The sequence below is a fragment of the Curtobacterium flaccumfaciens genome (assembly GCF_018598405.1).
Taxonomy (GTDB): Bacteria; Actinomycetota; Actinomycetes; order Actinomycetales; family Microbacteriaceae; genus Curtobacterium; species Curtobacterium aurantiacum.
In genome coordinates this window covers 114,718-226,812 of the sequence record NZ_JAHEWS010000001.1, presented here as the reverse complement: position 1 = coordinate 226,812, position 112,095 = coordinate 114,718, and the positions used below count along the sequence as shown (strand labels likewise).

The following is a 112,095-nucleotide window of genomic DNA, read 5'->3' as shown; positions in this document are numbered from 1 at the left end:
CCGCGCCGGGGAGACCGCCCTGACCGGCACCCCGCGGCACCGCTCCCCGTACGGCGACGTGCTGGCGGAACCGATCCGCGACGAGCCCGGACCAGAGGTCGTGGAGGGCCCGTTCACCACCACGAACGGCTTCTGGGACACCTACCGCACGGCCTGGCCGCTCCTCGGACTCCTGACCCCCGAGACCGCGGGCGAGCTCGCGCAGGGTTTCGTCGAGCACCACCACGACGGCGGGTGGACGCCCCGCTGGAGTGCCCCCGGAGCCGAGGACTGCATGACCGGCACCACGAGCGACACCGTCTTCGCCGACCTCGCGGTGAAGGGCGTGCGCGGCTTCGACCTGGCCGAGGCGTACCGGAGCGCGGTGCGGAACGCGACCGTCCCGCCGCGCGACGAGCGCGTCGGACGCAAGGGGAGCCTCCCGGGCGCCTTCCGCGGCCACGTCGACACGGCGACCCACGAGGGGATGTCGTGGACCCTGGACGCGGCCATCAACGACTGGGGTCTGGCCGTCATGGCGGGCCTGCTCGCGTCACGGGCGCGGACGCCCGCCGACCTGTCGCGCCACGAGGCCGAGGCCGAGTGGTTCGCCCGCCGGTCCCTGCAGTACCGGCACGTCTTCGACTCCGAGCGCGGGTTCTTCATCGGGCGCGACCCCGACGGTTCGTGGCGGGTCGGCACCGAGTTCGACCCGCGCGACTGGGGTGACGACTACACGGAGACGAACGCGTGGGGCACCGCGTTCACGGCGCCGCACGACGGTGCCGGCGTCGTGGACCTGCACGGCGGCCCCGAGCGGTTCGACGCGGCGCTCGACGCGTTCTTCGCGACCCCCGAGACCGGCGCCCTGGCACGCTCCGGCTCGTACGGGTTCCCGATCCACGAGATGACCGAGGCCCGCGACGTCCGGATGGGCATGCTCGGGCTGTCGAACCAGCCCGCGCACCACATCCCCTTCTTCCCGATGTTCACGGGGCGGCACGACGACGCACACCGCATCGTCCGCGAATCGCTCGAGCGGCTGTTCGTCGGATCCGACCTCGGGCAGGGCTACCCGGGCGACGAGGACAACGGTGAGATGAGCGCGTGGTACGTCTTCGCCACCATCGGCCTGTACCCGCTGGCGCCGTCGACCGGTACCTACGTGCTCGTACCGCCGTCGGTCCGCAGGACGGTGCTGCGACAGCTGGGAGGAACGGAGACGGTCATCGAGATCGCCACCGGCTCCGCAGGCGCCTACGTGGCGTCGGTGACGGTCGACGGCTCGCCCTGGACGTCCGTCACCATCCCGCACAGCGTGGTCCTGGCCGCGTCGCGGGTCGAGTTCACCCTGTCCGACGAACCGCAGGGATGGGCCTCGGACACCCGCCCCGTCTCGGCCTCCGACGTGCACGGCTACCGGGACGCCCCGGCGGACGTCCTGCCCGTCGGGGTCTCGGCGCTCACCGACGACACCGGCCGCACCGTCACGGCGCTCGCCGTGGGGGAGTCCGTGTCCTTCGACGTGACGTGCCCCGCCGCCTCGCTGTACACCGTGACGGTCGCATCGCCGGGCTCCTACTCGTGGCAGGTCGCCCTCGACGACGCCGTCACCGCGGTCGACGGCGCCGAGTTCACGTGGGCCGGGCAGACCCGGGTGTTCCGGATCATCGGCGGTGGTTCGTCGTTCGTGTTCACCGCCGGGACGGACCTGCCGCTCACGCAGCTCGAACTCATCGCGGCCGACGGACAGCGTTGACCCGGCGTTCACCGAGCGGGAGCATGCTCGGCCCATGTCGATGAGCGCACCGTTCGATCCCGAACAGCAGGGCCGGTCCATCCCCGTGGACGGCAGTGACGAGTCCGAGCTCGAGATGGAGGAGGACCGCGGCGCCGACGTCGGCGACGACTCCGCCGACCCGAGTGTCTCGCCCGTCGGTCACCACGACGAGGACGAGGCCGGTGGCGGCCCGGTGTTCCGGCGTCCGCAGGTCGGTGAGCGCCTCCGGCCGGAGGACCTCGCCGACTGATCGGTACCGCAGGGCCTGTTCGGAGGCGACGCTCATGCGCGACCGGCATGCTCGTCGGCATGTCGATTGCGAACACGTTCGATCCGTCCGGTGGCCGTGCGATCCCGGAGGACCAGGTCCGCGAGGACGGGCTCGAACTCGACGAGGACCCGGCGATGCTGGGGATCTCGTTCGACGTCGTGGGTGGTGCTTCGGCCGATCCCGCCGGGGTGTCCCCGGTCGACGTGAACGTGCCGACGCCGCGGTCTGCGGACTCCGCCTCCGGCGACTAGCGCGCGCCCGGTCGTATCGGGCGAGTGGCCCCACCTGGCCGGTAGTATTCCGGAATGGTACCGACGGCCTACGTGGACGAGTCCGAGCCCGGAGACGAACGTGACCCCGGCGCGGACATCCTCGGGGCGGTGACAGTTGCCGACAGCGATGCTGAGCGGTTCCGGGACTCGCTCTGCGCCATCAAGCCACGGTCGGCGCGGAAGCTGCACTGGTCCGAGAGTGACGCTCGGCACCGCACCGGGATCGTCGGGATGCTGTGCGACCATCCGTTCGAAGCCATCGGGGTCGTGAGCGTGACTGACCGATCCGTCCGGAGCGAGCGTCGTCGCCGTCTTGCTCTTGAGCACTTGATCCTCGAACTCCGCGCGGGCGGTGTCGACCGAGTCGTCCTCGAATCTCGCGGGCCCTCGGACCGGAACGATCGCGCGCACCTCGACGCCCTGCGGTCACGCAAGTTGGTTCACGGGCTGGTGTTCGAGCACCTGCCGGGTGGCCGCGAGCCACTTCTCTGGGCGGCGGATGCGGTCTGCGGCGTGGTCGCGCTGGCCCGGCGAGGGAAACGGCCTACCTCGAGCAGCTGGACCATGTGCTGAGCGTCCACGAGCACCGTCGGTGAACGCGCGAATCCCCGGGCCCCGCTATACCGCAGGATCTCCCGGGGATCACTTCCGCACCCACCTCGATGGGGCGACTGGTCTCAGTGTGACATATCAGGCGGGATGGCGGAAGGGTCGGAGACCCGGTACTTGAACCCGACGTGTGAGCCGGTGAAGCCGAGGCGCTCGTAGAACCGGTGCGCATCGGTCCGTGCAGCGTCCGACGTGAGCTGCACGAGCGGGGTCCCGAGGGCCGGAGCGGCGACGTCGGTCACCCAGCGCACCAGCGCGCTCCCGATGCCGCCGGAGCGCAGAGCACTGCTGACACGCACCGCCTCGACGAGCAGCCGCGTGGCACCACGACGAGCCATCCCAGGGATCCGGGTGAGTTGCAGCGTCCCGACGAGCCGCCCGTCGGCGTCCTCGGCGACGAGCAGCGCATTCGCCGGGTCGTCCACGATCGACCGGAGTGCCTCGGCGTACTGCGGACGGTCCTCCGGCGCGGCGACATCACCACGTGCGGCGCTGATCGGGTCGTCGGACAGGAGCGCCATGAGTGCGTCGAGATCCTCGTCCACGGCGTTCCGCAGCGTCACCTCGCCACTGCCTGCGGACAGACGGACGGGCAGGGCGAGGTCGTGGAGCACGACCCCACCCTGCCCGACCCGACGGAGCGGTCCCGGTTCAGGGAACGGTGTGTCCTGCCGCGGTGAAGATCCGGTACCACTCCTCGCGTGACAGCTCGACGTCCGAGCCGGCGGCCGAGTCCCGCACGCGCTGCGGGTTCGTCGTGCCGAGGACGACCTGGAAGTGCGCGGGGTGGCGGGTGATCCATGCGACCGCGATGCCGGTGGGGGTGACCCCGTGCGCGGTGGCGACCGCCTCGAGCACGTCGTTCAGCTCGGCGTACTGCTCACGGTCGCCCAGGAAGACGCCGTCGAAGAAGCCCTTCTGGAACGGCGACCAGGCCTGCAGGGTGATGTCGTTGATCCGCGAGTAGTTGAGGATGTCGTTGTCGCGATCGACCGACTGCTCGAGGCCACCCATGTTCGCTGTCAAGCCCTGCGAGATCACGTTGGCGTGCGTGATGCTCAGCTGCACCTGGTTGAACGCGAGCGGCTGGCGGACGTGCTTCTTGAGCAGGTCGACCTGGCCGGGGGTGTGGTTCGAGACGCCGAAGTGGTGCACCTTGCCGGCGGCGTGCAGCTCGTCGAAGGCCTTCGCGACCTCTTCCGGCTCGACCAGGGCGTCGGGGCGGTGCAGCAGCAGGACGTCGACGTACTCGGTCTGCAGCGCCTCGAGCGATTCGTGCACGGACTCGAGGATGTGCTCGTACGAGAAGTCGAAGTACGCGCCCTTCGGCGTCGGCCGGATGCCGACCTTGGTCTGCAGCACGATCTCGGCGCGTTCCGCGGGCGTCAGCGTGACCGCGGCGCCGAACCGCTCCTCGCAGCCGTGCCACTCGCCGTAGACCGCGGCGTGGTCGAACATGTTCACGCCCGCATCACGCGAGGCGCTGTAGAGCGAGCGGATGTCCTCGTCGCTCATGTCGTTGATCCGCATCAGTCCGACGACGACGTCGGAGGCGGTGAGGTCCGTCTGTGGCAACTCCAGTGTCTTCACGCCCTCGATCCTGCCAGCCGGTCCCCGGTGCAGGCAGGCCCTGCCAGTACCTCAGGCGACGCCCGGACCTGCCGTCGGCGCACCTCGAGGTCAGTGGACGGAGAACCCGCCGTCCACCGCGATGGCCTGCCCGGTGACGTAGGCCGACCCGGGTCCGGCGAGGAACACCGCCGCCGCGGCGAAGTCCGACGCGAGCCCGTTCCGCCCGACCAGCGTCCGCGCGGCGAGGGCCGCGACCGTCGCCGGGTCGGACCCGAGACGCTCGTTGAGTGGGGTGCGCACGAAACCGGGGACGAGGACGTTGGAGGTGACCCCCTGCGCGGACCAGGCCTCTGCCTGGGACCGGGCCAGCGCCTCCAGGCCGGCCTTGGAGACCCCGTACGCGCCGCTGGCGGCGAAGGGGCGGTGGGCCTGCTGTGAACTGATCGACACGATCCGCCCGTACCCACGGGCCGCCATGCCGGGTGCGAGCCGCTGCCCGAGCACGAACGGTGCGTCGAGGTTGACGGCCATCGTGGCGTCCCAGGTGGCCTCGTCGAGTTCCGGCATCGGCGGCCGCAGGTTGATCCCGGCGGAGTTCACCAGCACGTCGACGTCTCCGGCGGCGTCCGCGAGTGCGTGTGCGCCAGCGCGGGAGGAGAGGTCCGCGACGATGCCCTCAGCCGAGCGGCCCGTCTGGCGGATGCCGGCGACGGTGGTGTCGATGGTCGCGGACGTCCGGGCGGCGACGAGGACGCGGGCACCCGCATCGGCGAGTGCGGTGGCGATCGCTCGACCGATGCCGGAGCTGCCTCCCGTCACGAGTGCGGTGCGGCCGTCGAGGCCGAAGAGCTGCTGCAGCGACATCCGGTCAGGCTACCGAGGCCCGTACGCTGGGCCGGTGCGTGACGACCTGCTGCCGATGCTCGCCTGCCCTGTGTGCGCCGAGCCCCTCGGCCGCGTCGACGGCGGCCAGGTCGGCTGCCCGAACGGTCACCGGTTCGACGAGGCGAAGCAGGGCCACCTGACGCTCCTGCCCGCGAAGCGGCGCGCACTCACCGCGGACACCCCGGAGATGGTGGACGCGCGGCTGCGGTTCCTGGGGCGCGGGCACTACGCGCCCGTCGAGCGGGCGCTCGCCGCGATCGTCGCGGACGCCACCGCGCCCGGCATCGTGCTCGATGTCGGTTCGGGCCCGGGGACCTACCTGGCGCATGCGCTGCGCGCGGCGGACGGGAGGCTCGGGGTCGCGTTGGACTTGTCGGCCGTCGCGATCCGGCGTGCGGCACGCGCCCACGAGCGCGCGGGGGCCGTCGTCGGGGACGTGACCGAGCGCCTCCCGGTCGTCGACAGCGCTGCCGCCGTGCTGCTCGACGTCTTCGCACCCCGCAACCAGACCGAGTACGCCCGCGTCCTGCATGCCGACGGCGTGCTAGCGGTGGTGACCCCGCGGACCGGTCACCTGGCGGAGCTCGCCGAGGCGACGATCAGCGTGGACCCGGAGAAGGAGCGCCGTCTGCACGACTCCCTGACGCCGTCGTTCGCGCTGCGGTCCTCCGAGGACCTGACGTGGACCATGGATCTGTCGGCGGAGGACGTCCACGACGTCGTGCACATGGGGCCGAGCCACCACCACGTCGCGCCGGACGCCGCGTTCGAGCCGGCGACGGTGACGGCCGCGGTCGCCGTGTCGACGTGGACGCCGACCCGCTGACCGCGACCGTCAGGACCGACTAGTCGCCAGCCGGGGCGACGTCGAGCTGCCAGACCACGCCGAAGCGGTCGCGCAGCTGCCCGGCCAACGGCGCCCAGGCCGAGGGCTCCAGGGGCTGCCGGACCTCGGCGCCGTCGGACAGCGCCGCCCAGTAACGCTCGATCTCGGCGGTGTCGTCGCCGTGCACGAACACGTAGAAGGCGTTCGAGCCCTGGTCGTAGGGCTGCCCGGGCCAGACGTCGAAGGCCATGACGCGGAAGCCGGCGGCCGTGGAGACCTGACCGAACACGATCCGGTCCGCCCAGGCCGGGTCGTCCAGGGCACCCATCTGGCCGTAGGTGGCGACGGTGACCTCGCCGCCGAAGACCGATGCGTAGAAGTCGAGCGCCGCGCGGGCGTCGCCGTCGAAGTTGAGGTGGGTTGTCGTTTCGATGCTCATGGGACGAGGATGACGGGCAATGCGGTCAGATCGTGTCCGCTTCTGCGACGAGGATGAACGACATGGCCGGACCCTCCGCACGCATGCTCGCGCTGCTCTCCCTGCTGCAGGTGCACCGCGAGTGGCCGGGCGACGAACTCGCCGGTCGCCTCGAGGTGAGTCCCCGCACCGTCCGCCGCGACGTGGATCGGCTCCGCGGCCTCGGGTACCGGGTCGAGGCGCTCCGCGGGCCCGCTGGCGGCTACCGGCTCGAGGCGGGCTCCGACCTGCCGCCGCTGCTCTTCGACGACGACCAGGCGGTCGCGATCGCCCTGGCGCTCGCCGTGGCCCCGGCGTCGGGGGCGGACGTCGCCGAGTCGGCGGCCCGCGCACTCGCGACGGTCCGGCAGGTGATGCCCGCGCGATTGCGGTCCCGGGTCGACGCGGTGCAGGCCGTGACCGCGACGAGCCGGACCACGACCGACCCCGACGTCCTGGTGGCGGTGAGCGAGGCCGTCCACCTGCGGGAGGTGTTCCGCTTCGGGTACGGCGAGGACGAGACGCCGCACCGGGTGGAACCGCACGCCGTCGTCGCCCGGAGCGGTCGCTGGTACCTGCTCGACTGGGATGCCGACCGTGACGACTGGCGCACGCACCGCATCGACCGGATCACGCCCCGGATGCGCACCCACGTCCCCTTCACGCCGCGACCGATCCCCGGTGGCGATGCGGCCGCGTTCGTGTCCGCGCGCTTCAAGGGGTCGGCGGTCGACGACGTGTGGCCGTGCACCGGGTCGGTGACCACGACGGCGGACGACGCGCGGACGATCAGGCCGTACCTGCCCGAGGACGCCGTGGTCGAGCGGATCGAGGACGACCGCTGCCGCATCACCCTCGGGTCGTGGTCGTGGGACGGACTCGCGGGTGTCGTCTCCGGGCTGGCCGTACCGGTCCGGGTCGAGGGGCCGGAGGAACTGCGCCATGCCGTACAGGACCTGTCCAGACGACTCGCGACCGCGGCTGGCTGAGGAGTGCCCGCGTCAGAGGCTCGCGACGGGTCCGCCGAAGAGCGTCGCCACCGGCTCGGCGTGACGAACACGATGCACCGACCGTGCGCCGAGGGGCCGTGACACCACGACGGTCGAGCGGGCAGATCGTGCTTATATAGCGAGGTGTATAGTTGAAGTCCGACGTGCACAGGCACGCACTTGCGAGGAGGTCGAGATGGCGGTCACGACGATCGACCTGGACCAGGCAGTGCTCGACACGGCGAAGGAGCTCACCGGCGCCCGGACGAACCGCGACGTGGTGAACCGGGCGTTGCAGACCCTGATCGCGGTGCGACGTCAACCCGCCGCCGTCGAGCGCATCATGGCTCGCGATTTCACGGACGACCAGACACACGCATCGGTCGTTCGTTACACGGCACCGGGCGTCCCTGCCGACGACGCGTGAGCGCGTACATCGTCGACAACTCCGTGTGGTGGAAGGCCCGACGCTTCCCTGGTATCGCGGGACGGCTGCGGACGGTCTCGACACAGGATCTGATCCTCACCTGCCCACCTCAGGTGCTCGAGTACTGCTTCTCAGCGCGGGATCCCGCCGAGCACAGCGAACTGCAGCAGGACATGGCCGTGTTCTTCCCAGCCGACGAGCATCCCACCAAGGACGACGCACTCGCGATCCAGACCGCCCTCTGGAACGGCGGCTACGTCCGCGGAGCCGGAACGATCGACACGCTCATCGCCGCGTACGCGATCGCCAACGACGCAATCGTGCTCGCCGCGGACCACGACTACGACCACATCGCCGCCGTCGTACCCGAGTTCCTGCACGAGTACCTCCCCGAGCAGTAGTCCGACACGGGGCCGCGGCCGGCTGAGGAGCGCCGGGGGTGTCAGACGCCCGTGACGGGCCCGCCGAAGAACATCGCCACCGGCGCGAGCACCACGAACACGACACACCCGACGGTCAGCGCCGCACGGCTCCTGCCACCACCGCGGGACCACCCCACCGCGGCGAGCAAGAGCGCCGCGACGGCCGCGAGCCACGGCACGACGGACAACGGTTCCGCCCAGAACCAGAACAGCAGTTGCCGCCGTTCGCCGAAGAGCCACAGCGGCGCGAAAACCGTCCCCCAGAGCACACCGAACGCGACGCCGGCGACCGCCAGCAGTCCGGCCGCCACGACGGACGCCGTCGCACCGGGACGGGCAGGGACCACCGGGATCGTCACGTCTCGATCGTAGGACGCCGGAACGCGTTAGGAGCGTGCATGCGTCCGCCAGGGCGGCGTCAGGGATCCGTTAGGAGCGGTCTGGAGGCCCGGCGCAGGATCCAGCATCGGACCGGCACCACAAGTGGTGCCGGTCCGCGTCACCCGGCGCGGACACCGCAGATCTTCTGGAGTCCCTCGTGTTCGACGTGTTCGTCGTCGCCGGTGTCCTCGCCGTGTTCGGCGTGGTGGCACTGATCGCCAAGGGGGTGGAACGGCTGTGATCGGCATCACCATCGCGGCCGCCGTCCTCGGCATCGCCGCAGTCGTGTACCTCGTCTGGGCGCTCGTGCGTCCGGAGCGCTTCTAGTGGGCGCCGTGGGCGCTTCGGGCGCCGCGGACGTCTGGGCGGGCATCGCCCAGGTCGCCACGCTCGTCCTGCTGCTCGTCGTCGCCTACCGACCCGTCGGCGACTGGATGGCGAAGGTCTTCACGCCCGTCCGGCACAACCGCGTCGAGCGCGGGGTCTACCGCCTGATCGGGGTCGACCCCGACGCCGAGCAGTCCTGGCCCGTGTACCTGCGCGGCGTGCTGCTCTTCAGCGTCGCCGGGCTCCTGCTCGTCTACCTGCTGCAGCGCATCCAGGTCGTCCTGCCCGGCGACCTCGGGCTGCCGGCCGTCGGACCCTCGCTCGCGTTCAACACCGCGGCGTCGTTCGTCGCGAACACGAACTGGCAGTCCTACTCGCCCGAGGCCACCGTCGGCTACGCGGTGCAGATGGCCGGGCTCGCGGTGCAGAACTTCCTGTCCGCCGCCGTCGGGCTCGCGGTCGCCGTGGCCCTGGTGCGCGGGTTCGCCCGTCGGAAGTCCGGCACGCTCGGCAACGTCTGGGTGGACGTCGTCCGCGGCGTCGGCCGGCTGCTGCTGCCGGGGGCGTTCGTCTTCGCGATCGTGCTCGTCGCCGGCGGGGTCGTCCAGTCGTGGGGGAGCGGCACCGACGTCACCACGCTCATCGGCGGAACGCAGCACATCCCGGACGGGTTCGTCGCCTCGCAGGAGGCGATCAAGGAACTCGGCACGAACGGTGGCGGCTACTTCAACGCGAACTCGGCGCACCCGTTCGAGAACCCGCAGGCGTGGACGAACCTCGTCGAGATCTTCCTGATGCTCGTCATCCCGTTCTCGCTGCCGCGCACCTTCGGCCGCCTGGTCGGCGACGACCGCCAGGGCTACGCGATCCTCGCCGTGATGGGCGCGATCTTCCTGGTGTCGCTGTCGGTCATGTCGATCGCCGAGCTCGGCGGCGGCGGTGTCGCCACGCACGCCGCGGGCGCCGCGATGGAGGGCAAGGAGACCCGTTTCGGGATCCTCGGCACGACGCTCTTCGGGACGACGTCGACCGCCACCTCGACCGGTGCGGTGAACGGCATGTTCGACAGCTTCACGCCGATCGGCGGGATGATGGCGATGCTCAACATGATGCTCGGCGAGGTCACCCCCGGCGGTGTCGGATCGGGTCTGTACGGCATGCTCGTGCTCGCCGTCATCACGGTGTTCATCGGCGGCCTGCTGGTCGGTCGCACCCCGGAGTACCTCGGCAAGAAGATCCGCGCCAAGGAGATGACGTTCGCGGCGCTGTACATCCTCGTCACGCCGACGCTCGTGCTCCTCGCCACCGCCCTCTCGCTCGTGATCCCCGGGGTTCGCGAACAGGTGCTCGGGACGTCGATCTTCAACCCCGGCAACCACGGGTTGTCCGAGTTGCTCTACGCCTTCACCTCGGGCGCGAACAACAACGGGTCGGCCTTCGGCGGGCTCACCGCGAACACGACGTGGATGAACTCCGCGCTCGGTGTCGTGATGCTGCTCGGTCGCTTCCTGCCGATGGTGTTCGTCCTGGCGCTCGCCGGGTCCCTCGCCGCCCAGGACCGGGTGCCCGAGACCGTCGGCACGCTGCCCACCCACCGCCCGCTCTTCATCGGGCTGCTCGGCGGCGTCGCCGTCATCGTCACCGCACTCACCTACTTCCCGGTGCTCGCACTGGGTCCGCTCGCAGAAGGACTGTCATGACCATCGTGACCTCCGAGCACGAGGCGACCACCGCCTCCAGGCCGGCCACCCGCTCGTCCGCATTCGGACCCCGCCAACTGGTGGCGGGCCTCCCGGGAGCCCTGCGGAAACTCGATCCGCGACTCATGTGGCGGAACCCCGTCATGTTCATCGTCGAGGTCGGCGCGGCGCTGACGACGGTGGCCGCCGTCGTCGAGCCGTCCGCGTTCACCATCGCGATCGCCGTGTGGCTCTGGCTCACCGTCGTCTTCGCCAACCTGGCGGAGTCGGTCGCCGAGGGCCGCGGCAAGGCGCAGGCCGACACCCTGCGGAAGACCCGCTCGACCACGAGCGCCCGCCGGGTGCTCGGGTTCGCGACGACCGACGCGGCCGCGACCGGCAACGAGACCGAGGAGGTCGCGTCCGTCGACCTGGCGAAGGGCGACGTGGTCGTGGTCGTCGCCGGCGAGGTCATCCCCGGCGACGGCGACGTCATCGACGGCATCGCGTCGGTCGACGAGTCGGCCGTCACGGGTGAGTCCGCGCCGGTCATCCGCGAGTCCGGCGGTGACCGCAGTGCGGTCACCGGCGGCACCCGGGTGCTGTCGGACCGGATCGTGGTGCGCATCACCTCGACCCCGGGCGAGACCTTCATCGACCGGATGATCCGCCTGGTCGAGGGCGCGGCACGGCAGAAGACGCCGAACGAGATCGCGCTGAACATCCTGCTCGCCTCGCTCTCGATCGTGTTCGTGATCGTCTGCCTGACGATGCAGCCCATCGCGGGACTCGTCGGCGCGACCGTCAGTGTGCCGGTGCTCATCGCCCTGCTCGTCTGCCTCATCCCGACCACCATCGGGGCCCTGCTCTCCGCCATCGGCATCGCCGGCATGGACCGGCTCGTGCAGCACAACGTGCTCGCGATGTCGGGTCGTGCCGTCGAGGCCGCCGGAGACATCACGACGCTGCTGCTCGACAAGACCGGCACGATCACCTACGGCAACCGCCGGGCATCCCGCGTGGTGCCGGTGCCGGGCGTGACGACCGCCGACCTGCTCGAGGCGGCGGCGCTGTCGAGTGCCGCCGACAGCACCCCGGAAGGACGCTCGATCGTCGACCTGGCGCGCGAGGACGGAGCCGCCGTGGGCCTGCCGGACGGAGCCGTCGAGGTGCCGTTCACGGCGCAGACGCGCATGTCCGGTCTCGACCTGCCGGACGGGTCGCAGATCCGGAAGGGCGCTGCTGCGGCAGTGCTCGCCTGGGCGGACACCACCGAAGCCGGTGTGGTGTCGGCCATCGACGCGACCGTCGCGGAGATCTCCGATCAGGGCGGCACCCCGCTCGTCGTCGGGCGTCGCTCCTCGACCGGCGCGGTCACGCTGCTCGGTGTCGTGCACCTGAAGGACGTCGTGAAGGACGGCATGGCGTCGCGGTTCGCCGAGCTCCGGTCGATGGGCATCCGCACGGTGATGATCACCGGCGACAACCCCCGCACCGCTGCCGCCATCGCCCACGAGGCCGGCGTCGACGACTTCCTCGCCGAGGCCACGCCGGAGGACAAGCTCTCCTACATCAAGCGCGAGCAGGAGGGCGGCAACCTCGTCGCCATGACCGGTGACGGCACCAACGACGCCCCGGCCCTGGCGCAGGCGGACGTCGGCGTCGCGATGAACACCGGCACGACGGCGGCGAAGGAGGCGGGCAACATGGTCGACCTCGACTCCGACCCGACCAAGCTCATCGACGTCGTCCGCATCGGCAAGCAGCTGCTCATCACCCGCGGTGCCCTGACCACCTTCTCCATCGCCAACGACGTCGCGAAGTACTTCGCGATCATCCCGGCGATGTTCCAGGCGGCCTTCCCCGGGCTCGCGGCGCTCAACATCATGGGGCTGCACAGCCCGTCGTCCGCCATCCTGTCGGCTGTCATCTTCAACGCGCTCGTCATCGTTGCGCTCATCCCGCTGTCCCTGCGCGGCGTCAAGTACCGCGCGGCCGCAGCGTCGTCGATCCTCGGCCGCAACCTGCTCGTCTACGGGCTGGGCGGCGTGGTCGTCCCCTTCATCGGCATCAAACTGATCGACCTCGTGGTCGGTCTCATCCCGGGGTTCTAGTCATGGCATCTGCACGTTCCACCTTCCGTTCCGCCGGTGTGGCCATCCGCCTCACCCTCGTCGCCACCGTCGTCCTGGGCGTCGGCTACCCGCTCGCTGTCTGGGGCGTCGGCCAGGCGGCGTTCCACGACCAGGCCAACGGCTCGATGGTCACGGACTCGTCCGGCGAGGTCGTCGGTTCCTCGCTGATCGGGCAGTCGTTCACGGGCGAGCAGGCGGACCGCTGGTTCCAGTCGCGGCCGTCCGCCGCCGGGGACGGGTACGACGCCGGGGCGTCCTCCGGCTCGAACCTCGGGCCGAACAACCCCGACCTGCTCAAGGCTGTGCAGGAACGCCGGGCGGCACTGGCAGAGGCCGACGGGGTCCCCGCCGCGCAGGTGCCCGCGGACGCGGTCACGGCGTCGGGTTCGGGCCTGGACCCGGACATCAGCCCCTCGTACGCGTCCCAGCAGGTGTCCCGTGTGGCGTCGGCACGGGGGTTGTCGGAGGACACCGTGCGGGCGCTCGTGCAGTCGCACACCGAGTCGCGGCAGCTCGGGTTCCTCGGTGAGCCCGTGGTGAACGTGCTCGCGCTGAACCTGGCGCTGGCGAAGGCGTCCTGACCGTGGGTGACCCCTCCGCAAGACACCGGTGCTCGCGCGTCGAACACCCGCAGACCGCGGTGTGACAGGTGAACACCGGTGTTTTGCGGGGAGCGGCCCCCCGACGCGAGAGGATGAGCACGTGAAGCGCGGGAAGCTGCGGGTCCTGCTCGGTGCGGCGCCCGGTGTCGGCAAGACCTACACGATGCTCGAAGAGGGGCGTCGGCTGCTCGACGAGGGTCGCGACGTGGTCGTCGCCGTCGTCGAGACGCACGAGCGCGCCGCCACCGCAGCACTGGTGAACGGGCTCGAGGTCGTCCCCCGACGCACCGTCTCGCACCGCGGTGTGGAGCTCGACGACCTCGACCTCGACGCCGTGATCGCCCGGGCCCCAGAGGTCGCGCTCGTCGACGAACTCGCGCACACGAACGCCCCCGGCAGCCCGAACGAGAAGCGCTGGCAGGACGTCGAGGCGCTGCGGGACGCCGGCATCGACGTCATCTCGACCGTCAACGTGCAGCACATGCAGTCCCTCGGCGACGTGGTCCGCGAGATCACCGGCACCGTGCAGCGCGAGACCGTCCCCGACGCCGTGGTGCGTGCGGCCGACCAGATCGAGGTCGTCGACCTTGCCCCGGCGGCGTTGCGCGAGCGGCTCTCCGACGGGCTCGTCTACCCGGCGGCCCGGATCGACGCCGCGCTGTCGAACTACTTCCGCCTCGGCAACCTCACCGCCCTGCGCGAGATCGCCCTCCTCTGGCTCGCCGACGAGGTCGACGACGCGCTCAAGGCCTACCGCGCCGAGCACGGCATCGAGCACCGGTGGGAGACCCGGGAGCGCGTGCTCGTCGCCCTGACCGGCGGCCCCGAGGGTGAGACCCTGCTGCGCCGCGGCGCGCGCATCGCCGCCCGCAGCGCCGGCGGTGAGCTCGCCGCCGTGCACGTCACGACGAACGACGGCCTGCGCGAGCGGCACCCCGGTGCGCTCGGCAAGCAGCGGACCCTGCTCGAGCAGCTGGGCGGCACCTACCACCAGGTCGTCGGCGACGACGTGCCGAGCACCCTCGTGCGCTTCGCGCGGTCGATCGACGCCACGCAGATCGTGATCGGGGTGAGCCGTCGCAGTCGCCTCGCGGCCGCCATGACCGGCCCGGGCATCGGCAACACCGTGATCCGCGAGTCCGGCGACATCGACGTGCACGTCGTCACGCACGAGCGGGCCGGCGGCGGGATCACCCTGCCCAAGCTCGGCGGCAGCCTGTCGCGTGGCCGGGTGATCGCCGCGTTCGTCCTCTCGGTCCTGGTCGGGCCACTGCTCACGTGGGTGCTCTCGATCGGCAGCGACCCGGACGCCATCACGGTGGACGTCCTGGCGTACCAGCTGCTCGTGCTCGTCGTCGCGCTCGTGGGCGGGATGTGGCCGGCGGTGTTCACGGCCGTGCTGTCCGGACTGAGCCTCGACTACTTCTTCGTGCAACCCCTCTACATGGTCACCGTCCAGCAGCCGTGGCACCTGTTCGCCCTGGTCATGTACGTGATCAGTGCGGTGCTGGTCAGCTTCGTGGTCGACCGGTCCGCCCGTCGATCGCGTGCAGCCCGCCGTGCTTCGGCCGAGTCCGGGCTCCTGATGGGCATCGCCGGCAGCGTGCTCCGCGGCGACGACGCCCTGCAGGCACTGCTCGACCGCACACGAGAGGCGTTCGGCTTCGCCGGCGTCCGGATCCGCCAGGGCGACGAGGTGCCGGCCACTTCCGGTGAGTTCGGCGCGACGCCGGACGCGTCGACGACGCTGGCCTCCGGTGCCGTGCTCGAGTTCGCCGGGGCGCCCGACGACCCGACGCAGCGCCGCCTGCTGCGGGTCGTCGAGCAGCAGCTCGACGCCGCCGTCGAGCACCGCGAGCTGACCCGCACCGCCGTCGGCGCCGAACGCATCGCCGCCGCCGACCGGGTCCGCAGCGCGCTGCTCGCGGCCGTCGGCCACGACGTGCGCCGCCCCATCGCAGCGGCCTCCGCCGCCGTGCAGACGCTGCGTGCGCCCGACATCGACCTGTCACGGGCCGACCGGGAGGCGCTGCTCGCGACCGCCGACGAGAGCCTCGGTCAGCTGGCGGTGCTGTTGGCAGACCTGTTGGACGTCAGCCGCGTTCAGGCCGGTGTCCTCGCGGTCACCCCGGCGTCGATCGCGCTCGAGACGGTGGTCGCCCCCGCGCTCGACGAGCTGGAGCTCGGCCCGGACGACGTCGACCTCGACCTGCCCGCCGACCTGCCGCCCGTGCTCGCCGACCCGGTCCTGCTGCAGCGGGTCGTCGTGAACCTGCTCGCGAACGCCGCTCGGTACGCACCGGACGGCACCCACGTCCGGGTCGCGGCCAGCGCATTCGCCGGCGGGGTCGAGCTCCGCGTCGCCGACCACGGCCCCGGGATCCCCGAGGACCGCCGCGACGAGGTGTTCCAGCCGTTCCAGCGGCTCGGCGACACCGACAACGAGACCGGCCTCGGCCTCGGCCTGGCCCTGGCGCGCGGGTTCACCGAGGGCATGGGCGGCACGATCGAGGTCGACGACACCCCGGGCGGTGGGCTCACCGTCGTGGTGCGGCTGCCGATCGCCGGGCACGTGGGAGTGGAGATCCGATGAAGGTCCTGATCGCCGACGACGACGCGCAGCTCGTCCGCGCGCTCTCGGTGACGCTCTCGGCGCGCGGGTACGCCGTCGTCACGGCACGGGACGGCCGCGAGGCGATCGACGCCGTCATCACCGAGCGCCCCGACCTGGTGCTGCTCGACCTCGGCATGCCCCGGCTCGACGGCATCGGGGTGCTCGAGGGCGTCCGGGCCTGGTCGCAGGTGCCGGTCCTCGTGCTCTCCGGGCGAACCGACTCGTCCGACAAGGTCGACGCGCTCGACGCCGGTGCCGACGACTACGTGACGAAGCCGTTCCAGATGGACGAGCTCCTCGCCCGGTTGCGGGCACTCGGACGGCGGCGGGTGGTGGCGTCGGAGGAGACCCCGACGATCGCGATCGGTCCGCTGCTCGTCGACCTCGTGGCGAAGCAGGTCACCCCGGCCGAGGGTCCCGCGATCCGCCTGACGCCCACCGAGTGGCGCCTGCTCGAGGTCCTGGTCACGAACCCCGACCGGCTGATGACCCGCGAGATGCTGTTGACGGAGGTCTGGGGGCCGACGCACGGCAACGACTCCGGGTACCTGCGGCTGTACATGGCGCAGCTGCGGCGGAAGCTCGAGCCCGACCCCGCGCACCCGCGCTACCTGGTGACGGAGTCCGGCATGGGGTACCGCTTCGCCCCGGCCGGGGTCACGCCCGGGAGCTGAACGCCGCGAGCTCCGCCCGGGTCCGGGCGCCGTGCTTCCGGAGCAGGTTCGCCACGTGGTACTTCACGGTGTTGACGCTGATGCCGAGTCCCTCGGCGATCTCCCGGTTGCCGACCCCCGTCGCCACGAGCCGCAGCACGTCGCGCTCACGCGGGGTGAGGTCGCCGTCGTCGGCCGCGTCCACCTCGGTGGGCCGCGGGTCGAGGGGCAGCGAGATGTCGAGCACCGATCCCCAGCCGGGCGTGCTCGCGACCTGCACCCGGCCGTCGAGCGTGACGACCCGCTCCGCGATCGGCCGCATGGCGTCGTCGTGCACGTCGAGCGTGCCGGAGCCGTCGTCGCGGAGCTGCATGAGCAGGTTCCGGCCGTCGCAGTCCCACTGGATGCGCACCCGTTTCGCCGCACCGTCGTCGACCAGGGCGAGCACCGCGGTCCGCACGATCGCCCGGGCCGCGTGGGCGACGTCGCCCGGGAGCGCCCGACCGGTGGCGGGCGGTTCGACGAACTGCACGTCGAGGTCCCCGAAGCGCACGAGCGGCCGCAGGTCGGCGCGCAGCCGCGAGAACGCCCCGGCGACGGGCTCGAGCAGGGTGCTCCGCTGCTGGTCGGTCACGGTGCGCAGGTCGACCAGGGCGGCCGAGGCGATCTCGACGGCCTCGGCCCGTGCGGCGGCGTCGGTCACCCGCGGTGAACGGAGCACGGCGAGGACCGACTCCAGCGTGAGGGCGTGCCGGTCCGCCTGCTCGGCGACGGTCCGGGCGTGCTCGGCGGCCGCGAGCCGGATGGCGGAGCCGCCCCGGGCCTCCAGGGTGTCGACCGATGCGTCCATGGAGGCGAACGTACCCGTCCCACCCGAGCGGACGGGCCCACCCGATGGAACGGGGCCCCTGCCGGGGCGGGTAGCGGCGCCCGGGTGTCGGCGACGGAAGGATCGATGGCATGGCAGCAACCACCGTCTCCGCAGCGCTCGACCTGGTCGTCCGCGAGGTCGGCGACCTGGCCGCCCACTTCGACGACGCCCCGGCACAGCGCGCACTCGACCTGATCGAGGGTGCCGACCGGGTGTTCGTCCACGGCGCCGGCCGCTCCGGCCTCGCGCTCCGCATGACCGCGATGCGCCTCATGCACCTCGGGCTCGACGCGCACGTCGTCGGCGAGGTCACCACCCCCGCCATCCGACCGGGTGACCTGCTCCTCGTCGCGAGCGGCTCGGGCACCACGACCGGCATCGTGCAGGCCGCACGGACCGCGCACGAGGTCGGTGCATCCGTCGTTGCGCTCTCGACCACCGACGACTCCCCGCTCTCCGAGCTGGCCGACGTCACGATCGTGCTGCCCGCCGCGACGAAGACCGACCGCTCCGGCACGGCATCGGCCCAGTACGCCGGAGGCCTCTTCGAACAGGCCGTCGCCCTGGTGGGCGACGCCGTGTTCCACGCCCTGTGGGCCCGAGGCGGGCAGTCCGCCGACGACCTCTGGCCCCGTCATGCCAACCTCGAATGAAAGGCACACCCATGCAGCTCCAGTTCGCCATGGACACCCTGACCACCGAAGCCGCCCTCGAGCTCGCCGCCGCGGCCGCGCCGCACGTCGACGTCCTCGAGCTCGGCACGCCCCTGATCAAGAGCGCCGGCCTGTCCGCCGTCACCGCGATCAAGGAGGCGCACCCCGACAAGATCGTGTTCGCCGACCTCAAGACCATGGACGCCGGTGAGCTCGAGGCCGACATCGCCTTCTCGGCCGGTGCCGACCTGGTCACCGTCCTCGGTGTCGCCGGCGACTCGACGATCGTCGGCGCCGTCAAGGCCGCGAAGAAGCACGGCAAGGGCATCGTCGTCGACCTGATCGGCGTCTCCGACAAGGCCGCCCGTGCCCGCGAGGTCGTCGCGCTCGGCGCCGAGTTCGTCGAGGTCCACGCCGGGCTCGACGAGCAGGCGGAAGAGGGCTTCACGTTCGGGGCCCTGCTCGACGCCGGCAAGGACTCGGGCGTCCCGTTCTCGATCGCGGGCGGCGTGAACGCGTCCTCGGTCGCCTCGGTGCAGGAGGCCGGTGCCCGCATCGCCGTCGCCGGCAGCGCGATCTACAGCGCTTCGGACGTCGGCGCAGCAGCTGCCGAGATCCGCGCCGCCATCACGGCGTAGCTCGTCACGGTCGCCCCACCTCGGGCGACATCGTGAGCAGGAATGGTCGGGTGTGCACGTCGCACCCGACCATTCCTGCTCACGAAGCGAACGACACTGAGGCCCTCATGCGCCGTACGGTGGCCCCATGAACCGAGCACTGCGCTGGACCACCTGGATCGTCGCCGTCGTCGTGCTGATCGCGGTGGTGTTCCTCGTCTGGGCGCACATCGTGATGCAGGGCACCCGCGGTGCGGCGCTGCAGGTCTGGCGCGACGACCGGATCGCGGTCCGCGATGCCGGTGACTCGGTGGTGATGACCCCGACCGGCCAGGCCGACGGCGTCGGGATCGTGTTCATCCCCGGCGCGAAGGTCGATCCGTACGCCTACATGGCCACGTTCCGGCAGGTGGTCGCCAACGGCACGACGGTGGTCATCACGAAGCCGACGCTGAACCTCGCGTTCTTCGACACGCGGCCGCTCGCCACGTTCGAGGCCCACGCCCCCTCGGTCACACGCTGGGCGGTCGGCGGGCACTCCCTCGGCGGGGTCCGTGCGTGCCAGCTCGCCGAGGACGCCGACGGCCTGCTGCTGTTCGGCAGCTACTGCGCGAACGACATCAGCCGCTCGTACATCGACGTGCTGAGCGTCTCCGGTTCGCGTGACGGCCTGTCGACGCCGGCCAAGGTCGACGCCGCGCGGGACCGGTTGCCGTCCACCGCGACCATGACCGAGATCCAGGGGGCGAACCACGCCGACTTCGGCGCCTACGGCGACCAGCCGGGCGATCGCACGGCGACCATCAGCCGTGCGGAGGCCCGCCAGCAGATCTCGGACTCGGTCGAGACCTGGGTGCGCGATCTGCGCTGACCACGCGTGCTGACCGGCGGACGCACCACGGGCCTCCAGACGGTCTGCCTGGAGGCCCGTGGTGCGTCGGCATCAGTGGATCACGCCCGCCTCGTGGTCGCGTCCCGAACGGCGCCCGGTGAACCGGGCGACGAAGTACAGCACCACGCCGACGGCGAGCAGGATCGCGGCGTAGAGCCAGACCTGACCGCTCTGCTGCGTGAGCAGCAGGATGCACGACAGCACCCCGAGCACCGGGACGAACGTCCAGACCCTGAAGTGGTCGTGCTCGACGTGGTCGCGGCGGAGCACCAGGACGGCGACGTTCGTGCTGATGAAGACGAAGAGCAGCAGGAGCACGACGGTCTCGGCCAGCACGCCCACGTCACCGACCAGGGTGAGGAGCATCGCGACGACGGTGGTGGCGACGATGGCGGTCCACGGGGTCTTCCGGTTCGGCAGGACCTTCGCGAGCAGGGCAGGCAGGAGTCGCTGTTCGGCCATCCCGTACGTCACGCGACTCGACATGATCATCGTGAGCAGTGCGCCGTTCGCCACGGCGATCAGTGCGATGAGGCTGAACACCCAGTCGGGGATCGGGACGCCGGTCGCGGAGACGACGGCCAGGAGGGGACCGCTGGACTCGGACAGCTCGGACGCGGGGAGGGCGATGGAGCTGGCGAGCGCGACCAGGACGTAGACGACGCCGGCCGTGGCGAGGGCGCCGAACAGGGCCTTCGGGTAGACGCGGCGGGGTTCGCGGACCTCTTCCGCGATGTTCGCGGAGGTCTCGAAGCCGACGAACGAGTAGTAGGCGACGATCGCGGCGCTCAGGGTCGCGAGCGCGGGGTTCGCGTCGGCCGGGAACTCCCCGATGCGCGAGACGTCACCGCCACCGCCACCGAGCATCACCGCGACGACCACGATCACGATGACGAGGCCGGAGACCTCGATGATCGTCATCACGACGTTGCTCTTGAGGGAGTCGGAGATGCCGCGGGCGTTCAGGCACGCGATCAGGGCGAGGAACACGATCGCGGTGGGGACCGGCGGCAGGTCGACGAAGGTGCCGAGGTAGTCGCCGGCGAAGGCGAGCGACAGCCCGGCGGCGCTCGTGACACCGGCCGCGAGCATGCTGAAGCCGACCAGGAACGACACGATCGGCGACTTGTACGCGCGCTCGGCGAAGACCGCGGCGCCACCGGCCTTCGGGTACTTCGTCACCAGTTCGGCGTAGGAACCCGCGGTGAGCAGGGCCAGCAGCAGCGCGAGGACGAGCGGTGCCCAGAGCGCACCGCCGACGTCCTTCGACAGGGTCCCCATCAGGGCGTAGATGCCGGCGCCGAGCACGTCGCCGAGGATGAAGAGGTACAGCAGCGGGCCGGTGATCGCCTGGCGGAGCTTCGACTGCGTGCCGTCGTGGTGTGGTGCGGCCGTGGTGTCGCTGGTCATGGTGGTGCCTTTCGTCCGGGTCAGCGTGCCGGTGCGTGTCTCCGAGCCCTCACAGGTGGACCGTGGTCGCCGGTGCTCCTCCACACCCGGGGGGCGGGTGAACTCTCTCCACAGGGCGCAGCGCCTCCGGACGTGCTGACTGGAGCGGTCCTAGACTCGGCGGGAGCCATTCGTCCACCACCAGTCCCCGGAGGACCGCAGATGACGACGCAGGACCAGCGCACACCCGCGCGACTCAGTGACCAGCGAGCGCTCCTGTTCGACCTCGACGGCGTGCTCACCCCGACCGCCGACGTCCACATGCGGGCCTGGAGCCGGCTGTTCACGCCGTACCTCGCCGCGCACGGGGTCGCGCCGTACACGGAGCAGGACTACTTCACCTTCATCGACGGCAAGCCCCGGTACGACGGTGTGCGCTCGCTGCTCGCATCTCGGGGCATCGACCTGCCCGAGGGCGCCCCCGACGACGCGCCCGACACCGACACCGTGTGCGGTCTCGGCAACCGGAAGAACGCGGAGTTCACCGCCGAGCTCGACGAGCACGGCGTCGAGCCCTACCCCGGCTCGCTGCGCTTCCTCACCGCCGCCATCGCCGCCGGCATGTCGGTGGCGGTCGTCTCCAGCTCGGCCAACGCCACGTCGGTGCTCCGGACCGCCGGCATCCTCGACCGGTTCCCGGTGGTCGTCGACGGACTCGTCGCGCGCCAGGACGGTCTGACCGGCAAGCCAGCGCCCGACACCTACCTCGACGCGGCGACCCGGTTCGGACTCACCGCAGCCGAGTGCGTCGTGGTCGAGGACGCCACGAGCGGGGTCGAAGCCGGCCGCAACGGTTCGTTCGGTCTCGTCGTCGGGGTCGACCGTGGTGCCGGGGCGGACGCCCTGCGCGAGCACGGTGCCGACGTCGTGGTGTCCGACCTCGCCGAACTCATCGACCAGCTGCCCGCACCGGCCACGCGCACGGACTAGGCACACACCGGCCGGAACCGTTCCCCGCCTGCCGGCCGCAGCGACGCACCCATCTCCCTCCCTCCCCACGGAGCAGCATGAACCCCATCACCTCGGACCCCCTCGACCGCGTGCGGTACCCGATCGACGAGTGGGCACTCGTGGAAACCGAGTACGCCCCCGACGAGCAGGGCGTCGCCGAGACGAACTTCGCCGTCGGCAACGGGTACCTCGGCCTGCGCGGCAACCTCGACGAAGGCCGTGGCGGCGTGCAGTACGGCACGTACATCAACGGCTTCCACGAGACCTGGCCGATCCGGCACGCGGAAGACGCTTTCGGCTTCGCGAAGACCGGGCAGACGATCATCAACGCGCCCGACGCCAAGGTGATCCGCCTCTACGTCGACGACGAGCCGCTCGTGCTGGCCGAGGCCGACATCCTCCGGCACACGCGCCGTCTGGAGTTCCGTGGCGGGTACCTGTTCCGCGAGACCGAGTGGTCGACGCCCTCGGGCAAGCGGGTGCTCATCCGCTCGCGGCGGCTCGTGTCCTTCGCCGACCGGCACCTCGCGGTCATCGACTACGAGGTCACCGTGCTCGACGCGGACGCCTCGATCCTGTTGTCCAGCCAGATCCTCAACCGCCAGGACGTGCAGGACGAGTACCACGCGGGCATGCGGGCCGCGGCGAACGCCTTCGACCCTCGCAAGGCCGAGTCCTTCACCGAGCGCGTGCTCGTCCCGAAGATCAAGCGGAGCACCGGTGGGCGCTCGGTCCTCGGCTACCAGGCGTCCAGCTCCGGCATGACGATCTGCGTCGGGGTCGAGCACCACATCGAGACCGAGAACAGCTGGGACGAGTCGTCGTCGATCGAGGACGACCTGGCGAAGCACGTCTACCGGGTGCAGGCCCGAGCCGGTCAGCCCATCCGGCTCGTGAAGCACGTGGTCTACCACACCTCCCGCGGGGTGCCCGTGCGCGAGCTCGCCGACCGCTGCGAGCGCACGCTCGACCGCGCACACGCCGAGAACGTCGACGAGACCTTCGCGAAGCAGCGCGAGTGGCTCGACGACTACTGGGCCCGCAGCGACGTCGAGATCGCCGGTCAGCCCGCGATCCAGCAGGCCGTCCGCTGGAACCTCTTCCAGTTGGCGCAGGCCACCGCCCGCACCGACGGCCACGGCATCGCCGCGAAGGGTGTCACCGGCTCCGGCTACGGAGGCCACTACTTCTGGGACATGGAGATCTACGTCCTGCCGTTCCTGTCGTACACGGCGCCGATCGTCGCCCGGAACGCCCTGCGCTTCCGCTACAACATGCTCGACGCGGCACGGGCTCGGGCCCGCGAGCTGAACCAGCGCGGCGCTCTGTTCCCGTGGCGGACGATCAACGGTGAAGAGTCCAGCGCGTACTACGCCGCCGGCACCGCGCAGTACCACATCGATGCCGACATCTCGCATGCGCTCATGCAGTACGTCCGGGCCTCGGGCGACCGCGAGTTCCTGAAGCGCGGCGCCATCGACGTGCTCGTCGAGACCGCGCGGCTGTGGGCAGACCTCGGGTTCTGGCGGTCCAACGGCGACAAGAAGTTCCACATCGACGGCGTCACCGGGCCGGACGAGTACACCACCGTCGTCGACGACAACCTCTACACGAACGTGATGGCGCGGGCGAACCTGTGGTTCGCCGTCAACGCCTGCCGTGAGCTCGCCGCCGACGACGCCGAAGAGTACGACCGCATGGTGCGCCGGACGGGTCTGCGGCCCGACGAGCTCGTCGAGTGGGAGCACGCGGCCGAGTCGATGGAGATCCCCTTCGACCCGCACCGTGGCATCCACCCGCAGGACGCCCAGTTCCTCGACAAGGAACTCTGGGACCTCGAGAACACCCCCGAGTCCAAGCGTCCGCTGCTGCTCCACTACCACCCGCTGGTGATCTACCGGTTCCAGGTGCTCAAGCAGGCCGACGTCGTGCTCGCGCTGTTCCTGCAGGGGCACGAGTTCACGGCCGCCGAGAAGCGTCGCGACTTCGACTACTACGACGCGCTCACCACCGGCGACTCGACGTTGTCCGCGGTCGTGCAGTCGATCATGGCGGCCGAGGTCGGCTACCACGACCTCGCCGACCAGTACTTCCAGACCGCGCTCTACGTCGACCTGGCGGACCTGCACGGCAACACCTCGGACGGCGTGCACATCGCGTCGACGGGTGGCATCTGGGGTGCGCTCGTCAACGGCTTCGGTGGCATGCGCGACCACGGCGGACGCATGACCTTCAACCCGCGGCTGCCGAAGCACTGGGACCGTCTGACGTACCGCCTGACGGTGCGCGGCTCGCGGGTCCGTGTCGACCTCGAGCAGGACACCATGACGCTCACGGTCGAGACCGGTTCGGGCTTCACGGTGTGGGTGCACAACCAGCAGTGGGACATCGAGGCGGGGGAACCCACCGTGGTGCCGATGCCGCACCACGGACCGCGGATGTCCGGGCACGCCCCGACCACGAGCGACATCCAGGGCACGCTGCGGGCGGACGGCTCGGTCATCACCGCGTCGATCCCGACGATCTCGCTCGAGCGCGACTTCGACCTCGACGACTCGACCGGCTGACCCCTCGTCACGTTCGCTCGTCGCCCCGGTCCCGCCTCGCGGTGCCGGGGCGACGTGCGTTCTCGGGCCCCGGCGCCTCCGAACGCGTCCAGTCGGCCCGGGGCACCGTGGTCTGCCGTGCCCCTCGGGTCGATGGCGTCTCCCCGGGCACGGTTCGTGCAACGAGAGGAGACATCATGGGCAACCGGTTCGAGGGCAAGGTCGCGATCGTCACGGGAGCGGGGTCCGGCATCGGCGAGGCGACGGTGCGGGCGTTCATCGACGAGGGCGCGTCGGTCGTGCTGACCGACAGCGTCGAGGAGAAGGTGCGGGCGGTGGGCGACTCCCTGCCGACGCACCGGGTCGTCGCCCTGCACGCCGACGTGGCGAGCCCGGAGGACTGGGAGACCGTCGTCTCGGCGGCGATCGACCGCTTCGACCGGCTCGACGTCCTGGTGAACAACGCCGGGACCTTCAGCTCGGGCGACATCACCGACATCAGCACGGCGGAGTGGCGCCGGGTCATCGAGACCGACCTGTCCGGCGTGTTCTACGGCACGCGGGCGGCCCTGCCGTTCCTCCGTGAGACGAAGGGCTCGATCGTCAACACCTCGTCGGTCTCCGGTGAGGACGCCGACTGGCGGATGAGCCCCTACAACGCGGCGAAGGGTGGTGTGACGAACTTCACCAAGGCCGCTGCGCTCGACAACGGGCAGTTCGGCGTCCGCGTGAACGCCGTTGCTCCAGGACTCATCTGGACGGACCTGACCCAGGAGCAGGCGGAGGACGAGTCGCTGCAGTCGAAGTTCACCGAGCGCATCGCCCTCGGCCGCGGGGGTCGCTCTGCCGAGGTCGCCGAGGCGATCCTGTTCCTGGCCAGCGACGCGGCCTCGTTCATCACGGGCGCGGTCCTGCCGGTGGACGGCGGCACCATGGCGAGCAACGGGCAGCCGCCGCAGGCTTGACGCCGATCCGGATCACAGGAGCTTCCGCAGGGTGTTCGTGTTGCGGGTCGTCGTCGTGCGCTTGAAGCGTGCGGCGCCGGCCCGCTTGGCGAACACGGTGTCGGTGCTCGACCCCTTCGGACACGACCAGTAGACGACCCCGTTCCCGCGGGCGACCTGCTCGACCGAGTCGTCGAGTTCGAGGTCCGCGACCAAGGCGTCGAGCGCACCGTCGTCTGACCCGAACACGACGTAGTCGTGCCGTTCGTCGGCACGTTCGAAGGGGAACCCGTCGACCACGGCCGCGAGGGCGTCGTGCCGGACGAGCACGATCCAGGCGTCGTACCCGAACCGGTCGCGCAGCCCCTGCTCGATCGAGGTCTTGAGCTGCTCGGGGGGCAGGTCGGCTGCGAACACGACGTTGCCCGAGGCGAGCACGGTGCGGACGTCGTCGAGCCCGAGCCCTCGGAAGAGCTCCGCGAGCTCGGCGCTCCGGATCGTGATGCCGTTCACGTTGACGCCGCGCAGCAGCGCCACCCACCTGTCCATGCCCGGACGGTAGCGGTCCGGGCCGCTCACGTCCACGTCCGGGCCACGCCCCAACCGGCACCCTGCGGGACGATGTCGACCACCAGAGCCTCACCGTCGTCGTCGCTGGTCGCCTGGAACCGCCAGCCCACGGTGCGCTCGGGTGCGTGGGTGATGGCGGTGGGCAGCTCGGCGCGCGTCACGGTCAGCCTGGTGGGGGTGTCACTCACCCGCCAGCGCCGTCCGGCCCACACCAGCCGCGTCGGCGTGCCCTCGGCCCACCGCACGGTGGCGGCCGTCTCGGTGATCATCATTGGGTCTCCTCGTTCGAACGTGTGTTCGAATGGTAGGCGGCGACCACTGACTGAGCAACCGACCGTTGCGTTCAGAACACGTTCTGAATACGCTTGATCCATGACCCTCGTCGCTCCGCCCCGATCCCGCCGGTCGGTGCAGTCTTCAGACCTCTCCCGCCACGCCAAGCAGGTGTTCGCAGCGGCGGAGGAAGCTCCGCTCGAGGTGACGCGTCGGGACGGGAAACCCCTCGTCCTCACCACGAAGGAACGGTCCGACGACGACGACGCGGTCCTGGACATCGCGGCGCAGCTGATCGCTGCGGTGACGCTCAACGAGCAGCTGCCGCTCCACGATCGGCTGGCGATCCCGTACCCGTGGATCAAGCTCCTGAGCGCAGCAGACCAGCAGCGCTTCGCGCGGGAGATCGTCGACGTCGCCCGTGGTTCGTTCTCACTCCGGCAGCCGCGCCGGCTCCTGCTCGAGATGCAGGCGTGGCGCAACAGTGCCGAGGCGATCGCCGCGGGCTGGGACACCGGAGAGCCGGAGATCCTCGCTGACCCGATCCGCGTCGAGAAGCCCTGACGCGGTGGCGGGCCGGCGCGGCGGGGTCCCCCGGCCGATCCGTTCGACGGAGTACACGATCGTCTTCGGGACGCGTGGCGCGGAACAGGGATGGCGCGATGTGGTGGCGGTGCAGCGGAACGCCGTCACTGCCGCGTGGGATCGGCTGACCACGGATCCGTTGACCGAGGACCTGTCCTGCCACGCCCTGCGCGGTGAACTCGGTGTGGTTCGACACTCCGGCCGGGAGTGGACGCGTCGTCAGTTCGAGCTGAAGCGCGGCGCCCGGATCTGGTTCACGGTCGACGTGGATGACCGGGTGGTGTGCATCACCGACGTGCACACCCACCACCCCAACCAGACGAAGTGACTGCGCTCGGCCTCGGCAGCCGTCGTGTAGACGGGACCCATGACGAACGACGCACAGGGCCCCGACGCACAGCACCAGGTTCCCGAGGGGGTGTCCGAGGCCACGGTCGAGGCGCTCGGCAGCCTGTCCGCCGCGGTCGAGGTCATCGAGCACGCCCGCGGTCTGCTCTACGGGTTCCACCGGCTGACCGGCACCGCTGACCTGAACCTCGGTGAGGCGGTCGAGCAGCTGCGGAAGGCCGGGCACACCGAGCTCGCCGAGCGCATCGACACCGAACTCGTGGGCCGCAACGTCATCGCGGGCCGCTGGACGTTCCAGATCGTCGAGGACTACGACGACGGCTACTACGCCCTCGCCAAGGAGCTCGAGCGCACCGCGCGCGACGAGCTCGTGCAGGGCCGCCGCCACCTGTTCGAGGCGGGCATGAAGGAAGACCGTCGCACCCAGGACCAGCGCCACCACGAGGCGACGCCGAGCGACCTGCCGGACTGAGCACGGGCCTCCAGGCCGGAGACGCCGGTGTCGTGCGGAGACGCCCCGGAAACGTCGAGACGCCGCCGGATTCGGCGGCGTCTCGATGACACGACGGCGTCTCGCGCCAGGCCCCAGCCCAGCAGCAAGCGTCAGCCGACGCCGAGCAACGCCTCCAGCGGCCCCCGCGCGAAGTACAGCAGGAAGCCCGCGGCGACCACGTAGAGCAGCCACGAGACCTCACGGCCACGGCCGGACAGCAGCTTGATGAGCACCCAGCTGATGAAGCCGGCGCCGATGCCGTTCGCGATCGAGTATGTCAGCGGCATGACGACGATCGTCAGGAACGCCGGCAGGGCCGAGCCGAAGTCCGACCACGAGATGTCCGCGACCTGCGCGACCATGAGCGCACCGACGACGACGAGTCCGGCGGCGGCGACCTCGAGCGGGACGACCTGGGTGAGCGGCGTGAGGAACATCGACGCCAGGAACAGCAGCCCGGTGACGACCGAGGCCATGCCGGTGCGGGCGCCCTCGCCGATGCCGGAGGCCGAGTCGATGAAGACGGTGTTCGACGACACCGAGGCGCCACCGCCGGCGATCGCGCCGACGCCCTCGACGACGAGCGCCGACTTCAGGCGGGGGAACGTGCCGTCCGGCTTCGCGACACCGGCGGCCTTCGCCATGCCGGTCATGGTGCCCATCGCGTCGAAGAAGTTCGTGAAGACCAGGGTGAAGACGAGCATCGACGCGGCGAGCGGGCCGATGCGGGTGAAGGCACCGAAGACGTCGGCGTGGCCGACGAGCGACAGGTCCGGCACGGCGAACAGGGCGCTCGGCAGGCCGGGGGCGTTGAGGTTCCAGCCGGTCTTCGAGTCGACCGAGGTCGGCACCTGGAAGATCGCCTGCAGGATGATCGCGATGATCGTCGTCGCGACGATGCCGATGAGCAGCGCACCCTTGACCCGGCGGGCCATGAGCGTGCCGATGATGATGAGGCCAATCAGGAACACGATGGTCGGCAGGGCGCCGACGGAGCCGTCCTCGCCGAGCTGCAGCGGCGGCGACGCGAGCCCGGAGGAGCGCACGAAGCCGGAGTCGACGAGCCCGATGAACGCGATGAACAGGCCGATGCCGACGGTGATCGCAGCCTTGAGCTGGGCCGGGACGGCGGTGAAGATCATCGTCCGGATGCCGGTCAACGCCAGGATCACGATGATCACACCGTTGATGACGACCAGACCCATCGCCTCGGCCCAGGTGACCTGCTGCACGACGCTGACGGCGAGGAACGAGTTGATGCCGAGCCCCGCGGCGATGCCGAACGGCAGGTTCGCGATGATGCCCATCGCGATGGTCATGACGCCCGCGACGAGGCCGGTCGCCGCCGCCACCTGAGCGTTCTCGAGCCAACCGCCGCTGACGTCCTTCGCGGCCTGGTCGGCGCTGAACCCACCGAGGATGAGGGGGTTGAGGATGACGATGTACGCCATCGTCACGAAGGACACGACACCACCGCGGACCTCGCGGGGGATCGAGGATCCGCGTTGCGTGATGGAGAAGAATCGATCGAGGCCGGTCGCGAAGCGGTTCCGGGGCGTGGTGTCGGTCTGCGGGGCGCTCACCACGAGAGTTTAAAGGACGCTGGGTTTCGAGCGTGTCACATGGGTCTCACAGGTTGGAGCAGCCGGGAGGCCCGTCCCACGCCGTCCGCGAGCCTCGCGCTGGGTGTCCGCTCGCGTTCTCCGGCCAGGGCTGGTGTTGGATGAGCGGGTGACGTCACGCATGGACCGTGCCCGCGTCGAGGCCGCCGTGCGCGAGCTGCTGCTCGCCATCGGAGAGGATCCCGACCGCCCCGAACTCACCCGCACTCCGGCCCGGGTCGCCGACTCGTACGCCGAGTTCTTCGCGGGGATCGGCACCGACGCGGTCGCCATCGCCCGCGACGGCACGGTGCACGCCGAGGACGGGGAGCGCGGCGAGCTCGTGATCGTCCGCGACGTCAAGTTCCGATCGGTCTGCGAACACCACCTGCTGCCGTTCCTCGGCGTCGCGCACCTGGCGTACGCACCGGGCGACCGGCTCATCGGGCTCGGCACGCTGGCCAGGGTGCTCGACGCGGTGGCCTCCCGACCGCAGCTGCAGGAGCGACTCGGCGAACAGGTCGCCGCGACCATCGCCGAGGGGCTCGGTGCCGAGGGGGTCCTCGTGGTCCTCGACGCGCAGCACCAGTGCGTCACGACGCGTGGGGAGCGCCAGACCGGTTCGACGACCGTGACGGTGGCGGCGACCGGTTCGTTGGCCGACGCCGCGGGGCGGGCCGAGGCGATCGCGCTCATCGGCGCGGGGCGTGCGACCGGCGACGGGCACGACGTGAGCACCGGGGCGGGCGAATGACGGGCCTCCAAAGCGTCTCGGGTGCACCGGGCACGGCTGGACCCGGCTGGGTCGTGCCGGACCTGCGCCACCCGGTCCGGACGCTCGGTCGCCGCACCATCGACTTCGACCACCGCATCGCCGTGATGGCGATCGTGAACCGCACCCCTGACTCGTTCCACGACCGCGGCGCGACCTTCGAGCTCGACCGGGCCGTCGCGGCCTCGGTCCGCGCAGCGGAGCAGGGTGCCGACTGGGTCGACATCGGCGGCGTGAAGTTCGCCCCCGGCCCGGAGCTGCCGGCCGCCGACGAGATCGACCGGGTCGTGCCCGTCGTCGAGCAGCTCGCGCAGGAGTCCGACGTCGTCATCAGCGTCGACACCTTCCGGCCCGAGGTCGCCGCAGCGGCGATCGCTGCCGGGGCCAGCGTCGTCAACGACACGACCGGCCTGTCCGACCCGCGGATGGCCGCCGTGGTCGCCGACTCCGAGGCCACCGTCGTCATCACGCACTCGCTCGCAGCACCGCGCCAGCGACTGCCGGCTCCGCCGCAGTACGCCGACGTCGCGGGGCAGGTCGTGGCGTTCCTCCGCGAACGGGTCGACCGGGCGCTCGACGCCGGCATCCCCGAGTCACGGATCATCGTCGACCCGGGCCACGACCTGCACAAGAACACCGTGCACACGCTCGAACTCACCCGTCGGCTGCCCGAGGTCGTCGCGCTCGGCTACCCGGTGCTCGCCGCGGTGTCCAACAAGGACTTCGTGGGGGAGTCGCTCGGACGCCCCCGTGGTGAACGGCTTGCCGGATCGCTCGCCGTCGCGACCGTGAGCGCGATGCTCGGCGCCCGGATCGTCCGCATGCACGACGTCGCCGAGAGCGTCGACGCGATGCGGATGGTCGAGGCCACACTCGGCTGGCGGACCCCGGTGGAATCGAGGCACAACACGTGAACGTCCTGCCCCCGTCGATCGCGGACCTGTCCGACGACGACCTGCTCGAGCTCTACACCGCCGACGCCGGGGACCCCTGGCTCCGGGTGAACTTCGTCGCGACGCTGGACGGCTCTGCCTCGGCCGCCGGGGTGTCCGGATCGCTCGGCGGCGACGACGACCTGCGCGTCTTCGACCTGCTCCGCCGGGTGGCCGACGTCGTGCTCGTCGCCGCCGGCACCGTCCGCGACGAAGGCTACGGGCCGATGGTCCTGCACGACGCCGACGTCGCCTGGCGGCGGGCGCACGGCAAGCCGGACCACCCCGTGTTCGCGATCGTCACCGGGTCGCTGTCGCTCGACCCGGGGTCTCGGGTGTTCACCGAGGCGCCGGTGCGGCCCATCGTCCTGACGTCGGCGACGGCAGCCGCTTCGTCGACGGGCCGGGTGCTCGCCGAGGTCGCCGACGTCGTGCCCTGCAGCGCGGACGACGACCCGGACTCGGTCGACGCCGGACGGATCCGTGGCCTGTTGTCCGACCGTGACCTCGGGATGATCCACTGCGAGGGCGGGCCGTCGTTCCTCGGGGCACTCATCGCAGCCGACGCCGTCGACGAGCTGACCCTGACGATCGACCCGTCGCTCGAGGGCGGCGAGGGGCCGCGCATCGCCCGCGGGTCGTCCCCGGAACTCCGGCGGATGCGCCCGGCGCACGTGCTGCGCGGTGCGGGCGACGTGCTGCTCACCCGGTACGTCCGGGCGCGCTGACCCCGGTCGCGCGCTGACCACCGGGACGGTCGGGCCCGTGGACTAGGGTCGGGCGCGTGATCGACATCGTGGCGTCCGGGGTCCTCTTCGACATGGACGGGACCCTCGTCGACTCGACCGCGGTGGTCGAGGCCACCTGGACCCGGTTCGGCCACGCGAACGGCATCGACCCCGACGAGATCCTCGCGTTCTCGCACGGGCGGCAGGCGATCGACACCCTGCGCCGCTTCCTGCCCGACCTGCCCCTCGCCGAGCAGCAGCGGATCGCGGCGGAACTCGTCGCCGAGGAGACCGCGAGCACCGAGGGCATCCTCGAGATCCCCGGTGCCGTCGCCTTCGTGCAGCGGCTCGTCGAACTCGGCGTCCCGGTCGCCCTCGTGACGAGCGCGCCGCGTGACCTCGCCGCGGGCCGGATGGCGGCCGCCGGGTTCGCCGTGCCCGCGGCCTTCGTGCCCTCGGAGGACGTCGAGCACGGCAAGCCGCACCCCGACGGCTACCTGCGCGGTGCCGCTCTGCTCGGCGTCGACCCGGCCGACTGCGTGGCGTTCGAGGACGCCCCCGCCGGGCTCGAGTCCGCCATCGCCTCCGGTGCCACCACGGTCGTCGTCGGTCCCCTCGAACACCCGGTGACCGACGGGCTGCACCGCATCCCCGGCTACGACGGGCTCACCGTCGAGCGCGACGGCGACGCCTTCCGCATCCGGGGCTGAGCGCGGCACCCGTCCTGGACGCCCCGCCGGTCAGGACACCCCGCCCGGCCTGCGCCGAGTGGTCAGGAACCGTCGGCTGCGCCGCGGCCAGCCGACGCTTCGTGACCGCCAAGCGGACGTGAGCGGGGTGTCGCGACCGCTCGGATGGCGGCCTGGAGGCCCGTGGCGGGCCCGCACCGCGCCTCCAGGCCGCCGGTGGGCGCGTCCACGGCGCCTCGCCGGCTGGTCAGGACACCCCGCGCGGCCTGCACTGAGTGGTCAGGAACCGTCGGCTGCGCCGCGGCCAGCCGACGCTTCGTGACCGCCCGGCGGATGTGAGCGGGGTGTTGCGACCGCCCGACCCGGCACCCGAGCGGCCCCTGCACGCGTGCCCAGCGGGCCCCGACGACCCTCGGGTGCGCGGCCGGAACGACCGGGCCGCGGAAGGAGCGATCATGGCAACCCTCGACGGCAAGAAGATCCTCGTCATCACGACGAACTACGGCGTGGAGCAGGACGAGATCGTCGTCCCCACCGAGCAGCTGCGTGAGCGCGGTGCCTCGGTGACCGTGGCGGCGAAGGAGACCGGCACGATCCAGACCCTGGTCGGCGACAAGGACCCGGGGCAGACCCTCGAGCCCGACACCACCATCGCCGGTGTGGACGCGAAGGACTTCGACGCCCTCGTGATCCCCGGTGGCACGATCAACGCCGACACGCTGCGCCAGGAGTCCCGCGCGGCGACGCTCGTACAGGCCTTCGCCGAGGCGAGCAAGCCGGTCGCGGCGATCTGCCACGGCCCGTGGACGCTCGTCGAGGCGGGTGTGCTGTCCGGCAAGACCGTCACCTCGTTCCCGTCGCTGCAGACCGACCTGCGCAACGCCGGAGCCGAGTGGGTCGACCAGGAGGTCCAGGTCGACGGCGGCTTCATCACCTCCCGCACCCCGGACGACCTGCCGGCGTTCGTCGACGCGATCGAGAGCGCCCTCACCGCCTGAGCGTCGGGCAGCCGCCGCGCCGGCCGGCGACCGCGTCAGTCGAGCGCAACGGGGCGAGCCGTGCGGAGCACCGCCGGACCGAGGGTGAGCACACCGTCGGACTCCGGGTCGCACCGCACGCCGCCCCGGCCGCGCATCGCCCGGAACGCCCCGGGTGCCACCTCGTGGTCCATCCAGGCGCAGGGATTCGCCGCCCGGTAGCCGCGGAACCGGACGGCACGACCGAGGGCGTCGCTACCGTCGCCACCGGGGAGCAGGCTCTCCAGCGAGAACGGCTCGCCCCGCAGCGCCTCGACGTCGGCGCCCCGCAGGAACACGTTCCGCCGCGTCGCCGCGGGGTCGACGGTCGCACCGATCGCCGCACCGACCGCCTCGAGCCCCTCCAGCCCGATCAGGGTGACGGAAGCGTGCACGTGCGCCCGGGCCGCGAAGTAGCGGTCCCCGATGATGCCCAGCCCCGCCCGGAGTTCGATGCGATCGCGTGACTCGTCCGGATCGTCCGCTCCCACGGGCCGTGCGCCGTCCGTCGGGCGTCCCTCGTACCGGTGCCGCGGCGAGACGAGCAGCAGCGCGATCTCGACCTCGGTCCGGAACGGCAGGTCGTCGGGACCGACCCGGTCGCCGGGACCGGCCACGTCGTCTGCGGGAGTCATGCGGCCAACGCTAGCCGGGCCTCCAGATCGAGCGGTTCTGTGTGGACACGGTGAGACGCCGTCGTGTCCCTGGGACGCCGCGCGCTCCGCGAGACGCCGCGAGATTCGGAGGCGTCTCGCGCACATGGAGGCGTCAGGATGACACGCCGGCGTCTTCTGCCCGACCGCGCACCGCTCCGTCCGATTCCCGCCAGTCGCGGTCGGTGGCGCGTGTCAGGCTGAGCCCATGACCAGCCCGGACACCGACGCGCAGCCGGACGCGCTGCACGCCGAACGCCACCGAGCCGTCGCCTCGCGCGACGCGCGGTTCGACGGCCAGTTCGTCACCGCCGTGCACTCCACCGGCATCTACTGCCGACCGAGCTGCCCGGCACGCACGCCGAAGGTCACCGGCGTCACCTTCTACCGGACGAGCGCCGCGGCGCACCTCGCGGGCTTCCGCGCCTGCAAGCGCTGCCTGCCCGAGGCGACGCCCGGCAGCCCGGAGTGGGACCTGCGCGAGGACGTCGCCGGTCGCGCGATGCGGCTCGTCCTCGACGGCGTCGTCGAGCGTGACGGCGTCCCCGGACTCGCGGCGCGCGTCGGGTACTCGGAGCGGCAGCTCAACCGCATCATGACGGCCGAGCTCGGTGCCGGACCGAAGGCACTCAGCCGGGCGCACCGTGCGCAGACCGCGCGGACCCTGCTGACCTCGTCCGACCTGCCCGTCGCCGACGTCGCGTTCGCCGCGGGCTTCACCAGCGTCCGACAGTTCAACGACACCGTGCGCGAGGTCTTCGCCGTCACCCCGACCGAGCTCCGCGCACGACGGTCCGGGCGAGGCGACGGTGCCACCGGCGGCTCCGGCGGCTCCGGCGGCTCCGTCGGCTCCGGCGGCTCCGTCGGTGACGGCGGTGACGGGGCACTGCACGTCCACCTGCCGGCCCGGGCACCCTTCGACGCGCAGGGCCTGCTCGACTGGCACGCGCTGCACTCCCTGCCGGGAACGGAGCAGGTGGACACCGACCCCGCCGGCCGGGTCACGTCGTACGGACGGCTGCTCGACCTGCCTGGAGGCCCGGGCTGGTTCAGCGCGTCGGCCGCAGTCCCCGACACGGCCGGGCGGGGCACCGGCATCGACCTGCGCGTGCGGGTCACCGACCTCTCCGACCTGCCGGCGCTCGTGGCCCGTGTCCGAGCACTGTTCGACCTCGACGCCGACCCGGTCGCCGTCGACGCCGTCCTCCGAGCCGTCCCCGAACTCGCCGAGCGCGTCGCCCGGGTGCCCGGCCTCCGACTCCCCGGCGCGGTGGACGCGCACGAGGTCGTGTTCCGCACCCTGATCGGCCAACAGGTCTCGGTGGCCGCAGCGCGCACCGCGCAGACCCGGCTCGTGGCCGCACTCGGTGCGCTGGCACCGGACGCGATCCGGCCCGGCGGGCTGCTGTTCCCGTCGGCGGCGGTGATCGCGGCCCGTGGGCACGGGGCCCTGCGTGGTCCGGCGGCGCGTGTCGACACGATCCTGCGGGTGGCTGCGGCGCTCGCCGACGGGTCCCTGGTGGTGGACGGTGGGCAGTCCCTCGGTGACCTGCGCGACGGACTCCTCGCGGTGAAGGGCATCGGCCCGTGGACCGCCGACTACGTCGCGCTGCGGGTCCGGCACCACCCCGACATCTTCCTCCACAGCGACCTCGCGGTGCGGAACGGTGCACAGGAACTCGGGCTGCCCGGTACGGCTCGTGAGCTCTCCCTATGGTCGGAGCAGGTGGCCCCCTGGCGGAGCTACCTCACGATGCACTGCTGGCGACCGATCATCGACCGCGCGATGACGACGACCGCCGGTGCCCGTGCAGCCCGTGCCTCAAAGGACCCCCGGAAGGACGACCGATGACCGACGCAACCATCCAGACCCTGGACACCCCCGACGGGCCGTTCACCGTGCTCGAAGACGCCGAGGGCAGGGTCCTCGCCTCCGGGTGGACCGACTCCGTCGAGCGGATCCTCGCCCGCCTGGCCGATCGCCACCGCCCCGACCGCGTGCTCGACGGCGTGGTCGCCTCGGTCGAGGCCGTCGACGCCTTCTACTCGGGCGAGGTCGAGCACGCCATGCAGGTGCCGGTCCGGCAGTTCGGCACCGAGCTCTTCACCGAGGGGTGGCGCCAGCTCCGCCGGATCCCGGCCGGCGGCACCCTGACCTACACCGGGTTCGCGGCGGCGATGGGCCGGCCCGACGCAGTGCGGGCGGCGGCGAGCGTGTGTGCCCGGAACGCCCCGGCGCTGTTCGTCCCGTGCCACCGGGTGCTGCGCTCGGACGGCACGCTCGGGGGCTTCGCGTGGGGGCTCGACGTCAAGCGGTCCCTGCTCGAACGGGAGTCGGTCGGTACCACGGCACTCGTCTGACTTGTACAAAACGCTCTAGAATGTACAGGTGAGCGAAGTGTCGATCTCCGAAGCCCGTGGCCGTCTGGCGTCGATCATCGACGACGCCCGACACGAACCCGTCTACCTGACCCGGCGCAACAAGCGCGTCGCGGCCGTCGTCGACGCGGCCGTCCTCGACCGGTTGCTCGAGGCGGCTGAGGACCTGGACGACCTGAAGGCGGTGGAAGAGGCCCGACTCGAGAACGAGCGCATCGGCGGCGAGAACGTCAAGTGGGAGGACCTCAGGCGCGAACTCGGTCTGGGATGACCTACGACATCGAGTTCGAACCGAGTGCGGGGCGTGCCATCCGCAAACTACCGCCACATGCCCGACGACTCGTCGAAGGGGTTCTCGCGATCCTGGCTGACGAGCCACGTCCACCCGCGGCTCGTCGACTCGTCAACAGCCCGGAATGGCGTGTCCGGGTCGGTGACTACCGCGTGATCTACCTGATCGACGACGGGCGGCTCGTGGTCGTCGTCGTGCGCGCCGGGCATCGGCGTGAGGTCTACCGGGGTCGCTGAGGCATCAGGCGAGCGCGCCGCGCAGGCTGTCCACGTGCAGTTCGACGAGCGCCAGGACGCGCTCGGGCGCACGTGCCGTCGGATCCCACGTGTGCTCGATCGCCAGCCCGTCGATCAGCGCGTGCAGCCGGTCGGCCTCGTCGGTCAGGTCGCGATCGGCGCCGAAGCTGCCGTCTTCACGTAGGACCTCCAGCGCCCGGGTGCACACCCGGCGGACCCCGTCGTTCAGCCGTCGGGCGCTCGCGGCCAGGTGTTCGTCGGTGCGCGCGAGCACGCCGAGCTGCACCTGCGCCAGGATCTCGGTCGTGCGCTCGGCGTCGAGTGGCAGCACCTGGGCGAGGACGTCCAGCGCGCGGGCGCGGCCGGTCGAGCGCAGGGCCGTGAGCCGAGCGATGACGCGCTCCTCGATGATCGTCAGGCAGTGCTCCCGCAGTGCGTGCTGCGTCGGGAACACCCGCCGGAGTGACGCCGGGGCGATGCCAGCCTCGTCCGCGACGTTCCGCACCGACAGGGCACCCAGGCCGTCCCGCTCCAGGATCCGCAGGCAGGCCGCGGCCACCAGGGATCCCCGTTCCTCGAGGTCGACACGGCGTGGCACCGGGTCAGCCTACGGCCGGCTCGACGGTCCGGCCGGGCTCGCGGCTGCGGTGGCGGTCCGGCGCGGCCAGATCGTGTAGCTGATCGCCCAGAGCAGTTCGATGCCCAGGATCACCCCGAGCAGCGCGACCGTGCCCTGCAGTTCGCTCGTGCGTTCCGGGTCCCCGACCACGAGGACGAGCGCACCGATGACCCCACCGGCGATCAGCACGGCGAGCCCGGTCCGCAGCACGTCGCCCCAGCACCGGGCCGTGTGCCGCCGTCCGCTCAGGCGTTCCGGTGCCGGGCCACCGGCGAACCGGTGCGTGAACCGGACGTCGGCCCAGGCGATCATCCGGTGCCCGTACGCGACCGAGAAGCCGATGTAGATCGCCGCGAGTCCGTGGTGCCACGAAGCGGTCCCGCCACCGAGCAGGTCGACGGTGACGACCGCGAGCAGCGCGAGGTCGATCACGGGTGCTGCGACGAGCAGCGCCGCCCCCAACCGAGGACGTCGCAGCAGGTACCGGGTGGTCAGGCCGCCCAGGATCGCGACCCAGAACGCGATCTCGCAGACGATGATGGCGATGAGCGTCACGGGGTCCCCGATGCAGTGGCGTTGGCGTATGAGTACAGGTGTACTCAAACAGCATGGCACGGCGACCCACGCGGTGTCGAGCGGCGGTGTTCTGCCCCTGGAAGCGGGGGGAGACACGGACTCCCACGCCTGCGACACTCGGAGGACCGGTAATCCGCACGGTCCCCTCCGAGGCCCGACGCATCGCCGTCGACAGCCCGCAAAGGACCCCATGCTCCCTCCCGTCGACCGAACGGTCGTCTCCTCCGACGGCACAGCCATCGCCGTCTCCGAGGCCGGGGACGGACCGGCGGTCGTCGTCGCGGGGGGCGCCTTCGACCACCGGGGGACCCCGTACCTCGACCGCGTGGTCGCCGAGCTCGGATCCTCCCACCGCGTCGTGACCTACGACCGCCGTGGCCGCGGTGCGAGCGGCGACTCGGCGTCGTGGGCGATCGAGCGTGAGGTCGACGACCTGCGCGCCGTCGTCGAGAGCATCGGCGCACCGACCACCGCCGTCGGCATCTGCGTCGGCGCCGGTGTCGTGCTGCACGGGCTCGCCACCGGACTGCCCGTCGACGGCGCCGTCCTGTGGGAGCCGCCGTACCGCGCCTCGGTCGACCCGCACGCCGACGACGTCGTCTTCGCCGACCTGCTCGACGAGCACGTCGGTGCCGGCCGCCGCGCCCAGGCCGTCCGCGGCTTCCTGACCCAGGTGCTCGGCGTCCCGATGGGCCAGGTGACCGCACTCCGGCTCAAGGGCTCGCTCTGGAGGTCTCTCGTCGTCGACGCCCACGTGCTCAGCCGCGATGTCCGGGTGCTGAACGGCCTCGCCGTCCCCGAACGGGTCGCCGCAGCGGTCGGGGTCCCGGTGCTCGTCGGTGCCGGTGGCGACGGACTCGAGTGGATGCGCCGTGCGGCCCGTGCCGTCGTGGACGCCGTCCCGGGGTCGGAGTACGCCGAGGTGCCCGGGCAGGGACACGTGCCCGACCCGAAGGCCCTCGGGGCGCTGGTCGACCGCGTCCGCGACCGGATCGTCTCGCCCAGCAGCTGACTGCGAGAGGATGGACGGGTGAACGCACCCCGCCTCGGTCTCCTGCTCGACGTCGACGGGCCCATCGCCAGCCCGGTCTCCCGCACCATCGCGATCCCGAGCATCGTCGCGGACCTCGTGGCGCTCGCCGCCGAGGGCATCCCGATCGTCTTCAACACCGGTCGCAGCGACGCGTTCATCCGCTCCGAGGTCGTCGGCCCGCTGCTCGCCGGTGGGCTCGCCGAGGGCGGGCGGGTGCACGCGGTCTGCGAGAAGGGCGCCGTGTGGTGCTCGATCGGCCCGCAGTACGACGGCGGCATGGGCGAGCTGACCGTCGCCGAGGACCTGGCGCTGCCGCGTGACTACGCCGACGAGATGCGCGAGCTGGTCCGCGCCGAGTACGCCGACCTGGTGTTCTTCGACGAGACGAAGCGCGCCATGGTGTCGATCGAGCAGCGCGTCGAGGTACCGAACGCCACGTACCTCGCCCGCCAGCCGGAGTTCGACGCGAAGGCGATGGCCGCGCTCGAGCGTCGGGGGCTCGGCGTCCGACGCCTCGACGACGTCCGACCCGATACCGACGGTGCCGTGCAGTGGCGGATCGACCCGACGATCATCTCGACCGACGTCGAGTCCGATCGCAGTGGCAAGGACCTCGGCGCCGAACGCTCGCTCGAGCTCCTCGCGCAGGACGGCGAACTCCCCGTCGCCTGGCGCACCATGGGCGACTCCCGGAGCGACTACGCGATGGCGGACTGGCTGCACGAGCACGGCCACGACGTCGCGCACGTCGACGTGCGTCCCGCCGACGGTGTGCCGGTGACGCCCTACCCGGTACTCACCGCGCCCGACGGCGTGATCCACGACGAGGCCGGCGCGCGGTTCCTGTCGGACTGGCGCGCCGGCCGCTGACGCAACCCGTGGCCCGCTGACGCACCCCGCGGCCCGCTGACGCACCCCGCGGCCGCAGGCTGCGCGCCGGACCGGTGCCGGGCCTCCCGTCCGTCGCCGGACCGAGCCACCGTCCGGCCGGACGCTTTGCGTGACACGCTGGCACACCAGTACCCTTCCGAGGTCCGCCGCCCAGCCGATGACGGGATCCACCCCATGGCAACGAAGCTCCGCATCAAGTCGATCGAGGCCTCCCTGGCCGATTCCGAGGAGCAGGGCAGGTCCCTGAAACGCTCCCTGAAGACGTTCGACATCGCCGCGATGGGGATCGCGGTCGCCGTCGGTGCGGGCATCTTCTCGGTCGGCGCCAACGCCGCCGCGAACTTCGCAGGGCCCGGCGTCATCATCTCCTTCCTGCTCGCCGCCGTCACCTGCGGCCTGGCGATCATGTGCTACGCCGAGTTCGCGTCGACGATCCCCGTCGCCGGCTCCGCGTACACGTTCACCTACGCCACGATGGGCGAGCTGCTCGCCTGGATCGTGGGCTGGGACCTCATCCTCGAGACCCTCACCGCCAGTGCCGTGATCGCGAAGTACTGGGGCATCTACCTCAGCGAAGCGTTCGGGGTCTTCGGCGTGGACCTGCCGAGCACGATCCAGCTCGGCCCGATCCCGTTCACCTGGGGGCCGGTGCTCATCGTGGGCATCTTCACGGTGCTCCTCGCCTTCGGTACCCGCCTGTCGTCGCGGGTGTCGGCCGTCATCACGGTCATCAAGGTCGCCATCGTCGTGTTCGTGATCGTCGCCGGTGCGTTCTTCGTCAAGGCCGCGAACTTCACCCCCTTCATCCCGCCGGCGGAGCCGACCAAGGGTGCCGAGGGCAGCGTGTGGACCCAGTCGCTCGTGTCGTGGTTCACCGGTGCGGAGCCCGCGCAGTACGGCGTCTTCGGCCTGCTCGCCGCGGCGTCGCTGGTGTTCTTCGCCTTCATCGGGTTCGACGTCGTCGCCACCAGTGCCGAGGAGACCGAGAACCCGCAGAAGACGCTGCCCCGCGGCATCTTCATCGGCCTCGGCATCGTGACGCTGCTCTACGTCGGCGTCAGCATCGTCATCACCGGCATGGTCTCGTACCAGCGCCTGGCCGAGGAGGACACGCCGTCGCTGGCCTCGGCGTTCACCATCGTCGGGCTGCCGTGGGCCGCCGGCATCATCGCCATCGGTTCCCTGATCGGGCTGACCACCGTCGTCATGGTGCTGCTGCTCGGTCTGTCCCGCATCGTGTTCTCGATGAGCCGCGACGGCCTGCTGCCGCGCTGGTTCTCGAAGACGAACCCGAAGACGCAGACCCCGGTGCGCGTCCAGGTGGTCGCCGGTGTCGTCGTCGCCCTGCTGGCCGGGTTCACCGCGGTCGACAAGCTCGAGGGCATGATCAACATCGGCACACTGTCCGCGTTCGTCCTGGTGTCGATCGGCATCATCGTGCTGCGTCGTTCGCGGCCGGACGCCCCGCGGGCCTTCCGGGTGCCGTGGTCCCCGGTGCTGCCGATCATCTCGGCGGTGCTGTGCTTCTGGCTGATGCTGAACCTCGAGGTCGAGACCTGGCTCCGGTTCGTCGTCTGGCTGGCGATCGGCTTCGTCATCTACTTCGGCTACAGCCGTCGCCACAGCCGCGTCGGCCAGGGCATGCAGTAGGGGCCGTTCCGCGGGTCAACCTGGCCCGCAAAACACCGGTGTTCGCACGTTGCACACCCGCAGACCGCGGCGCGACGTGTGGACACCGGTGTTTTGCATCCACCGCCCGCCGCCCGCCGCCCGCCGCGCCGCGCGCCGCCGCGCCGCTACGCGCCGGCGAGCAGCAGCACGCCGAACGCGAGCATCACGACGGCGACCAGGCCGTCGAACACCCGCCAGGTCAGCGGCTTCTCGAACAGCGGCCGGAGCAGCCGCCCGCCGAACCCGACGCCGGCGAACCACAGGCAGCTCGCCGCGACGGCACCGATCGTCCACAGCCACCGGTGGTCCGCGCCCTGCTGGTTCGCCACCGACCCGAGGAACACCAGCGTGTCCAGGTAGACGTGCGGGTTGGCCCACGTGAAGACGAGCATGGTCAGCACAGCCGTCCGCATGGTCACCACCTGGCCGGGAGGCACGGTGCGCGTCCGCCCTGCCGCCACCGTCCCGGCACGGTCGCCACCACTGCCCGCAGCAGCCCCTGCGCGGGCGGCGTCGCCACCGGCTGTCCGCTCCGGAACACCGTCGTCGGCGGCCTCGTCCGCGACCCGCATCGCATCCCCCGAGGGCCGCAGCGCCCGCCGCGCCGCGAGCACCCCGTAGGCGAGCAGGAACGCGGCACCGACGAACCGGATCACCAGCAGCGCCACGGGGAACCGCTCGACCACGGCACCGACGCCGAGCACCCCGGCGACGATGAGCAGCGCATCCGACAGGGCACACACCACGACCGCAGCGGCCACCACCCGGAGCCCGGCACTGACGGCGAGGCGGAGCAGGTAGGTGTTCTGCACGCCGATCGCGACGATGAGGGCGAGCCCGGTGCCGAGGCCGGAGAGCAGGGGGAGGAGTTCCGTCACGTCCCCGACGCTAGGCCCCGGGCGGCGTGCAGTACAGCTCATGTTCCTGCACCGCCGTAAGCTCAGCTGCATGCCACGGTTCCAGCGCGAACACCTCGAGACCCTGCTCGCGGCCGTCGACCACGGCACGCTCGACGCCGCGGCCCGCGCGCTGGCGATCACCCCGTCCGCGGTGTCCCAGCGGATCAAGTCGATGGAACAGCAGGTCGGACGGGTCCTGCTCCAGCGCACCACCCCGGTGCACCCGACCGCCGACGGCGAGGTGGTCCTCCGGCACGCGCGACAGGTCCGCCTGCTCGACGAGGAGACCTCCCGCGCACTCGGCGGCGGATCGTCGCTGGTGCCCTCGATCCCGCTGGCCGTGAACGCCGACTCGCTCGGCACCTGGTTCCTCGACGCCCTCGCCCTCGTGCGGGCCGACACCGAGGTGGTCTTCGACCTGCACCGTGAGGACCAGGACCGGACCGCCGAGCTGCTCCGCGCCGGCACGGTGATGGGTGCGGTGACGGCCGAGGCGGACCCGGTGCAGGGCTGCTCGTCGGTGCCGCTCGGCATCGACCGCTACCGGGCGGTGGCATCGCCGACCTTCGTCGCCCGGTACCTCGGCGACACGGGGACCGAGCGGCGGATGCTCCGACGGCTCGACGAGGTCCCGCTCGTCGACTACGACCGTGACGACGACCTGCAGCAGGGGTACCTGCGCCAGGTCCTCGGGCACGCCCCCGGAGGCCCGCGCCACTTCGTCCCGACCTCGGCGGACTTCGCCCGAGCCGTCACGCTCGGCTTCGGGTGGGGGCTGCTGCCCGAGGCGCAGTGCCTCGAAGCGATCGAGCGCGGTGTCCTGGTCGAGCTGGCTCCGGGCCGGCACGCCGACGTGGCGCTGTGGTGGCAGCGTTGGAACCTGGCGTCGCCGCTGCTCGAACGGGTCACCGACGCCGTCCGAACGACCGCGGCGTCGCGCCTGCACCCGGCGCGTCAGCTCTGACAGCGCGGACACCAGTAGGTGTCGCGCAGGGTGAGCTCCGAGTCGCCGAGTTCGCCGTGCCGGATCGGGGTCCCGCACCGAAGACAGGGCTTGCCGGCGCGGCCGTAGACCCAGAACCGCCCGCCCGGGCGGTCGACGCCGGTGGTCACGCGCGCACTGCGGTCCCGGTTCGCCAGGATCAGCCGACTGGCGAGTGTGATCGTCCGCGCCGGGTCGGGAACCTGTCCCACCGGACGCGTCGGCAGCACGCCGCGCAGGAAGCAGAGTTCGTTCCGGTACACGTTGCCGAGCCCGGCGAGCACCCGCTGGTCGAGCAGCGCCAGCCCGACCGGGCGCTCCGGGTCGGCCGTGAGGTTGGCGAGGGCCAGGTCGGCGTCCCAGTCGGGCCCGAGCAGGTCCGGCCCGAGGTGTCCGACGACCTCGGACTCCTGGTCGCGTGGGACCACTTCGAGCACCCCGAGCGCGAAACCGACGGTGGAGACCCCCTCGGCGCCCAGGACCGCCCGCGCCTGGTGTGCCGGCCGTCGCCAGCGGTCACCCGGCGCGTAGACGTCCCACCGGCCCTCCATCTTGAGGTGCGAGTGCACGGTCAGGTCGCCGATGCGGTGCAGCAGGTGCTTGCCGCGGGGGATGACCTCGTCGACGGTGCGGCCGACCAGGTCGAGGGTGGCGAACGCGGGCACACGGAAGTCGCTCGTGGTCAGGACCTTGCCCGCGAGCGCGGTGTGCAGGCGGCGGGCCGCCCGGTAGACGGTGTCGCCTTCAGGCACGGGTCACCTCCGGCACGTGGTCGCTGCACTGCCGGGAGGCGCGGCTCGCCTCAGACACGGAGCCGCAGCCCCTGCGGGGTCGCCGTGAACCCCGCCTCGCGGAGCGCGCCGCCGAGGGGCGTCTCGAGCACGAAGTCCCCGTCGACCCGCTCGACCGAGAGCTTCCGCAGCCCGGTCCGGACGATGCCGGCGATCGAGGCGGCCGCGGCAGCGAGGTCGGCGGCGTCGTCGGTGAAGGTCAGCACCGACTTGCCACCGCGCTCCACGTACACGGTGAGCTTGCCGTCGACGGTCGTGACGAGGGCACCCGCCTTGCGCCCGGGCCGGTGGCCCCGCGTGGTCTTCGCGCCGCTGCCGACCGCAGTCCCCGACGGTGCGGCTTCGACATCGTCGGCCGCGACACCGGAGTCTGCGTCGCCCGTCGGCCACGGCAACGAGGCCCCGAACGGGCTCGCCGGGTCGGTCGCGGCGAGCGTGAGTGCCTCGCGCTTCCGGTCCGGGTCGTCGCGTTCGTCGTCGCCGAGGTCGCGGGCGTAGGTGCGCAGCCGGTCGACGGTCGGGCCGGTGGCGAACTGCGCGGCTCCGAGCCCCTCGACGAAGTACCCGCGACGAGCGCGGCCGGACTCCTCGAAGCGCGAGAGCACCCGGTACACCCCGGCGAAACCGCCCCGGACGCCCTCGACCTGCACGGCACCGCGGGTGACGACGCCGTAGCGTTCGAGCAGCTGCTCGGCGGTCGCGGCGGCCCGCACGGTCGAGTCGGACTCGGCCAGCGGCAGGAGCGACCAGCGCCCCCCGACGGACGGCGGCCCGGACTGCGTCGGCATGGTCGGACGCCGTCGGCCGCGGTACGCGCGTGATCGCGGTGCACTCGAGCTCTTCGCCTTGCCGCCGAGCATCGACCGCAGCGGGGCGAACGTGTCGTTCGTGATCTGCCCGGCCCAGACCAGGTCCCACAGCGCGGTGGTGAGCGCCTGGTCGTCACTGCTGCCGACGGCCTGGCCCAGCTGGCGGAAGAAGTACGCGCCACCGCCGGCGAGGGCCCCGAGCACGTCGCGCTGCAGCTCGGTCGTCTCGTCACCGGAGGGCTCGGCGAGCGTCGTCGCCGCGGTGTCGGCCAGGTGCAGGCGCACCCAGCCGTCGTTGCCGGGCAGGGTGCCCCCGCCGGACCACAGGACCTCGCCCGTGGCGGTCAGTTCGTCGAGCATGCTCGTCGAGTAGTCGGTGACGCGCGACGGCAGCACCAGGGTCTCCCAGGCGCTGGCGGGCAGGGCCACCCCGGCGAGCTGGTCGATCACCTGCAGGACGCCGTCGACGCCGCGGAGCCCACCGCGGGTCCCGGGGGTCTGCACGTGCTGCCACGCGGGCAGGAACCGGGCGAGGGTGTCCGGCGAGACCGGTTCGACCTCGTGTCGCAGGGCGGCGAGGGACTTCGTCCGGATCCGGCGCAGGACCTCGGCGTCGCACCACTCCGCGCCCTGGCGGTCGGGGCGGAACTCGCCCTCCACCACCCGGCGGTCGGCGACGAGCCGGCGCAGGGTGTCCTGCACGACGGCGATGCCCAACCCGAGGCGACCGGCAGCCTCCTGTGCGGAGAACGGCCCGTGCGACCGGGCGTAGCGGCCGATCAGGTCACCGAGGGGATCGGCGACGGGCTCGATGAACGCCGTGGGCACGCCGATCGGCAGCGGCACCCCGAGGGCGTCCCGCAGGCGCGCGGCGTCCTCGATCACGGCCCAGCGTGTCGCGCCGGCGTGTGAGAAGGACAGGACCCGGCGGTCGCGCTCGAGCACTTCGAGCGTGCTGCGCAGTTCCGCGGTGGCCGCTGGGCGGTCGGCGGTGTCGGCAAGCCAGCTCCGGTCGACCGCCTCGTCGAGGTCGAGCGCGCCGACGAGCCGCAGCACGTCCACGAGGCCCTCGGTGTCACGGGCACGGCGGTCCGGGGAGAGCCGCTGCAGGTCGCGCTCCACCGAGGCGATGACCGCGGGGTCGAGCAGTTCGCGCAGTTCGGCCCGACCGAGCAGCTCGCCGAGCAGCGTCGAGTCGAGCGAGAGCGCCGCTGCCCGACGCTCGGCCAGCGGGGAGTCGCCCTCGTACATGAAGGCGGCGACGTACCCGAACAGGATCGACCGCGCGAACGGTGACGGCTGCTCGGTCTCGGTCTCGACCAGACGGATCCGGCGTCCGGCGATGTCGTCGGCGATCCCGAGCAGGGCCGGCACGTCGTAGACGTCCTGCAGGACCTCGCGCACGGTCTCGAGCACGATCGGGAACGTCGGGTACTTCTGCGCGACCTCGAGCAGCTGCGAGGCCCGCTGCCGCTGCTGCCAGAGCGGCGACCGCTGCCCGGGGTTCCGTCGGGGCAGCAGCAGCGCCCGTGCCGCACACTCGCGGAACCGCGCGGCGAACAGGGCGGAACCGCCGACCTCGTCGGTGACCAGGGCCTCGAGGTCGTCGCGCTCGAACACGAACAGGTCGGCGCCCGGCGGCTCGGCGTCGGTCTCGGGGATGCGCACGACGATGCCGTCGTCGGCGGCCATCGCGTCGCCGTCGATGCCGTGCCGTTCGCGCAGCCGGGCGGCGACGGCCAGGGCCCACGGCGCGTGCACCTGCATGCCGTACGGCGAGTGCAGGATGAGCCGCCAGTCCCCGAGCTCGTCGCGGAACCGCTCGATGACGAGCGTGGTGTCGTTCGGTACGTGGCCGGTGGCCGCACGCTGGTCGCGCAGGAAGGTCAGCAGGTTCGTGACGGCGCGCTCGTCGAGGCCACCGGCGGCGACGCGGGCACGGGCGTCGTCGTCCGAGGCGCCCTCGACCTCGCGCACGAACGCACCGGTCGCGCGCCCCAGCTCGGCGGGCCGGCCGATGCCGTCGCCCTTCCAGAACGGCACGCGTCCGGGCTGCCCGAACGCGGGGCTCACGACGACGCGGTCGTGGGTGATCTCCTCGATCCGCCAGCTCGTCGCTCCGAGGGCGAAGACGTCGCCGACGCGCGACTCGTAGACCATCTCCTCGTCGAGCTCGCCGACGCGGGACGCCTTCTCGCCGACCATGAACACGCCGAACATGCCGCGGTCCGGGATCGTGCCACCGCTCGTCACCGCGAGTCGCTGGGCGCCGGGTCGTCCGGTCAGGGTGCCGTGCACGCGGTCCCAGACCAGGCGGGGCCGCAGTTCGGCGAACTCGTCGCTCGGGTACCGGCCCGTGACCAGGTCGAGCGTCGCCTCGAACGCCGACCGGGGCAGGCCGCTGAACGGAGCACTCCGTCGCACGAGCTCGAACCAGTGCTCGACGTCGAGGGTGTCGATCGCCCCCGCTGCCACGGTGTGCTGCGCCAGGACGTCGAGCGGGTTCGCCGGCACCGAGATCGACTCGATCTGCCCGGCGACCATCCGCTCGACCGTGACCGCGCTGTTGACCAGGTCGGCGCGGTGCTTCGGGAACAGCACGCCCCGGGAGATCTCGCCCACCTGGTGTCCGGCGCGACCGACGCGCTGCAGGCCGCTCGCGACCGACGGCGGCGCCTCGACCTGGACGACCAGGTCGACCTCGCCCATGTCGATGCCGAGCTCGAGCGAACTCGTCGCCACGACGCACCGCAGCCGACCGGACTTCAGGTCGTCCTCGATGATCGCGCGCTGGTCCTTCGAGACCGATCCGTGGTGCGCACGCGCGAGCACCGGCACGGAGGCGTCCGAGCCCCCGCCGCCCGTCTGCCCGGACCCGCCGATCATCTGCGCCGGCGGCCGTTTCGTGCCCTGGGGAGCGACGGCGTGCGCCGAGGTGCGGGCCGGTGACTGTGGTCGGCCCCGCGCCGCGGGGAGCCCGTCGTCGTCCGTGGACGCACCCGTCGGCACCAGCACGCCGTCACCGGCCGCCGCCAGCACGCGCTCCTCGTGGATCTCGTTGAGCCGCGCCGTGAGCCGCTCGGCCAGCCGGCGCGAGTTCGCGAAGACGATGGTCGACCGGTGCTCCTCGATCAGGTCGACGACGCGCTCTTCGACGTGCGGCCAGATCGACCCGTTGGTCGGCGACTCGGACGCGTCCGCGCCGACCGGCGGTGCACCGAGCTCGGTCATGTCGTCGACGGGGACGACGACCCGCAGGTCGAAGGTCTTCTGCGCGGGCGGCGCGATGATCGTCACGGGTGCTCGGCCGCCGAGGAACCGCGCGACCTCTTCCGGCGGGCGCACCGTGGCCGAGAGCCCGATGCGCTGCACGGGCTTGTCGAGCAGGTCGTCGAGACGCTCGAGCGACACCGCCAGGTGTGCTCCGCGCTTGGTCGAGGCGACCGCGTGGACCTCGTCCACGATGACGGTGTCGACGTTCACGAGGGTCTCGCGCGCCTGCGAGGTGAGCATCAGGTAGAGCGACTCGGGCGTGGTGATGAGGATGTCCGGCGGCTGGCGCAACAGCTTCTGCCGGTCGGACGACGGGGTGTCGCCGCTGCGGACGCCGACCGTGACGTCCGGCGGTTCGGTGCCGAGTCGGCGGGCGGTCTGGGTGATGCCGACGAGCGGGCTCCGCAGGTTGCGCTCGACGTCGACGCCGAGGGCCTTGAGCGGCGAGACGTAGAGCACCCGCGTGCGCTGCTTGGCCGGCGGGCGGTCGGTCGCGCTGATGAGCCGGTCGATCGACCACAGGAACGACGCCAGGGTCTTGCCGGAACCGGTCGGGGCGATCACGAGCGCGTGTTGCCCGGTCGAGATCGCGTCCCACGCCCCGGCCTGTGCGGGCGTCGGTGCGTCGAAGGCGCCGCGGAACCACTCGGAGGTGGCGGGAGAGAAGCGCTCGAAGACGTCCGTCATGGTCCGTCCCATCCTGCCCGCCACCACCGACAGCGGGCCGAGCGCCCGTACCCCTTGACAGAGCGATAGTTACCGATCTATCGTAAACACATCGCGATACGACGAAGACGATCAGGTCAGACCGGTCGCGAGTCGACTCAGCACGAAGAAAGGACTCCTCATGCGCCCCTCGTATGACGACGACAGCAACACGTCCCCCCGCGACCAGCGCGGGTTCGGCCCGCGCGGCCCGCGCTTCGGCGGCGCGCGGCAGCACCACGGCGCCGGCTTCCCCGGCCGCGACCGCGGTGATCACGACCACGGCGGCCGCGGCTTCGGTGGCCGCGGGTTCGGTCCCGGCTTCGGACCGGGCATGGGCTTCGGCCCCGGTTTCGGCGGCCCCGGCTTCGGCCGCGAACGCCGTCGCCGCGGCGACGTCCGTCTCGCGATCCTCGGTCTGTTGGCCGAAGGTCCGCAGAACGGGTACGCCGTGATCAAGACCATCGCCGAGCGCACCGGCGGCGCCTGGAAGCCGAGCCCCGGCTCGGTCTACCCGACGCTCCAGCAGCTCGTCGACGAAGACCTCGTGGTCTCGTCGGGCGACGGCCGCAAGACGCTCTTCGAGCTCACCGACGCCGGCAAGGCCGAGACCGAGGCCAAGGCCGACGAGATCGCCGCAGCCCTCGACGGGGCCCCGGGCATCCCGGACGCCCAGCGCGAGTTCTTCGAGGCGCTCCGCAAGACCATGGGCGTCCTGCAGATGTACCGCAGCACCGCGACCGAGGAACAGGCCAAGGCCGCCACGGCCAAGGTGGACCAGCTCCGCAAGGACCTGCTCCAGATCCTCGCCGACTGACGGACGTCACCGCGCGACGGACGTCACCCCATGACGGACTGGAGGCCCGGTGCCAGCTGGCACCGGGCCTCCAGTCCGTCCGCACATCGTGAGCAGCAACGGTCGGGTCCGCACGTCGGACCCGACCGTTCGTGCTCACGAAGCGCGCTCCGCGCTACCCGGCGTCGATGAACGCCGCCACGTCGGCCAGCTCCGCCGTCGACACCGCGTGCGGCAGACCCGCGTAGCTGCGGTCGGTCACGTCGGTGTGCGCCGCGGCCCACGCCTGCGTCCGGGCGGTGGCATCGGCCGGGATCACCGGGTCGAGGTCGCCGTGCCCGAGGAACACCCGCGGGCGCACGGCCGACACGGCCTCGTCGCGGGAGTCCGTGACGCCCGGCACCACGAACCCCGACAGCGACACCGCGAACGCGAAGGCCGCCGGCCGTGCCCGCAGGAGCTGGAGCGCCATCGAGCCGCCCTGCGAGAACCCGAGCAACCCGATCCGCGGGTGGTCGGCGGCGACGGAGTCGACCCAGTCGAGCACCTCGGCGACCGCTGCGTCGACCGCCTCCGGGTCGGGGGAGCCCGGCGTCCCGAGCGGGTACCAGCTGAACCCGGGCCCCCACGGCATCGGCGCTCGCAGCGACGCGACGGTCCAGGCGGGCGGCAGCGCGGGCGCCAACCCGAGCAGGTCCTGCTCGTTCGATCCCACCCCGTGCATCGCCACGAGCAGTGGCGTGCCGCTCCGGTCCACGGCACTCCGGGTCCACTGCACCAGTTCCGCATCGATCATGTGGACAACGCTAACCACCCCCAACTCCCGCGCCGTTCGCCGAACTCGCCGCCGTCCCTGGTAGACACGGTGCATGTCCTCGCTGCGCACCCCCGATCCCGACTCCGGCTGGCTGTCCGACGAGGAGCTCGCGAACGTCCGCCGTCGTCTGCCGATCTGCTACGTCGAGGCGGTCCCCGTCCGCACCGACGGACTCGGCGTCGTGACCGAGGTCGGCGTGCTGCTGCGCGTCTCCCCGAGCGGTTCGATCGCGCGCACCCTGGTGTCCGGCCGGGTGATGTTCGGTGAGTCGATCCGCACCGCACTGTTCCGCCACCTCGAGAAGGACCTCGGCCCGATGGCGTTCCCGCAGCTCCCCACGAGCCCGACGCCGTTCACCGTGGCGGAGTACTTCCCACTGCCCGGCGCCTCGGTGTACACCGACGAACGGCAGCACGCCATCGCCCTTGCCTACGTCGTCCCGGTCACGGGCACGTGCGAACCCCGTCAGGACGCCCTCGAGCTCACGTGGATGAGCCCGATGGAAGCCGCGTCCGACGCCGTTGCCGACGAGATGGAAGGCGGTCGCGGCGCACTGCTCCGTGCAGGCCTCGCCTCGGTCGGCGCCCTGCACTAGCCCGACCAGGGCGCTCCACGCAAGGCACGACGAAGCCCCCGGATCCGATCGGATCCGGGGGCTTCGCAGCGCGGTCGCGAACCGGCTTAGTGCTTGTCGTCCTTGAAGCTGTCGGCGACGCCGTGCGCGGCGTCCTTGACGTCGGTGACGCCCTGCTTCGCCGAGGCCTTGCCCTGGTCGGTCTGACCTTCGGCCTTCAGCCGGTCGTTACCGGTCGCGTTGCCGGTGGCTTCCTTGACCTTGCCAGCCGCTTTCTCAGCGGCGTTCTTGATGTCATCGATGCCAGCCATGGGCACTCCTTCCAGAAGCGGACGTGTTCCCCGTCAGCCGCTTGCACGGCCTCTGGTGCACCAGACCGTACGCCCGCCGGAGCACACGGCCCCCAGCCCCCGCCAAGGTTCGCCCGGGTCCGCACGCCTGGGCACAGCAAAACACCGGTGTCCACGCAACACACCGCGGGATGCGGGTGTTCGGCGCGTGAACACCAGTGTCTTGCGAGCTCAGACCACCGAGCTCAGACCGACCGGGTCAGACCGGCCGGCTCAGCGCGCAGGTCAGTGGCGGTCGGCAGCGCCGGCCGGACGGGAGGCGCGGCGCGAGCTGCCACGACGGTTGCCGCCCGACTCGTTGCCGGACCGACCGGCGGCGTAGCCACCCTCGGAGGACCAGACGGCCGACGAGCCGCCGCGCACGACGTCGCTGCTGCCCGAGCGACGGTTGCCGCCGCTGCGGCGACCACCCGTCGAGCCGGCGGCTGCGACACCGGAGCGCCCGGCACCCTCGGAACGTGCGCCACGGGCCGGACGACCCTGACGGCCCCCGGCCGAACCGCCGGACTCGCCTGCGGAGCCGGAGCGCGCGGGCTGCGCCGCGCCTCCCGACCGACCGCCGCGACCACGGCGACGACCGCCACCGTCACCGGCGGACTCGACCGAGCGCTGCTTGGGCTGACGCTGCTGGGTCGGCTGCTCCTCGGCGACGTGGCGGATCGGAGCGACCTCGCCGACGAGTGCGGTGACGGCCGGGGAGGTCGCCGTGACGTGCTGCGGCGTGACCTTGATCGCGGCCGCACGCATCATCTGCGCGACGTCGCGACGCTCGGCCGGCATCGTCACCGTGACGACGTCACCCGACGAACCGGCACGCGCCGTGCGACCCGAGCGGTGCAGGTACGCCTTGTGCTCGGTGGGCGGGTCGACGTGCACGACGAGCTCGACGTTGTCGACGTGCACACCACGGGCGGCGACGTCGGTGGCGACGAGCACGAGGGCCTCACCGGAGGAGAACTTCGCGAGGTTGCGCTCGCGGGCACCCTGCGACAGGTTGCCCTGCAGGTCGACGGCCGGGATCCCCTGGCTGCTGAGCTGCTTGGCGAGGCGCTTGGCGTGGTGCTTCGTGCGCATGAAGAGGATGCGGCGACCGTTGCCCGAGGCGAGGGCGCTCACGAGGTGCTTCTTCGCGTCGGCGTCGGCGACCTCGAACAGGTGGTGGGTCATCGCCTCGACGGGGCTGTTCGCCTCGTCGACGGAGTGCATGACCGGGTTGTGCAGGAACTTCTTGACGAGCTTGTCCACGCCGTTGTCGAGCGTCGCGGAGAACAGCAGGCGCTGTCCCTGCTCCGGCGTCGCCTGCATGATCTTGGTGACACCGGGCAGGAAGCCCATGTCGGCCATGTGGTCGGCCTCGTCGAGGACGGTGACCTCGATGTCGCCGAGGTTCACGTGGCCCTGCTGCATGAGGTCGGCGAGGCGACCCGGGCAGGCCACGACGACGTCCACACCGCCGCGGAGGGCGTCGACCTGCCGACCCTGACCCACGCCACCGAAGATGGTGGTGGTGTTCAGGCCCATGGCCTTGGCGAGCGGGGCGAGGGCGACGTCGATCTGCGTCGCGAGCTCACGGGTCGGCGCGAGGACCAGGGCACGGGGGCGGCCGGCGCGGCGCTTCCGGCCGCTGGCGGCGAGGCGGGCGACGAGCGGGATCGCGAACGCGATCGTCTTGCCGGAACCGGTGCGGCCACGGCCGAGCACGTCCTTGCCCTGCAGGGAGTCGGGGAGGGTGTCCGCCTGGATGGGGAACGCCATGTCCTTGCCCTGGTCGGCGAGGACGGAGACCATCGGCGCGGGGACGCCGAGGTCGGAGAAACGGATGTCTTCGGTGGTCATGGTGACCTTTCGAGCCGGAGGAGTCCGGGTGTGGGCGCGCTCTGAGGCAGCGCGCGGGCGGGATGCGCGCCAACGGATGTGGCTGGCGCAGTCGCCGCAGCAGAGAAGCCTGGGCACCTTCGTGAGGTGCTCGATCATCGACCGGAGTCTGGAGACAGGTGGTCGGGAGTTCGGGGCGTCCGTACGACGCACGAGGCGATCGGCGCCTCGAGTACGACCAGCATAGCGTGCGTGTCCGCCGAACAGCCAGGGCAGGGCGGTGCGCTCTCGGCGTGGGAGGATTCCGGGGTGCGCATCCGATCCGTCCTGTTGACCACCGCCATGGCCCTGGTGGCCGTCCTCGGCACCGCTGGTTGCGCCGAGGCCGCGACGACGAGTGCGGCCGCGGGCTACACGAACCTGCCGACCTCGGGCCGTCCCGACTACCAGCTCGGCGGCGCGTACACCCCGGCCAAGGGCGTGACGATCGTCGAGCGCGACAGCACCGACCGCCCGGCGAAGGGCAAGTACAACATCTGCTACGTCAACGGGTTCCAGACCCAGCCCGGCTCCGCCCGCGCGTGGACGAAGTCCTACCCGTCCGCGATCCTGCGCGACCGTGCCGGCAAGCCCGTCGCCGACCCGGGGTGGCCCGACGAGATGCTCCTCGACACCCGGACCGCGGCGAAGCGCGCACTGATCACGAAGGTGCTCGCGAAGACCATCGCCCGCTGCGGCGACCGCGGGTTCGACGCGGTCGAGTTCGACAACCTCGACTCCTGGACCCGCAGCGGCGGGCGGCTCACCCGCGCCGGCAACCTGGCGCTCGCGAAGTCACTCGTCACCAAGGGACACCGGCACGGCATGGCCGTCGGGCAGAAGAACACCCCGCAGCTCGGGGCGTCGGGTCGGAAGCAGACCGGGTTCGACTTCGTCGTCGCCGAGGAGTGCGTGCAGTACCGCGAGTGCGCCGCGTACACGAAGGCCTACGGCAAGCGGGTCATCGACATCGAGTACCCGGACACCCTCGAGCGCTCGTGGGCGTCGGTCTGCACGCTGAAGAGCCGCCCGGCGATGACGATCCTGCGCGACCGTGACCTGGTGGTCCCGACCGACGAGGCGTACGTCTCGAAGCACTGCTGAGCGTTCCTTCCCAGAACGCGTGCGATGCCTGGTCGAATCGGGCATACCGGGTCAGAACTTTCGACCGGGTACGCCCGAAACGACCAGGTACGCCCGGAAGCACCGACCCGCAGCGCTACGCCGGCCAGGCCTCCCGCAACGCGGTCGCCGCCTGGTCCGCCGACAACCCGGCCGACCGTGCAGCAGCGGCCAGGGCCCGAGCAGCGTCCGCGACGGCGTCCGGTACCTCGGCGGGGCGCACCACCCGGGTGCCGGCACCCCGCGCGGTGTGCACGAGCCCGGCCTCCTCGAGCAGCTGGTAGGCCTTCGCGACGGTGCCGGCTGCGAGGCCCAGCTCGTCCGCCAGCCCCCGCACGCTCGGCAGCCGTTCGCCGTCCACCAGGTACCCGGCGGTGATCTGTGCGGCGATCTGCGATCGGACCTGCTCGAACGGCGGCACGCGACCGCCGGCGTCGAGGGCGACGAGTCCTGTCATGCGTTCCACCCTAGAAGTCGTACTGCTCGCCGACCGGGATCGGGACCGGCACGGTGTTGCCCGGGGGCGCGAGCGGGCACGCCCACGCCGGGTCGTACGCGCACGACGGGTTGTAGGCGAAGTTGAAGTCGAGCACGAGTGACCCGGAGTCGTCGCCGCCCAGGTCCGAACCCTTGATGGTGTCGAGCAGGTAGCGCCCGCCGCCGTAGGTGCCGCGGGCCTTGCCGGCGCTGGAGTCCTTGACCGGCACGAACACCCCGCCCGCGTAGCCGCCGTGCTTCCAGACGTCGAGGGTACCGAGGCCGGGGACCCGCACGACGCCGAGCCGGTCGAAGTGGACGACGCCGTCGGTGCCGGTCTCGAAGTCGAACTCGGCGGGCTCGGTGGCCTCGATGCGGACCTGGAAGCGCCAGGCCGGGTCGTAGTCGGGCACCGGCAGGGACTCGAAGTCGCGGGCGTCCTCGTCGAGCAGCGGTGACGCCGGGTGCTCCGCGAACATCGCGTCGCGCGTCTCGCGCCAGAGCGCGTGCGCCGTCTCGGGGTCGGGGGTGGCGCGGACGCGGCGGTACAGGTCGAACGTCATCCGCCGCCAATCCGCGGTCGCGAGCGTGCTGTGCACGCGGTCGTCGGTCGTCGGCTCCTGGGGACGCGTCTGGCTCACGTGGTCGAGGCTACGCCCGCTCCGCGGGGGACGGGAGGCCCGACCCGCGTCGCGTCACGCGCCGTCGGTCCGCCAGGTGGGTGCGAGGGCGCGCATCCGGAACGCCCGCCACTGCCAGATGACCCACATGCCGGGCCACAGGGCGAGGCCGAGCACGGCGGGGCGCATCCGGTAGGTCAGGCGGTCGAGCAGCAGGGTCCGACCACCCGGTGCGGCGACGACGGCCATCCGGTGCGACATCGTCATCCGCCCGAACAACCCCGACGTCCCGCCGCCGTTGTCGCGCTGCACGGGGACCCCCTCGACCTCGTACAGGTCGAGGTCGACGTGCGTGTCGCCACTCGGCACCAATCCGAAGGCGTCCGCGGTGATCGGGTGCGGGTGCCCGGGCTCCCAGCGCTCCGGGAACCCCTGCGGGTCGCGCGAGCGGTACGCCAGGAACGGCTTCGTCACCGCCACCATCACGGACGGGGACAGCAGGGCATCGCGCACGGCGTCGACCGGCGCATCGAGGACGATCCGGAGGCCGACGTGCATGCCGCTGACGCTACGCCCGCGGGCTGGACGACGCGCCGTGACCCGGCGGCCCCGACCACGTGAGACGACTCAGGCGTGCCGGGCCGACCGGCGGCGGGACCCCTCGGCGCGGTCGTGGCGCCGGAGCCGCTCGGCCAGCGAGAGTCGGACGGCCGGCCACTCCGACGCGATGACCGAGAAGACCACGGTGTCGCGCAGGGTGCCGTCACGGCCGATCGCGTGGTTCCGGAGCACGCCGTCCTGCTTCGCACCGAGGCCCGCGATGGCCGCGCGTGACTGCAGGTTGTGCCAGTGCGTGCGGAACTCGACCGCGATGCACTGCCACGCCTCGAACGCGTGGGACAGCATGAGCAGCTTCGACTCGGTGTTGATCCCCGAGCGCTGCGCCGACTTCGCCAGGAACGTGTGCCCGATCTCGACGTGACGGTTGCCCGGGTCGATGTTCATGAAGGTCGTCGCACCCACCACCCGGCCGGTCGGACGGTCCCGCACGGCGAAGGGCACCATGCGCCCGGCCTCGTGCTCGGCGAGCCGCCGGTCGATCTCGGCCTCGACCTGTGCCGGGGCGGGCACCGAGGTGTACCAGGTGCGCCACAGATCGCCGTCCGCGACCGCCGCCCGCAGGTCTTCCGCGTGCTCCTGCCCGAGGGGCTCGAGGGTCACACGGTCGCCGGTCAGGGTGGGCACGGGGGCGATCTCCATGGACATGCATCCTAGGGTCGCCGACCCGGGTGGAGCCCGGTCGGACGCAGACCCTGTGGAGAGGGACAGCATCGCCCGGGCGGCTATCGTGAACCAGTGGCAGAACGCACCCAGGAGAAGTACCAGGTCCGGTTCGCGTGGGGTCCCGGAGGCGCGGCTCGGATCGCGCACGGTGCCCACCTGCTCGTCTGGGTCGACGCTCTGCCGCCGACGCCCGACGCCGCCGCGCAGCGGCGCGCGCTGCGGAACGTGACCGCGCAGCTGCCGCAGGGTCCGGAGGTCGTGCTCGGCCACCTCGGCAACGCGGCAGCGGTCGCGGAACGGGTGACGGGCCTCCAGGCCGCACGCGGTGACCGGTGCGTCGTCGCGATCGTGGCCGCCGGGCTGCACCACACCGCAGCCCTCGACGCCGCCGCCGAGGCGGCGGGGGAGTCCGTCGACGTCGCCGACGCACCCGACTTCGCCGTCGAGGACTTGCTCGCCGCCGGCGCCGTCGTCGACGCGCTCACCGAGGTCGGCATCGACCACACCTCGCCCGAGGCCGCTGCGGCCAGCGCGGCGTACACGGGGCTGCGCCGAGCGGTGCGGCACCTGGTCAGCGCTTCCGAGGGAGCGGCCGTCCTGAGCCGTGACGACGTGCACGCGGCGCTCGCCGCGGGGCCCGACCTGACCGTCCTGCGGGAATCGGGGGAGCGCGCGTAGCGTTCGCACCGTCACGGAACCAGCGAGCGAAGGAGCAACGCCATGAAGGCAGTCGTCGGCGACACGGTGATCGCGGAGGCCCCCGAAGAGGACCTCATCAAGATCGAGGGCAACTGGTACTTCCCGCCGTCGAGCGTGAAGACCGAGCTCTTCACCGAGAGCCCCACCCAGTACCACTGCCCGTGGAAGGGCGACACGCAGTACTTCACGGTGAACGTCGACGGGCAGGCGCTGCAGGACCGCGCGTGGTCGTACCCGACGCCGATCCCGTCGTCGTTCGACCGCGTCGGCAAGGACTACTCCGGCTACGTCGCGTTCTGGAAGGACGTGCAGGTCGTCGCCTGACGACCGGTCCCGCCACCGTCCGGCTGGCCTCAGCCGGTCACGGTGAGCACGACCAGCGCGACGTTGAGCGTCACGATGACCGCCGCGATCACCCACGCCACCACGCGGGTGGTCGCGGCATTCACGTCCGTGCCCATCACGCTCCGTCGTGACGTGTAGACCACGAGCGGCACGATCGCGAAGGCGATCCCGAAGCTCAGCACCACCTGGCTGACGACGAGCAGCATCGTCGCGTCGGCGTTCAGCGCGAGCAGCACGATCGCGGGCACCAGGGTGATCGCGCGCCGGGCGACGAGCGGGATCCGCACGTGCAGCAGCCCCTTCATGATCTCGGCCCCGGCCATGCAGCCGACCGAGGTCGAGGCCAGGCCCGACGCGAGCAGCCCCACGGCGAAGAGCACCCCGACGACCGGTCCGACGTTCTCGGCGATGGCCCGCTGCGCGCCGGGGATGGAGTCGGTGCCCGCGACTCCCGGCAGGGTGGCCGCGGCGAGGACGAGCATCGCGATGTTCACCCCGCCCGCGACGACCAGCGCGAGCCCGACGTCCCACCGGGTCGCGACGAGCACCCGGCGACGCTCCGGCCCGGCGGGGACGTCCCCGTGGCGGTCCCGGGCGAGCGCCGAGTGCAGGTAGACGGCGTGCGGCATCACGGTGGCGCCGAGCATCGACGCGGCGAGCAGGACCGACCCGGAGCCCTCGAAGCGCGGCACCAGCCCGGCGACGAGGTCGGTCGGCGACACCCGGGCGAACAGCAGGCCGGCGCAGAAGCCGATCGTCAGGATCGCGAGCATCGCCGTGACGACGGTCTCGAACAGACGCGTGCCCCGACGGCTGTGCAGCGTCAGCAGGAGCATCGAGACGAGCCCGGTGATGATCCCGCCGACCACGAGCGGCAGGTCGAAGAGCAGGTAGAGCGCCAGCGCGCCGCCGATGACCTCGGCGATGTCGGTCGCGGCTGCCACGATCTCGGCCTGGCCCCAGAACAGCAGGCGCGGGGTGCGTCGCATCCGCAGGCCGAGGTGTTCGGGCAGCGACTTGCCCGTCACCACGCCGAGTTTGGCGGACAGGTACTGCACCACGACGGCACTCGCGTTCGCGGCCACGAGCACCCAGAGCAGCAGGTACCCGTACTCGGCTCCCGCGGTCAGGTTCGCGGCGACGTTGCCGGGATCGACGTACGCGATGGCCGCCACGAACGCCGGTCCGAGCAGGGTGAGGCCGGCTGCACGACGACGCGGGGCACCGGATGGATGCTCGTCGAGCCGGGGGCTGGCAGTGTCGGTCATGCACCGATCCTGCCAGAAGATTCGGCGAGCCGAATCTTTTTCTTCGCCGTTACTGCGTGAGGCGGCCTGGACCCCCGCGTGGGGGCGTCGGGTGGTAGCTATCTGTCGGCTAGGACGCCGCCAGCAGACGGTCAGTGACCGCTCGGCGGGGGTGAGCGAGGTGTCGTGACCGCTCGCGGAAGGCGGACGGGAGGCCCGTGGCGGCGCGGCCACGCGCCTCCTGCGCGGTCGAGTGGTCGCGACTCGTCGCTTGCTTTGCGTCGGCTGGTAGCGATCTGTCGGCTGGGACGCCGCCAGCAGACGGTCAGTGACCGCTCGGCGGGGGTGAGCGGGGTGTCGTGACCGCTCGCGGGCCCGACACCGTCCGGATCACGCGCCGGGGCGCAGGTCCGGGCGTCCCGCCGCGGTCAGCCCAAGCTCACTCCGCGGCGCGGCGGGCCCGGTGCGCCCGGACCTTCGCCCGGTTGCCGCACCGCTGCATCGAGCACCAGCGCCGGGTCCCACCGCGCGACGAGTCGTAGAACACCAGGCCGCAGTCCTCGGCCGAGCACCGGCTCAGTCGCGTCGGCCGGCCGTCGGCCTCGACGTCGTCGAAGCCGACCTCGGTGAGGAGCGCGACGGCGTCGCGCGCGACGCTCGACAGGGCCTGGGCCAAGCGGACGCGGTTGGCCCCGGCGCGGCGTCGGCCACCCGGGAGGCTCGGGGGCACGTCCGGCAGGGCGGCGAACAGGTTGACGGTGTCGATGTCGTCGGGCGCGGGGCGCGTGCGGCCGGCCCCGGCACGCAGGCCCGCCGCCACGGCGGTGCGCTCGGCGGCGGTGCTCGCCGGAGCGGGGGCGGCGGCCACGGCGAGCCGGGCGATCGCTGCACGGAGGGCGCGGGCGTCCTGCAGCTCACGGGCGCTGGCGCCGACGTCGATCGGTTCGGTGTGCTCGCTGAGCCACTCGTCCAGGTCGGCCGGGCTCGCGAGGAGCTCCCCGAGCTGCGACCGCGGACGTCGGCCGGCCGGATCGTCGGCGAAGCCACCCGTGTGCGCGAAGTCGAGCGCGATCCGACCGGCGTCGAAGAACCAGGTGGAACCGGCGTCCGTGCGGATGTGCTGCCCCGTGTGCATCCGCCCAGGCTAACGGGTTACCGGCGCGCCTCCGTGCGTCGGGACCGTCATGCGGTAGTCGACGCCATCGTGGCCGCGTCGTCGTCCGCTGTCCGGCGCCGCCAGGTGATGACGTTCCGGGCGTCGAACCGCCGGGAGCAACGGGCACAGGCCAGGGGACGGGTGGGCGTGCGGTACCGGAAGTGCTCGTGTCCGGCGGGGCAGGTGCCGATCCAGGGTGCGAGCTCGCTGGCGATCGGGCCGTCGTGCAGCCGGAAGCCGGTGTACCCGATCGTTGCGGCGGTGCGCTTCCACTTCGGTCCGTGTGCCGCCCGCGCACCGGCGAGGGCGTGCGCGACCTCGTGCAGCAGGACCTGCTCGACGTCGTCGTCGGAGAACCGTGTGGCCAGGTGCCGACTCACCGTGATCCGTCTGCGCGCGAAGTCACACTGACCGGCGCGGGTCTTCGCGTGGTCGAACCCGAAGGTCCACGTGCCGGCGCCGAGGTGCTCGGCCATGAGTGCCTCGGCGCGGAGCCGGACGGCCTCGAGCGCGGTCACTGCTCGGCGCGGGGGTCGGCCTGGCCCTTCTTCGCTGCCCGGGCCGCGATCCGGCCCCAGATGTCGTCGGCCTCGGTCCGGGCGGCGTCGGGCGCGCCCAGCACACGGCGGCGGATCGGCGGGACCTGCTTCACCGGCTCGGCGACACGGGTCGTCGGCTCGTCGTCCTCGGCGCGGCGGGCGGCGACCTCGCGGGCCGTCCGCGGCTTGTCGGAGGGCTCCGCCGGGTTCGTGATGGCAGCGCGCATCGCGGCCTCGACCGCGGTGCGCAACGCGTCGGTCCGCTCGGACGGTGCGCCCGCCTGGCGGAAGGCCTGGTACGCCCGCGACAGTGCTGCGCGGGCTTCGTCGAAGCGGTCGTTCTCGAACAGCGACCAGCCCTCGATCTCGGCTGCTGCGCCCTCGAGCTCCGGCCACTCCTCGGTGGCCGCGGTGTCGCGGGCCAAGGCGGCCTCGGAGGCGGCCCGGTCGTGCCGACCGAGGTCGTGCAGGACGTGCGCGCGACGGATCCGTGCGGCGACCTTGTCCTGGCGCTCCCCGGTGAACATCGCGAGGCGGAACACCTCTTCGGCGATGACGAGCGACTCGTCCAGGCGTCCGAGTAGACGGAGCAGCTCGGCCCGTTCGGCGAGTGCGTCGGTGCTGCGGCTCTGGCCGAGGTCACGGAGCCGCTGGTGCACGGCGTCGACGTCGACCGCGGGTCGCAGGCTGATGGGCGCGAAGGTACTGCCCGGGCTGACGCCGGCCGTCACGGGCGCCGCGTGGCGCGGTTCACGGGAACGGTCGGACAGGTCGGGCTGCTGGCGGTCGTCGGGCGGGAGGGACATCGGTTCGAGGGTAGCCGCGGTCTGCCGGGAGCCGTCGGTGCGACGCGCTCAGGTTGCGCGGGTGCGGCCGTCCGCGCGTGCCCCCCCGGGACGACGAACGGCCCGCCGCGCCGGAGCACGACGGGCCGTTCGAGGGGGTCGGTCAGGAGCCGGCGCCCACCGCGGCGGCCGCTGCGACACCGATGTACGTCACGATGGTCGCGATCGTGGCGACGACCGCCAGGACGATGGCGAAGATGCCCCAGCCCCGACCGCGCTTGGTCACGGCGGCGATGATGCCCTGCACGAGTGCCCAGAGGCCGAGGATCGCGGCGACGCCGGCGATGACCGCACCGACACCGAGCTGCGAGACGACGGCCGGGTCTTCCATGAGCTGGCGCTGCAGCTCCTGCTGGTCCGGGGTCGCTCCGCCGCTCGGCACGAGGTTGTTGATCGCGTCGCTGTTCGCGAGCGCCGAGCCCATCACGTAGCCGCCGATGACGCCGATGACGAGCGCGGCCAGCCCGAGGACGAACGCCACCACACCGAGGGTCTTCTTCTTGCGCTTCGGCTCGTCGTGGGCCTGCCATGCCGGGGCGCCGGAGTGCGCGGACGCGGCGGCGTACGGCTGCTGGTCGTGGTGCTGGCCCTGGTCGTGGCGCTGCTGGTCGTTCCAGCTCGGCGTGCTCGACGGCTGCCCGTACTGGCTGTTCTGCTGCTGGCCGTACTGGCCCTGCTGCTCGCCGTTCTGCTGGCCGTACTGCTGCTGGCCCTGCCCGTACTGCTCGCCGTACTGCGGGGTCGAGGTCGGCGCGGGGTCCACCCGCTCGCCGTACCGCGGGGCGTCGGCGTCGGGCCGCTGCTGCGGGGCCTCGCCCCAGCGCGGCTCCTGGCCGTCGCCCGTCCGGTCCTGGTCGTTCCGGTCGTCGTTCGTCATCAGGGTTCCCATCGCTCGGTCGCGCACCTGCGCGGTCGTTCACTCCATCCTGACAGCCGGACCCGCCGAGTGCCCGAAGTCCGTCACCGGGAGTGCGACGCGGGCGGGCATCAGCCCCCGAACACGCTCCGGTTCGGCTCCGGCGACGCGACCGCCGTCTGGTCGGTGACGATCGGTGCCCCGGCGATGAACGACCGGAGCTCCGCACCGTGCACGACCTTGGCCGGCATCGGGTCGGACGAGTACCGCCTGGGCATGTCCGCCACCGGCAGTTCCGACGGCGACCCGAGCAGCACGATGTTCCCGAACCGCCGGCCCTTGAGCATCCCGGTGTCCGCGACCGCGGCGACCGAGGGCAGCACCGACTGCAGGGTCGAGGCCTGCCCACGGGCGAACGCCAGCCCCGCACCGTCGGCAACGTTCACGGCGACGATGCCCGTCGGTGACAGGAACGCGGCGACCTCGCGGTAGAACTCGACACTCGTCACGTGCGCGGGGATCTGCGAACCGCCGAACACGTCCACCACCGCCAGGTCCACGGTGCCTCGCAGGCCGGCGGGCAGCTTGCCGAGGACCTCCCGGGCGTCGCCGTACCGCACCCGGATCGACGCTCCGCGGGGGAACGGCAGGACCTCGCGCACGTGCTCGACCAGGTCGCGCTCGAGCTCGATCACCTGCTGCCGCGAACCCGGGCGGGTCACCGCGACGTAGCGGGGCAGGGTCAGTGCGCCCGCGCCGAGGTGCAGCGCCGTGATCGGGCCGTCGGGCAGCAGGTCGATCGCGTGCCCGATCCGCCGGATGTACTCGAACGCCAGGTGCGTCGGGTCCTCGAGGTCCACGTGCGACTGCGGTGTGCCGTCCACCACGAGCGTGAACGACCCCGGCCGGTGCCGGTCCGGCTCCACCACCGAGTACCCCGCACCGATCCGGAACCCGTCGAACGCATCAGCCATGCCGACAATGGAACACCACCGCGATCCCCGCGCGGGACGGCGCGCTCGTGAATGCGTACACATGAACAGCCAGCGGACGCCAAGACTCGGCCCGTATCGTCGACGGCTGTCGTCACGACGCGTGAGCGTCGATGCGTGCGGTGCCCCACACACCACGCGTCCGCCCGTGCACCGTGACCACGACGTGCCCGTGAGCGTCCCCACCGCTCGAGCGTGCGCGCCGTCGGCGTGCTGCTGCGCGCCGCCCCTCCGGCCACCCGCGCGCGCTGGCCGTCGAACGCACCGCACCCGATGACGAGTGCACCACTGCTGATCCGCCGCAGGAGACCTCCGTCATGACCGCCGACACCATGAGCGTGCCCACCGCGCGCCTCGCCGACCCGGACACCCACCGGTCCGGGACCCGATCCACCCGGGCGATCCGGGCCTCCCGGCCGTTCCACGCCGACCGCGAGGCGGCACCGACCTGGATGCGCGTCGTCGGGGTCGCGCTGCTCGTCGGCGGAGCAGGCCTGACCGCCGCGGTGCTCGGCTGGCCGGGCGACGCACCGGAGATCGCGCTCCTCGTGCCGGGCCTGCTCGCCGTCACGGTCGGGCTGTTGCTCGTGCTCGCCCGCGCCGGGTTCACCGTCACGGAGCGGCACGTGACCCTGCACTTCCGCCCGCTCCCGCCGCGGCGCATCCCGCGCCGGCGGATCGCGGACGTCCGACTGGTCGAGGCGGACGCCGCCACCTACGGCGGGGTCGGCCTGCGGATCCGTCGCGGTGTGCGGGCGCTCATCCTCACGCCCGGGCTCGGGATCGAGCTCACCGACGACCGGGGGCGGGTCACGTTCGTCCGCACGCGCCGTCCGGAGGACGCGTTCCGGGCGCTGGCCGGACTGCCGGGCGGGCCGGGAGGCGCGGGGCACGTCGAGCGCGAACGCCTCGGCTGAGCGGGGGCCGGGCTGCGTCCTGCGTTCCCGCGTCCGACGTCCTGCGTGCCCGCGGGAATGGAAGCGGGGTGCGGCGGCTTATACACGCCACTGCCGAATCCGGTCAAGCCGGGACTGGACAGCCCGCCACGGAGCGAACTATGATGACAGTTCGCGCTCCCTGGCATCCGTGTCGTCATATTGCGGTCGACGCAGAGTTCTGAGACAGAAACTCATCTCGCCCTGGTGCAGCCGGACCCGTATATGGCGGCGGGTACCGCTCACGGAGATCATCCCACACGTACGCCGACGTTCCGCGTCGCGCACGTGTCGGCGTGGTCACAGGGCATGAATTCTCGGGGTTCGCCGAGCGATCAATCCACTCACCTACACACTGCTCGTCAGTGTCGGCCCGACGGGGCCTACCGGAGGTCACACCCTTGGCTGCTGCGCCCAACGCATCCACCAACCCCAAGAACGGTCGCAACCACTCGCGACTCTCGTTCGCCAAGATCACGGACACCCTCACGGTTCCGGATCTGCTCGCACTCCAGACGGAGAGCTTCGACTGGCTCGTCGGCAACGACGTCTGGAAGGCCCGCCTCGCCGAAGGGCAGGAGCAGGGTCGCACCGACCTCGCGCTGCACTCGGGGCTCGAGGAGATCTTCGAGGAGATCTCCCCGATCGAGGACCTCGGCGAGACCATGCAGCTCTCGTTCACCGCGCCTGAGCTCGAGGACCCGAAGTACTCGATCGACGACTGCAAGGAGCGCGGCAAGACCTACGCCGCTCCGCTGTACGTCAACGCCGAGTTCATGAACCACATGACGGGTGAGATCAAGACGCAGACGGTCTTCATGGGCGACTTCCCGCTCATGACCGAGCGCGGCACGTTCATCATCAACGGCACCGAGCGCGTCGTCGTGTCGCAGCTCGTCCGTTCGCCCGGCGTGTACTTCGAGCGCCAGCAGGAGAAGACCTCCGACAAGGACATCTACTCGGCGAGGATCATCCCGTCGCGTGGTGCCTGGCTCGAGTTCGAGATCGACAAGCGCGACCAGGTGGGCGTGCGCATCGACCGCAAGCGCAAGCAGTCCGTGACCGTCTTCCTCAAGGCCCTCGGCCTGACGAGCGAAGAGATCATGGACGAGTTCCAGGGCTTCGCGTCGATCGAGTCGACCCTCGAGAAGGACGCCGTCCTCACGAAGGAAGAGGCGCTCAAGGACATCTACCGCAAGCTCCGCCCGGGCGAGCAGGTCGCTGCCGAGGCCGCACGTGCGCTCCTCGACAACTTCTACTTCAACCCGAAGCGCTACGACCTGGCGAAGGTCGGCCGCTACAAGGTCAACCGCAAGCTCGGCATGGACGCCCCGCTGTCCGACTCGGTGCTCACCGTCAAGGACATCGTCGCGACGATCAAGTACCTCGTGTCGCTGCACGCTGAGCGCACCACGATCGACGGCGTCCGTGACGGCGAGCCGGTGCAGCTGCGCCTCGACGTGGACGACATCGACCACTTCGGCAACCGTCGCATCCGCGCCGTCGGCGAGCTCATCCAGAACCAGGTCCGCACGGGTCTGTCCCGTATGGAGCGCGTCGTCCGCGAGCGCATGACCACGCAGGACATCGAGGCGATCACGCCCCAGACGCTCATCAACGTGCGTCCGGTCGTCGCCGCGATCAAGGAGTTCTTCGGAACGTCCCAGCTGTCGCAGTTCATGGACCAGAACAACCCGCTCGCGGGCCTGACGCACAAGCGTCGTCTCTCGGCCCTCGGCCCGGGTGGTCTGTCCCGTGAGCGTGCCGGCGTCGAGGTCCGTGACGTCCACCCGTCGCACTACGGCCGCATGTGCCCGATCGAGACCCCGGAAGGCCCGAACATCGGCCTGATCGGTTCGCTCGCGTCGTTCGGTCGGATCAACTCCTTCGGCTTCATCGAGACCCCGTACCGTCGCGTCGTCAACGGCGAGGTCACGAAGACCATCGACTACCTCACCGCTTCGGAAGAGGACGAGTTCGTCGTCGCGCAGGCCAACGCCCCGCTGACGAACGACTTCCACTTCGCCGACGACAAGGTGCTCGTCCGCAAGAAGGGTGGCGAGGTCGAACTCGTCGCCAAGGACGAGGTCGACTACATGGACGTCTCGCCGCGCCAGATGGTGTCGGTCGCGACGTCGCTCATCCCGTTCCTCGAGCACGACGACGCGAACCGCGCCCTCATGGGTGCGAACATGCAGCGCCAGGCCGTCCCGCTGCTCCGTTCCGAGTCGCCGCTCGTCGGCACCGGCATGGAGGGCTACACGGCCATCGACGCCGGCGACGTCGTCACCGCCGACAAGGCCGGTGTCGTCTCCGAGGTCTCGGCCGACGCCGTCACCCTGCAGCTCGACGAGGGCGGCACGCAGACCTACTACCTGCGCAAGTTCGACCGCTCCAACCAGGGCACGAGCTACAACCACCGCGTCATCGTCTCCGCTGGCGAGCGCGTGGAGCAGGGCGAGGTCATCGCCGACGGTCCCGCGACGGAGAACGGCGAGCTCGCGCTCGGCAAGAACCTCCTCGTCGCGTTCATGCCGTGGGAGGGCTACAACTACGAGGACGCGATGATCCTGTCGCAGAACCTCATCAAGGACGACACGCTCTCCTCGATCCACATCGAGGAGTACGAGGTCGACGCCCGCGACACCAAGCTCGGCAAGGAGGAGATCACCCGTGACCTCCCCAACGTCAGCCCGGACCTGCTGGCCGACCTCGACGAGCGCGGCATCATCCGCATCGGTGCCGAGGTCCGCCCCGGCGACATCCTCGTCGGCAAGGTCACGCCGAAGGGCGAGACCGAGCTGAGCGCCGAGGAGCGCCTGCTCCGTGCCATCTTCAACGAGAAGTCGCGCGAAGTCCGCGACACCTCGCTCAAGGTGCCCCACGGTGAAGAGGGCACGATCATCGGCGTCAAGGTGTTCGACTCGCAGGACGGCGACGACGAGCTCGGCTCGGGCGTCAACCAGCGCGTGGTCGTCTACATCGCCCAGAAGCGCAAGATCACCGCGGGTGACAAGCTCGCCGGTCGTCACGGCAACAAGGGCGTCATCTCGACCATCCTCCCGGTCGAGGACATGCCGTTCCTCGCCGACGGCACCCCCGTCGACATCGTCCTCAACCCGCTCGGCGTCCCCGGCCGCATGAACTTCGGCCAGGTGCTCGAGATCCACCTCGGGTGGCTCGCCAAGCAGGGCTGGAACGTCGAGGGCATCCAGGAGTGGGCCTCGGCCCTGCCGGAGGCAGCGCGCAGCGCCGAGCCCGGCACCAAGGTCGCCACCCCGGTGTTCGACGGTGCGTACGAGCGCGAGATCGAGGGCCTCCTCGACTCGACCCTCCCGAACCGCGACGGCGAGCGCCTGATCGGCTCGTCCGGCAAGGCGCAGCTCTTCGACGGTCGCTCCGGCGAGCCGTTCCCGGAGCCCGTCTCGGTCGGCTACATGTACATCCTCAAGCTGCACCACCTGGTCGACGACAAGATCCACGCGCGTTCGACCGGGCCGTACTCGATGATCACGCAGCAGCCGCTGGGTGGTAAGGCGCAGTTCGGTGGACAGCGATTCGGTGAGATGGAGGTGTGGGCGCTCGAAGCGTACGGCGCCGCCTACGCCCTCCAGGAGCTCCTGACGATCAAGTCCGACGACATCCTCGGCCGCGTGAAGGTCTACGAGGCGATCGTCAAGGGCGAGAACATCCAGGAGCCCGGCATCCCCGAGTCCTTCAAGGTCCTCATGAAGGAGATGCAGTCGCTCTGCTTGAACGTCGAGGTCCTCTCGGCTGACGGACAGGCTGTCAGCCTGCGCGACAACGATGACGAGGTCTTCCGCGCTGCGGAGGAGCTGGGCATCAACATCTCCTCGCGGTTCGAGTCGTCCTCTGTCGACGACATCTGATCCCGCCCGTACATCGAAGCCTGAATCAGCAAGAGAGAAGAACATTGCTCGAAGCAACTTCCTTTGACGCCATTCGGATCGGCCTCGCAACCGCCGAGGACATCCGTCAGTGGTCGTACGGCGAGGTCAAGAAGCCGGAGACCATCAACTACCGCACCCTGAAGCCCGAGAAGGACGGTCTGTTCGGCGAGCAGATCTTCGGGCCGTCCCGTGACTGGGAGTGCGCCTGTGGCAAGTACAAGCGTGTCCGGTTCAAGGGCATCGTCTGCGAGCGCTGCGGCGTCGAGGTCACCAAGTCCTCGGTCCGCCGTGAGCGCATGGGCCACATCGAGCTCGCTGCCCCCGTCACGCACATCTGGTACTTCAAGGGCGTCCCGTCGCGCCTCGGTTACCTCCTCGACATGGCGCCGAAGGACCTCGAGAAGGTCATCTACTTCGCGGCGTACATGATCATCGACATCGATGAAGAGGGCCGTCACGCGGACATGCCGGGTCTCGAGAACGAGATGCGTCTCGAGATCAAGACCCTCGAGGGCCAGCGTGACTCGATCATCGCCGACCGCCTCAAGAAGCTCGAGGACGACCTCGCAGCTCTTGAGGAAGAGGGTGCGAAGGCCGACGTCAAGCGCCGCACCAAGGACACCGCCGAGAAGGAGATGTCCCAGGTCCGCAAGTCGTTCGACGAGGACATCACCCGTCTCGAGCGTGTGTGGGAGGACTTCCGCAACCTCAAGGTGGGCGACCTCAAGCCCGAGGACGCCGTCTTCCACGAGCTCCAGGACCGGTTCGGGATCTACTTCGACGCCTACATGGGCGCCGAGGCGATCAAGCTCCGGCTCGAGGCGTTCGACCTGGCCGCCGAGGCCGAGGCGCTGCGCCTGCAGATCGCCGAGGGCAAGGGCCAGAAGAAGATCCGCGCGATCAAGCGTCTGCGCGTCGTCAGCTCCTTCCTCGCCACCGGCAACTCGCCGGCAGCGATGGTGCTCGGCGTCGTGCCGGTCATCCCGCCGGAGCTGCGCCCGATGGTGCAGCTCGACGGTGGCCGCTTCGCTACGTCGGACCTCAACGACCTCTACCGTCGTGTGATCAACCGCAACAACCGTCTCCGCCGCCTGCTCGACCTCGGTGCCCCCGAGATCATCGTGAACAACGAGAAGCGCATGCTGCAGGAAGCCGTTGACGCGCTGTTCGACAACGGTCGTCGTGGACGTCCCGTCACGGGTACCGGCAACCGCGCCCTGAAGTCCCTGAGCGACATGCTCAAGGGCAAGCAGGGTCGTTTCCGCCAGAACCTGCTCGGCAAGCGCGTCGACTACTCGGGCCGTTCGGTCATCATCGTCGGCCCGCAGCTGAAGCTGCACCAGTGCGGTCTGCCCAAGCAGATGGCGCTCGAGCTCTTCAAGCCGTTCGTGATCAAGCGCCTCATCGACCTGTCGCACGCGCAGAACATCAAGTCGGCCAAGCGCATGGTCGAGCGTTCGCGTCCGCAGGTGTGGGACGTGCTCGAGGAGATCATCCGCGAGCGCCCCGTCCTGCTGAACCGTGCGCCGACGCTGCACCGCCTGGGCATCCAGGCGTTCGAGCCGCAGCTCGTCGAGGGCAAGGCCATCCAGCTCCACCCGCTCGTCTGCGCTGCGTTCAACGCGGACTTCGACGGTGACCAGATGGCCGTGCACCTGCCGCTGTCGGTCGAGGCCCAGGCCGAGGCCCGCATCCTGATGCTCGCCTCGAACAACATCCTGAAGCCGTCCGACGGCCGCCCGGTGACCCTGCCCGCACAGGACATGATCATCGGTCTGCACCACCTCACGACCGTCCGCGAGGGCGCCGTGGGCGAGGGCCGTGCGTTCTCGTCGGTGGCCGAGGCGATCCTGGCGAACGACCAGCACACGCTGCACCTCAACGCGATGGTGAAGATCCGCATGACGGGTGTCCACTTCGCCGAGGGTGAAGCACCCGAGGGCTACGAGCAGGGCGACACGCTGCTGCTCGAGACGACCCTGGGCCGTGCGCTCTTCAACGAGACCCTCCCGGCGAACTACCCGTTCGTCCAGAAGGTCACGGACAAGGGCGTGCTCTCCGCGATCGTCAACGACCTCGCCGAGCGCTACTCCAAGACCGAGACGGCCGCTGCGCTGGACCGGATCAAGGACGCCGGCTTCTACTGGGGCACCCGCTCCGGTGTGACCGTCGCCCTGTCGGACGTCGTGACGCCTCCTCGCAAGAAGGAGATCATCGCGGGCTACGAGATCCAGGCCGCCAAGGTGCAGGGCGAGTTCGACAAGGGTCTGATCACCGACTCCGAGCGTCGCGCCGACCTGATCAAGATCTGGACCGAGGCCACGAACGAGATCGCGCAGGAGATGCGCGACAACTTCCCGGTCGACAACACCATCAACCGCATGGTGTCGTCCGGTGCTCGTGGTAACTGGCTTCAGGTCCGCAACATCGCCGGTATGCGTGGTCTGGTGAACAACCCGAAGGGCGAGATCATCGCCCGCCCGATCATCAACTCGTACCGCGAGGGCCTGACCGTGGCGGAGTACTTCATCGCCACCCACGGTGCTCGTAAGGGTCTTGCCGACACCGCGCTCCGTACCGCGGACTCCGGGTACCTCACCCGTCGTCTCGTGGACGTCTCGCAGGACGTCATCATCCGCGAGGACGACTGCGGCACGACGCGTGGCCTCGAGCTGCCGATCGCGACCGTGGACGCCGACGGCAAGCTCGTCCGCGACCCCCGCGTCGAGAACACCGTGTACTCCCGCACCCTGGCCACCGAGGCCGTGGACGCACAGGGCACGGTCGTGGCAGAGGCCGGTGAGGACGTCGGTGACGTGCTCATCGACAAGCTGCTCGCGGCCGGTGTCGAGAGCATCAAGGTGCGCTCGGTCCTGACCTGCGAGTCCGCCGTCGGTGTCTGCGCGAAGTGCTACGGCCGTTCGCTCGCCACGGGCAACCTCGTCGACATCGGCGAGGCGGTCGGCATCATCGCCGCCCAGTCCATCGGTGAGCCCGGTACCCAGCTGACGATGCGTACCTTCCACACGGGTGGTTCGGCCTCGGCCGACGACATCACCCAGGGTCTGCCGCGTGTCACGGAGCTCTTCGAGGCACGTACCCCCAAGGGCGCGTCCCCGATCGCCGAGGCCCCCGGCCGCGTCGTGGTCGAGGACACGGACAAGGGTCGTCGGATCATCCTCACGCCGGACAACGGTGACGAGCCGTTCATCTACCCGGTGCTCAAGCGTGCGACGCTCCTCATCGAGGACAACCAGCACGTCGAGCTCGGCGAGCAGTTCATCGCCGGCACCGTCGACCCGAAGGAAGTCCTCCGGGTCAAGGGTGTCCGAGAGGTCCAGAAGCACCTGGTCAACGGTGTGCAGGACGTCTACGGCTCGCAGGGTGTGCCGATCCACGACAAGCACATCGAGGTCATCGTCCGCCAGATGCTCCGCAAGGTCACCGTCGTCGACCACGGCGACACCGACCTGCTCCCGGGCGAACTCGTCGACCGGTCGCGCTACAACGCGCTGAACCGTGCGGCGCTGCAGGAGGGTCGCAAGACCGCCTCGGCTCGCCAGGAGGTCATGGGCATCACGAAGGCGTCCCTCGCGACCGAGTCGTGGCTGTCCGCCGCGTCCTTCCAGGAGACCACCCGCGTGCTCACGCAGGCGGCCATGGAGGGCAAGCAGGACCACCTCGTCGGCCTCAAGGAGAACGTCATCATCGGTAAGCTCATCCCCGCCGGGACGGGCCTCAGCCGGTACCGTGACGTGGACGTGAACGCGACCGAAGAGGCGAAGGCGGAGCGGTACCCCAACCGCATCTTCGCTGACGACTCGTCGTTCTCGGACGCCGACCTGAGCTTCGTCGACTTCGACAGCTTCTCGTCGGACGACTTCACGCCGGGCACCTACAACTGAGTCTGATGTGATCCCACGAAGGCCCCGTCTCCGCAAGGAGGCGGGGCCTTCGTCGTGTCGTCACCACGTGACGGCCTGGAGGCGCGGTGCCCGGCCGCCACGGGCCTCCCGTCCGCCGTGGGGTCGCGGCTAGAGCGCGCGGCCCGCGCCGTTGTCGCGGCCGGATCCACGACCGGTCTCGTCGACCAGCGAGAACAGGCTCAGCACGTTGCCGTCGGGGTCGCGGACGTCGAACCAGTCGACCGCGCCGTCGACGCACTCGACGGGGCCGATGTCGATGCCGAGTGCGCCGATGCGCGCGTGCTCGGCGGCGACGTCGTCGACACCGAAGCGGACGCTGACCGGGTTCTCCTCGGCCTGTTCGTCGACGTAGAGCTGGATCCAGATGCCGCCGACCTCGTACTCGGCGACGCCGTCCTCGGGCTCGAGGTCCGGCTCGGTGCGCTCGAAGACCGCGCCGTACCAGAGGCAGGACGCCTCGAGGTCGGTGACGGGCAGCCCCACGGTCACGCTGGTGATGTCCATGTCTCATGATGTCCCCGGGTGGGGGCGCGCGTCGAGAGGGATTCCGCGGTGACGCGCTGTCCGGCCCGGTCGCCGCCACGCGTCCTGTCCCGGCGTTCCTCCACAACGCCCCTCCTCGCCGGCGCTCTCCACCGACTCCCTCCGGTGCCTCCGGGGGTGCCGTGTCGTCCGGGAGGCTGGCGGACATGCGCACCCGAACAGCCTCGCCGACCCGGCGCCGATGTCCCCCTGACCGGGGCGGAACCGGCCGTGGACCCCACTTCTGGGTGCAGCCGGACCCCCTCCGCCCCCTCCTTCTGGGACTGCGGTCGCCGCACGCCCCAGAAGTAGCGTGGTCGGGCGCCACATCCCTGGTGGCGCATCACCCGACGACGTCTCGCCGCGCGCGAGTCCAAGGAGGCACAGGACGCATGGCGACCCTGTCCGAGATCCTCATCCTGAACGGCGCCCTGCCCATCGAGCACCTCGATGCGATGACGGGCGATGAGGAACTCGACGAGCGCGCCATCCGCGGCCTGGTCGACCAGGGCGTCGTGAGCGAGGCCCAGTTCATCACCGCCCGCGCCGCGTCGAACAACTCCCGTACCGTGCCGCTGAGCGACTACCCGGTCGACGGCACCGCGGTGTCGATCCTGCCGGCCGCACTGTGCCGTCGTCACGGGGTCCTCGGGGTCGGGTTCGAGGGCGACCTGCTCATCCTCGCGATGGTGAACCCCACGAACGTCCTCGCGATCGACGACGCCCGGACGGCATCGGGTCGGTCGATCAAGCCCCTGCAGGTCGAGGAGCGTGATCTCGTCGCGGCGCTCGACCGGTACCTGCGCGCCGACGACGAGCTGAACGACCTGACGTCGTCGCTGGAAGAAGAAGCGTCCGCCATCTCGAGCGCACAGGTCGACATCACCGACGGCGCCCTCGACGACGTGCCGATCGTGCGCTTCGTGAACCTGCTCGTGTCGCAGGCCATCCAGGACCACGCCTCCGACATCCACATCGAGCCGGGTGAGCACGAGGTCCGGATCCGGTACCGCATCGACGGCGTCCTGCACGAGATGGCGCCGGCGCCGAAGAACATCCAGAACGGCGTGATCAGCCGCCTGAAGATCATGAGCGACATCGACATCGCCGAGCGGCGCAAGCCGCAGGACGGCCGGATGTCCGTGCGGCACGGCGGCCGGCAGATCGACCTCCGCGTCGCGACCCTGCCCACCGTGTGGGGCGAGAAGGTCGTCATGCGGATCCTCGACAACACGAACACCTCGCTGACCCTCAAGGACCTCAACCTCCTCGAGCAGAACTTCCAGGCCTACCAGCGGTCCTACTCGAAGCCGTACGGCATGATCCTGGTGACCGGGCCGACCGGTTCGGGCAAGTCGACCACGCTGTACACGACCCTCAACGCGGTCGCGAAGCCCGAGATCAACGTCATCACGGTGGAGGACCCGGTCGAGTACCGGATGGCCGGCATCAACCAGGTGCAGGTCAACCCGAAGGCCGGGTTGACGTTCGCGTCCGCGCTCCGTTCGATCCTCCGCTCCGACCCCGACGTCGTGCTGCTCGGTGAGATCCGCGACCACGAGACCGCACAGATCGCGATCGAGGCATCCCTGACCGGGCACCTCGTGCTCTCGACCTTGCACACCAACGACGCCCCGTCGGCCGTGACCCGCCTGACCGAGATGGACATCGAGCCGTTCCTCGTCGGGTCGGCCCTCGACTCCGTCGTCGCCCAGCGACTCGCACGACGTCTGTGCGACCGGTGCAAGGCGCCCGCGGTGTACGAGATCGAGCAGCTGCAGGCGCTCGGCTTCCTGGCCCCCGGTGACGAGATGCCCGCGTTCTTCGCCCCGGTCGGGTGCGCCGTCTGCTCGAACACCGGCTACCGCGGCCGCATCGCCCTGCACGAGGTAATGACCGTCACCGAGGAGATCGAGCGGCTCGCCGTCGGCCGCGCCTCGAGCGCCGAGATCAGCCGCGTCGCCCAGCAGCAGGGCATGCTCACCCTCCGACAGGACGGCTTCGAGAAGGTCAAGCTCGGCATGACGAGCGTCGACGAGATCCTGCGCGTCGTCGCGTGACCGGGGAACAGGACGAGCAGATGACCGATTCCGTGTACGACATCACCATGCCCGGTGACGAGCCCGTCGCCGGGTGGCACCCCGGAACCCCGGGCGCCGAGGTCGGTTCCCGCCGTGCCGCACGTCTGGCCGCCGCGGCTGCCGCTCCGCCCGAGCAGGTCTACGACCTCGCCGACGACTCGGCGGGGTGGCCGGCACCGGCCGGTGCGCCGGTGGCCGGCTCCGTTGCTGGCCAGGTGGCGGCGCCCGTCGCGCAGTCCGCCACCGCTCCGGCGACGCCGCCCGCCGCGGTCCCGTCCTCGACCGCCACCTACGGGTACGCCGACCCCGCGACCCAGCAGCTCCCGGCCGTGCCGTACAGCGGCGCCCACTACGCGGCTCCGGCTCCCGCGCCGGCACCGGTCGCCAACTCGGCCAGCGACATCGACTTCGCGCGGCACGCGCGCGAGGTCGCCGACCCCGACCTCATCACCGCGCTGGCACAGGTCGTCTACCAGGGCGCGTCCGACCTGCACGTCACGGCCGACGCCCCGCCCACCGTCCGCGTCGACGGCGCACTCCGTCCGGCCGTTCCCGGAGGCGCGTGGTCGCGCGGCAAGGTCATCGCGGCGCTCAAGACGCTGCTGTCCGTCGAACAGGCCGGGCAGTTCGACCACGACCAGGAACTCGACTTCGCGTACTCGCTGTCGCCCGAGTACCGCTTCCGCGTGAACTACTACCAGCAGCGCGGCAACTGGGGCGCGGCGTTCCGCATCATCCCCACCAGGATCAAGACGCTCAAGCAGCTCGGCATCCCCGAGTACGTCGGCGACTTCGCCGGCCTGCCCCGTGGCCTGGTCCTCGTCACCGGCCCGACCGGTTCGGGCAAGTCGACCACGCTCGCCGCGCTCATCGACCTGGTGAACGAGAGCCGCTCCGACCACATCGTCACGGTCGAGGACCCGATCGAGTTCATGCACGAGCACAAGCGGTCGATCATCAACCAGCGCGAGGTCGGTGCCGACACGCGCTCCTTCGCCTCGGCGTTGAAGCACGTGCTGCGACAGGACCCCGACGTCATCCTGATCGGCGAGCTGCGCGACCTCGAGACCATCTCCGTCGCGCTCACCGCCGCCGAGACCGGCCACCTGGTGTTCGCCACCCTGCACACGCAGAGCGCGCCCGGCACCATCGACCGCGTCATCGACGTCTTCCCGCCGCACCAGCAGGGGCAGATCCGCACCCAGCTCGCGGCGACCCTGCAGGGCGTCGTCTGCCAGACCCTCGTGCCCAAGGCCAACGGCGTCGGCCGGGTCGTCGCCACCGAGATCATGACGATCACCCCGGCCATCGGCAACCTCATCCGCGAGGGCAAGACGTACCAGATCACCTCCGCCATGCAGGCCGGCCGTGACCTCGGCATGCACACCATGGACCAGGACCTCGCCGAACTGGTCAACGTCGGCACCATCTCGCGGAAGGCCGCGATGGAGAAGGTCCACGACGAAGAGGGCTTCGACCGGCTCGTGCAGCGTGTCGAATCCCCGTCCGACTCCTCGGCCGCCGCGATCGCCGCCAGCGGCATCGACTTCGGCGACAAGTTCTCCGGAGGCCACTGATGTCACTCGCGTTCGACTACCGCGGCCGTGACGGCGCCGGCAAGCTCGTCAAGGGCCGCCTCGACGCCGCGTCCGAAGGGGCCGTCGTCCAGCGCCTCCGGGGCATGGGCGTCTCACCGATCGCCATCACCGAGGCCAAGGCCGGCACGGGGCTGCAGACCGAGATCAAGATCCCCGGGTTCGAGAAGGGCGTCGGACTCAAGGACCTCGCGATCATGTCGCGGCAGGCCTCCACGATGCTCACCTCGGGCCTCGCACTGCTCCGGACCCTGACGATCCTGTCGGACCAGACCGAGAACAAGAAGCTCAAGGACATCATCGGGAAGGTCCGCGACGACGTGGAGCGGGGCGTCTCGTTCTCCGACGCCGTCGCGAAGTACCCGGTCGACTTCCCGCCGATCATGATCAACATGATCCGTGCGGGGGAGACCGGCGGCTTCCTCGACCAGGCCATGGACTCCATCGCCACGAACTTCGAGAAGGAGCACAAGCTCCGCTCGACGATCAAGTCGGCGATGACCTACCCCGTCGTCGTGCTCGTGATGTCGCTGGTGGCGGTCGCCATCATGCTCATCTTCATCGTGCCGATCTTCCAGGGCATGTTCTCGTCGCTCGGCGGAACGCTCCCGCTGCCGACGCAGATCCTCGTGACGCTGTCACACGTGATGCGGTACGTCGCGATCCCCCTCGCCGTCGTCGTCCTGGTGGGCTGGCTGTGGTGGCGGGCGAACAAGAACACCGAGCGGGTGCGCGCGTTCATCGATCCGATCACCCTCAAACTGCCGGTGTTCGGGCCCTTGCAGAAGAAGATCGTCATCGCTCGGTTCGCGCGGAACTTCTCGAACATGATCGGTGCTGGCGTTCCTATTCTGCAGGCATTGCGGATCGTCGGAGAAGTGTCGAACAACTCCGTTGTGAAGCGCGCGCTCGACAATGTCGCGGAGGCTGTCCGGAAAGGCGAATCGATCGCCGTCCCGCTCGCCGCGCAGGCAGTTTTCCCGGCAATGGTGACGCAAATGGTCGCGGTGGGTGAAGACGCCGGTTCCCTCGAGATCATGCTCGAGAAGATCGCGGTGTTCTACGACGCCGAGGTCGAGGCCACCACGGACGCCCTGACCTCGCTGATCGAGCCGCTGCTCATCGCGTTCCTCGGAGTGGTGGTGGGCGGGATGATCATCGCGCTTTACATGCCGATCTTCCAGATCACCAACGTCGTGCAGAACGCTTCCTAGTCATTCCACCCCCATGCGGGGGCAATTGGGATATCGAGCAGCCCCCGCACTGGGGGTGTTCCGCGCCCATGATGGCCCCCGTTCTCGGGATTGGCCGGTCGAAGCGTGCCGAATACGCTGTTCTGCGGCGGCCGAGCAAGCCCCGAAATCATTTCCCCGACATTCCCCGCAGAATGGAAACAACCATGTACTTCGCTCTCATGGGCAAGCTCGACGCTCGCCGCAAGGGTCTCCTGAAGGACGGCGAGAAGGGCTTCACGCTCATCGAGCTCCTCGTCGTCGTCATCATCATCGGCATCCTCGCCGCGATCGCCATCCCGGTGTACATCGGTGTGCAGAACAACGCGAAGGACTCGGCCGTCAAGTCGGACGTCACCAACGCGAAGACGGCCGTCGTGAGCATCGCGACGTCCGGCACTGGCGCCTTCCCGGACACTGCCGACCTCACCTCCACGGACTACAAGAACGCCGGGGCGACCAAGAGCTCGAACACCACCGCGATCACGTACAAGAAGACCACCGACGGTTTCTGCATCCAGGGAACGAGCTCGACCAGCAAGACCTTCGTCGCCAACGAGACCGACGGCGTGAAGGCCGGTACCTGCTGACACTCGCTGTGAACCGTGTGGGCGCCGCCTCGTCGAGGCCGGCGCCCACACGAGCATCGGAACGACCACTCCATCCAGAAGGGACGCCATGATCTCGCGCATCGCCGAGCGACTGCGTTCCGCACGTGCGAACGAGGACGGGTTCACGATCATCGAGGTGATGGTCGCCATGACCATCTTCGCGCTGATCGCCGCCGGGATCGCTGCCGGCATCACCGCTTCGCTCGTCCTGTCCAAGGACACCCGTGCACGTGAGGTCGCGTCGACGGTCGCCATGGAGGACATCGACAACCTCCGGAACCTCCCGAGCATCTTCGACATCAAGAGCGGCACTGATTCCCCGACGGTCGGCAACCAGACGTTCGCCCTCACTCGGAAGGTGTCGTGGACCCGTTCCTCGGGCAGTGCAACGGCGTGCGGTACCGGGGACGGCACGTTGTCGTACAAGGCAGTCACGGTGGCGGTCAGCTGGAAGACCAACGCGTCGTCGTCCGGCTCGCAGCAGGTCAGGATGTCGAGCGCGATCGCTCCGCTCACGAACATCAACTCCGACACCACCGGTTCGATCCTGATCGGCGTCACGAACGCGAACGGCATCGGTGTGTCCGGGATCGTCCCGACGGTCAGCGGTCCGGCCGGCGTCACCGTCCCGGCGACCGATGCCGAAGGGTGCACCTACGTCTCCGGGGTCGCTCCCGGCACGTACTCGGTGAAGATCGCCCGGAGCGGCTACATCGACTCGAACCAGCAGGTCAGCCCGTCGACGCAGACGATCACCGTCGCCGCAGGCTCCTCCGGAGCCGCTGCCTTCAGCTTCGACGTGGCAGCGAAGTACACCTTCAGGTACGCCACCACTCCGGACGTGGGTGCGACGCTCCCGACCAACATGTCCACCACGCTGATCAACCCGACCTCCGGCACCACGCAACTCACCAACACCGCCGGATCGGCGTCGTTGTTCCCGTACGGGAGCTACCGGGTGGTTGCCGGGTCGTACGTGGTGGACGCCTCGGGTACCTCGTCGTCCACCTGTCTCAGCCCGGAGCCGGGGTCCTGGACGACCCCCAACGCGAAGGCGAAGGTCGGGACGCCCTCCGAGCCGTCGAACAACAAGGCGACGATCGCCGTGCAGATGGGGGCGGTCCAGCTCTCGGGCCTGACGGCGGGCAAGTTCCTGACCGCGAAGACCACGACGCCCGTGAACGGTGACCCGGGCTGTGCCGCAGGCATGACCCTGCAGTTCCCGAAGCTCGCAGCGGGCACTGCGTCGATCGCGTTGCCGTGGGGGACCTGGAAGCTCTACTCCGGGGACACGGCCGGATCCACCACGAATGCGCTCGCCCTCACGAACGAGAACGCCGCGATGGTCACGAACGGCGCCGTCCGGGGTGGTGCCGTGATGGTCGACCCCAGGCCGGTCAGCTGATGCGAGCGATCATCCGTCGTCTCCACTCGGAGCAACGGGGCATCACCCTCGTGGAGCTCCTCGTGGCGATGCTGGTCACGTCACTGCTGCTCACGTTGGTCGGCAGTTTCTTCGTCTCGATGCTCAAGGCGCAGCGAACGGTCTCGTCGGTCAACGACAGCACGCGGCAGGGCACGACGTCGATGACGCAGGTGAGCCGCTACCTGCGTGAGGCGTCCCGGGTGCAGCTCACGAAGACGACGAACCGGGCTGCCTTCGAGAGCGCGACGGCGACGAGCATGCGGTTCTACTCCGGGGTGGACCTCACGACGTCACGGGCCGGCCTCACCAAGGTCACGATCGACACGCAGGGCACGAAGCTCCGCATGCAACTCCAGCGCGGCGACTGCCCGGCCAATGGGTACTGCACCTTCACCGGTCCCACGAAGACCATCGTGCTGGCCGACGTCGTCCGGACGAGTGGGAGCAACAGCACGCGCTTCCAGTACATCGATGCCGGTGGCGACAGCATCTCACCGACTGCGACCACCATGGACTCGATCCGGTCGGTCGACGTGACCCTGACGGTCGGATCCGCGACGGGGACGACCGCGAACGACACGACCTTCCAAGCGACCATCAACCTGCGCAACCTCGACTACGGCGCAGCGACGGAGGCATGATGCTCATCCGACTTGTCCGTGCCCTCCGACGCCGCGACGACGAACGCGGCGTGGCGCTCGCTGCGGTCATCGGTCTCGGCGCGGTGCTCATGATCGTGCTCTCGCTGGTGGTCGCGACCGCGACCAGCGGGGCGACGAAGGCGTCGAACGACGACGACTACAACAAGGCGATGGCTGCGGCGTACGCGGGCCTGTCCGACTACCAGGGACGTCTCGCCGCGGACAACGCCTACGTGAAGTACGGGGTGCGGACGCCGTTCTCGGGCGACAGCACGTACTCCGCTGACACCGCGAACAAGGCCTTCGGGGTCAGCGTGGGCGGGTCCTGGGCCCCGGTCGTGGGGAGCACCGATCAGTTCTACCGGTACGAGGTCGACAACTCCGCCTACGCGAACACCGGCAAGGTCCGCCTCCGCGTCACCGGCAAGGCGAACGGCGCGACCCGGACGCTCGTTGTCGACCTCCGCGGTGACGGCTTCGTGAACTACCTCTGGTTCACGAACTACGAGTCCCAGGACCCCAGCCTCACCGGTGAGACCACCACGACGACGAGTGGCGGTTCGACGACGACGCGGTGTACCTCGGCGCACCGCAACGAGAAGAACTGGAACTCCTCCACGAGTTGCCGCGCCGTGCTGTTCGCCTCGGGTGACCGCCTCGACGGCCCGGTTCGCACGAACGACGTCATCACCGCCTGCGGTGCGACGTTCAACCAGGCTGTGTCCCACACCGGGCCAGCGGGTTTCTTCTACACGAGCAAGGAGCCGACGATCGACTCGTCGTGCCGGACCTCGACGAAGTTCTCCGGCGGGCCGATCGGGAACAAGGGCACCCTCCCGATGCCGAGCACGAACGCGAACATGAAGCAGGAAGCCCGGACGGACATCTCCGACAAGGTCGCGAAGCCCGGGTGCATCTACACGGGGCCGACGTCGATCACCTTCCTGGCCGGAGGGAAGATGCGCGTCGTCTCGCCGTGGACGGTGAAGACCCAGCTCTCCGGCGCCGCGAACGGCGCGATCACCGGCGGCAGCACCAACGATGCACTGTGTGGATCGGTCCCGGCGCTGCGTGGTGCAGGAGCGGTCATCCCGACCCTGCCGTCGAACCTGGTCTACGTGCAGACGGTTCCCGGCGCCAGCGGTGACCCCAACTACTGGCCGCCCAACACGACTCCGACAGGAACCGTGAACGGAACCGTGAACGCCGGCTCGCCGGTGTACTGCCAGCAGACCGTGAAGGCCGCAACGGGAAGGACCACCTCCGACTACGGCAACGGACTCGGATACCCGAAGAGCAACGAGTTCACCGGTGCGCTCGGTGACTCCGGCTACTACGGCTGTCGGAACGGTGACGTCTTCGTCTCGGGATCGTTCGGCGGACAGATGACGCTCGCGGCCGAGAACTTCGTCTACGTGACCGGGAGCATCGTCTACCAGAACGGTCGGAACTCCGACGACATGCTGGGCCTCGTGGGGCAGCGTGCGGTCTCCGTCTCCAACCCCATCTCGTGTTCCTCCGGGACGAGCAGCACGTGCTCCACCGCGTCGGGCGAGTCAACGAACCTCGCTCCGACCCAGAACATCGAGGTCGATGCTGCCATCGCGAGCAACCTCGGGACCTTCAACGTGCAGAACAGCGCCTTCGGTTCGAACCTGGGAACACTCACGATCTACGGCTCGATCGCGCAGCAGTTCCGCGGGTCGGTCAGGACCTCCTACAACGACGGCTCCTGGGTGACGGGCTACGCGAAGGCGTACGCGTACGACACCAGGCTCAAGTCGTCGGCGCCGCCGAAGTTCCTGCAGCCCGTGTCCACCACGTACGGCGTGACGACCGAGACCGAGTCCGCGACGGCCTTCCGTGCCGACGGCACCCCGACGGGGAAGTGATCGTGGCTTCCTTCGCCGCTGTGGCGCCCCTCGTCACCGTGGTCGTCGGCGTGCTCGGTCTCGCGATCGGGTCGTTCCTGAACGTGGTCGTGTACCGCGTCCCCGCCGGGATGTCGGTCGTCGCACCGGCGAGCTCCTGCCCCGGGTGCGGCCACGAGATCCGCGGTCGCGACAACGTGCCGGTGATGTCCTGGCTCCTCCTGCGGGCACGGTGCCGCGATTGTGACGCGCCCATCTCGGCTCGGTACCCGCTCGTCGAAGCCGCCACGGGCCTCCTGTTCGTCGCGGTGACCCTGTTCTCGGTACTCGCGCCCTGGTCGCCGCTGGCGGCGCCGGACGGCGTGCGAGGCGTGATCCACGCGGCGGTCCTGCTCGTCGCGCTCCTGTACCTGATGGCGATCAGCGTCTCGCTGACACTCATCGACCTCGACACCCACACGCTGCCCAACCGGATCGTGCTGCCGGCGTTCGTCGTGCTGCCCGTGCTCCTGCTGGCAGCTTCGGCGGTGTCCGGTGACTGGGCCGCCGCACTGCGCGGGCTCATCGGTCTCGCCGCGCTCGGCGGTGCGTACCTGGCGCTGGCGCTGGCGGTGCCGGGAGGGATGGGGCTCGGCGACGTCAAGCTCGCCGGGGTGCTCGGCCTCGCGCTGGCGTACCTCGGATGGGGACCCCTCGCAGTGGGTTCTTTCGCGGCGTTCCTGCTCGGAGGTACCTTCGCAGTCGTCCTCCTGGTCGTGCGCCGGGCGGGCCGCCGGAGCGGGATCCCCTTCGGCCCCTGGATGCTCGCGGGCGCCTGGCTCGGCATCGCCGTCGGCCAGCCCGCGTGGGACGGCTACCTGCGCCTCCTCGGACTCGCCTGAGGCGTCGTCGCGCGCTCACCCCACCAGACCGACCCGAAGACGGTCACGGAAGGACCACCCATGTCGAAGAGCATCGTCGGCGTCGACATCGGCGCCACCACGATCCGCGCCGTCGAGGTGCAGGACGCCGACAAGCCGAGGCCCACGATCCTGCGGTTCGCCGAGGTACCGGTGCCCGTCGGAGCGACGAAGCAGGGCGAGGTGCTCGAGCCGAACACCGTTGCCGGCGCACTCCGCCAGCTCTGGTCGATCGGACGCTTCCGGTCGAAGGACGTCGTGCTCGGCATGGGCAACCAGCGAGTGCTGTCGCGAGACCTCACGGTCCCGAAGGCACCCATCGCGCAGATCCGCGAGTCGCTTCCCTTCCAGGTGCAGGACATGCTCCCGGTGCCGGTGGGCGACGCCATCCTCGACTTCTACCCGACGGGTGAGGAGATGGGCGAGAACGGTCCCACCGTGAGCGGTCTGCTCGTCGCCGCGGTGAAGGACGCGGTGCTCGCCAACGTCCGCGCCGTCCAGAACGCCGGCCTCAAGCCGGTCGGCGTCGACCTCATCCCGTTCGCCCTGGCCCGTGTCCTGGCGCCTGCGGACCAGGCGGGCACGGTGGCCATCATCGAGTGCGGCGGCAACACGACCACCGTCGTCATCGTGACCGACGGCGTGCCGAAGTTCGTCCGGATCGTGCCCACCGGCGGCGACGACATCACGCGGCTGCTCGCCGGTCGCCTGTCGATCGACGAGGGGGCGGCCGAAGCCGTCAAACGGCACCTCGGCATGGACCCCGAGCGCGCGAAGACCGGCGACGATGCCCTCGCGGTCGCAGCGGTCCGCGAGACCATGGGGGAACTGCTCTCCAGCCTCCGCAACACCGTCAACTACTTCGTGAACACCCACCCCGCCGAGCCCGTCGCCGAGATCCTGCTCTGCGGGGCGGCGGCTGCGCTGCCGGGCTTCTCCGCAGCGCTCTCGGAGTTCACCCGGACGCCCGTCCGGTTCGGAGCGCCGTTCGCGAACGTCGCGCTCGCGAAGTCCATCCGGGTCGAGGACCTGCACGCCCACGGCGCGTCGATCGCGGTCGCGTGGGGACTCGCCGCGGGAGGGAAGGCAGCATGAGCCAGACGACCGAGTCGAAGGTCGCGCGCACAGGACGGAGCCGTCGCCGAGGAGCCGCGACCGACCCCGCCGTGCGCGTTGCCGCCGAGAGTGCAGAACGCGCCAAGCGGCAGCGCCGCGCCACCGCCAACGAGGTCGTCGTGGGCGGTCGACCGAGCGTCGACCTCCTGCCGACCGAGGTCCTCGCCGACCGTCGCAGCCGACGTGTGGTCCGCCGCTTGTGGGCTGGTGTCGTCCTCGTGGCGATCGTGGTCGGGATCGCCACCGCGGGAGCCAGCCTGTTGTCCAGCGAGGCGCATGACGACCTGACCCACGCGCAGAGCGAGACCCTGTCGCTCCTGCAGCAGCAGGCGAACTACCGCGAGGTCCGGGACACGGAGGCCGGCACAGCTCTGCGGGAGGCAGCGCAGTCGGTCGGGGGGTCCACCGAGATCGCCTGGCAGCCGTACCTCGGCTCGCTGAAGGCTTCGCTCCCCGCCGGCGTCGAGATCACCGGTGTCGCGATCGACTCGGCCACTCCGCTCGAGACGTACGCACAGGCGGACAGCCCGCTGCAGGGCCAGCGGGTCGCGACCCTGACCATCGACGCCCAGAGCCCCACCCTGCCGTCGGTCCCGTCGTGGCTCGACGCGGTGAAGGGCCTCGAGGGCTTCGTCGACGCGACCGCGAACTCGGTGACGCTCGACGAGACGACCGGCACGTACACCGTGAACATGACGATCCACGTCGACGAGGCAGCCTACGACGGCAAGTACCAGGACAAGGGCGAGTGACATGACCCGCAACCGACTCAACATGCTCCTGGCCGTCGTGGCGATGGCCGTGGTGGCGCTCGCTGGGTTCTTCCTCGGCGTGCAGCCCCACCTAGCACAGGCGGCGTCCGACCGCCTCGACCAGGCGTCGGTGGACGCCACGAACCGGACGACGGCGGCAGAGCTCGCCCGACTCAAGGACCGGGCGAAGTCGTTGCCGGAGCTCAAGGCAGAGCTCGCGGCGCTCACCGCCTCGGTGCCGCCGAGCGCGAGCATGTCGTCGTTCTACGGCGCGGTCGACAGCGTTGCCGCCCGGGCAGGCGTCACGGTGTCGGCAATCACGACCTCGGACGCGGTGGCGTACACCGCTCCCGCACCCGCCGCCACGGACACGGCGGCGACGCCGACCGATGGTGCGACCGCCGAGCCGACCACAGGGGCAACCGACGCCGCGACTGCCCCGCTGACCGATCCCGCGATCTCGGCTGCGAACTTCTCGGCGATCCCGGTGTCGGTGTCGATCGACGGATCGTTCGACCAGGCCCTCGCGTTCGTCGGAGGCATGCAGGACGGGGCCCGACTGTTCCTCGTCACCACGGTGTCGTCCTCGGTGTCCCAGGACTCGACCGACCCGGCCGCAGCGGCTGCGACGACGTGGACCTTCGGCGGGTACGTGTACGTCCTGACCGCCGAGCCGGACACCGCCACGAAGGGCTGACCCGACCCCACGGACTGGGGGCGGCCGCGCCGCGCCGACCCCGCTTCCGCGACACCCGTCGTTGTGATTACGATGCTGCTGAGCCCGTGATCGCGGCTGCTCATCCCCCTCGAACGGTCGGCTCGAACCGGCCGTTCCTCGTCGTGCCGGAGTCGCGCGTGTTGGTCGGAATCGTCGAATTCCTCGGTTGGTTCGGTGCTGTAACTGTTCTAGCCGGTTACGTCCTCTTTTCCACGGGCAAGATCCCGAACGGCCCGCTCTACCAGCTGTTCAACCTCGTCGGCGGCCTGGCTGTGGCCATCAACGTCGCCGCCCACCACGCCGTCCCCTCGACGATCGTCAACGGCATCTGGGCGGTCGTCGCCGTCGTCGTGCTGGTGAAGATGGGCCGAGCGCGGCGTGCGGCGAAGCGCGACGGAACCGCAGACGCCGAGGCGCCCGTCCTCCACGCGGAACCGGCGGCCACGACCGGGGTCCTGCCGGTCATCGGCCCGGCCCTGCGCAACCACGAGCCGGACGAGGCCGCCGAGGCGGGCGCGGCCACGGGCCTCCAGGCCGAACGCGGAACGGACGCGACGGCCGCGACGGCCGCGACGGCCGCGACGGCCGAGACGGCCGCGACGGCCGAGACGGCCGAGACCGAGACGTCCGAGGCCGCCGCGAAGTCGCCGGGCACCGCGCCCGCCCCGATGACGGACACCGTCCCGATCATCACCGCGACGATCGCGCTCGCGCTGGTCGCGGCGGCGCAGGAGCAGTCCGAGCGGGCGGACCGTCGCGAGCACGCCGACGATGCGAACCACGCGGAACCCGCTCGCTGACCAGCCGCTCGGCGATACGATCGGCCCATGTCCCGGTGGTTGATCGCGACGATGACGTCGGTCCTCTTCATCGCGCTCGTGATCGCCGTCACGGGCTTCGAAGCGCTGCTCGCCGACGTCGAGGTCATCTCGCAACCGGACGCGACTCCGTACCTCGGCCCGGCGATGGTGGTCGCGGCTGCGATCGTCGTCTTCCTCGCGACCGCCGCCGGCGTGCGTGACGGCAACCCGGGGGTGACGGCCCTGGTCGCGGCGGCGACGGTCTACCTCGTGATGCTCGGCGTCGGCGCCGTGGGCTACGCGCTCGTCCGCTCGGACGCGACGGAACTCCTCGTCTTCCCCGCGGGGTACGCCCTCGGGCCGTTCGTGGTCGGGTCCGTCGTGGTGGCGGTCCTGTCGGTGCTCGGCGGGATCGCGATGGCTCGCCACCAGGTGCGTGTGGCGGGCGGAGCCGGCGCGGTCGGTGGTGCCCGCACGGCGGGCGGCGCGGAAGCGGCGGACGAGCGTGCGCGACGGGACCGGACGATCACGGGCGAGGAGTCCGCCGGGCGGTAGTCTGCGGGGGCACGACGCACACGCAACGGGGGAACGATGAGCGACCAGCACGCGCAGGATCTGGACCAGCAGGGCGGCTGGGGAGCCGTCCCGGCGGTGGCGTCCATCCGTGGCACGACCGCGACGCCCGCGCCGGTACCAGGACCAGGGCCGCAGCGCCCCCGCCGGAAGCTCCGCCGCGGTCAGCTCGTCGGCATCATCTCGGGCGGCACGGCGGTCGTCCTGTTGCTCGTCGCCGGGGTCGTCGGGTACTCGGTCGGTTCCTCCTCGCACTCCGCCGACCGCCCGGTGCGGGCCTTCCTCGACGACCTGACGGCCGGACGCGTGGCCGACGCCCTCGACGACGCGGGCATCGAACGCGACAAGTCCGACGTGCTGCTCGGCAACGCTGCCTACGCGAAGGCGTCCGACAAGGTCACCGGCTACCGCGTCGCCGCGACGCGGACGGAGGGCGACACCGCGACGGTCCGCACGTACCTGCGACAGGGCGGGCAGGACGTCGCTGCGACCTTCACCCTCGACAAGACCGGGACGGACTGGGGTGTGTTCCCGATCTGGGAGCTGCAGGCCCCGGAGCTCGGCACGGTCGACGTCGCCGTGCGCGGGCCGTCCGGCGCCTCGGTCAGCGTCGCTGGCCGGAGTGCGAAGACCGCGAAGGACGGCACGGTGAGCCTCCGTGCGCTGCCCGGGACCTACGACGTCGCGTTCGACGGCGGCAAGTGGACCACGGCCCGCGGGGGCTCGGCGTCCGTGAACGGGTTCGGACGGTCGACCTCCACCCCCGTGCAGATGACCACGACCCTCACGACCGCGGGCCAGCAGGCCGCGAAGCGCGCGGTGGACGACTGGGTGGACGCCTGCATCGCCTCCACCGACGCCGCCCCCGCGGGGTGCAGCTTCTACGCGTACGGGCAGAACCCGGCCTACACGTACACCAACCAGAAGTGGACGCTCGAGACGCGGCCGACGGTCCGGGTCGGCAGCTGGACGACGAACGGCTGGCTCATCACGACGACGACGTTCGGCCGGGCCACGTACACGGCGGACATCTCGGGCGCAGCCGGCACCGGGACGGCTTCGGCCGGGCCCCTCAACGTGAACGCGAGCGGGTACGTGACGAGCTTCTCGTCCGACGGGGCCACGTTCCGCTCCGCGGTGGGCAACGGGTCCTCCGACACCAGCTCATGACGGTGTCCGTTCCCGGGGTGACCCGGATTGATTTCGTCCCGTTACGCGGGTAGTCTCTACCGGGTGTGCGCCCTCGGGCGCGCCCGAAAAGTCCGGCGAGCGGGATCGCCCAGCCGGACCACTCCGTCCCCCACTCGAACATCCGCCGTCCGGCGGTGATCAGCGTGGGACGAGGAAGCCGGCGGAACGCGCCGGCCAGAGAGCACGAGCGAAGAACCAGGAGAACAGTTGCCTACTATTCAGCAGCTGGTTCGCAAGGGTCGTACGCCGAAGGTCACCAAGACCAAGGCGCCCGCCCTGAAGGCGAACCCCCAGCAGCGTGGTGTGTGCACCCGCGTCTACACCACCACCCCGAAGAAGCCGAACTCGGCACTGCGCAAGGTCGCTCGTGTCAAGCTCTCGAACGGCACCGAGGTCACGGCCTACATCCCCGGTGAGGGCCACAACCTCCAGGAGCACTCGATGGTGCTCGTCCGCGGCGGTCGTGTGAAGGACCTCCCGGGTGTGCGGTACAAGATCATCCGTGGCGCCCTGGACACCCAGGCAGTCAAGAACCGTAAGCAGGCTCGTAGCCGCTACGGCGCGAAGAAGGGTTGAGTTAGATGCCTCGTAAGGGTCCCGCCCCCAAGCGTCCCGTCGTCGCCGACCCGGTCTACGGTGCGCCGATCGTCAGCCAGCTCGTCAACAAGATCCTGCTCGACGGCAAGAAGGGCCTCGCCGAGCGCATCGTCTACGGTGCACTCGAAGGCGTTTCCGCCAAGAACCAGCAGGACGCCGTCGTGACGCTGAAGAAGGCGCTCGACAACGTCCGTCCGACCCTCGAGGTCCGCAGCCGCCGTGTCGGTGGCTCGACCTACCAGGTCCCGGTCGAGGTCAAGCCGCACCGCGCGAACACCCTCGCGCTCCGTTGGCTCACCTCGTACGCCAAGGCCCGTCGCGAGAAGACGATGACCGAGCGTCTCATGAACGAGATCCTCGACGCGTCCAACGGTCTCGGTGCCGCGGTCAAGCGCCGCGAGGACACGCACAAGATGGCCGAGTCGAACAAGGCCTTCGCCCACTACCGCTGGTAGTCCCGGCACCGTCCGGGCGCCGGTGGTCAAGAACCCCGGCGCCCGGACGGCCGCCAACCTCTCCTACAACTCTTCCGGAGGAACCCTGTGGCACAGGACGTGCTCACCGACCTGAACAAGGTCCGCAACATCGGCATCATGGCGCACATCGATGCCGGCAAGACCACGACGACCGAGCGCATCCTGTTCTACACGGGCATCACGCACAAGATCGGTGAGGTCCACGACGGCGCTGCCACGATGGACTGGATGGCGCAGGAGCAGGAGCGCGGCATCACGATCACGTCGGCCGCGACGACCTGCTTCTGGGACAACAACCAGATCAACATCATCGACACCCCCGGTCACGTGGACTTCACGGTCGAGGTGGAGCGCTCGCTCCGCGTCCTCGACGGTGCGGTCGCCGTCTTCGACGGCAAGGAGGGCGTCGAGCCCCAGTCCGAGACCGTCTGGCGTCAGGCCGACAAGTACGACGTCCCGCGCATCTGCTTCGTCAACAAGATGGACAAGCTGGGCGCCGACTTCTACTACACCGTCGACACCATCGTGAACCGCCTCGGCGCCGAGCCCCTCGTGCTCCAGCTGCCGATCGGTTCCGAGAGCTCGTTCGAAGGCGTCGTCGACCTCGTCCAGATGCGTGCACTCACCTGGCGCGGCGACGCCAAGGGTGACGTCGCGATGGGCGCGAAGTACGAGATCGAAGAGATCCCGGCCGACCTGCAGGACCGTGCCGCCGAGTACCGCGAGAAGCTCATCGAGCGCGTGGCCGAGGCGGACGACGTCCTCATGGAGCGCTACCTCGAGGGCGACACCGACTTCTCGGTCGCCGAGATCAAGGCAGCCATCCGTGCCCTCACGGTGAGCAGCACGCTCTACCCGGTCCTCTGTGGTTCCGCGTTCAAGAACCGTGGCGTCCAGCCGATGCTCGACGCCGTCATCGACTACCTCCCGTCCCCGCTCGACGTGCCGCCGATGATCGGCCACGACGTCAAGGACGAGGAGAAGGAGATCATCCGCAAGCCCGACGCGACCGAGCCGTTCTCGGCCCTCGCGTTCAAGGTCGCGGTGCACCCCTTCTTCGGTCGTCTCACGTACGTCCGCGTCTACTCCGGCTCGATCGAGTCCGGTGCCCAGGTCATCAACTCGACCAAGGGCAAGAAGGAGCGCATCGGGAAGATCTTCCAGATGCACTCCAACAAGGAGAACCCGGTCGCCAACGTGACCGCTGGCCACATCTACGCGGTCATCGGCCTCAAGGACACCACCACCGGTGACACCCTGTGCGACCCGACCAACCAGGTCGTCCTCGAGTCGATGACGTTCCCGGAGCCGGTCATCGAGGTCGCCATCGAGCCGAACACGAAGGCCGACCAGGAGAAGCTCTCCACGGCCATCCAGAAGCTCGCCGAAGAGGACCCGACGTTCCGCGTCGAGCTCAACGCCGAGACCGGTCAGACGACGATCAAGGGCATGGGCGAGCTCCACCTCGACATCCTCGTCGACCGCATGAAGCGCGAGTTCCACGTCGAGGCGAGCGTCGGCAAGCCCCAGGTGGCCTACCGCGAGACGCTCACCAAGGTCGTCGAGCGCTACGACTACACCCACAAGAAGCAGACCGGTGGTTCCGGCCAGTTCGCGAAGGTGCAGATCGCGCTCGAGCCGATGGAGGTCACGAGCGAGAAGGTCTACGAGTTCGTCAACGCGACCTCGGGTGGCCGTGTCCCGCGCGAGTACATCCCGTCGGTCGACGCCGGTATCCAGGACGCCATGCAGGTCGGCATCCTCGCGGGCTACCCGACGGTCGGCGTGAAGGCCACCCTCAAGGACGGCGCGGCGCACGACGTCGACTCGTCCGAGATGGCGTTCAAGATCGCCGGTTCGATCGCCTACAAGGAAGCCGCTCGCAAGGCGGGTCCGGCGATCCTCGAGCCGATCATGGCCGTCGAGGTCCGTACTCCTGAGGAGTACATGGGCGACGTCATCGGTGACCTGAACTCCCGTCGTGGCCAGATCGCCTCGATGGAGGACGCCTCGGGCGTCAAGGTGGTCCGCGCGAGCGTGCCGCTGTCCGAGATGTTCGGCTACGTCGGCGACCTGCGGTCGAAGACCTCTGGTCGTGCGGTCTACTCGATGACCTTCGAGACCTACAGCCAGGTCCCGGCCAAGGTCGCCGAGGAGATCATCGCGAAGAACGCGGGGGAGTAGCGCTCAGCGCTTCTCCACAGGCGGGGGCGCCCGGCGACGGGCCCCTCGCCACCAAGTAAAGTACAGACACACACCGCGCACCAACGGTTCCGAGCCCATCCAGGGCCGGCCGGGGGTGACGCTTCCGAGTCCTGAGGAGGACCCACAGTGGCCAAGGCCAAGTTCGAGCGCACCAAGCCGCACGTCAACATCGGAACCATCGGTCACGTCGACCACGGCAAGACCACGCTCACGGCGGCGATCACCAAGGTTCTGCACGACCAGTACCCGGACCTCAACGAGGCCCGCGACTTCGCGCAGATCGACAACGCTCCCGAGGAGCGCCAGCGCGGCATCACGATCAACATCTCGCACGTCGAGTACCAGACCGAGAAGCGTCACTACGCGCACGTCGACGCCCCCGGTCACGCCGACTACGTGAAGAACATGATCACGGGTGCGGCACAGATGGACGGCGCGATCCTCGTGGTCGCCGCCACCGACGGCCCGATGCCCCAGACGCGTGAGCACGTCCTGCTCGCCCGCCAGGTCGGCGTCCCCTACATCGTCGTCGCACTGAACAAGTCCGACATGGTGGACGACGAGGAGATCCTGGAGCTCGTCGAGCTCGAGGTCCGCGAGCTCCTCGGCTCGCAGCAGTTCGACGAGGACGCCCCCGTCGTGCAGGTCTCGGCGCTCAAGGCGCTCGAGGGCGACGAGAAGTGGGTCAAGTCGGTCCAGGACCTCATGGCCCAGGTCGACGAGCACGTGCCGGACCCGGTGCGCGCCACCGACCAGCCGTTCCTGATGCCGATCGAGGACGTCTTCACGATCACCGGTCGTGGCACGGTCGTCACCGGTCGCGTCGAGCGTGGCACGCTCAACCTGAACGAGGAGGTCGAGATCGTCGGCATCCGCGCGACGCAGAAGACCACCGTCACGGGCATCGAGATGTTCCGCAAGCTGCTCGACCAGGCGGTCGCCGGTGACAACACCGGTCTGCTCATCCGTGGCCTCAAGCGCGAGGACGTGGAGCGCGGCCAGGTCGTCGTGAAGCCGGGTTCGGTCACGCCGCACACCGAGTTCCAGGCGAACGCGTACATCCTGACCAAGGACGAGGGTGGGCGTCACAACCCGTTCTACGCGAACTACCGCCCGCAGTTCTACTTCCGCACCACGGACGTCACCGGCGTCATCACGCTGCCCGAGGGCACCGAGATGGTCATGCCCGGTGACACCGTCGCCATGACCGTCGAGCTGATCCAGCCGATCGCCATGGAGGAGGGCCTCCGCTTCGCCATCCGTGAGGGTGGTCGTACGGTCGGCGCCGGTACGGTCGAGAAGATCCTCAAGTAACTCTCGTTACCTGCGACAGCGGGGTCGGGCCTCCGGGCCCGGCCCCGCTTCGTCGTGTGCGGCCGCTGCCGGGCCGCACAGGGCACCGGACGGGAGGCTCGGGGCTGCGTCCGCCCCGCGCCTCCCGTCTGCCCCGTGACCCGTCACAGGCGTCCCGGAGTTGGCTCGACGAGTGACACGTCTCCGCAGATCCGCGACCTCCGGTCGCGGCTACCACCGCGTCCGATCCGGGAGCGGTTTCTCGTTCCGCGACCCCGACGGCAAGACGGTGACCGACCCGGAGGAGCGCCGTCGGCTCGAGGAGTTCGTGATCCCGCCGGCGTGGGACGACGTCTGGATTTCCCCGTACGCCAACGGGCACATCCTCGCCACCGGTACGGACGGGGCCGGCCGACGGCAGTACATGTACCACCCGTCGTGGCGTGAACGGATGGACCGCATCAAGTACGACCGCGCCCTCGCACTCGCCGAGTCGCTGCCGGTCGCCCGACGTGGTGTGACCCAGGACCTCCGTCGCCCTGAGCCGGACCGCCGCCGGGCGCTGGCCGCGGCGTTCCGCATGCTCGACCAGGGATCGCTCCGGGTCGGGTCCGAGCGGTACGCGACCGAGCACGGCAGCCGGGGACTCTCGACGCTGCTCTGCGCGCACGCCCACGTCTCGGGTGACGACATCGAGCTCGACTTCCCGGGCAAGAGCGGACAGGAGTGGTCGTCGTCGATCCACGACCACGACCTCGCGCGTGTCATCGCGGGCATGAAGCGCCGTGGCCCGAACGCGCGGCTGCTGTCGTTCCGCGAACGTCGTGGGGCCGAGTGGGAGCCCCTCTCCGCCGAGGACATCAACGCCTACGTGAAGGAGCGCGCCGGCGACGAGTTCACCGCGAAGGACTTCCGCACGCTGCACGGTACGGTCGCCGCTGCCGTGGACCTGGCGAAGACCGGGCCGCAGTCGTCGCAGGCGAAGCGGAAGAAGGCCGTTTCGCATGCCGTGAAGGCCGCCAGTGAAGAACTCGGCAACACCCCGACGGTGTGCCGACAGAGCTACATCGACCCCCGTCTGCTCGACGCGTACGATCACGGGGAGACCATCGATCCGAACCGCCTGGCGTCAGCCGAGGCCGAGGTCCGGGCCCTGCTCTACCGACAATGACCCCGGGACGGCCCGGATGACGTAGCGTTGGTCGACGTGCCGGACCACCCCACACGGCACGGAAGGACCCACAACAGTCGTGACCGACGAGTGCATCCACGGTTTCCCCACCGAGCTCTGCGACATCTGCGCACCCCGGCAGCGCGAAGCGTCGGAGATCCCAGCCACCCCGGCCCCCCGCCGGACCCGCATCACCACCAACCTGCGCGTCGACCCACCGGCCTCCGGCCCCGGGACGTCGCTCCGGTCGCCGACGTCGCTCCGCTCGTCGTCCGCAGACCTCCCCGAGGCGCGTGAGTTCGCAGCGCTCCGTGCCCACCACGTGACCCACATCGACAACCTCGACGGCATCGTCGGGGCTGCTGCGATCCTCGCATCCGACCAGGCCGAGCCCGTCGTCGACGTCAGCTCCGCCGGTACCCGCGCCGCCCGCGCCGAGGCCGAGGCGCCGGACGGCTCCTCGATCGCCGGGCACGTCCCGTTCATGCTCTCGCCCGATGCCACCCGCTGGGACGAGCTCCGGACGGGCGCCGAGGGTGAGCGCTGGTCGGACGCGGCCCGCCGGACACGTGCCATCGACTACGTCGTGCTCGTCGTGCCGGTCTCGGCGTTCGGTGCCTCCGTCATCGTCGCCGACCAGGACGCCGACGCCGACGACGTCCGGTTCGCCGTCGGCCCGGACGCCGCGACGAACCTGATCCGGCGCACGGACTTCAGCGACCCGGAGATGCACGGCCTCGAGCTGCTCGCCGGCCCGAGCGTGCCGTTCACCTCGGTGGCCGTCATCGGTGTGCCGAACGACAAGGCTCGGCAGACCGTCCGCGCCGTGCTCGCCGACCACGGGGGACACGCGCCCCGGGTGGCCGTCTTCCCGCCGTGGTTCGTGCCGCCGGTGACCGCCGAGTGACGGTCTCCTGACCCGTGTCGACGCACCCTCCGGACCATGTCCGGAGGGTGCGTCGCGTTGCGGAGCCGAGCCGGGCCTCCATGCCGTCCGATCCGCGTGGATCCGGGAAAACGAGCCGGCGGGACACGCCCGGCAATTCACGACACGCCCGGGTTGCACGTGGGCCGGGGCTATGCGAGACTTGTCCGGTTCCGAATTCCCCGTGGGTGTACGCCCGCAGGATCACTGCTCTGGCAGTGCACAACCCCCTTGTTCAGCAGGGCTGGGTTGGGCCGCAGGCAGCAGAACACGACTCCCCGAGAGGTGACGGACGCAGTGTACGACTGCTGCGCCCGGAGCACGAGGCAGTCGATTGCCCACGCTGGACGGCCACGGTCGCCCGCGAGGTTGACAGGTGAACAGCGGTCATCCCCAGTGGATGCGGCCGGTTGGTTCAGGAAAACAGCACGGTCCGCAGGAATGCGGAACCGAGCGGCGTCAGGCGGCCAGAGGGTGCGCGGCGCAGAGAGGACAAGAGACACATGGCGGGACAGAAGATCCGCATCCGGCTCAAGTCGTATGACCACGAGGTCATCGACACGTCGGCCCGGAAGATCGTCGACACGGTGACCCGTGCCGGTGCGACCGTGGTCGGCCCGGTGCCGCTCCCCACCGAGAAGAACGTGATCGCAGTGATCCGTTCCCCTCACAAGTACAAGGACTCGCGCGAGCACTTCGAGAAGCGCACGCACAAGCGGGTCATCGACATCGTCGACCCGACGCCGAAGGCCGTGGACTCGCTCATGCGACTCGACCTGCCGGCCGACGTCAACATCGAGATCAAGCTGTAAGGGGGCTGACCAATGGCGAACTCAACCAAGACCGTCAAGGGCCTCCTCGGCAAGAAGCTCGGGATGACCCAGGTGTGGGACGAGAACAACAAGTTCATCCCCGTCACCGTGATCGAGGTCGGCCCGAACGTGGTCACCCAGATCCGCAACGCTGAGCGCGACGGCTACGAGGCGATCCAGATCGCCGCCGGTGCGATCGACCCGCGCAAGGTCAACAAGCCGGCCGCTGGCCACTTCGAGGCCGCTGGCGTGACCCCGCGTCGCACCCTCACCGAGATCCGTACCAACGACTCCGCTGAGTACACGCTCGGCCAGGAGCTCACCGTGGACAGCACGTTCACGGCGGGCCAGAAGGTCGACGTCGTCGGTACCTCCAAGGGCAAGGGCTTCGCCGGTGTCATGAAGCGCCACGGCTTCCACGGCGTCGGCGCCTCGCACGGTGCGCACCGCAACCACCGCAAGCCCGGCTCGATCGGTGCTTCCTCGACCCCGTCGCGCGTCTTCAAGGGCATGCGCATGGCTGGTCGTATGGGTGGCGACCGCGTGACCGTCCTCAACCTCACGGTGCACGCCGTCGACGCCGAGAAGGGTCTGCTGCTCGTCAAGGGCGCCGTCCCCGGTGCTCGTGGCCGCTCCGTCTTCGTCCGCACCGCCGTGAAGGGTAAGTGATCATGGCCACCACGACCGCAACCACGATCGACGTCCTCGACGCATCGGGTGCCAAGTCCGGCACCGTCGAGCTCCCCGCAGCTCTCTTCGACGTCGAGACCAACGTCCCGCTGATCCACCAGGTCGTCACCGCGCAGCTCGCAGCCGCGCGTCAGGGCACCCACAAGACCAAGAACCGTGGCGAAGTCCGCGGTGCCGGTCGCAAGCCGTTCAAGCAGAAGGGCACCGGCCGCGCCCGTCAGGGTTCCGTCCGTGCTCCTGAGCACACCGGCGGTGGCGTCGTCCACGGACCGACCCCGCGCGACTACTCGCAGCGCACCCCGAAGAAGATGATCGCCGCTGCTCTGCTCGGCTCGCTCTCGGACCGCGCCCGCGGTGGCCGCATCTCCGCTGTGGAGGGCTTCGTCGCGGCTGAACTGCCGTCGACCAAGACCGCCCGCACGCTCCTCGAGAAGGTCGCGCCCGTCAAGAACGTGCTCGTCGTGCTCGAGACGGACGACGAGCTGACGCTCAAGTCGATCCGCAACCTGTCGAACGTCCACGCGCTCTCGTACGGCCAGCTCAACGCCTACGACGTGCTGCGTTCGGACGCCGTCGTCTTCAGCAAGAGCGCCCTCGACGCCTTCATCGCGTCGAAGACCGCGAAGGAGATCACCGCATGAGCGGCTTCAACAAGGACCCGCGCGACGTCATCATCTCGCCGGTCGTCTCGGAGAAGAGCTACGCGCTCATCGACCAGGGCAAGTACACGTTCATCGTGGACCCCCGCTCGAACAAGACCGAGATCAAGCTCGCCATCGAGAAGATCTTCGACGTCAAGGTCGCGAGCATCAACACGCTGAACCGTCCGGGCAAGACCCGTCGCACCAAGTTCGGTCTCGGCAAGCGCAAGGACACCAAGCGCGCCATCGTGACGCTCAAGTCCGGTTCGATCGACATCTTCACGGCTGTCGGCTGAGGACCAGAGGGATAAATCATGGCTATTCGTAACTACAAGCCGACGACCCCCGGTCGTCGCGGCTCGTCGGTCGCCGACTTCGCTGAGATCACCCGTTCGACTCCGGAGAAGTCCCTGCTTCGTCCGCTGCCGAAGACCGGTGGTCGCAACAGCTCCGGCCGCATCACCACGCGTCACATCGGTGGTGGACACAAGCGCCAGTACCGCGTGATCGACTTCCGTCGCTCCGACAAGGACGGTGTCGACGCCAAGGTCGCTCACATCGAGTACGACCCCAACCGCACTGCGCGCATCGCGCTCCTGCACTACGTGGACGGCACGAAGCGCTACATCATCGCGCCGAACAAGCTCAAGCAGGGCGACGTCATCGAGCAGGGCGCCGGCGCCGACATCAAGCCCGGCAACAACCTGCCGCTGCGCAACATCCCCGTGGGTACCGTCGTGCACGCCATCGAGCTCCGCCCCGGTGGCGGCGCCAAGATGGCCCGCTCGGCCGGCGCTTCGGTGCGTCTCGTCGCCAAGGACGGCCCCTACGCGCAGCTCCGTCTGCCGTCGGGCGAGGTCCGCAACGTCGACGCACGCTGCCGCGCCACCATCGGCGAGGTCGGCAACGCCGAGCAGTCGAACATCAACTGGGGCAAGGCCGGCCGCATGCGCTGGAAGGGCGTCCGCCCGACCGTCCGTGGTGTCGCGATGAACCCGGTCGACCACCCGCACGGTGGTGGTGAGGGCAAGACCTCCGGTGGTCGCCACCCGGTCAGCCCCTGGGGTCAGTCCGAGGGCCGTACGCGCAAGCCGAACAAGCCGAGCGACAAGCTCATCGTCCGTCGCCGTAACGCCGGCAAGAAGCGCAAGTAGGAGTTCAGAAGATGCCACGCAGTCTGAAGAAGGGCCCCTTCGTCGACGAGCACCTGCTCCGCAAGGTCGTCACGCAGAACGAGGCCAACACCAAGAACGTGATCCGCACCTGGTCGCGTCGGTCGATGATCGTCCCGAACATGCTCGGTCACACGATCGCCGTCCACGACGGTCGCAAGCACATCCCGGTGTTCGTCACCGAGTCGATGGTCGGTCACAAGCTCGGCGAGTTCGCGCCGACCCGCACCTTCCGTGGTCACGTGAAGGACGACAAGAAGGGCCGTCGCCGCTAAGGCGGCGACGCAGAGGAGGAACGAAATGGTGGAGTCGATCGCACGCGTGCGACACATCCGCGTCACGCCTCAGAAGGCCCGTCGCGTCATCGAGCTGATCCGCGGCAAGCAGGCCCACGAGGCCCTCGCCATCCTGAAGTTCGCCCCCCAGGGCGCTTCGGAGCCCGTGTACAAGCTGGTCGCCTCGGCGATCGCGAACGCACGGGTCAAGGCGGACTCGACGAACAGCTTCCTCGACGAGCGCGATCTCTACGTGAGCCGCGTCTTCGTCGACGAGGGCACGACCCTGAAGCGGTTCCAGCCGCGCGCCCAGGGCCGCGCCTTCCGCATCAACAAGCGCACCAGCCACATCACGGTCGTCCTCGCGACGCCGGACGAGGTCGAGGCTGCCGCGACGAGCAAGAAGGCGAGCAACTAATGGGCCAGAAGGTCAACCCGTACGGTTTCCGTCTCGGGATCACGACGGACCACGTCTCGCACTGGTTCACCGACAGCAAGAAGGCCGGTCAGCGCTACGCCGACTACGTGGCCGAGGACATCAAGGTGCGCGAGTACCTGAAGAAGACCCTCGACCGCGCAGGTGTCGCCCGCATCGAGCTCGAGCGCACCCGTGACCGTGTCCGCGTGGACATCCACACGGCTCGTCCCGGCATCGTCATCGGTCGCCGCGGCGCCGAGGCGGAGCGCGTTCGCGGTGAGCTCGAGAAGCTCACCAAGAAGCAGATCCAGCTGAACATCCTCGAGGTCAAGAACCCCGAGACCGAGGCTCAGCTCGTCGCGCAGGGCATCGCCGAGCAGCTCTCCGCTCGTGTCGCGTTCCGTCGCGCCATGCGCAAGGGCCTGCAGGGTGCACAGCGCGCCGGCGCCAAGGGTGTCCGTATCCAGGTGTCGGGCCGTCTCGGCGGCGCCGAGATGTCGCGTTCGGAGTTCTACCGCGAAGGCCGTGTGCCGCTGCACACGCTCCGCGCGAACATCGACTACGGCTTCTACGAGGCCCGGACCACGTTCGGCCGCATCGGTGTGAAGGTCTGGATCTACAAGGGCGACATCACGAACAAGGAGCTCGCTCGCGAGCAGGCGAACCAGCGTTCGTCGCGCCCCGAGCGTCGTGGCGGCCCGCGCGGTGAGCGTGGCGACCGTGGCGGCGACCGTCGTGGCGGCGACCGCGGTGACCGCCGCCCGCAGCAGGCCCCGCAGGACGCGCCGGCCGGCGCAGGAGTTGAGGCGTAACCATGCTTATTCCCCGTCGAGTCAAGCACCGCAAGCAGCACCACCCGAAGCGTTCGGGTCAGGCCACCGGTGGCACCAAGGTCAGCTTCGGCGACTACGGCATCCAGGCCCTCACCCCGGCGTACGTGACCAACCGTCAGATCGAGTCCGCTCGTATCGCCATGACGCGTCACATCAAGCGTGGTGGCAAGGTCTGGATCAACATCTACCCGGACCGTCCGCTGACCAAGAAGCCCGCCGAGACCCGCATGGGTTCCGGTAAGGGTTCGCCCGAGTGGTGGGTCGCGAACGTGAAGCCGGGCCGGGTGCTCTTCGAGCTCTCCGGCGTCAGCGAGGAGATCGCCCGTGAGGCGTTGACTCGTGCAATCCACAAGCTGCCCCTCAAGGCACGCATCATCAAGCGCGAGGAGGGCGACGCATAATGGCGATCGGTTCCAAGGAGCTCCGTCCGACGGAGCTCGACACGTTCGAGAACGAGCGTCTCGCTGACGAGCTGAAGAAGGCCAAGGAGGAACTCTTCAACCTCCGCTTCCAGTCGGCCACCGGCCAGCTGGAGAGCCACGGTCGTCTCCGTGCCGTCAAGCGCGACATCGCCCGCATCTACACCGTCCTCCGCGAGCGCGAGCTCGGCATCCGTGCCACTCCCGCGCCCGTCGAGACCGCCCCCAAGGCCAAGAAGACGACGAAGAAGGCTGACAAGCCGGCCGAGTCGACCGAGGCCGAGACCGCCGAGGAGAAGTAATGGCGAACGAAGAGAAGAACTCCGCCGCCCTCACTCGCGGCTACCGCAAGACGCGTCGCGGCTACGTGACGAGCGACAAGATGGACAAGACCATCGTGGTCGAGGTCGAGGACCGCGTGAAGCACGCGCTCTACGGCAAGATCATCCGTCGTACGTCCAAGGTGAAGGCCCACGACGAGCTCGGCACCGCTGGTGTCGGCGACCTCGTCGTGATCAGCGAGACCCGTCCCCTCAGCGCCTCCAAGCGCTGGCGCCTGGTCGAGATCCTCGAGAAGGCCAAGTAGGCCTCGGCCTGCTTCGGAATAGGAGACAGCAGTGATTCAGCAGGAATCCCGCCTGAAGGTCGCCGACAACACGGGTGCCAAGGAGATCTTGACCATCCGCGTGCTCGGTGGCTCGGGTCGTCGCTACGCCGGTCTCGGTGACGTCATCGTCGCCACGGTGAAGGACGCCATCCCCGGCGGCAACGTGAAGAAGGGTGACGTCGTGAAGGCGGTCATCGTTCGCACCAAGAAGGAGACCCGTCGTCAGGACGGCTCCTACATCAAGTTCGACGAGAACGCGGCAGTGATCCTCAAGGCCGACGGCGACCCGCGCGGTACGCGCATCTTCGGTCCGGTCGGTCGCGAGCTCCGTGACAAGAAGTTCATGAAGATCATCTCGCTCGCGCCGGAGGTGCTGTAAGCCATGGCGAACATCAAGAAGGGTGACCTCGTCCAGGTCATCACGGGCGCGACGCAGGAGCGTGGCGGCGACCGTGGCAAGCAGGGCAAGGTCATCGAGGTCCTCAAGGACAAGAACCGCGTCGTCGTCGAGGGCGTGAACTTCATCACGAAGCACGTCCGCGTCGGCCAGACGCAGCGTGGTTCGAAGACCGGTGGCATCGAGCAGCACGAAGCCTCGATCCACGTCTCGAACGTCGCGCTCGTCGACCCGAAGACGAAGAAGCCGACCCGTGTCGGCTTCCGCACCGAAGAGGTGGAGAAGGACGGCGTCAAGAAGACCGTCCGTGTCCGCTACGCGAAGAAGTCTGGTGAGAAGCTCTGATGACTGACACGACTGCTGCGCCCGCTGGCAAGACCCAGCCGCGCCTCAAGCAGAAGTACCTGGCCGAGATCAAGACGGCCCTCACCGAGCAGTTCGGCTACGCGAACGTCAACCAGGTCCCCGGCCTGGTCAAGGTCGTCGTGAACACCGGTGTCGGCGAGGCCGCTCGTGACTCGAAGATCATCGAGGGGGCCATCAAGGACCTCACGGCGATCACGGGCCAGAAGCCCCAGGTCAACATCGCCCGCAAGTCCATCGCACAGTTCAAGCTGCGCGAGGGTCAGGCCATCGGCGCGCACGTCACCCTCCGCGGTGACCGCGCGTGGGAGTTCATCGACCGCCTGGTCACGCTCGCACTGCCCCGCATCCGCGACTTCCGCGGTCTCAGCGACAAGCAGTTCGACGGCAACGGCAACTACACGTTCGGTCTCACGGAGCAGTCCGTGTTCCACGAGATCGACCAGGACCGCATCGACCGTGTCCGCGGCTTCGACATCACTGTCGTCACCACCGCGAAGACGGACGACGAGGGACGCGCGCTGCTCCGTCAGCTCGGCTTCCCGTTCCGCTCCAACGAGCAGACGGTCTAAACTACTTCGGGCGGTGCGGGCCGGAGGATTCACGTCCTCCGGCCCGCACGCACGAACACACCGATCCTGGGGAACCGCTCCGGGATCACTCGATCGCTCAGGTCGGCATTCGTGGAACGGGTGTCGAAACCAGGCGAGAAATGGACGAACATCATGACGATGACCGATCCGGTCGCAGACATGCTGACCAGATTGCGGAACGCGAACTCCGCGCACCACGACGCCGTCGCGCTCCCGAGCTCCAAGCTCAAGAAGAACATCGCCGACATCCTCAAGCGTGAGGGCTACATCAGCGAGTGGAAGGTGGAGGACGCTCGAGTCGGGCAGACCCTCACCATCGACCTGAAGTACGGCCCCGAGCGCGAGCGTTCGATCGCCGGCATCAAGCGCGTCTCGAAGCCGGGCCTCCGGGTCTACGCGAAGTCGACGGAGATCCCCCAGGTCCTCGGTGGCCTCGGCGTGGCGATCCTCTCGACCTCCTCCGGCCTCCTGACCGACCGCGAAGCCGAGCAGAAGGGCGTGGGTGGGGAAGTCCTCGCCTACGTGTGGTGATCGACAATGTCACGAATCGGACGTCTTCCCATCGACATCCCCGCCGGCGTCACCGTCTCCGTTGACGGTCAGAACGTGGCGGTCAAGGGCCCGAAGGGCGAGCTCGCGCTCGTCATCGCGGAGCCCATCCAGGCCAAGGTCGAGGAGAACCAGGTCCTCGTCACCCGTCCGGACGACGAGCGCGAGTCGCGGTCGCTCCACGGACTGACCCGGACCCTCATCGCCAACAACATCATCGGCGTGACCCAGGGCTACACCAAGGGCCTCGAGGTCGTCGGCACCGGTTACCGTGTCGCGGCCAAGGGCTCGAACCTCGAGTTCGCGCTCGGGTACTCCCACTCGATCACGGTCGAGCCGCCCGCGGGCATCAGCTTCGCGGTCGAGGGCAACAACAAGGTCACGGTCGCCGGCATCGACAAGCAGGCAGTCGGCGAAGTGGCGGCGAACATCCGGAAGCTCCGGAAGCCCGAGCCGTACAAGGGCAAGGGTGTCCGTTACGCCGGCGAGAACGTGCGCCGCAAGGCCGGAAAGTCAGGTAAGTGATCATGGGACTCCTCAAGACACGAGGCAAGAGCAAGGCGGCCGCCAAGGCGCGTCGTCACAACCGTCTCCGCAAGAAGATCACCGGCACCGAGGCTCGTCCCCGTCTCGCCGTCACCCGCTCGTCGCGTCACGTGTTCGTGCAGGTCATCGACGACGCGAAGGGTCACACCCTCGCCAGCGCCTCGACGATGGAGGCAGACCTCCGCTCGTTCGATGGCGACAAGACCGCCAAGGCCCGTCGCGTCGGTGAGCTCCTCGCCGAGCGCGCGAAGTCGGCTGGCGTCGAGGCCGTGGTCTTCGACCGCGGTGGCAGCAAGTACGCCGGTCGCGTCGCCGCGATCGCCGATGGTGCCCGTGAAGGAGGGCTGAACCTGTGAGCGACAACGCGAACACCAACGAAGACGCCAAGACCGAGGCCGTCGAGGCCACGGACGCCGTCGAGACCACGGAGGCCACTGCGGCCCCCGAGGCGAGCACGGAGGCACCCGCAGAGGGCGCCGAGGCACCTGCAGAGGGTGCCGAGGCCACCGACACGGCCGCGAAGGGCAAGGAGGCGGAGGCACCTGCCGTCGCCGAGCGCCCCGTCGAGACCGCCGCCGGTTCCGCGTCCAACAACCGCGACTCGGCCGACAACCGTGGCCGTCGTGGTGGCGGTCGTGACCGTCAGCAGGGCCGCGACCGCAACAACCGCGGTGGCGACAGCCAGTTCCTCGAGCGCGTGGTGACCATCAACCGCGTCTCGAAGGTCGTCAAGGGTGGTCGTCGCTTCAGCTTCACGGCGCTCGTCGTCGTCGGTGACGGCAACGGCCTCGTGGGCGTCGGCTACGGCAAGGCCAAGGAGGTCCCCACGGCGATCTCCAAGGGCGTCGAAGAGGCGAAGAAGAACTTCTTCCGCGTCCCCCGCGTCGGCAACACGATCCCGCACCCGGTGCAGGGTGAAGCCGCCGCTGGCGTCGTCCTCCTGCGTCCGGCCGGCCCCGGTACCGGTGTCATCGCCGGTGGTCCGGTCCGTGCCGTGCTCGAGTGCGCCGGCATCCACGACGTCCTGAGCAAGTCGCTCGGTTCGTCGAACACCATCAACATCGTGCACGCGACCGTCGAGGCTCTGAAGCAGCTCGAGGAGCCCCGCGCCGTCGCGAGCCGTCGTGGCCTCGACGTCGAGCGGGTCGTCCCGGCTCGTCTGCTCCAGGCCGAGGCCGCAGCCCTGCGTGCCACGACCGAGAAGGCAGGTGCGTGATGGCGACGCTGAAGATCACGCAGATCAAGTCCGTTATCAGCGAGAAGCAGTACCAGCGCGACACCCTGCGCAGCCTGGGCCTCAAGCGCATCGGCCGTACGGTCGAGCGTGAGGACAACGCCCAGAACCGCGGGTACATCGCAACGGTGGCGCACCTCGTGAAGGTCGAGGAGGTCGACGCATGAGCGACGAGAAGAACGAGCGCGTGCAGGTGCTGAAGCTGCACCACCTCCGCCCCGCCGAGGGCGCCAAGAAGGACCGCACCCGTGTGGGTCGCGGTGAGGGCTCGAAGGGCAAGACCGCTGGACGTGGTACCAAGGGCACGAAGGCCCGTTACCAGGTCCGGGTCGGCTTCGAGGGTGGGCAGATGCCGCTGCACATGCGCACCCCGAAGCTCCGCGGGTTCAAGAACCCGTTCCGGGTCGAGTACCAGGTCGTGAACCTGGACAAGATTTCGGAGCTCTACCCCGACGGTGGCGACGTCACCGTTGCGGGCCTGGTCGCCAAGGGCGCCGTCCGCAAGAACGAGAAGGTTAAGGTTCTCGGTCAGGGTGACATCAACGTGAAGATCACGGTCACGGTCGACAAGGTCTCGGCGTCCGCAGCCGAGAAGATCGTGGCTGCTGGCGGCACCGTCTCCCAGTAACCCCCGTCGGCGGCCCGTGCGTTTGCGCACGGGCCGCCGTTACGGTTTCCTTGACAGTGGCCGGCATCCGCCAGCCGGGTCGGCCCTGCCGACCGACACCGGTACGGCCTCAATCGACGGCCCCGGTCCCAGAAGTTCGGAGTCCTCGTGTTCAGAGCGGTCGCGCGCATCATGCGCACCCCTGATCTTCGCAAGAAGATCGGCTTCACCCTCGCGATCATCGCGCTGTTCCGTCTCGGGTCGTACATCCCGGCACCGTTCGTCGACTACGCCGCTGTGCAGAGCTGTCTCGCCAGTGCGTCGTCGTCGGGTGGCCTCTACGACCTGATCAACCTCTTCTCCGGCGGCGCGCTGCTGAAGCTCTCGGTCTTCGCGCTCGGCATCATGCCGTACATCACGTCGTCGATCATCGTGCAGCTGCTGCGCGTGGTCATCCCGCACTTCGACTCCCTCTACAAGGAGGGCCAGTCGGGCCAGGCGAAGCTGACGCAGTACACGCGCTACCTCACGATCGCGCTCGGTGTCCTGCAGTCGACCACCCTGATCACGGTCGCCCGTTCTGGTGCCCTCTTCGGAACGAACGCCTCGGCGTCCTGCACGTCGATCATCTCGAACGACAGCTGGTACGCCATCATGCTGATGGTCGTCACGCTGACCGCCGGCACCGGCCTCATCATGTGGATGGGCGAGCTCGTCACCGAGCGCGGCATCGGCAACGGCATGTCGCTGCTCATCTTCACGTCGATCGCGGCGCAGTTCCCGTCGGCGCTCTGGGCGATCGAGCAGTCGCAGTCCTTCGAGCTCTTCCTGTTCGTGATCCTGGTCGGACTCGTGATCATGATGGCCGTCGTGTTCGTCGAGCAGTCACAGCGGCGGATCCCCGTGCAGTACGCCAAGCGCATGGTCGGGCGGCGAACGTACGGCGGCAACAACACCTACATCCCGATCAAGGTGAACATGGCCGGCGTCGTGCCCGTCATCTTCGCCTCGTCGCTCCTGTACCTGCCGGCCCTGGTCGCGCAGTTCAACCAGCCCTCCGACGGCTCCGAGCCGGCAGCGTGGGTGACCTGGGTCCAGAACAACCTGACCTCGGGTGACAACTGGTTCTACATGGTCCTGTACTTCCTGCTCATCGTCGGGTTCACGTACTTCTACGTGGCGATCACCTTCAACCCCGAAGAGGTCGCCGACAACATGAAGAAGTACGGCGGGTTCATCCCCGGCATCCGTGCCGGTCGTCCGACCGCCGAGTACCTCGACTACGTCCTCACCCGGGTGACGCTGCCCGGCTCGCTCTACCTCGGTCTCATCGCGCTCATCCCGCTGGCAGCACTGGCGCTGTTCGGCGCGAACCAGAACTTCCCGTTCGGTGGCGCGAGCATCCTCATCATCGTGGGTGTCGGTCTCGAGACCGTGAAGCAGATCGACTCCCAGCTGCAGCAGCGTCACTACGAAGGGCTTCTCCGTTGAGCGCACGTCTCATCATCGTCGGACCTCCCGGAGCCGGGAAGGGCACCCAGGCAGGCCGCATCGCCGAGTCCTTCGGGATCCCTGCCATCTCCACCGGGGACATCTTCCGCAAGAACGTGGCAGAGGGCACGCCGCTCGGTGTGCAGGCGAAGGCGATCATGGACGCCGGCGACTACGTGCCGGACTCGCTGACGAACGAGCTCGTGAAGTCCCGCCTGCAGGAGCCCGACGCCGAGCACGGCTTCCTGCTCGACGGCTATCCCCGCACGGTGGGCCAGGTCGAGTACCTCGACGCGTTGCTCGCTGAGCAGGGCACCGGGATCGACGCGGTCGTGCAGCTCGTCGCCGACCAGGACGAGCTCGTCGGCCGCCTGCTGAAGCGTGCCGAGGACCAGGGTCGCAGCGACGACAACGAGGAGACGATCCGTCGTCGCCAGCAGGTCTACGCCGAGCAGACGGCACCCATCGTCGCGGCGTACGGCGAGCGCGGCCTCGTGGTCGACGTCGACGGCCTCGGCGGCATCGACGAGGTCGGCGACCGCATCCAGACGGCACTGGCGGGCCGCGGGCTCTCCGCGACCGTCTGACCAGCGCGGTGCGGTTCAAGAAGCCCTCGATCTACAAGACCCCGGACGAGCTCCGGGCGATGGTCCGGCCGGGTCAGCTGACGGCCGAGGCGCTCGACGCGGTCCGTGCTGCGATCCGCCCCGGCACCACCACCGGTGAGCTCGACGCCATCGCCGAGCGGACGATCCGTGACGGCGGCGGCATCCCGAACTTCCAGCTGGTCCCCGGCTACCGCCACACGCTGTGCGTGTCCGTGAACGACGAGATCGTGCACGGCATCCCCGGAGACCGCGTGCTCGCGCCCGGCGACATCGTGTCGGTGGACGCGGGCGCCGAGGTCGACGGCTGGAACGGCGACAGCGCGTTCACCACGGTCGTCCCCGGCGGCGACGCGGGGATCACGACGGCGCGTCAGACGCTCTGCGACACGACGGAGCGGTCCCTCTGGCACGGCATCGCTGCGCTCGCGCACGCGAAGAACCTGCACGAGGTCGGCTCTGCCGTCGAGGACGCGATCGACGAGACCGGTTCGTGGGGCATCGTCGAGGACTACACGGGGCACGGCATCGGTCGCTCGATGCACGAGGATCCCCCGGTGTTCAACTACCGCGTCCGTGGCGCCGGTCCTGCGGTCAAGCCGGGCCTGGTGGTCGCGATCGAGCCGATGGTCACGGCCGGCACCATCGACAGCTCGACGGACGACGACGAGTGGACCGTCCGCACGCTGGACGGGTCCGACGCCGCGCACTGGGAACACAGCGTCGCGGTGCACGCAGACGGCATCTGGGTGCTCACGGCCGCCGACGGCGGCGCTCGGGGCCTGGCCCCGCTGGGTGTGACGCCCGTCCCGATCCCGTAGGACGGGCCTCCAGTCGAGAGCGCTGCCAGCGTTCGGTGCCTCTCCCCGTGCGACGGCCGGGAGGCCCGGTTCGGCTCCGCCCGTTCCGCACCCCGCGCAGACGCTCCCGTCCAGGGCACGTGTGCGGCCGGCGGCGCCGGCGGCCGCCGTCAGTTGCCGACGGAGCAGGTCTCCTCGGAGGCGCTCTGCCCGGTGATCGAGGACGGCAGTGGTGTCGCCGATGCGGTCGGGGTCCGTGTGGCGGTCGTGTTCGGCGTCGGCGCGGGGGTGCCCGTGGGCGACGACGTGTCGGCGGAGGTTCCGGTGGGGCCCGCCGACCCGGTACCGCCGGACGACGTCCCGCCGCTCGACGACTCCTCGGACGCGCGACCGGTGCTCGAGTCGCTCAACGAGGACCGGACGTCGTTCTGCAGCGCCACGTTGAGGGTGTGGGCCGTCTCCTGGTCCACGATCACCCGGGCACTGTCGGCGGGGTCGTCGGCGACCGGGTACTGCACGAAGAGCATGTTGGCGGTGCTCATGCCGCGGAGCGCGGAGGCGAGCCCGACGAGGGTGCGGGTCTGGGCGAGGCCGTCGGACAGGGTCATGTTCGACAGGGCGGCACCGGCCAGCTTGTAGAGCGTGATCGGGTTCGAGAGCGTGCCGTCCGAGGTGACCTTGCGGAGCAGCGCCGACAGGAACACCTGCTGGGAGCTGATGCGGGCGAGGTCGCTGCCGTCACCGACGCCGTGGCGGGTGCGGAGGAAGGCGAGGGCGTCCGAGCCCTCGAGCGAGTGCGAGCCCGCGGTGAGGTGCAGACCGGTGAACGTGTCGTCGATCGGCTGGGCGACGCAGACGTCGACGCCACCGAGGGCGTTCGACATCTCGATGACGCCGTCGAAGGTGATGAGGCCGGCGTAGGGGATGCTCAGGCCGGTGAGGTTCTCGACGGTGTCCACGACGCAGGAGACGCCGCCGTTGCCGAGCGCGGTGTTGAACATCGCGGACGTCGCCGCCGGGTAGGTGGTGCCGGTGGCGGGGTTGGTGCACGCCGGGATCGGGACCATCAGGTCGCGGGGGAAGCTGACCGCGGTGAGCTGCTGGTGATCCTCGGAGATGTGGATGAGCATCGTGACGTCGTTGCGCGCGCCATCGACGTCCTCGTCGGAGTCGAACTGCCCCACGCGGGTGTCGCTGCCGATGAGCAGGATGTTCGCGCCGCCCTTGATGGCGGTGATGTCGGCGGTCTTCGCGGTGCTCTGGTCGTCGGTGCTGAGCTGGACGGTCTGCGGCGCGGTCGCGAGCTGTGCCCCGGCGATCGCGGCGACGCTCGTGCCGCTGACGAGCAGGACGGCGACCGCCGACGCCACGACGGTGACGAGCGTGCCCCAGCCCCGGCGACGGGCCTGCTTGCCGTGTCGGGCGAAGGGACGTCGGGTGGCGTCGGGCACGTGGTCTCCGTTCGGTGGTCCGGCGCGCTGTGCTCGCACGGACGTGGCTGCGGAGCAAAACTACGGTCCTCGCGCATGTGCGCGCCCGGAGCGCGCCGTCAAACCACTGTGGAGCGCTCAGACACGACGCCGGAAGCCCCAGACAGGGGGCGTTCCGCACCAGCACTTGGCAATTGGGGGATTACCACATAAGATCGATCTTTGGTGTGTCATGCCCTCTCGGGTGTGGCGACCGACCCGCAGACCGGTTCGGGGATCACACCAGTTCCACAACCAAGCGACAGTGAGGCTATGGCCAAGAAAGACGGCGTCATCGAGATCGAAGGCTCGGTGCTCGAAGCTCTGCCCAACGCGATGTTCCGCGTTGAGCTGACGAACGGACACAAGGTCCTCGCGCACATCTCCGGGAAGATGCGCCAGCACTACATCCGCATCCTCCCCGAGGACCGCGTGATCGTGGAGCTGAGCCCGTACGACCTGACCCGCGGCCGGATCGTCTACCGCTACAAGTGATCCGCGAGCTGGAAAGGAACGGCACGGCAATCCTGCCGAGCACGAAGCCAGCGAGCACGAGGAAAGAACCATGAAGGTCAACCCCAGCGTCAAGCCCATGTGCGAACACTGCCGAGTGATCCGCCGCAAGGGCCGCGTCATGGTGATCTGCAAGAGCAACCCGCGTCACAAGCAGCGCCAGGGCTAGTCCCGGGCGCGTGACCGGCGCCGACAGTGTCCAGCGGACACCAGGCTGCTCGAGCACGACCCACAACTGAAGATCGACAACGCAGTACCAGAACCCGGTCGCACGACGGCCGGGGGACACCTCGGGGCGGAGGCCCGAGCACCGGTACTGCGCCACACCTCCATCGACAACAGGAGCAGCCATCACATGGCACGTCTAGCAGGCGTCGACATCCCGCGCGAGAAGCGCGTGGAGATCGCACTCACGTACATCTACGGCGTCGGCCGTACCCGCGCCGTCCAGGCACTCACGGAGACCGGTATCTCCGGTGACATCCGCGTCAAGGACCTGACCGACGACCAGCTCGTCGCCCTCCGTGACTTCATCGAGGGCAACTTCAAGGTCGAGGGTGACCTCCGCCGTGAGGTCGCCGCCGACATCCGACGCAAGGTCGAGATCGGCAGCTACGAGGGTCTCCGCCACCGTCGTGGTCTCCCGGTGCGCGGTCAGCGCACCAAGACCAACGCTCGTACCCGCAAGGGACCGAAGCGCACCGTGGCAGGCAAGAAGAAGGCTCGATAGGAGACCCCGATGGCTACCCCCAAGACTGCCGCGCGCAAGCCGCGCCGCAAGGAGAAGAAGAACGTCGCCGTGGGCCAGGCCCACATCAAGAGCACGTTCAACAACACGATCGTCAGCATCACCGACCCGTCGGGTGCCGTCCTCAGCTGGGCGTCCTCGGGAGCCGTGGGCTTCAAGGGTTCGCGCAAGTCGACGCCGTTCGCGGCGCAGCTCGCCGCCGAGTCCGCTGCGCGTCAGGCGCAGGAGCACGGCGTCAAGAAGGTCGACGTCTTCGTGAAGGGCCCGGGTTCGGGTCGCGAGACCGCGATCCGCTCGCTCCAGGCCGCTGGCCTCGAGGTCGGCTCGATCAACGACGTCACGCCGCAGGCGCACAACGGGTGCCGCCCGCCCAAGCGCCGTCGCGTCTGACGCGAGGAGCAACCGGCCGCGCCCTGCTCGTCCCCTGACCGGACCCGGTCCGGCGGGGGCGGGCAGGGCCCGCGGCCATTCCTGGTCGTTCGATCGCGCACGTGTGTGCGCGTGATCACAACTCAACAGACCCGTCGGGGCCCATGCGGCCCCGTCGTACCGCCAAGTGTCATATAGCGGACACTTCGCCGAAAGGAATCCCACAGTGCTCATTGCACAGCGCCCCACCCTGACCGAGGAGCCGATCTCCGAGCACCGCTCGCG

The 112,095-nt window shown here is 70.2% G+C and carries 122 protein-coding genes and 1 pseudogene (2 of these 123 cut by a window edge); 92 read left to right on the top strand and 31 right to left on the bottom strand.

Annotated elements, in window-relative coordinates; genetic code table 11:
* The 4 genes from KK097_RS01130 to KK097_RS01115 all read left to right on the top strand — a co-directional run.
* Positions 1-1,738: the 3' portion of a GH92 family glycosyl hydrolase gene (locus KK097_RS01130; RefSeq protein ID WP_307858322.1), read on the top strand. It extends 1,415 nt beyond the left edge of the window; only the last 1,738 of its 3,153 coding nucleotides appear in the window; its start codon lies beyond the left edge, outside the window; it ends in the stop codon at positions 1,736-1,738.
* A gap of 34 nt (positions 1,739-1,772) precedes the next feature.
* The gene (locus tag KK097_RS01125; protein ID WP_214531006.1) at positions 1,773-2,009 is read left to right on the top strand and encodes a hypothetical protein; all 237 of its coding nucleotides are present in this window, start codon (positions 1,773-1,775) and stop codon (positions 2,007-2,009) included.
* A gap of 59 nt (positions 2,010-2,068) precedes the next feature.
* Positions 2,069-2,281 (top strand): hypothetical protein, encoded by a 213-nt coding sequence (locus KK097_RS01120; RefSeq protein ID WP_214531008.1) that lies wholly within the window; start codon positions 2,069-2,071, stop codon positions 2,279-2,281.
* 72 nt (positions 2,282-2,353) lie between these two features.
* Positions 2,354-2,875 carry a hypothetical protein gene (locus tag KK097_RS01115; RefSeq protein WP_214543408.1) on the top strand — a complete coding sequence of 174 codons (522 nt, stop codon included), beginning with the start codon at positions 2,354-2,356 and terminating at the stop codon, positions 2,873-2,875.
* A gap of 104 nt (positions 2,876-2,979) precedes the next feature.
* Here KK097_RS01115 and KK097_RS01110 read toward each other — a convergent pair whose 3' ends face one another.
* The 3 genes from KK097_RS01110 to KK097_RS01100 form a co-directional block, all read right to left on the bottom strand.
* On the bottom strand, positions 2,980-3,525 hold the full coding sequence (locus tag KK097_RS01110) for a GNAT family N-acetyltransferase (protein WP_214543407.1): 546 nt from the start codon (positions 3,523-3,525) through the stop codon (positions 2,980-2,982).
* Between the two features lie 37 nt (positions 3,526-3,562).
* Positions 3,563-4,501, bottom strand: a complete 939-nt coding sequence (locus KK097_RS01105) for an aldo/keto reductase (RefSeq protein WP_214543406.1) — start codon at positions 4,499-4,501, stop codon at positions 3,563-3,565.
* A 90-nt stretch (positions 4,502-4,591) separates the two neighbouring features.
* Positions 4,592-5,347 (bottom strand): SDR family NAD(P)-dependent oxidoreductase, encoded by a 756-nt coding sequence (locus KK097_RS01100; protein ID WP_214543405.1) that lies wholly within the window; start codon positions 5,345-5,347, stop codon positions 4,592-4,594.
* A 34-nt stretch (positions 5,348-5,381) separates the two neighbouring features.
* Here KK097_RS01100 and KK097_RS01095 point away from each other — a divergent pair, with 34 nt between their 5' ends.
* A complete protein-coding gene (locus KK097_RS01095) occupies positions 5,382-6,194 on the top strand; it encodes a putative RNA methyltransferase (protein WP_214543404.1) in 813 nt (270 codons plus the stop codon).
* Between the two features lie 19 nt (positions 6,195-6,213).
* Here KK097_RS01095 and KK097_RS01090 read toward each other — a convergent pair whose 3' ends face one another.
* Entirely contained in the window at positions 6,214-6,633 is a 420-nt protein-coding gene (locus KK097_RS01090) for a VOC family protein (RefSeq protein ID WP_214543403.1), read from the bottom strand.
* A 62-nt stretch (positions 6,634-6,695) separates the two neighbouring features.
* Between KK097_RS01090 and KK097_RS01085 the strand changes: the two genes are divergently transcribed.
* The 3 genes from KK097_RS01085 to KK097_RS01075 all read left to right on the top strand — a co-directional run bounded on the left by KK097_RS01085 (position 6,696) and on the right by KK097_RS01075 (position 8,468).
* Positions 6,696-7,640, top strand: coding sequence for a helix-turn-helix transcriptional regulator (locus tag KK097_RS01085; RefSeq protein ID WP_214543402.1), 945 nt, complete (start codon positions 6,696-6,698; stop codon positions 7,638-7,640).
* Positions 7,641-7,836: 196 nt separating this feature from the next.
* The gene (locus KK097_RS01080) at positions 7,837-8,067 is read left to right on the top strand and encodes a type II toxin-antitoxin system VapB family antitoxin (RefSeq protein WP_214543401.1); all 231 of its coding nucleotides are present in this window, start codon (positions 7,837-7,839) and stop codon (positions 8,065-8,067) included.
* The gene (locus KK097_RS01075; RefSeq protein WP_214543400.1) at positions 8,064-8,468 is read left to right on the top strand and encodes a PIN domain-containing protein; all 405 of its coding nucleotides are present in this window, start codon (positions 8,064-8,066) and stop codon (positions 8,466-8,468) included. The genes KK097_RS01080 and KK097_RS01075 overlap by 4 nt, the downstream gene beginning before the upstream one ends.
* Before the next feature lie 41 nt (positions 8,469-8,509).
* Here KK097_RS01075 and KK097_RS01070 read toward each other — a convergent pair whose 3' ends face one another.
* The gene (locus KK097_RS01070; RefSeq protein WP_214543399.1) at positions 8,510-8,848 is read right to left on the bottom strand and encodes a hypothetical protein; all 339 of its coding nucleotides are present in this window, start codon (positions 8,846-8,848) and stop codon (positions 8,510-8,512) included.
* Positions 8,849-9,107: 259 nt separating this feature from the next.
* Between KK097_RS01070 and KK097_RS18275 the strand changes: the two genes are divergently transcribed.
* The 6 genes from KK097_RS18275 (at position 9,108) to KK097_RS01040 (ending at position 16,901) form a co-directional block, all read left to right on the top strand.
* Positions 9,108-9,197: a potassium-transporting ATPase subunit F gene (locus tag KK097_RS18275; protein WP_017887940.1), complete on the top strand. Its 90-nt coding sequence runs from the start codon at positions 9,108-9,110 to the stop codon at positions 9,195-9,197.
* Between the two features lie 8 nt (positions 9,198-9,205).
* Entirely contained in the window at positions 9,206-10,897 is a 1,692-nt protein-coding gene (gene kdpA, locus KK097_RS01060) for a potassium-transporting ATPase subunit KdpA (RefSeq protein ID WP_214531024.1), read from the top strand.
* Entirely contained in the window at positions 10,894-12,990 is a 2,097-nt protein-coding gene (kdpB, locus tag KK097_RS01055; protein ID WP_214543398.1) for a potassium-transporting ATPase subunit KdpB, read from the top strand. The genes kdpA and kdpB overlap by 4 nt, the downstream gene beginning before the upstream one ends.
* 2 nt (positions 12,991-12,992) lie before the next feature.
* Positions 12,993-13,592 carry a potassium-transporting ATPase subunit KdpC gene (kdpC, locus tag KK097_RS01050; protein WP_214543397.1) on the top strand — a complete coding sequence of 200 codons (600 nt, stop codon included), beginning with the start codon at positions 12,993-12,995 and terminating at the stop codon, positions 13,590-13,592.
* 121 nt (positions 13,593-13,713) lie between these two features.
* Positions 13,714-16,206, top strand: a complete 2,493-nt coding sequence (locus tag KK097_RS01045) for an ATP-binding protein (protein ID WP_307858321.1) — start codon at positions 13,714-13,716, stop codon at positions 16,204-16,206.
* A complete protein-coding gene (locus KK097_RS01040; protein ID WP_214543395.1) occupies positions 16,203-16,901 on the top strand; it encodes a response regulator in 699 nt (232 codons plus the stop codon). The genes KK097_RS01045 and KK097_RS01040 overlap by 4 nt, the downstream gene beginning before the upstream one ends.
* On the opposite strand, the gene KK097_RS01035 is transcribed toward KK097_RS01040, so the two are convergent.
* Entirely contained in the window at positions 16,885-17,730 is an 846-nt protein-coding gene (locus tag KK097_RS01035; protein WP_214531031.1) for a helix-turn-helix transcriptional regulator, read from the bottom strand. The genes KK097_RS01040 and KK097_RS01035 overlap by 17 nt on opposite strands.
* A 110-nt stretch (positions 17,731-17,840) precedes the next feature.
* Between KK097_RS01035 and hxlB the strand changes: the two genes are divergently transcribed.
* The 3 genes from hxlB to KK097_RS01020 all read left to right on the top strand — a co-directional run bounded on the left by hxlB (position 17,841) and on the right by KK097_RS01020 (position 19,892).
* Positions 17,841-18,404 (top strand): 6-phospho-3-hexuloisomerase, encoded by a 564-nt coding sequence (gene hxlB, locus KK097_RS01030; RefSeq protein WP_214543394.1) that lies wholly within the window; start codon positions 17,841-17,843, stop codon positions 18,402-18,404.
* Between the two features lie 11 nt (positions 18,405-18,415).
* Positions 18,416-19,042, top strand: a complete 627-nt coding sequence (hxlA, locus tag KK097_RS01025; RefSeq protein ID WP_214543393.1) for a 3-hexulose-6-phosphate synthase — start codon at positions 18,416-18,418, stop codon at positions 19,040-19,042.
* Positions 19,043-19,169: 127 nt separating this feature from the next.
* Complete coding sequence (locus KK097_RS01020; protein WP_214543392.1) at positions 19,170-19,892, top strand: alpha/beta hydrolase; 723 nt, start codon at positions 19,170-19,172, stop codon at positions 19,890-19,892.
* A 72-nt stretch (positions 19,893-19,964) separates the two neighbouring features.
* Here KK097_RS01020 and KK097_RS01015 read toward each other — a convergent pair whose 3' ends face one another.
* On the bottom strand, positions 19,965-21,323 hold the full coding sequence (locus KK097_RS01015) for an APC family permease (protein WP_214543391.1): 1,359 nt from the start codon (positions 21,321-21,323) through the stop codon (positions 19,965-19,967).
* Between the two features lie 201 nt (positions 21,324-21,524).
* Between KK097_RS01015 and KK097_RS01010 the strand changes: the two genes are divergently transcribed.
* The 3 genes from KK097_RS01010 (at position 21,525) to budC (ending at position 25,824) form a co-directional block, all read left to right on the top strand.
* Complete coding sequence (locus KK097_RS01010) at positions 21,525-22,292, top strand: HAD family hydrolase (protein ID WP_214543390.1); 768 nt, start codon at positions 21,525-21,527, stop codon at positions 22,290-22,292.
* A 77-nt stretch (positions 22,293-22,369) separates the two neighbouring features.
* The gene (locus KK097_RS01005) at positions 22,370-24,880 is read left to right on the top strand and encodes a glycoside hydrolase family 65 protein (protein WP_214531042.1); all 2,511 of its coding nucleotides are present in this window, start codon (positions 22,370-22,372) and stop codon (positions 24,878-24,880) included.
* A 176-nt stretch (positions 24,881-25,056) separates the two neighbouring features.
* Complete coding sequence (gene budC / locus KK097_RS01000; protein WP_214543389.1) at positions 25,057-25,824, top strand: meso-2,3-butanediol dehydrogenase; 768 nt, start codon at positions 25,057-25,059, stop codon at positions 25,822-25,824.
* Between the two features lie 12 nt (positions 25,825-25,836).
* Here budC and KK097_RS00995 read toward each other — a convergent pair whose 3' ends face one another.
* On the bottom strand, positions 25,837-26,352 hold the full coding sequence (locus tag KK097_RS00995) for a DUF1697 domain-containing protein (RefSeq protein WP_214543388.1): 516 nt from the start codon (positions 26,350-26,352) through the stop codon (positions 25,837-25,839).
* A gap of 26 nt (positions 26,353-26,378) precedes the next feature.
* A complete protein-coding gene (locus KK097_RS00990) occupies positions 26,379-26,642 on the bottom strand; it encodes a hypothetical protein (protein WP_250896304.1) in 264 nt (87 codons plus the stop codon).
* Between the two features lie 103 nt (positions 26,643-26,745).
* Here KK097_RS00990 and KK097_RS00985 point away from each other — a divergent pair, with 103 nt between their 5' ends.
* Genes KK097_RS00985 through KK097_RS00975 form a run of 3 tightly spaced genes read left to right on the top strand, consistent with a single transcriptional unit; the run spans position 26,746 to position 28,051 of the window.
* Positions 26,746-27,210, top strand: coding sequence for a prevent-host-death protein (locus tag KK097_RS00985; RefSeq protein ID WP_214531049.1), 465 nt, complete (start codon positions 26,746-26,748; stop codon positions 27,208-27,210).
* Between the two features lie 4 nt (positions 27,211-27,214).
* On the top strand, positions 27,215-27,559 hold the full coding sequence (locus tag KK097_RS00980; RefSeq protein WP_214543386.1) for a hypothetical protein: 345 nt from the start codon (positions 27,215-27,217) through the stop codon (positions 27,557-27,559).
* A 39-nt stretch (positions 27,560-27,598) separates the two neighbouring features.
* Entirely contained in the window at positions 27,599-28,051 is a 453-nt protein-coding gene (locus tag KK097_RS00975; protein ID WP_017887957.1) for a hypothetical protein, read from the top strand.
* A gap of 131 nt (positions 28,052-28,182) precedes the next feature.
* Here the strand turns inward: KK097_RS00975 and KK097_RS00970 are convergent, their stop codons facing one another.
* Positions 28,183-29,658 carry an NCS2 family permease gene (locus KK097_RS00970; protein ID WP_214543385.1) on the bottom strand — a complete coding sequence of 492 codons (1,476 nt, stop codon included), beginning with the start codon at positions 29,656-29,658 and terminating at the stop codon, positions 28,183-28,185.
* Between the two features lie 157 nt (positions 29,659-29,815).
* On the opposite strand from KK097_RS00970, the gene folE reads away from it, so the two are divergent.
* From folE to KK097_RS00945, 5 genes are all read left to right on the top strand, one after another.
* Entirely contained in the window at positions 29,816-30,427 is a 612-nt protein-coding gene (folE, locus tag KK097_RS00965; RefSeq protein WP_214543480.1) for a GTP cyclohydrolase I, read from the top strand.
* Entirely contained in the window at positions 30,424-31,359 is a 936-nt protein-coding gene (gene folP / locus KK097_RS00960) for a dihydropteroate synthase (protein ID WP_214543384.1), read from the top strand. Before folE ends, folP begins: the two co-directional genes overlap by 4 nt.
* Positions 31,356-32,105 (top strand): pyrimidine reductase family protein, encoded by a 750-nt coding sequence (locus KK097_RS00955; RefSeq protein WP_307858320.1) that lies wholly within the window; start codon positions 31,356-31,358, stop codon positions 32,103-32,105. Before folP ends, KK097_RS00955 begins: the two co-directional genes overlap by 4 nt.
* A 56-nt stretch (positions 32,106-32,161) precedes the next feature.
* Positions 32,162-32,815: an HAD-IA family hydrolase gene (locus tag KK097_RS00950; RefSeq protein WP_214543383.1), complete on the top strand. Its 654-nt coding sequence runs from the start codon at positions 32,162-32,164 to the stop codon at positions 32,813-32,815.
* A gap of 434 nt (positions 32,816-33,249) precedes the next feature.
* Complete coding sequence (locus KK097_RS00945; protein WP_071245566.1) at positions 33,250-33,792, top strand: type 1 glutamine amidotransferase domain-containing protein; 543 nt, start codon at positions 33,250-33,252, stop codon at positions 33,790-33,792.
* Between the two features lie 35 nt (positions 33,793-33,827).
* On the opposite strand, the gene KK097_RS00940 is transcribed toward KK097_RS00945, so the two are convergent.
* Positions 33,828-34,445, bottom strand: a complete 618-nt coding sequence (locus KK097_RS00940) for a molybdenum cofactor biosysynthesis protein (protein ID WP_214543382.1) — start codon at positions 34,443-34,445, stop codon at positions 33,828-33,830.
* 226 nt (positions 34,446-34,671) lie between these two features.
* Here KK097_RS00940 and KK097_RS00935 point away from each other — a divergent pair, with 226 nt between their 5' ends.
* Genes KK097_RS00935 through KK097_RS00920 form a run of 4 tightly spaced genes read left to right on the top strand, consistent with a single transcriptional unit; the run spans position 34,672 to position 37,370 of the window.
* Positions 34,672-36,315 (top strand): AlkA N-terminal domain-containing protein, encoded by a 1,644-nt coding sequence (locus KK097_RS00935; protein WP_214543381.1) that lies wholly within the window; start codon positions 34,672-34,674, stop codon positions 36,313-36,315.
* Positions 36,312-36,824 (top strand): methylated-DNA--[protein]-cysteine S-methyltransferase, encoded by a 513-nt coding sequence (locus tag KK097_RS00930; protein WP_214543380.1) that lies wholly within the window; start codon positions 36,312-36,314, stop codon positions 36,822-36,824. Before KK097_RS00935 ends, KK097_RS00930 begins: the two co-directional genes overlap by 4 nt.
* Positions 36,825-36,852: 28 nt before the next feature.
* Complete coding sequence (locus KK097_RS00925) at positions 36,853-37,113, top strand: type II toxin-antitoxin system prevent-host-death family antitoxin (protein ID WP_071250100.1); 261 nt, start codon at positions 36,853-36,855, stop codon at positions 37,111-37,113.
* Entirely contained in the window at positions 37,110-37,370 is a 261-nt protein-coding gene (locus KK097_RS00920; RefSeq protein WP_071250103.1) for a type II toxin-antitoxin system RelE family toxin, read from the top strand. Before KK097_RS00925 ends, KK097_RS00920 begins: the two co-directional genes overlap by 4 nt.
* 4 nt (positions 37,371-37,374) lie before the next feature.
* On the opposite strand, the gene KK097_RS00915 is transcribed toward KK097_RS00920, so the two are convergent.
* Together KK097_RS00915 and KK097_RS00910 are read right to left on the bottom strand one after the other, a co-directional pair.
* Complete coding sequence (locus tag KK097_RS00915) at positions 37,375-37,968, bottom strand: TetR/AcrR family transcriptional regulator (RefSeq protein ID WP_214543379.1); 594 nt, start codon at positions 37,966-37,968, stop codon at positions 37,375-37,377.
* Positions 37,969-37,977: 9 nt separating this feature from the next.
* Complete coding sequence (locus KK097_RS00910; RefSeq protein ID WP_214543378.1) at positions 37,978-38,544, bottom strand: hypothetical protein; 567 nt, start codon at positions 38,542-38,544, stop codon at positions 37,978-37,980.
* A 211-nt stretch (positions 38,545-38,755) separates the two neighbouring features.
* Here KK097_RS00910 and KK097_RS00905 point away from each other — a divergent pair, with 211 nt between their 5' ends.
* The 3 genes from KK097_RS00905 (at position 38,756) to KK097_RS00895 (ending at position 42,139) form a co-directional block, all read left to right on the top strand.
* The gene (locus KK097_RS00905) at positions 38,756-39,577 is read left to right on the top strand and encodes an alpha/beta fold hydrolase (RefSeq protein ID WP_214543377.1); all 822 of its coding nucleotides are present in this window, start codon (positions 38,756-38,758) and stop codon (positions 39,575-39,577) included.
* An 18-nt stretch (positions 39,578-39,595) separates the two neighbouring features.
* The gene (locus KK097_RS00900; protein WP_214543376.1) at positions 39,596-40,468 is read left to right on the top strand and encodes an HAD family hydrolase; all 873 of its coding nucleotides are present in this window, start codon (positions 39,596-39,598) and stop codon (positions 40,466-40,468) included.
* A 195-nt stretch (positions 40,469-40,663) separates the two neighbouring features.
* The gene (locus KK097_RS00895) at positions 40,664-42,139 is read left to right on the top strand and encodes an APC family permease (RefSeq protein WP_214543375.1); all 1,476 of its coding nucleotides are present in this window, start codon (positions 40,664-40,666) and stop codon (positions 42,137-42,139) included.
* Positions 42,140-42,285: 146 nt separating this feature from the next.
* Here KK097_RS00895 and KK097_RS00890 read toward each other — a convergent pair whose 3' ends face one another.
* Positions 42,286-43,038, bottom strand: coding sequence for a LysE/ArgO family amino acid transporter (locus KK097_RS00890; RefSeq protein WP_214543374.1), 753 nt, complete (start codon positions 43,036-43,038; stop codon positions 42,286-42,288).
* A 70-nt stretch (positions 43,039-43,108) separates the two neighbouring features.
* Here KK097_RS00890 and KK097_RS00885 point away from each other — a divergent pair, with 70 nt between their 5' ends.
* Positions 43,109-44,023 carry a LysR family transcriptional regulator ArgP gene (locus tag KK097_RS00885; RefSeq protein ID WP_214543373.1) on the top strand — a complete coding sequence of 305 codons (915 nt, stop codon included), beginning with the start codon at positions 43,109-43,111 and terminating at the stop codon, positions 44,021-44,023.
* Here the strand turns inward: KK097_RS00885 and KK097_RS00880 are convergent.
* Together KK097_RS00880 and KK097_RS00875 are read right to left on the bottom strand one after the other, a co-directional pair.
* A complete protein-coding gene (locus KK097_RS00880; protein WP_214543372.1) occupies positions 44,014-44,793 on the bottom strand; it encodes an Fpg/Nei family DNA glycosylase in 780 nt (259 codons plus the stop codon). The genes KK097_RS00885 and KK097_RS00880 overlap by 10 nt on opposite strands.
* Positions 44,794-44,843: 50 nt before the next feature.
* The gene (locus KK097_RS00875) at positions 44,844-49,601 is read right to left on the bottom strand and encodes an ATP-dependent helicase (protein WP_214543371.1); all 4,758 of its coding nucleotides are present in this window, start codon (positions 49,599-49,601) and stop codon (positions 44,844-44,846) included.
* A gap of 160 nt (positions 49,602-49,761) precedes the next feature.
* Here KK097_RS00875 and KK097_RS00870 point away from each other — a divergent pair, with 160 nt between their 5' ends.
* Positions 49,762-50,436 (top strand): PadR family transcriptional regulator, encoded by a 675-nt coding sequence (locus tag KK097_RS00870; RefSeq protein WP_027466765.1) that lies wholly within the window; start codon positions 49,762-49,764, stop codon positions 50,434-50,436.
* 154 nt (positions 50,437-50,590) lie between these two features.
* Here KK097_RS00870 and KK097_RS00865 read toward each other — a convergent pair whose 3' ends face one another.
* Positions 50,591-51,211 (bottom strand): alpha/beta hydrolase, encoded by a 621-nt coding sequence (locus KK097_RS00865; RefSeq protein ID WP_214529483.1) that lies wholly within the window; start codon positions 51,209-51,211, stop codon positions 50,591-50,593.
* Positions 51,212-51,284: 73 nt separating this feature from the next.
* Here KK097_RS00865 and KK097_RS00860 point away from each other — a divergent pair, with 73 nt between their 5' ends.
* The gene (locus KK097_RS00860) at positions 51,285-51,827 is read left to right on the top strand and encodes an NUDIX hydrolase family protein (protein WP_214529482.1); all 543 of its coding nucleotides are present in this window, start codon (positions 51,285-51,287) and stop codon (positions 51,825-51,827) included.
* A gap of 86 nt (positions 51,828-51,913) precedes the next feature.
* On the opposite strand, the gene KK097_RS00855 is transcribed toward KK097_RS00860, so the two are convergent.
* The gene (locus tag KK097_RS00855; RefSeq protein ID WP_111234610.1) at positions 51,914-52,117 is read right to left on the bottom strand and encodes a CsbD family protein; all 204 of its coding nucleotides are present in this window, start codon (positions 52,115-52,117) and stop codon (positions 51,914-51,916) included.
* Between the two features lie 264 nt (positions 52,118-52,381).
* Positions 52,382-53,992: a DEAD/DEAH box helicase gene (locus KK097_RS00850; protein WP_214543370.1), complete on the bottom strand. Its 1,611-nt coding sequence runs from the start codon at positions 53,990-53,992 to the stop codon at positions 52,382-52,384.
* A 288-nt stretch (positions 53,993-54,280) separates the two neighbouring features.
* On the opposite strand from KK097_RS00850, the gene KK097_RS00845 reads away from it, so the two are divergent.
* Positions 54,281-55,114, top strand: coding sequence for an endo alpha-1,4 polygalactosaminidase (locus KK097_RS00845; RefSeq protein WP_214543369.1), 834 nt, complete (start codon positions 54,281-54,283; stop codon positions 55,112-55,114).
* A gap of 115 nt (positions 55,115-55,229) precedes the next feature.
* Here the strand turns inward: KK097_RS00845 and KK097_RS00840 are convergent, their stop codons facing one another.
* The 4 genes from KK097_RS00840 to KK097_RS00825 form a co-directional block, all read right to left on the bottom strand.
* The gene (locus KK097_RS00840) at positions 55,230-55,589 is read right to left on the bottom strand and encodes a GntR family transcriptional regulator (RefSeq protein WP_225558240.1); all 360 of its coding nucleotides are present in this window, start codon (positions 55,587-55,589) and stop codon (positions 55,230-55,232) included.
* A 10-nt stretch (positions 55,590-55,599) separates the two neighbouring features.
* Positions 55,600-56,172 carry a DUF1684 domain-containing protein gene (locus KK097_RS00835; protein WP_214529504.1) on the bottom strand — a complete coding sequence of 191 codons (573 nt, stop codon included), beginning with the start codon at positions 56,170-56,172 and terminating at the stop codon, positions 55,600-55,602.
* Positions 56,173-56,304: 132 nt separating this feature from the next.
* Positions 56,305-56,787 carry a hypothetical protein gene (locus KK097_RS00830; RefSeq protein WP_214529475.1) on the bottom strand — a complete coding sequence of 161 codons (483 nt, stop codon included), beginning with the start codon at positions 56,785-56,787 and terminating at the stop codon, positions 56,305-56,307.
* A gap of 69 nt (positions 56,788-56,856) precedes the next feature.
* Positions 56,857-57,495: a GNAT family N-acetyltransferase gene (locus tag KK097_RS00825; RefSeq protein ID WP_214543368.1), complete on the bottom strand. Its 639-nt coding sequence runs from the start codon at positions 57,493-57,495 to the stop codon at positions 56,857-56,859.
* Between the two features lie 90 nt (positions 57,496-57,585).
* On the opposite strand from KK097_RS00825, the gene KK097_RS00820 reads away from it, so the two are divergent.
* Positions 57,586-58,191, top strand: a complete 606-nt coding sequence (locus tag KK097_RS00820) for a 2-phosphosulfolactate phosphatase (protein ID WP_214543367.1) — start codon at positions 57,586-57,588, stop codon at positions 58,189-58,191.
* A gap of 36 nt (positions 58,192-58,227) precedes the next feature.
* A pseudogene (locus KK097_RS00815) lies at positions 58,228-58,536 on the top strand (DUF427 domain-containing protein); the annotation flags it as partial.
* Positions 58,537-58,565: 29 nt separating this feature from the next.
* On the opposite strand, the gene KK097_RS00810 reads toward KK097_RS00815, so the two are convergent.
* From KK097_RS00810 to KK097_RS00785, 6 genes are all read right to left on the bottom strand, one after another.
* Entirely contained in the window at positions 58,566-59,825 is a 1,260-nt protein-coding gene (locus KK097_RS00810) for an Nramp family divalent metal transporter (RefSeq protein ID WP_214543365.1), read from the bottom strand.
* A 418-nt stretch (positions 59,826-60,243) separates the two neighbouring features.
* Positions 60,244-60,939, bottom strand: coding sequence for a CGNR zinc finger domain-containing protein (locus tag KK097_RS00805; RefSeq protein ID WP_214529472.1), 696 nt, complete (start codon positions 60,937-60,939; stop codon positions 60,244-60,246).
* Positions 60,940-60,986: 47 nt separating this feature from the next.
* A complete protein-coding gene (locus KK097_RS00800; RefSeq protein ID WP_307858319.1) occupies positions 60,987-61,478 on the bottom strand; it encodes a SprT-like domain-containing protein in 492 nt (163 codons plus the stop codon).
* Positions 61,475-62,305, bottom strand: coding sequence for a hypothetical protein (locus KK097_RS00795; protein WP_214529471.1), 831 nt, complete (start codon positions 62,303-62,305; stop codon positions 61,475-61,477). The genes KK097_RS00800 and KK097_RS00795 overlap by 4 nt, the downstream gene beginning before the upstream one ends.
* Before the next feature lie 142 nt (positions 62,306-62,447).
* The gene (locus KK097_RS00790) at positions 62,448-63,221 is read right to left on the bottom strand and encodes a cell division FtsX domain-containing protein (RefSeq protein ID WP_214543364.1); all 774 of its coding nucleotides are present in this window, start codon (positions 63,219-63,221) and stop codon (positions 62,448-62,450) included.
* A gap of 110 nt (positions 63,222-63,331) precedes the next feature.
* Positions 63,332-64,174, bottom strand: coding sequence for a spermidine synthase (locus tag KK097_RS00785; protein WP_214529468.1), 843 nt, complete (start codon positions 64,172-64,174; stop codon positions 63,332-63,334).
* A gap of 335 nt (positions 64,175-64,509) precedes the next feature.
* Between KK097_RS00785 and KK097_RS00780 the strand changes: the two genes are divergently transcribed.
* From KK097_RS00780 to rpoC, 3 genes are all read left to right on the top strand, one after another.
* Positions 64,510-65,109: a hypothetical protein gene (locus KK097_RS00780; protein ID WP_214543363.1), complete on the top strand. Its 600-nt coding sequence runs from the start codon at positions 64,510-64,512 to the stop codon at positions 65,107-65,109.
* A gap of 419 nt (positions 65,110-65,528) precedes the next feature.
* Positions 65,529-69,017, top strand: coding sequence for a DNA-directed RNA polymerase subunit beta (rpoB, locus tag KK097_RS00775; protein ID WP_214529465.1), 3,489 nt, complete (start codon positions 65,529-65,531; stop codon positions 69,015-69,017).
* 44 nt (positions 69,018-69,061) lie between these two features.
* On the top strand, positions 69,062-72,943 hold the full coding sequence (gene rpoC, locus KK097_RS00770) for a DNA-directed RNA polymerase subunit beta' (protein ID WP_214529463.1): 3,882 nt from the start codon (positions 69,062-69,064) through the stop codon (positions 72,941-72,943).
* 129 nt (positions 72,944-73,072) lie between these two features.
* On the opposite strand, the gene KK097_RS00765 is transcribed toward rpoC, so the two are convergent.
* Positions 73,073-73,468, bottom strand: a complete 396-nt coding sequence (locus KK097_RS00765; protein ID WP_214543362.1) for a VOC family protein — start codon at positions 73,466-73,468, stop codon at positions 73,073-73,075.
* A 410-nt stretch (positions 73,469-73,878) separates the two neighbouring features.
* Between KK097_RS00765 and KK097_RS00760 the strand changes: the two genes are divergently transcribed.
* The 43 genes from KK097_RS00760 to map all read left to right on the top strand — a co-directional run bounded on the left by KK097_RS00760 (position 73,879) and on the right by map (position 108,732).
* Positions 73,879-75,546 carry a GspE/PulE family protein gene (locus KK097_RS00760; protein WP_214529459.1) on the top strand — a complete coding sequence of 556 codons (1,668 nt, stop codon included), beginning with the start codon at positions 73,879-73,881 and terminating at the stop codon, positions 75,544-75,546.
* 20 nt (positions 75,547-75,566) lie between these two features.
* Positions 75,567-77,144, top strand: coding sequence for a type IV pilus twitching motility protein PilT (locus tag KK097_RS00755; protein WP_284730928.1), 1,578 nt, complete (start codon positions 75,567-75,569; stop codon positions 77,142-77,144).
* Entirely contained in the window at positions 77,144-78,376 is a 1,233-nt protein-coding gene (locus KK097_RS00750; RefSeq protein WP_214543361.1) for a type II secretion system F family protein, read from the top strand. The genes KK097_RS00755 and KK097_RS00750 overlap by 1 nt, the downstream gene beginning before the upstream one ends.
* 185 nt (positions 78,377-78,561) lie before the next feature.
* On the top strand, positions 78,562-78,984 hold the full coding sequence (locus KK097_RS18270; protein WP_284730927.1) for a type II secretion system protein: 423 nt from the start codon (positions 78,562-78,564) through the stop codon (positions 78,982-78,984).
* 88 nt (positions 78,985-79,072) lie between these two features.
* On the top strand, positions 79,073-80,410 hold the full coding sequence (locus KK097_RS00740; RefSeq protein ID WP_214543360.1) for a prepilin-type N-terminal cleavage/methylation domain-containing protein: 1,338 nt from the start codon (positions 79,073-79,075) through the stop codon (positions 80,408-80,410).
* Positions 80,410-81,072: a PilW family protein gene (locus tag KK097_RS00735; protein WP_214543359.1), complete on the top strand. Its 663-nt coding sequence runs from the start codon at positions 80,410-80,412 to the stop codon at positions 81,070-81,072. The genes KK097_RS00740 and KK097_RS00735 overlap by 1 nt, the downstream gene beginning before the upstream one ends.
* Positions 81,069-82,964, top strand: a complete 1,896-nt coding sequence (locus KK097_RS00730) for a pilus assembly PilX family protein (protein WP_214529450.1) — start codon at positions 81,069-81,071, stop codon at positions 82,962-82,964. Before KK097_RS00735 ends, KK097_RS00730 begins: the two co-directional genes overlap by 4 nt.
* Positions 82,961-83,824, top strand: coding sequence for a prepilin peptidase (locus KK097_RS00725; protein ID WP_214543358.1), 864 nt, complete (start codon positions 82,961-82,963; stop codon positions 83,822-83,824). The genes KK097_RS00730 and KK097_RS00725 overlap by 4 nt, the downstream gene beginning before the upstream one ends.
* 60 nt (positions 83,825-83,884) lie before the next feature.
* A complete protein-coding gene (pilM, locus tag KK097_RS00720) occupies positions 83,885-84,937 on the top strand; it encodes a type IV pilus assembly protein PilM (protein WP_214529448.1) in 1,053 nt (350 codons plus the stop codon).
* The gene (locus KK097_RS00715; protein ID WP_214543357.1) at positions 84,934-85,710 is read left to right on the top strand and encodes a hypothetical protein; all 777 of its coding nucleotides are present in this window, start codon (positions 84,934-84,936) and stop codon (positions 85,708-85,710) included. The genes pilM and KK097_RS00715 overlap by 4 nt, the downstream gene beginning before the upstream one ends.
* 1 nt (position 85,711) lies before the next feature.
* Positions 85,712-86,407, top strand: coding sequence for a hypothetical protein (locus tag KK097_RS00710; protein ID WP_214529446.1), 696 nt, complete (start codon positions 85,712-85,714; stop codon positions 86,405-86,407).
* 158 nt (positions 86,408-86,565) lie between these two features.
* Positions 86,566-87,228 (top strand): CBU_0592 family membrane protein, encoded by a 663-nt coding sequence (locus KK097_RS00705; RefSeq protein WP_214543356.1) that lies wholly within the window; start codon positions 86,566-86,568, stop codon positions 87,226-87,228.
* A gap of 27 nt (positions 87,229-87,255) precedes the next feature.
* On the top strand, positions 87,256-87,783 hold the full coding sequence (locus KK097_RS00700) for a DUF6121 family protein (RefSeq protein WP_214543355.1): 528 nt from the start codon (positions 87,256-87,258) through the stop codon (positions 87,781-87,783).
* Positions 87,784-87,819: 36 nt separating this feature from the next.
* On the top strand, positions 87,820-88,971 hold the full coding sequence (locus KK097_RS00695) for a hypothetical protein (protein WP_214543354.1): 1,152 nt from the start codon (positions 87,820-87,822) through the stop codon (positions 88,969-88,971).
* Between the two features lie 228 nt (positions 88,972-89,199).
* A complete protein-coding gene (gene rpsL / locus KK097_RS00690; protein ID WP_017885540.1) occupies positions 89,200-89,568 on the top strand; it encodes a 30S ribosomal protein S12 in 369 nt (122 codons plus the stop codon).
* 5 nt (positions 89,569-89,573) lie between these two features.
* A complete protein-coding gene (gene rpsG / locus KK097_RS00685) occupies positions 89,574-90,044 on the top strand; it encodes a 30S ribosomal protein S7 (RefSeq protein ID WP_017885539.1) in 471 nt (156 codons plus the stop codon).
* Positions 90,045-90,131: 87 nt separating this feature from the next.
* Entirely contained in the window at positions 90,132-92,249 is a 2,118-nt protein-coding gene (fusA, locus tag KK097_RS00680) for an elongation factor G (RefSeq protein WP_214529442.1), read from the top strand.
* 147 nt (positions 92,250-92,396) lie between these two features.
* Positions 92,397-93,584, top strand: coding sequence for an elongation factor Tu (gene tuf, locus KK097_RS00675; RefSeq protein ID WP_214529441.1), 1,188 nt, complete (start codon positions 92,397-92,399; stop codon positions 93,582-93,584).
* A 172-nt stretch (positions 93,585-93,756) separates the two neighbouring features.
* The gene (locus KK097_RS00670; RefSeq protein ID WP_214529440.1) at positions 93,757-94,734 is read left to right on the top strand and encodes a DNA topoisomerase IB; all 978 of its coding nucleotides are present in this window, start codon (positions 93,757-93,759) and stop codon (positions 94,732-94,734) included.
* A 79-nt stretch (positions 94,735-94,813) separates the two neighbouring features.
* Entirely contained in the window at positions 94,814-95,641 is an 828-nt protein-coding gene (locus KK097_RS00665; RefSeq protein WP_214529439.1) for a DarT ssDNA thymidine ADP-ribosyltransferase family protein, read from the top strand.
* A gap of 521 nt (positions 95,642-96,162) precedes the next feature.
* On the top strand, positions 96,163-96,471 hold the full coding sequence (gene rpsJ / locus KK097_RS00660) for a 30S ribosomal protein S10 (protein WP_017885534.1): 309 nt from the start codon (positions 96,163-96,165) through the stop codon (positions 96,469-96,471).
* A gap of 12 nt (positions 96,472-96,483) precedes the next feature.
* Positions 96,484-97,140 carry a 50S ribosomal protein L3 gene (gene rplC / locus KK097_RS00655; protein WP_017885533.1) on the top strand — a complete coding sequence of 219 codons (657 nt, stop codon included), beginning with the start codon at positions 96,484-96,486 and terminating at the stop codon, positions 97,138-97,140.
* A 2-nt stretch (positions 97,141-97,142) separates the two neighbouring features.
* Entirely contained in the window at positions 97,143-97,802 is a 660-nt protein-coding gene (rplD, locus tag KK097_RS00650; protein ID WP_027466730.1) for a 50S ribosomal protein L4, read from the top strand.
* Positions 97,799-98,098, top strand: a complete 300-nt coding sequence (rplW, locus tag KK097_RS00645) for a 50S ribosomal protein L23 (protein ID WP_027466729.1) — start codon at positions 97,799-97,801, stop codon at positions 98,096-98,098. The genes rplD and rplW overlap by 4 nt, the downstream gene beginning before the upstream one ends.
* Before the next feature lie 18 nt (positions 98,099-98,116).
* Positions 98,117-98,956 (top strand): 50S ribosomal protein L2, encoded by an 840-nt coding sequence (rplB, locus tag KK097_RS00640; protein WP_194651094.1) that lies wholly within the window; start codon positions 98,117-98,119, stop codon positions 98,954-98,956.
* An 11-nt stretch (positions 98,957-98,967) separates the two neighbouring features.
* Complete coding sequence (rpsS, locus tag KK097_RS00635; protein ID WP_017885529.1) at positions 98,968-99,249, top strand: 30S ribosomal protein S19; 282 nt, start codon at positions 98,968-98,970, stop codon at positions 99,247-99,249.
* 25 nt (positions 99,250-99,274) lie between these two features.
* A complete protein-coding gene (rplV, locus tag KK097_RS00630; protein ID WP_017885528.1) occupies positions 99,275-99,667 on the top strand; it encodes a 50S ribosomal protein L22 in 393 nt (130 codons plus the stop codon).
* Positions 99,667-100,479, top strand: a complete 813-nt coding sequence (gene rpsC, locus KK097_RS00625; RefSeq protein ID WP_017885527.1) for a 30S ribosomal protein S3 — start codon at positions 99,667-99,669, stop codon at positions 100,477-100,479. Before rplV ends, rpsC begins: the two co-directional genes overlap by 1 nt.
* 2 nt (positions 100,480-100,481) lie before the next feature.
* Positions 100,482-100,901: a 50S ribosomal protein L16 gene (rplP, locus tag KK097_RS00620; protein ID WP_017885526.1), complete on the top strand. Its 420-nt coding sequence runs from the start codon at positions 100,482-100,484 to the stop codon at positions 100,899-100,901.
* Entirely contained in the window at positions 100,901-101,221 is a 321-nt protein-coding gene (gene rpmC, locus KK097_RS18265; RefSeq protein ID WP_017885525.1) for a 50S ribosomal protein L29, read from the top strand. The genes rplP and rpmC overlap by 1 nt, the downstream gene beginning before the upstream one ends.
* The gene (rpsQ, locus tag KK097_RS00610) at positions 101,221-101,505 is read left to right on the top strand and encodes a 30S ribosomal protein S17 (RefSeq protein WP_017885524.1); all 285 of its coding nucleotides are present in this window, start codon (positions 101,221-101,223) and stop codon (positions 101,503-101,505) included. The genes rpmC and rpsQ overlap by 1 nt, the downstream gene beginning before the upstream one ends.
* 31 nt (positions 101,506-101,536) lie before the next feature.
* Entirely contained in the window at positions 101,537-101,905 is a 369-nt protein-coding gene (rplN, locus tag KK097_RS00605) for a 50S ribosomal protein L14 (protein WP_017885523.1), read from the top strand.
* Positions 101,906-101,908: 3 nt separating this feature from the next.
* On the top strand, positions 101,909-102,268 hold the full coding sequence (rplX, locus tag KK097_RS00600) for a 50S ribosomal protein L24 (RefSeq protein ID WP_214529438.1): 360 nt from the start codon (positions 101,909-101,911) through the stop codon (positions 102,266-102,268).
* On the top strand, positions 102,268-102,858 hold the full coding sequence (gene rplE / locus KK097_RS00595) for a 50S ribosomal protein L5 (RefSeq protein ID WP_214529437.1): 591 nt from the start codon (positions 102,268-102,270) through the stop codon (positions 102,856-102,858). The genes rplX and rplE overlap by 1 nt, the downstream gene beginning before the upstream one ends.
* Positions 102,859-103,011: 153 nt before the next feature.
* On the top strand, positions 103,012-103,410 hold the full coding sequence (gene rpsH / locus KK097_RS00590; RefSeq protein ID WP_017885519.1) for a 30S ribosomal protein S8: 399 nt from the start codon (positions 103,012-103,014) through the stop codon (positions 103,408-103,410).
* A gap of 6 nt (positions 103,411-103,416) precedes the next feature.
* A complete protein-coding gene (gene rplF, locus KK097_RS00585; protein WP_017885518.1) occupies positions 103,417-103,953 on the top strand; it encodes a 50S ribosomal protein L6 in 537 nt (178 codons plus the stop codon).
* Between the two features lie 2 nt (positions 103,954-103,955).
* Complete coding sequence (gene rplR / locus KK097_RS00580; protein ID WP_031259041.1) at positions 103,956-104,330, top strand: 50S ribosomal protein L18; 375 nt, start codon at positions 103,956-103,958, stop codon at positions 104,328-104,330.
* Positions 104,327-105,190 carry a 30S ribosomal protein S5 gene (gene rpsE / locus KK097_RS17795; RefSeq protein WP_214529436.1) on the top strand — a complete coding sequence of 288 codons (864 nt, stop codon included), beginning with the start codon at positions 104,327-104,329 and terminating at the stop codon, positions 105,188-105,190. Before rplR ends, rpsE begins: the two co-directional genes overlap by 4 nt.
* Entirely contained in the window at positions 105,190-105,375 is a 186-nt protein-coding gene (rpmD, locus tag KK097_RS00570; RefSeq protein ID WP_173168934.1) for a 50S ribosomal protein L30, read from the top strand. The genes rpsE and rpmD overlap by 1 nt, the downstream gene beginning before the upstream one ends.
* A complete protein-coding gene (gene rplO, locus KK097_RS00565) occupies positions 105,372-105,836 on the top strand; it encodes a 50S ribosomal protein L15 (RefSeq protein WP_110893938.1) in 465 nt (154 codons plus the stop codon). The genes rpmD and rplO overlap by 4 nt, the downstream gene beginning before the upstream one ends.
* Positions 105,837-105,983: 147 nt before the next feature.
* Positions 105,984-107,306 carry a preprotein translocase subunit SecY gene (secY, locus tag KK097_RS00560; protein WP_214529435.1) on the top strand — a complete coding sequence of 441 codons (1,323 nt, stop codon included), beginning with the start codon at positions 105,984-105,986 and terminating at the stop codon, positions 107,304-107,306.
* A complete protein-coding gene (locus KK097_RS00555) occupies positions 107,303-107,893 on the top strand; it encodes an adenylate kinase (protein WP_214529434.1) in 591 nt (196 codons plus the stop codon). Before secY ends, KK097_RS00555 begins: the two co-directional genes overlap by 4 nt.
* 8 nt (positions 107,894-107,901) lie before the next feature.
* Positions 107,902-108,732: a type I methionyl aminopeptidase gene (gene map, locus KK097_RS00550; RefSeq protein WP_214543353.1), complete on the top strand. Its 831-nt coding sequence runs from the start codon at positions 107,902-107,904 to the stop codon at positions 108,730-108,732.
* 149 nt (positions 108,733-108,881) lie between these two features.
* Here map and KK097_RS00545 read toward each other — a convergent pair whose 3' ends face one another.
* Positions 108,882-110,162 carry an LCP family protein gene (locus KK097_RS00545; protein ID WP_214543352.1) on the bottom strand — a complete coding sequence of 427 codons (1,281 nt, stop codon included), beginning with the start codon at positions 110,160-110,162 and terminating at the stop codon, positions 108,882-108,884.
* Positions 110,163-110,453: 291 nt separating this feature from the next.
* Here KK097_RS00545 and infA point away from each other — a divergent pair, with 291 nt between their 5' ends.
* The 5 genes from infA to KK097_RS00520 all read left to right on the top strand — a co-directional run.
* Positions 110,454-110,675, top strand: coding sequence for a translation initiation factor IF-1 (infA, locus tag KK097_RS00540; RefSeq protein WP_017885509.1), 222 nt, complete (start codon positions 110,454-110,456; stop codon positions 110,673-110,675).
* A gap of 70 nt (positions 110,676-110,745) precedes the next feature.
* Entirely contained in the window at positions 110,746-110,862 is a 117-nt protein-coding gene (rpmJ, locus tag KK097_RS00535) for a 50S ribosomal protein L36 (protein WP_071276701.1), read from the top strand.
* Between the two features lie 186 nt (positions 110,863-111,048).
* Positions 111,049-111,423, top strand: coding sequence for a 30S ribosomal protein S13 (gene rpsM, locus KK097_RS00530; RefSeq protein ID WP_017885508.1), 375 nt, complete (start codon positions 111,049-111,051; stop codon positions 111,421-111,423).
* A 9-nt stretch (positions 111,424-111,432) separates the two neighbouring features.
* Positions 111,433-111,831: a 30S ribosomal protein S11 gene (gene rpsK / locus KK097_RS00525; protein ID WP_017885507.1), complete on the top strand. Its 399-nt coding sequence runs from the start codon at positions 111,433-111,435 to the stop codon at positions 111,829-111,831.
* A gap of 205 nt (positions 111,832-112,036) precedes the next feature.
* Positions 112,037-112,095, top strand: partial view of a DNA-directed RNA polymerase subunit alpha gene (locus KK097_RS00520; protein WP_214529429.1) — the 5' portion only. Its footprint extends 937 nt past the window's final position; the window shows 59 of its 996 coding nt (coding positions 1-59); it begins with the start codon at positions 112,037-112,039; its stop codon lies off the right edge, out of view.

Excerpts from the sequence above, each read along its gene's own strand:
- KK097_RS01125 (WP_214531006.1), top strand. The coding sequence starts at position 1,773 with ATGTCGATGAGCGCACCGTTCGATCCCGAACAGCAGGGCCGGTCCATC.
- KK097_RS01120 (WP_214531008.1), top strand. The coding sequence starts at position 2,069 with ATGTCGATTGCGAACACGTTCGATCCGTCCGGTGGCCGTGCGATCCCG.
- KK097_RS01100 (WP_214543405.1), bottom strand. The coding sequence starts at position 5,347 with ATGTCGCTGCAGCAGCTCTTCGGCCTCGACGGCCGCACCGCACTCGTG.
- KK097_RS01090 (WP_214543403.1), bottom strand. The coding sequence starts at position 6,633 with ATGAGCATCGAAACGACAACCCACCTCAACTTCGACGGCGACGCCCGC.
- KK097_RS01085 (WP_214543402.1), top strand. The coding sequence starts at position 6,696 with ATGGCCGGACCCTCCGCACGCATGCTCGCGCTGCTCTCCCTGCTGCAG.
- KK097_RS01080 (WP_214543401.1), top strand. The coding sequence starts at position 7,837 with ATGGCGGTCACGACGATCGACCTGGACCAGGCAGTGCTCGACACGGCG.
- kdpB (WP_214543398.1), top strand. The coding sequence starts at position 10,894 with ATGACCATCGTGACCTCCGAGCACGAGGCGACCACCGCCTCCAGGCCG.
- kdpC (WP_214543397.1), top strand. The coding sequence starts at position 12,993 with ATGGCATCTGCACGTTCCACCTTCCGTTCCGCCGGTGTGGCCATCCGC.
- KK097_RS01040 (WP_214543395.1), top strand. The coding sequence starts at position 16,203 with ATGAAGGTCCTGATCGCCGACGACGACGCGCAGCTCGTCCGCGCGCTC.
- KK097_RS01035 (WP_214531031.1), bottom strand. The coding sequence starts at position 17,730 with ATGGACGCATCGGTCGACACCCTGGAGGCCCGGGGCGGCTCCGCCATC.
- hxlB (WP_214543394.1), top strand. The coding sequence starts at position 17,841 with ATGGCAGCAACCACCGTCTCCGCAGCGCTCGACCTGGTCGTCCGCGAG.
- hxlA (WP_214543393.1), top strand. The coding sequence starts at position 18,416 with ATGCAGCTCCAGTTCGCCATGGACACCCTGACCACCGAAGCCGCCCTC.
- KK097_RS01020 (WP_214543392.1), top strand. The coding sequence starts at position 19,170 with ATGAACCGAGCACTGCGCTGGACCACCTGGATCGTCGCCGTCGTCGTG.
- KK097_RS01015 (WP_214543391.1), bottom strand. The coding sequence starts at position 21,323 with ATGACCAGCGACACCACGGCCGCACCACACCACGACGGCACGCAGTCG.
- KK097_RS01010 (WP_214543390.1), top strand. The coding sequence starts at position 21,525 with ATGACGACGCAGGACCAGCGCACACCCGCGCGACTCAGTGACCAGCGA.
- KK097_RS01005 (WP_214531042.1), top strand. The coding sequence starts at position 22,370 with ATGAACCCCATCACCTCGGACCCCCTCGACCGCGTGCGGTACCCGATC.
- budC (WP_214543389.1), top strand. The coding sequence starts at position 25,057 with ATGGGCAACCGGTTCGAGGGCAAGGTCGCGATCGTCACGGGAGCGGGG.
- KK097_RS00995 (WP_214543388.1), bottom strand. The coding sequence starts at position 26,352 with ATGGACAGGTGGGTGGCGCTGCTGCGCGGCGTCAACGTGAACGGCATC.
- KK097_RS00990 (WP_250896304.1), bottom strand. The coding sequence starts at position 26,642 with ATGATCACCGAGACGGCCGCCACCGTGCGGTGGGCCGAGGGCACGCCG.
- KK097_RS00985 (WP_214531049.1), top strand. The coding sequence starts at position 26,746 with ATGACCCTCGTCGCTCCGCCCCGATCCCGCCGGTCGGTGCAGTCTTCA.
- KK097_RS00975 (WP_017887957.1), top strand. The coding sequence starts at position 27,599 with ATGACGAACGACGCACAGGGCCCCGACGCACAGCACCAGGTTCCCGAG.
- folE (WP_214543480.1), top strand. The coding sequence starts at position 29,816 with ATGGACCGTGCCCGCGTCGAGGCCGCCGTGCGCGAGCTGCTGCTCGCC.
- folP (WP_214543384.1), top strand. The coding sequence starts at position 30,424 with ATGACGGGCCTCCAAAGCGTCTCGGGTGCACCGGGCACGGCTGGACCC.
- KK097_RS00945 (WP_071245566.1), top strand. The coding sequence starts at position 33,250 with ATGGCAACCCTCGACGGCAAGAAGATCCTCGTCATCACGACGAACTAC.
- KK097_RS00940 (WP_214543382.1), bottom strand. The coding sequence starts at position 34,445 with ATGACTCCCGCAGACGACGTGGCCGGTCCCGGCGACCGGGTCGGTCCC.
- KK097_RS00935 (WP_214543381.1), top strand. The coding sequence starts at position 34,672 with ATGACCAGCCCGGACACCGACGCGCAGCCGGACGCGCTGCACGCCGAA.
- KK097_RS00930 (WP_214543380.1), top strand. The coding sequence starts at position 36,312 with ATGACCGACGCAACCATCCAGACCCTGGACACCCCCGACGGGCCGTTC.
- KK097_RS00920 (WP_071250103.1), top strand. The coding sequence starts at position 37,110 with ATGACCTACGACATCGAGTTCGAACCGAGTGCGGGGCGTGCCATCCGC.
- KK097_RS00905 (WP_214543377.1), top strand. The coding sequence starts at position 38,756 with ATGCTCCCTCCCGTCGACCGAACGGTCGTCTCCTCCGACGGCACAGCC.
- KK097_RS00895 (WP_214543375.1), top strand. The coding sequence starts at position 40,664 with ATGGCAACGAAGCTCCGCATCAAGTCGATCGAGGCCTCCCTGGCCGAT.
- KK097_RS00885 (WP_214543373.1), top strand. The coding sequence starts at position 43,109 with ATGCCACGGTTCCAGCGCGAACACCTCGAGACCCTGCTCGCGGCCGTC.
- KK097_RS00875 (WP_214543371.1), bottom strand. The coding sequence starts at position 49,601 with ATGACGGACGTCTTCGAGCGCTTCTCTCCCGCCACCTCCGAGTGGTTC.
- KK097_RS00870 (WP_027466765.1), top strand. The coding sequence starts at position 49,762 with ATGCGCCCCTCGTATGACGACGACAGCAACACGTCCCCCCGCGACCAG.
- KK097_RS00865 (WP_214529483.1), bottom strand. The coding sequence starts at position 51,211 with ATGATCGATGCGGAACTGGTGCAGTGGACCCGGAGTGCCGTGGACCGG.
- KK097_RS00860 (WP_214529482.1), top strand. The coding sequence starts at position 51,285 with ATGTCCTCGCTGCGCACCCCCGATCCCGACTCCGGCTGGCTGTCCGAC.
- KK097_RS00855 (WP_111234610.1), bottom strand. The coding sequence starts at position 52,117 with ATGGCTGGCATCGATGACATCAAGAACGCCGCTGAGAAAGCGGCTGGC.
- KK097_RS00850 (WP_214543370.1), bottom strand. The coding sequence starts at position 53,992 with ATGACCACCGAAGACATCCGTTTCTCCGACCTCGGCGTCCCCGCGCCG.
- KK097_RS00840 (WP_225558240.1), bottom strand. The coding sequence starts at position 55,589 with ATGACAGGACTCGTCGCCCTCGACGCCGGCGGTCGCGTGCCGCCGTTC.
- KK097_RS00835 (WP_214529504.1), bottom strand. The coding sequence starts at position 56,172 with ATGACGTTCGACCTGTACCGCCGCGTCCGCGCCACCCCCGACCCCGAG.
- KK097_RS00830 (WP_214529475.1), bottom strand. The coding sequence starts at position 56,787 with ATGCACGTCGGCCTCCGGATCGTCCTCGATGCGCCGGTCGACGCCGTG.
- KK097_RS00825 (WP_214543368.1), bottom strand. The coding sequence starts at position 57,495 with ATGTCCATGGAGATCGCCCCCGTGCCCACCCTGACCGGCGACCGTGTG.
- KK097_RS00810 (WP_214543365.1), bottom strand. The coding sequence starts at position 59,825 with ATGACCGACACTGCCAGCCCCCGGCTCGACGAGCATCCATCCGGTGCC.
- KK097_RS00805 (WP_214529472.1), bottom strand. The coding sequence starts at position 60,939 with ATGCACACGGGGCAGCACATCCGCACGGACGCCGGTTCCACCTGGTTC.
- KK097_RS00795 (WP_214529471.1), bottom strand. The coding sequence starts at position 62,305 with ATGTCCCTCCCGCCCGACGACCGCCAGCAGCCCGACCTGTCCGACCGT.
- KK097_RS00790 (WP_214543364.1), bottom strand. The coding sequence starts at position 63,221 with ATGACGAACGACGACCGGAACGACCAGGACCGGACGGGCGACGGCCAG.
- KK097_RS00785 (WP_214529468.1), bottom strand. The coding sequence starts at position 64,174 with ATGGCTGATGCGTTCGACGGGTTCCGGATCGGTGCGGGGTACTCGGTG.
- KK097_RS00780 (WP_214543363.1), top strand. The coding sequence starts at position 64,510 with ATGACCGCCGACACCATGAGCGTGCCCACCGCGCGCCTCGCCGACCCG.
- KK097_RS00765 (WP_214543362.1), bottom strand. The coding sequence starts at position 73,468 with ATGGACATCACCAGCGTGACCGTGGGGCTGCCCGTCACCGACCTCGAG.
- KK097_RS00760 (WP_214529459.1), top strand. The coding sequence starts at position 73,879 with ATGGCGACCCTGTCCGAGATCCTCATCCTGAACGGCGCCCTGCCCATC.
- KK097_RS00755 (WP_284730928.1), top strand. The coding sequence starts at position 75,567 with ATGACCGATTCCGTGTACGACATCACCATGCCCGGTGACGAGCCCGTC.
- KK097_RS00750 (WP_214543361.1), top strand. The coding sequence starts at position 77,144 with ATGTCACTCGCGTTCGACTACCGCGGCCGTGACGGCGCCGGCAAGCTC.
- KK097_RS18270 (WP_284730927.1), top strand. The coding sequence starts at position 78,562 with ATGTACTTCGCTCTCATGGGCAAGCTCGACGCTCGCCGCAAGGGTCTC.
- KK097_RS00740 (WP_214543360.1), top strand. The coding sequence starts at position 79,073 with ATGATCTCGCGCATCGCCGAGCGACTGCGTTCCGCACGTGCGAACGAG.
- KK097_RS00735 (WP_214543359.1), top strand. The coding sequence starts at position 80,410 with ATGCGAGCGATCATCCGTCGTCTCCACTCGGAGCAACGGGGCATCACC.
- KK097_RS00730 (WP_214529450.1), top strand. The coding sequence starts at position 81,069 with ATGATGCTCATCCGACTTGTCCGTGCCCTCCGACGCCGCGACGACGAA.
- pilM (WP_214529448.1), top strand. The coding sequence starts at position 83,885 with ATGTCGAAGAGCATCGTCGGCGTCGACATCGGCGCCACCACGATCCGC.
- KK097_RS00715 (WP_214543357.1), top strand. The coding sequence starts at position 84,934 with ATGAGCCAGACGACCGAGTCGAAGGTCGCGCGCACAGGACGGAGCCGT.
- KK097_RS00710 (WP_214529446.1), top strand. The coding sequence starts at position 85,712 with ATGACCCGCAACCGACTCAACATGCTCCTGGCCGTCGTGGCGATGGCC.
- KK097_RS00700 (WP_214543355.1), top strand. The coding sequence starts at position 87,256 with ATGTCCCGGTGGTTGATCGCGACGATGACGTCGGTCCTCTTCATCGCG.
- KK097_RS00695 (WP_214543354.1), top strand. The coding sequence starts at position 87,820 with ATGAGCGACCAGCACGCGCAGGATCTGGACCAGCAGGGCGGCTGGGGA.
- rpsG (WP_017885539.1), top strand. The coding sequence starts at position 89,574 with ATGCCTCGTAAGGGTCCCGCCCCCAAGCGTCCCGTCGTCGCCGACCCG.
- rpsJ (WP_017885534.1), top strand. The coding sequence starts at position 96,163 with ATGGCGGGACAGAAGATCCGCATCCGGCTCAAGTCGTATGACCACGAG.
- rplC (WP_017885533.1), top strand. The coding sequence starts at position 96,484 with ATGGCGAACTCAACCAAGACCGTCAAGGGCCTCCTCGGCAAGAAGCTC.
- rplD (WP_027466730.1), top strand. The coding sequence starts at position 97,143 with ATGGCCACCACGACCGCAACCACGATCGACGTCCTCGACGCATCGGGT.
- rplW (WP_027466729.1), top strand. The coding sequence starts at position 97,799 with ATGAGCGGCTTCAACAAGGACCCGCGCGACGTCATCATCTCGCCGGTC.
- rplB (WP_194651094.1), top strand. The coding sequence starts at position 98,117 with ATGGCTATTCGTAACTACAAGCCGACGACCCCCGGTCGTCGCGGCTCG.
- rpsS (WP_017885529.1), top strand. The coding sequence starts at position 98,968 with ATGCCACGCAGTCTGAAGAAGGGCCCCTTCGTCGACGAGCACCTGCTC.
- rplV (WP_017885528.1), top strand. The coding sequence starts at position 99,275 with ATGGTGGAGTCGATCGCACGCGTGCGACACATCCGCGTCACGCCTCAG.
- rpsC (WP_017885527.1), top strand. The coding sequence starts at position 99,667 with ATGGGCCAGAAGGTCAACCCGTACGGTTTCCGTCTCGGGATCACGACG.
- rplP (WP_017885526.1), top strand. The coding sequence starts at position 100,482 with ATGCTTATTCCCCGTCGAGTCAAGCACCGCAAGCAGCACCACCCGAAG.
- rpmC (WP_017885525.1), top strand. The coding sequence starts at position 100,901 with ATGGCGATCGGTTCCAAGGAGCTCCGTCCGACGGAGCTCGACACGTTC.
- rpsQ (WP_017885524.1), top strand. The coding sequence starts at position 101,221 with ATGGCGAACGAAGAGAAGAACTCCGCCGCCCTCACTCGCGGCTACCGC.
- rplX (WP_214529438.1), top strand. The coding sequence starts at position 101,909 with ATGGCGAACATCAAGAAGGGTGACCTCGTCCAGGTCATCACGGGCGCG.
- rplE (WP_214529437.1), top strand. The coding sequence starts at position 102,268 with ATGACTGACACGACTGCTGCGCCCGCTGGCAAGACCCAGCCGCGCCTC.
- rpsH (WP_017885519.1), top strand. The coding sequence starts at position 103,012 with ATGACGATGACCGATCCGGTCGCAGACATGCTGACCAGATTGCGGAAC.
- rplF (WP_017885518.1), top strand. The coding sequence starts at position 103,417 with ATGTCACGAATCGGACGTCTTCCCATCGACATCCCCGCCGGCGTCACC.
- rplR (WP_031259041.1), top strand. The coding sequence starts at position 103,956 with ATGGGACTCCTCAAGACACGAGGCAAGAGCAAGGCGGCCGCCAAGGCG.
- rpmD (WP_173168934.1), top strand. The coding sequence starts at position 105,190 with ATGGCGACGCTGAAGATCACGCAGATCAAGTCCGTTATCAGCGAGAAG.
- rplO (WP_110893938.1), top strand. The coding sequence starts at position 105,372 with ATGAGCGACGAGAAGAACGAGCGCGTGCAGGTGCTGAAGCTGCACCAC.
- infA (WP_017885509.1), top strand. The coding sequence starts at position 110,454 with ATGGCCAAGAAAGACGGCGTCATCGAGATCGAAGGCTCGGTGCTCGAA.
- rpmJ (WP_071276701.1), top strand. The coding sequence starts at position 110,746 with ATGAAGGTCAACCCCAGCGTCAAGCCCATGTGCGAACACTGCCGAGTG.
- rpsM (WP_017885508.1), top strand. The coding sequence starts at position 111,049 with ATGGCACGTCTAGCAGGCGTCGACATCCCGCGCGAGAAGCGCGTGGAG.
- rpsK (WP_017885507.1), top strand. The coding sequence starts at position 111,433 with ATGGCTACCCCCAAGACTGCCGCGCGCAAGCCGCGCCGCAAGGAGAAG.